The organism is Streptococcus sp. HMSC034B05, assembly GCF_001809055.1.
GTDB classification, from domain to species: domain Bacteria; phylum Bacillota; class Bacilli; order Lactobacillales; family Streptococcaceae; genus Streptococcus; species Streptococcus constellatus.
The window spans coordinates 14,839-130,181 of sequence record NZ_KV795621.1; the positions used below are offsets into that span (position 1 = coordinate 14,839).

The 115,343-nt window shown below is 36.5% G+C and carries 101 protein-coding genes, 12 pseudogenes and 1 other annotated feature (1 of these 114 running past the window's edge); of the genes and pseudogenes, 15 read left to right on the plus strand and 98 right to left on the minus strand.

Features of this window, described 5'->3' with window-relative positions:
• Positions 1-2,111, minus strand: a 2,111-nt coding sequence (locus tag HMPREF2542_RS09935) for a hypothetical protein (RefSeq protein WP_186822140.1), incomplete at its 3' end; no start/stop codon positions are given.
• Between the two features lie 93 nt (positions 2,112-2,204).
• Between HMPREF2542_RS09935 and HMPREF2542_RS06850 the strand changes: the two genes are divergently transcribed.
• Complete coding sequence (locus HMPREF2542_RS06850) at positions 2,205-3,092, plus strand: tyrosine-type recombinase/integrase (RefSeq protein WP_058669442.1); 888 nt, start codon at positions 2,205-2,207, stop codon at positions 3,090-3,092.
• A gap of 36 nt (positions 3,093-3,128) precedes the next feature.
• Here HMPREF2542_RS06850 and HMPREF2542_RS06855 read toward each other — a convergent pair whose 3' ends face one another.
• The 7 genes and pseudogenes from HMPREF2542_RS06855 to HMPREF2542_RS06880 form a co-directional block, all read right to left on the minus strand.
• Positions 3,129-3,428 carry a DUF5966 family protein gene (locus tag HMPREF2542_RS06855; protein ID WP_048800614.1) on the minus strand — a complete coding sequence of 100 codons (300 nt, stop codon included), beginning with the start codon at positions 3,426-3,428 and terminating at the stop codon, positions 3,129-3,131.
• A 9-nt stretch (positions 3,429-3,437) separates the two neighbouring features.
• On the minus strand, positions 3,438-3,737 hold the full coding sequence (locus tag HMPREF2542_RS06860; RefSeq protein ID WP_058669439.1) for a DUF5962 family protein: 300 nt from the start codon (positions 3,735-3,737) through the stop codon (positions 3,438-3,440).
• A gap of 69 nt (positions 3,738-3,806) precedes the next feature.
• Positions 3,807-10,052: pseudogene (locus HMPREF2542_RS06865) on the minus strand (SNF2-related protein); the annotation flags it as partial.
• Positions 10,053-10,108: 56 nt separating this feature from the next.
• Positions 10,109-10,625, minus strand: a pseudogene (locus HMPREF2542_RS10285) (hypothetical protein); the annotation flags it as partial.
• 49 nt (positions 10,626-10,674) lie between these two features.
• Positions 10,675-11,226, minus strand: a complete 552-nt coding sequence (locus HMPREF2542_RS06870) for a coiled-coil domain-containing protein (RefSeq protein WP_049481185.1) — start codon at positions 11,224-11,226, stop codon at positions 10,675-10,677.
• Positions 11,210-11,404, minus strand: a complete 195-nt coding sequence (locus HMPREF2542_RS06875; protein ID WP_007518250.1) for a thrombospondin type 3 repeat-containing protein — start codon at positions 11,402-11,404, stop codon at positions 11,210-11,212. The genes HMPREF2542_RS06870 and HMPREF2542_RS06875 overlap by 17 nt, the downstream gene beginning before the upstream one ends.
• A complete protein-coding gene (locus tag HMPREF2542_RS06880) occupies positions 11,405-16,309 on the minus strand; it encodes an SspB-related isopeptide-forming adhesin (protein ID WP_058670380.1) in 4,905 nt (1,634 codons plus the stop codon).
• A gap of 193 nt (positions 16,310-16,502) precedes the next feature.
• Here HMPREF2542_RS06880 and HMPREF2542_RS06885 point away from each other — a divergent pair, with 193 nt between their 5' ends.
• Both HMPREF2542_RS06885 and HMPREF2542_RS06890 read left to right on the plus strand, forming a co-directional pair.
• Positions 16,503-17,093 carry a type IV toxin-antitoxin system AbiEi family antitoxin domain-containing protein gene (locus HMPREF2542_RS06885; RefSeq protein ID WP_049476708.1) on the plus strand — a complete coding sequence of 197 codons (591 nt, stop codon included), beginning with the start codon at positions 16,503-16,505 and terminating at the stop codon, positions 17,091-17,093.
• Positions 17,090-17,935: a nucleotidyl transferase AbiEii/AbiGii toxin family protein gene (locus tag HMPREF2542_RS06890; RefSeq protein ID WP_049476707.1), complete on the plus strand. Its 846-nt coding sequence runs from the start codon at positions 17,090-17,092 to the stop codon at positions 17,933-17,935. Before HMPREF2542_RS06885 ends, HMPREF2542_RS06890 begins: the two co-directional genes overlap by 4 nt.
• Before the next feature lie 85 nt (positions 17,936-18,020).
• Here the strand turns inward: HMPREF2542_RS06890 and HMPREF2542_RS10290 are convergent.
• From HMPREF2542_RS10290 to HMPREF2542_RS07185, 64 genes and pseudogenes are all read right to left on the minus strand, one after another.
• Positions 18,021-18,092: pseudogene (locus tag HMPREF2542_RS10290) on the minus strand (CHAP domain-containing protein); the annotation flags it as partial.
• A gap of 214 nt (positions 18,093-18,306) precedes the next feature.
• Positions 18,307-18,944 (minus strand): annotated as a pseudogene (locus HMPREF2542_RS06895) (hypothetical protein).
• 137 nt (positions 18,945-19,081) lie between these two features.
• Positions 19,082-20,062, minus strand: coding sequence for an Abi family protein (locus tag HMPREF2542_RS06900; RefSeq protein WP_261674393.1), 981 nt, complete (start codon positions 20,060-20,062; stop codon positions 19,082-19,084).
• A 138-nt stretch (positions 20,063-20,200) separates the two neighbouring features.
• Positions 20,201-22,986: pseudogene (locus HMPREF2542_RS06905) on the minus strand (phage tail tip lysozyme).
• Positions 22,983-24,503 (minus strand): annotated as a pseudogene (locus tag HMPREF2542_RS06910) (VirB4-like conjugal transfer ATPase, CD1110 family); the annotation flags it as partial. The pseudogenes HMPREF2542_RS06910 and HMPREF2542_RS06905, both read right to left, overlap by 4 nt.
• A pseudogene (locus HMPREF2542_RS06915) lies at positions 24,502-25,137 on the minus strand (replication initiator protein A); the annotation flags it as partial. The pseudogenes HMPREF2542_RS06915 and HMPREF2542_RS06910, both read right to left, overlap by 2 nt.
• Before the next feature lie 2 nt (positions 25,138-25,139).
• On the minus strand, positions 25,140-25,274 hold the full coding sequence (locus tag HMPREF2542_RS10170) for a hypothetical protein (protein WP_261674401.1): 135 nt from the start codon (positions 25,272-25,274) through the stop codon (positions 25,140-25,142).
• 275 nt (positions 25,275-25,549) lie between these two features.
• On the minus strand, positions 25,550-25,918 hold the full coding sequence (gene rplL, locus HMPREF2542_RS06920) for a 50S ribosomal protein L7/L12 (RefSeq protein WP_003024225.1): 369 nt from the start codon (positions 25,916-25,918) through the stop codon (positions 25,550-25,552).
• 71 nt (positions 25,919-25,989) lie between these two features.
• Complete coding sequence (gene rplJ / locus HMPREF2542_RS06925; RefSeq protein WP_003029380.1) at positions 25,990-26,490, minus strand: 50S ribosomal protein L10; 501 nt, start codon at positions 26,488-26,490, stop codon at positions 25,990-25,992.
• 36 nt (positions 26,491-26,526) lie between these two features.
• Positions 26,527-26,661 (minus strand) — a sequence feature (ribosomal protein L10 leader region).
• Between the two features lie 390 nt (positions 26,662-27,051).
• A complete protein-coding gene (locus HMPREF2542_RS06930; RefSeq protein ID WP_070484614.1) occupies positions 27,052-28,359 on the minus strand; it encodes an ISLre2 family transposase in 1,308 nt (435 codons plus the stop codon).
• Positions 28,360-28,488: 129 nt separating this feature from the next.
• Positions 28,489-28,833 (minus strand): hypothetical protein, encoded by a 345-nt coding sequence (locus HMPREF2542_RS06935; RefSeq protein WP_025271743.1) that lies wholly within the window; start codon positions 28,831-28,833, stop codon positions 28,489-28,491.
• Positions 28,834-28,848: 15 nt separating this feature from the next.
• Positions 28,849-29,100: a hypothetical protein gene (locus HMPREF2542_RS06940; RefSeq protein ID WP_025271742.1), complete on the minus strand. Its 252-nt coding sequence runs from the start codon at positions 29,098-29,100 to the stop codon at positions 28,849-28,851.
• A 65-nt stretch (positions 29,101-29,165) separates the two neighbouring features.
• On the minus strand, positions 29,166-29,984 hold the full coding sequence (locus HMPREF2542_RS06945) for a ParA family protein (protein ID WP_025271741.1): 819 nt from the start codon (positions 29,982-29,984) through the stop codon (positions 29,166-29,168).
• 192 nt (positions 29,985-30,176) lie between these two features.
• A complete protein-coding gene (locus HMPREF2542_RS06950; RefSeq protein ID WP_025271740.1) occupies positions 30,177-30,761 on the minus strand; it encodes a hypothetical protein in 585 nt (194 codons plus the stop codon).
• A gap of 23 nt (positions 30,762-30,784) precedes the next feature.
• On the minus strand, positions 30,785-32,113 hold the full coding sequence (locus tag HMPREF2542_RS06955) for a glucosaminidase domain-containing protein (RefSeq protein ID WP_070484616.1): 1,329 nt from the start codon (positions 32,111-32,113) through the stop codon (positions 30,785-30,787).
• A gap of 15 nt (positions 32,114-32,128) precedes the next feature.
• Positions 32,129-32,401, minus strand: coding sequence for a hypothetical protein (locus HMPREF2542_RS06960; protein WP_025271738.1), 273 nt, complete (start codon positions 32,399-32,401; stop codon positions 32,129-32,131).
• 30 nt (positions 32,402-32,431) lie between these two features.
• Complete coding sequence (locus tag HMPREF2542_RS06965; RefSeq protein WP_070484700.1) at positions 32,432-32,989, minus strand: hypothetical protein; 558 nt, start codon at positions 32,987-32,989, stop codon at positions 32,432-32,434.
• A 16-nt stretch (positions 32,990-33,005) separates the two neighbouring features.
• A complete protein-coding gene (locus HMPREF2542_RS06970) occupies positions 33,006-34,955 on the minus strand; it encodes a virulence factor (protein ID WP_070484619.1) in 1,950 nt (649 codons plus the stop codon).
• 11 nt (positions 34,956-34,966) lie between these two features.
• Complete coding sequence (locus HMPREF2542_RS06975) at positions 34,967-35,617, minus strand: hypothetical protein (protein ID WP_070484622.1); 651 nt, start codon at positions 35,615-35,617, stop codon at positions 34,967-34,969.
• Positions 35,617-35,925, minus strand: coding sequence for a DUF5592 family protein (locus tag HMPREF2542_RS06980; protein WP_003078005.1), 309 nt, complete (start codon positions 35,923-35,925; stop codon positions 35,617-35,619). Before HMPREF2542_RS06980 ends, HMPREF2542_RS06975 begins: the two co-directional genes overlap by 1 nt.
• Positions 35,926-36,089: 164 nt before the next feature.
• Positions 36,090-36,371, minus strand: a complete 282-nt coding sequence (locus HMPREF2542_RS06985) for a BRCT domain-containing protein (protein WP_003077994.1) — start codon at positions 36,369-36,371, stop codon at positions 36,090-36,092.
• A gap of 4 nt (positions 36,372-36,375) precedes the next feature.
• Positions 36,376-38,505: a pLS20_p028 family conjugation system transmembrane protein gene (locus HMPREF2542_RS06990; RefSeq protein WP_070484625.1), complete on the minus strand. Its 2,130-nt coding sequence runs from the start codon at positions 38,503-38,505 to the stop codon at positions 36,376-36,378.
• A 116-nt stretch (positions 38,506-38,621) separates the two neighbouring features.
• On the minus strand, positions 38,622-39,101 hold the full coding sequence (locus HMPREF2542_RS06995; protein ID WP_070484627.1) for an LptM family lipoprotein: 480 nt from the start codon (positions 39,099-39,101) through the stop codon (positions 38,622-38,624).
• Between the two features lie 124 nt (positions 39,102-39,225).
• Complete coding sequence (locus tag HMPREF2542_RS07000) at positions 39,226-42,375, minus strand: VirD4-like conjugal transfer protein, CD1115 family (protein ID WP_070484630.1); 3,150 nt, start codon at positions 42,373-42,375, stop codon at positions 39,226-39,228.
• Entirely contained in the window at positions 42,359-42,622 is a 264-nt protein-coding gene (locus HMPREF2542_RS07005; RefSeq protein ID WP_083278807.1) for a hypothetical protein, read from the minus strand. Before HMPREF2542_RS07005 ends, HMPREF2542_RS07000 begins: the two co-directional genes overlap by 17 nt.
• A gap of 261 nt (positions 42,623-42,883) precedes the next feature.
• Positions 42,884-43,306, minus strand: a complete 423-nt coding sequence (locus tag HMPREF2542_RS07010) for a single-stranded DNA-binding protein (RefSeq protein ID WP_070484632.1) — start codon at positions 43,304-43,306, stop codon at positions 42,884-42,886.
• A gap of 1 nt (position 43,307) precedes the next feature.
• On the minus strand, positions 43,308-45,857 hold the full coding sequence (locus tag HMPREF2542_RS07015) for an SEC10/PgrA surface exclusion domain-containing protein (RefSeq protein ID WP_070484634.1): 2,550 nt from the start codon (positions 45,855-45,857) through the stop codon (positions 43,308-43,310).
• 62 nt (positions 45,858-45,919) lie between these two features.
• Entirely contained in the window at positions 45,920-46,105 is a 186-nt protein-coding gene (locus HMPREF2542_RS07020; protein WP_025271730.1) for a helix-turn-helix domain-containing protein, read from the minus strand.
• A 154-nt stretch (positions 46,106-46,259) separates the two neighbouring features.
• Positions 46,260-50,228: an SspB-related isopeptide-forming adhesin gene (locus HMPREF2542_RS07025; RefSeq protein WP_070484637.1), complete on the minus strand. Its 3,969-nt coding sequence runs from the start codon at positions 50,226-50,228 to the stop codon at positions 46,260-46,262.
• Positions 50,229-50,250: 22 nt separating this feature from the next.
• A complete protein-coding gene (locus HMPREF2542_RS07030) occupies positions 50,251-51,021 on the minus strand; it encodes a peptidase (protein ID WP_070484640.1) in 771 nt (256 codons plus the stop codon).
• An 18-nt stretch (positions 51,022-51,039) separates the two neighbouring features.
• Positions 51,040-52,098, minus strand: coding sequence for a hypothetical protein (locus HMPREF2542_RS07035; protein WP_070484643.1), 1,059 nt, complete (start codon positions 52,096-52,098; stop codon positions 51,040-51,042).
• 13 nt (positions 52,099-52,111) lie between these two features.
• Positions 52,112-52,459 carry a TrbC/VirB2 family protein gene (locus HMPREF2542_RS07040; RefSeq protein ID WP_003030105.1) on the minus strand — a complete coding sequence of 116 codons (348 nt, stop codon included), beginning with the start codon at positions 52,457-52,459 and terminating at the stop codon, positions 52,112-52,114.
• 88 nt (positions 52,460-52,547) lie between these two features.
• Entirely contained in the window at positions 52,548-54,383 is a 1,836-nt protein-coding gene (locus HMPREF2542_RS07045; RefSeq protein ID WP_070484646.1) for an AAA family ATPase, read from the minus strand.
• Entirely contained in the window at positions 54,380-56,134 is a 1,755-nt protein-coding gene (locus HMPREF2542_RS07050) for a type IA DNA topoisomerase (RefSeq protein ID WP_070484649.1), read from the minus strand. The genes HMPREF2542_RS07045 and HMPREF2542_RS07050 overlap by 4 nt, the downstream gene beginning before the upstream one ends.
• Before the next feature lie 87 nt (positions 56,135-56,221).
• Complete coding sequence (locus tag HMPREF2542_RS09940; protein ID WP_176601972.1) at positions 56,222-56,389, minus strand: hypothetical protein; 168 nt, start codon at positions 56,387-56,389, stop codon at positions 56,222-56,224.
• Positions 56,390-56,500: 111 nt separating this feature from the next.
• Entirely contained in the window at positions 56,501-62,662 is a 6,162-nt protein-coding gene (locus HMPREF2542_RS10175) for a PBECR4 domain-containing protein (protein ID WP_261674396.1), read from the minus strand.
• A gap of 20 nt (positions 62,663-62,682) precedes the next feature.
• Complete coding sequence (locus HMPREF2542_RS07060) at positions 62,683-62,943, minus strand: hypothetical protein (protein ID WP_025271722.1); 261 nt, start codon at positions 62,941-62,943, stop codon at positions 62,683-62,685.
• A 136-nt stretch (positions 62,944-63,079) separates the two neighbouring features.
• Complete coding sequence (locus HMPREF2542_RS07065; RefSeq protein WP_070484652.1) at positions 63,080-63,454, minus strand: hypothetical protein; 375 nt, start codon at positions 63,452-63,454, stop codon at positions 63,080-63,082.
• Between the two features lie 26 nt (positions 63,455-63,480).
• A complete protein-coding gene (locus HMPREF2542_RS07070; protein ID WP_037612619.1) occupies positions 63,481-63,996 on the minus strand; it encodes a hypothetical protein in 516 nt (171 codons plus the stop codon).
• A gap of 312 nt (positions 63,997-64,308) precedes the next feature.
• The gene (mobP2, locus tag HMPREF2542_RS07075; RefSeq protein WP_070484654.1) at positions 64,309-66,663 is read right to left on the minus strand and encodes a MobP2 family relaxase; all 2,355 of its coding nucleotides are present in this window, start codon (positions 66,661-66,663) and stop codon (positions 64,309-64,311) included.
• An 11-nt stretch (positions 66,664-66,674) separates the two neighbouring features.
• Entirely contained in the window at positions 66,675-67,133 is a 459-nt protein-coding gene (locus HMPREF2542_RS07080) for a hypothetical protein (protein WP_070484655.1), read from the minus strand.
• Between the two features lie 21 nt (positions 67,134-67,154).
• Positions 67,155-67,940, minus strand: coding sequence for a DNA/RNA non-specific endonuclease (locus HMPREF2542_RS07085; RefSeq protein WP_070484657.1), 786 nt, complete (start codon positions 67,938-67,940; stop codon positions 67,155-67,157).
• A gap of 15 nt (positions 67,941-67,955) precedes the next feature.
• Complete coding sequence (locus HMPREF2542_RS07090; RefSeq protein ID WP_003030124.1) at positions 67,956-68,288, minus strand: hypothetical protein; 333 nt, start codon at positions 68,286-68,288, stop codon at positions 67,956-67,958.
• Positions 68,281-68,598 (minus strand): hypothetical protein, encoded by a 318-nt coding sequence (locus HMPREF2542_RS07095; protein WP_003078059.1) that lies wholly within the window; start codon positions 68,596-68,598, stop codon positions 68,281-68,283. Before HMPREF2542_RS07095 ends, HMPREF2542_RS07090 begins: the two co-directional genes overlap by 8 nt.
• Before the next feature lie 443 nt (positions 68,599-69,041).
• Positions 69,042-69,356 (minus strand): hypothetical protein, encoded by a 315-nt coding sequence (locus HMPREF2542_RS07100; RefSeq protein ID WP_003030128.1) that lies wholly within the window; start codon positions 69,354-69,356, stop codon positions 69,042-69,044.
• Between the two features lie 161 nt (positions 69,357-69,517).
• Positions 69,518-70,351 carry a hypothetical protein gene (locus tag HMPREF2542_RS07105; protein ID WP_070484659.1) on the minus strand — a complete coding sequence of 278 codons (834 nt, stop codon included), beginning with the start codon at positions 70,349-70,351 and terminating at the stop codon, positions 69,518-69,520.
• A 23-nt stretch (positions 70,352-70,374) separates the two neighbouring features.
• Entirely contained in the window at positions 70,375-70,743 is a 369-nt protein-coding gene (locus tag HMPREF2542_RS07110; protein ID WP_003030132.1) for a hypothetical protein, read from the minus strand.
• Between the two features lie 28 nt (positions 70,744-70,771).
• Positions 70,772-71,785: a hypothetical protein gene (locus tag HMPREF2542_RS07115; protein WP_070484660.1), complete on the minus strand. Its 1,014-nt coding sequence runs from the start codon at positions 71,783-71,785 to the stop codon at positions 70,772-70,774.
• A complete protein-coding gene (locus HMPREF2542_RS07120; protein ID WP_025271712.1) occupies positions 71,782-71,991 on the minus strand; it encodes a hypothetical protein in 210 nt (69 codons plus the stop codon). Before HMPREF2542_RS07120 ends, HMPREF2542_RS07115 begins: the two co-directional genes overlap by 4 nt.
• Positions 71,984-72,409 (minus strand): thioredoxin domain-containing protein, encoded by a 426-nt coding sequence (locus HMPREF2542_RS07125; protein ID WP_003030135.1) that lies wholly within the window; start codon positions 72,407-72,409, stop codon positions 71,984-71,986. Before HMPREF2542_RS07125 ends, HMPREF2542_RS07120 begins: the two co-directional genes overlap by 8 nt.
• A complete protein-coding gene (locus HMPREF2542_RS07130; RefSeq protein ID WP_003030136.1) occupies positions 72,396-72,827 on the minus strand; it encodes a hypothetical protein in 432 nt (143 codons plus the stop codon). Before HMPREF2542_RS07130 ends, HMPREF2542_RS07125 begins: the two co-directional genes overlap by 14 nt.
• A gap of 15 nt (positions 72,828-72,842) precedes the next feature.
• The gene (locus HMPREF2542_RS07135; RefSeq protein ID WP_025271711.1) at positions 72,843-73,046 is read right to left on the minus strand and encodes a hypothetical protein; all 204 of its coding nucleotides are present in this window, start codon (positions 73,044-73,046) and stop codon (positions 72,843-72,845) included.
• Positions 73,043-73,594 (minus strand): hypothetical protein, encoded by a 552-nt coding sequence (locus tag HMPREF2542_RS07140; RefSeq protein WP_070484662.1) that lies wholly within the window; start codon positions 73,592-73,594, stop codon positions 73,043-73,045. The genes HMPREF2542_RS07135 and HMPREF2542_RS07140 overlap by 4 nt, the downstream gene beginning before the upstream one ends.
• 20 nt (positions 73,595-73,614) lie before the next feature.
• Positions 73,615-74,406 carry a DNA adenine methylase gene (locus HMPREF2542_RS07145; RefSeq protein WP_070484663.1) on the minus strand — a complete coding sequence of 264 codons (792 nt, stop codon included), beginning with the start codon at positions 74,404-74,406 and terminating at the stop codon, positions 73,615-73,617.
• An 8-nt stretch (positions 74,407-74,414) separates the two neighbouring features.
• Positions 74,415-74,603 (minus strand): hypothetical protein, encoded by a 189-nt coding sequence (locus tag HMPREF2542_RS07150; protein ID WP_025271709.1) that lies wholly within the window; start codon positions 74,601-74,603, stop codon positions 74,415-74,417.
• Positions 74,604-74,713: 110 nt separating this feature from the next.
• Complete coding sequence (locus tag HMPREF2542_RS07155) at positions 74,714-76,207, minus strand: primase C-terminal domain-containing protein (protein WP_025271708.1); 1,494 nt, start codon at positions 76,205-76,207, stop codon at positions 74,714-74,716.
• On the minus strand, positions 76,198-76,368 hold the full coding sequence (locus tag HMPREF2542_RS09955) for a hypothetical protein (protein WP_182456016.1): 171 nt from the start codon (positions 76,366-76,368) through the stop codon (positions 76,198-76,200). Before HMPREF2542_RS09955 ends, HMPREF2542_RS07155 begins: the two co-directional genes overlap by 10 nt.
• 31 nt (positions 76,369-76,399) lie before the next feature.
• Positions 76,400-76,645 carry a hypothetical protein gene (locus tag HMPREF2542_RS07160; RefSeq protein WP_025271707.1) on the minus strand — a complete coding sequence of 82 codons (246 nt, stop codon included), beginning with the start codon at positions 76,643-76,645 and terminating at the stop codon, positions 76,400-76,402.
• A 19-nt stretch (positions 76,646-76,664) separates the two neighbouring features.
• Positions 76,665-76,889 carry a hypothetical protein gene (locus tag HMPREF2542_RS07165; protein ID WP_025271706.1) on the minus strand — a complete coding sequence of 75 codons (225 nt, stop codon included), beginning with the start codon at positions 76,887-76,889 and terminating at the stop codon, positions 76,665-76,667.
• Positions 76,873-77,391: a restriction endonuclease subunit M gene (locus HMPREF2542_RS07170; RefSeq protein WP_025271705.1), complete on the minus strand. Its 519-nt coding sequence runs from the start codon at positions 77,389-77,391 to the stop codon at positions 76,873-76,875. The genes HMPREF2542_RS07165 and HMPREF2542_RS07170 overlap by 17 nt, the downstream gene beginning before the upstream one ends.
• A gap of 345 nt (positions 77,392-77,736) precedes the next feature.
• Positions 77,737-78,579, minus strand: a complete 843-nt coding sequence (locus tag HMPREF2542_RS07175) for an AraC family transcriptional regulator (protein ID WP_058670377.1) — start codon at positions 78,577-78,579, stop codon at positions 77,737-77,739.
• An 87-nt stretch (positions 78,580-78,666) separates the two neighbouring features.
• Complete coding sequence (locus HMPREF2542_RS07180; RefSeq protein WP_058670376.1) at positions 78,667-79,593, minus strand: cysteine peptidase family C39 domain-containing protein; 927 nt, start codon at positions 79,591-79,593, stop codon at positions 78,667-78,669.
• A 1,059-nt stretch (positions 79,594-80,652) separates the two neighbouring features.
• Positions 80,653-80,847 (minus strand): annotated as a pseudogene (locus tag HMPREF2542_RS10180) (dihydrodipicolinate synthase family protein); the annotation flags it as partial.
• Between the two features lie 49 nt (positions 80,848-80,896).
• A complete protein-coding gene (locus HMPREF2542_RS07185; protein WP_058670375.1) occupies positions 80,897-81,973 on the minus strand; it encodes an aspartate-semialdehyde dehydrogenase in 1,077 nt (358 codons plus the stop codon).
• 337 nt (positions 81,974-82,310) lie between these two features.
• Here HMPREF2542_RS07185 and HMPREF2542_RS07190 point away from each other — a divergent pair, with 337 nt between their 5' ends.
• Positions 82,311-83,003 (plus strand): YoaK family protein, encoded by a 693-nt coding sequence (locus HMPREF2542_RS07190; RefSeq protein ID WP_003069464.1) that lies wholly within the window; start codon positions 82,311-82,313, stop codon positions 83,001-83,003.
• An 83-nt stretch (positions 83,004-83,086) separates the two neighbouring features.
• Here HMPREF2542_RS07190 and HMPREF2542_RS07195 read toward each other — a convergent pair whose 3' ends face one another.
• The 3 genes and pseudogenes from HMPREF2542_RS07195 to HMPREF2542_RS07205 all read right to left on the minus strand — a co-directional run bounded on the left by HMPREF2542_RS07195 (position 83,087) and on the right by HMPREF2542_RS07205 (position 86,058).
• The gene (locus HMPREF2542_RS07195) at positions 83,087-83,740 is read right to left on the minus strand and encodes a DNA alkylation repair protein (protein ID WP_037591172.1); all 654 of its coding nucleotides are present in this window, start codon (positions 83,738-83,740) and stop codon (positions 83,087-83,089) included.
• Positions 83,741-83,744: 4 nt separating this feature from the next.
• Positions 83,745-84,289, minus strand: a pseudogene (locus tag HMPREF2542_RS07200) (GNAT family N-acetyltransferase).
• 98 nt (positions 84,290-84,387) lie between these two features.
• A complete protein-coding gene (locus tag HMPREF2542_RS07205) occupies positions 84,388-86,058 on the minus strand; it encodes a formate--tetrahydrofolate ligase (RefSeq protein ID WP_048800462.1) in 1,671 nt (556 codons plus the stop codon).
• A 137-nt stretch (positions 86,059-86,195) separates the two neighbouring features.
• Between HMPREF2542_RS07205 and HMPREF2542_RS07210 the strand changes: the two genes are divergently transcribed.
• The 5 genes from HMPREF2542_RS07210 to HMPREF2542_RS07230 all read left to right on the plus strand — a co-directional run bounded on the left by HMPREF2542_RS07210 (position 86,196) and on the right by HMPREF2542_RS07230 (position 90,677).
• Positions 86,196-86,888 (plus strand): phosphopantothenate--cysteine ligase, encoded by a 693-nt coding sequence (locus HMPREF2542_RS07210; RefSeq protein WP_070484665.1) that lies wholly within the window; start codon positions 86,196-86,198, stop codon positions 86,886-86,888.
• Positions 86,885-87,436, plus strand: a complete 552-nt coding sequence (coaC, locus tag HMPREF2542_RS07215; protein WP_058670371.1) for a phosphopantothenoylcysteine decarboxylase — start codon at positions 86,885-86,887, stop codon at positions 87,434-87,436. Before HMPREF2542_RS07210 ends, coaC begins: the two co-directional genes overlap by 4 nt.
• Complete coding sequence (locus HMPREF2542_RS07220; RefSeq protein WP_003069475.1) at positions 87,420-87,983, plus strand: ECF transporter S component; 564 nt, start codon at positions 87,420-87,422, stop codon at positions 87,981-87,983. Before coaC ends, HMPREF2542_RS07220 begins: the two co-directional genes overlap by 17 nt.
• 178 nt (positions 87,984-88,161) lie before the next feature.
• A complete protein-coding gene (locus HMPREF2542_RS07225; RefSeq protein ID WP_058670370.1) occupies positions 88,162-89,880 on the plus strand; it encodes a phospho-sugar mutase in 1,719 nt (572 codons plus the stop codon).
• A 449-nt stretch (positions 89,881-90,329) separates the two neighbouring features.
• Positions 90,330-90,677: a DUF6568 family protein gene (locus HMPREF2542_RS07230; protein WP_039676994.1), complete on the plus strand. Its 348-nt coding sequence runs from the start codon at positions 90,330-90,332 to the stop codon at positions 90,675-90,677.
• A gap of 115 nt (positions 90,678-90,792) precedes the next feature.
• Here HMPREF2542_RS07230 and mutY read toward each other — a convergent pair whose 3' ends face one another.
• The 5 genes from mutY to HMPREF2542_RS07255 form a co-directional block, all read right to left on the minus strand.
• Entirely contained in the window at positions 90,793-91,962 is a 1,170-nt protein-coding gene (mutY, locus tag HMPREF2542_RS07235) for an A/G-specific adenine glycosylase (RefSeq protein ID WP_058670369.1), read from the minus strand.
• Between the two features lie 66 nt (positions 91,963-92,028).
• Positions 92,029-93,006: a phosphate acetyltransferase gene (gene pta, locus HMPREF2542_RS07240; RefSeq protein WP_003069485.1), complete on the minus strand. Its 978-nt coding sequence runs from the start codon at positions 93,004-93,006 to the stop codon at positions 92,029-92,031.
• 3 nt (positions 93,007-93,009) lie between these two features.
• A complete protein-coding gene (locus HMPREF2542_RS07245) occupies positions 93,010-93,906 on the minus strand; it encodes an RluA family pseudouridine synthase (protein ID WP_058670368.1) in 897 nt (298 codons plus the stop codon).
• Complete coding sequence (locus tag HMPREF2542_RS07250) at positions 93,903-94,721, minus strand: NAD kinase (protein ID WP_006270539.1); 819 nt, start codon at positions 94,719-94,721, stop codon at positions 93,903-93,905. The genes HMPREF2542_RS07245 and HMPREF2542_RS07250 overlap by 4 nt, the downstream gene beginning before the upstream one ends.
• A complete protein-coding gene (locus HMPREF2542_RS07255) occupies positions 94,705-95,376 on the minus strand; it encodes a GTP diphosphokinase (protein ID WP_039676990.1) in 672 nt (223 codons plus the stop codon). Before HMPREF2542_RS07255 ends, HMPREF2542_RS07250 begins: the two co-directional genes overlap by 17 nt.
• A 95-nt stretch (positions 95,377-95,471) precedes the next feature.
• Between HMPREF2542_RS07255 and HMPREF2542_RS07260 the strand changes: the two genes are divergently transcribed.
• From HMPREF2542_RS07260 to HMPREF2542_RS07285, 6 genes are all read left to right on the plus strand, one after another.
• Complete coding sequence (locus tag HMPREF2542_RS07260; protein WP_058670367.1) at positions 95,472-96,032, plus strand: CYTH domain-containing protein; 561 nt, start codon at positions 95,472-95,474, stop codon at positions 96,030-96,032.
• 83 nt (positions 96,033-96,115) lie between these two features.
• The gene (locus tag HMPREF2542_RS07265; RefSeq protein ID WP_102989302.1) at positions 96,116-97,075 is read left to right on the plus strand and encodes a ribose-phosphate diphosphokinase; all 960 of its coding nucleotides are present in this window, start codon (positions 96,116-96,118) and stop codon (positions 97,073-97,075) included.
• 9 nt (positions 97,076-97,084) lie between these two features.
• Positions 97,085-98,200, plus strand: coding sequence for a cysteine desulfurase family protein (locus HMPREF2542_RS07270; protein WP_058670366.1), 1,116 nt, complete (start codon positions 97,085-97,087; stop codon positions 98,198-98,200).
• Positions 98,201-98,204: 4 nt separating this feature from the next.
• The gene (locus tag HMPREF2542_RS07275; RefSeq protein ID WP_058670365.1) at positions 98,205-98,552 is read left to right on the plus strand and encodes a DUF1831 domain-containing protein; all 348 of its coding nucleotides are present in this window, start codon (positions 98,205-98,207) and stop codon (positions 98,550-98,552) included.
• A 171-nt stretch (positions 98,553-98,723) separates the two neighbouring features.
• Positions 98,724-99,368 carry a redox-sensing transcriptional repressor Rex gene (locus HMPREF2542_RS07280; protein ID WP_037597194.1) on the plus strand — a complete coding sequence of 215 codons (645 nt, stop codon included), beginning with the start codon at positions 98,724-98,726 and terminating at the stop codon, positions 99,366-99,368.
• Positions 99,369-99,395: 27 nt separating this feature from the next.
• Positions 99,396-100,088, plus strand: coding sequence for a gamma-glutamyl-gamma-aminobutyrate hydrolase family protein (locus HMPREF2542_RS07285; RefSeq protein WP_058670364.1), 693 nt, complete (start codon positions 99,396-99,398; stop codon positions 100,086-100,088).
• On the opposite strand, the gene radC is transcribed toward HMPREF2542_RS07285, so the two are convergent.
• The 18 genes and pseudogenes from radC to pcrA form a co-directional block, all read right to left on the minus strand.
• On the minus strand, positions 100,085-100,765 hold the full coding sequence (radC, locus tag HMPREF2542_RS07290) for a RadC family protein (RefSeq protein ID WP_048800804.1): 681 nt from the start codon (positions 100,763-100,765) through the stop codon (positions 100,085-100,087). The two genes, HMPREF2542_RS07285 and radC, sit on opposite strands and share 4 nt — an antisense overlap.
• A gap of 86 nt (positions 100,766-100,851) precedes the next feature.
• Positions 100,852-101,505 (minus strand): phosphate signaling complex protein PhoU, encoded by a 654-nt coding sequence (gene phoU / locus HMPREF2542_RS07295; RefSeq protein WP_003069505.1) that lies wholly within the window; start codon positions 101,503-101,505, stop codon positions 100,852-100,854.
• An 80-nt stretch (positions 101,506-101,585) separates the two neighbouring features.
• The gene (gene pstB / locus HMPREF2542_RS07300; protein ID WP_006267322.1) at positions 101,586-102,344 is read right to left on the minus strand and encodes a phosphate ABC transporter ATP-binding protein PstB; all 759 of its coding nucleotides are present in this window, start codon (positions 102,342-102,344) and stop codon (positions 101,586-101,588) included.
• Between the two features lie 41 nt (positions 102,345-102,385).
• Positions 102,386-103,189, minus strand: a complete 804-nt coding sequence (gene pstB, locus HMPREF2542_RS07305; RefSeq protein ID WP_058670363.1) for a phosphate ABC transporter ATP-binding protein PstB — start codon at positions 103,187-103,189, stop codon at positions 102,386-102,388.
• Positions 103,190-103,200: 11 nt separating this feature from the next.
• Positions 103,201-104,085 carry a phosphate ABC transporter permease PstA gene (gene pstA / locus HMPREF2542_RS07310; RefSeq protein WP_058670362.1) on the minus strand — a complete coding sequence of 295 codons (885 nt, stop codon included), beginning with the start codon at positions 104,083-104,085 and terminating at the stop codon, positions 103,201-103,203.
• Positions 104,075-104,986, minus strand: coding sequence for a phosphate ABC transporter permease subunit PstC (gene pstC, locus HMPREF2542_RS07315; protein WP_058670361.1), 912 nt, complete (start codon positions 104,984-104,986; stop codon positions 104,075-104,077). Before pstC ends, pstA begins: the two co-directional genes overlap by 11 nt.
• A gap of 20 nt (positions 104,987-105,006) precedes the next feature.
• Positions 105,007-105,873 carry a phosphate ABC transporter substrate-binding protein PstS family protein gene (locus HMPREF2542_RS07320; protein ID WP_058670360.1) on the minus strand — a complete coding sequence of 289 codons (867 nt, stop codon included), beginning with the start codon at positions 105,871-105,873 and terminating at the stop codon, positions 105,007-105,009.
• A 106-nt stretch (positions 105,874-105,979) separates the two neighbouring features.
• Positions 105,980-107,284 carry an RsmF rRNA methyltransferase first C-terminal domain-containing protein gene (locus HMPREF2542_RS07325; protein WP_058670359.1) on the minus strand — a complete coding sequence of 435 codons (1,305 nt, stop codon included), beginning with the start codon at positions 107,282-107,284 and terminating at the stop codon, positions 105,980-105,982.
• Entirely contained in the window at positions 107,285-108,058 is a 774-nt protein-coding gene (locus HMPREF2542_RS07330) for an inositol monophosphatase family protein (RefSeq protein ID WP_039676971.1), read from the minus strand.
• Positions 108,042-108,326, minus strand: a complete 285-nt coding sequence (locus HMPREF2542_RS07335; protein WP_039677385.1) for a UPF0223 family protein — start codon at positions 108,324-108,326, stop codon at positions 108,042-108,044. Before HMPREF2542_RS07335 ends, HMPREF2542_RS07330 begins: the two co-directional genes overlap by 17 nt.
• 1 nt (position 108,327) lies before the next feature.
• Positions 108,328-108,729, minus strand: a complete 402-nt coding sequence (locus HMPREF2542_RS07340) for a Spx/MgsR family RNA polymerase-binding regulatory protein (RefSeq protein ID WP_003024146.1) — start codon at positions 108,727-108,729, stop codon at positions 108,328-108,330.
• A gap of 121 nt (positions 108,730-108,850) precedes the next feature.
• Positions 108,851-109,783: a bifunctional riboflavin kinase/FAD synthetase gene (locus tag HMPREF2542_RS07345; protein WP_058670358.1), complete on the minus strand. Its 933-nt coding sequence runs from the start codon at positions 109,781-109,783 to the stop codon at positions 108,851-108,853.
• 25 nt (positions 109,784-109,808) lie between these two features.
• Entirely contained in the window at positions 109,809-110,687 is an 879-nt protein-coding gene (gene truB / locus HMPREF2542_RS07350) for a tRNA pseudouridine(55) synthase TruB (protein ID WP_070484667.1), read from the minus strand.
• Between the two features lie 9 nt (positions 110,688-110,696).
• Positions 110,697-111,490: pseudogene (locus HMPREF2542_RS07355) on the minus strand (alpha/beta fold hydrolase).
• A gap of 32 nt (positions 111,491-111,522) precedes the next feature.
• Positions 111,523-111,966 (minus strand): annotated as a pseudogene (locus HMPREF2542_RS07360) (GNAT family N-acetyltransferase).
• A gap of 9 nt (positions 111,967-111,975) precedes the next feature.
• Complete coding sequence (locus tag HMPREF2542_RS07365; protein WP_070484669.1) at positions 111,976-113,250, minus strand: DUF2130 domain-containing protein; 1,275 nt, start codon at positions 113,248-113,250, stop codon at positions 111,976-111,978.
• Positions 113,251-113,416: 166 nt separating this feature from the next.
• Positions 113,417-113,640 (minus strand): annotated as a pseudogene (locus tag HMPREF2542_RS10185) (IS3 family transposase); the annotation flags it as partial.
• 88 nt (positions 113,641-113,728) lie between these two features.
• Positions 113,729-115,343: the 3' portion of a DNA helicase PcrA gene (gene pcrA, locus HMPREF2542_RS07370; protein WP_058670355.1), read on the minus strand. The gene runs 668 nt beyond the window's last position; the window shows 1,615 of its 2,283 coding nt (coding positions 669-2,283); the start codon falls outside the window, past its right edge — the gene reads right to left on this strand; its stop codon occupies positions 113,729-113,731.

Genomic DNA, 115,343 nt, shown 5'->3' on the forward strand with positions numbered 1-115,343 from the left:
TCGTTTAACAAATCTTCTAATTCATACACAAGCATTTGACAATTAATATCTGCTACTTGGTCACTTAGAATATAGTAAACTAGTAAATTATTATAAATTGCTAGTAAATCATATTGATCATATGCAGTTAACTTAGCATTATTGAGCAGTTCTGGGATAGATTCATCAATATCATTATTATGGAATTTAATGGTGGCTTCGTTATGAAGAATCATATGATTATAAATAAGGCTGTCTCCAAAAAAATCTCTGGCTTTATCTAATTGCTCCTCTGCATCATTGATTTTACCATTGACCGCATATAGGTAAGACAGGTAAATAGCATTTAGACCAGAGAATTCTGCATTTTCTAGACTATAAATTCTACCTGAAATTTCCTCAACTTTCCTTAGTCGTTCAGAAAAGCTAAGCTCAAATACATTTGAAATTCTAATTAAATACGGGTAGTACGGATTATCTACTTGTAATTTAATATTTTCAAAGATTGTTTTAGCCTCATCTCTACGTTCTAATTGTATTAAGTTCATTAGTTTAATCAATGATAGTTTGAAAAATTGTGAGCTTTGTTCATTAAGATTCATAATATTTTCCTGAATGTATTTAATGGATTCAGGAAACAATTCACAACGATTTAAAATTAAGGACTTGGCAAATACTATGTCTGCCGTAACTTCTGTTGAAAGATTGATAAACTCCAGTGCTTCATAGTATAAATTTGCATCATAGGCTATTTTAGCTAGCGACAGTGCGAAGAAACTATCTTCCTCGATAAATCTCTGCCTATTTAAATAAAAAATTTCGAAATACTCTTTACGACCTTGTTGTGAATCAAAGTTTAATAAACGTTCCTGTATTTTAGGTAATATTAGTTTAATTTGTAAGAAATATTTCGAACAAATATAATAATCAACAAGAGTATCTAAATAAACAAATTCATTTGTTTGAGATAGCTTTAAGTTAAGAAATCTGATGAGAATTGAGCCAACAAATGTTCTCTCTTTTTTGAAATAGGTTTCTTGGCTAATTATTTCTGATACAGAGTTTGGTAGAAAAGCGAAGTTTTCAACTTGATCTAATAGCCCTTTTTCAAGAAGAAAGTCGATATCTTCTTGGGAAAAAGTTTTATCAGTCTCTAACATAATTTCTTTTAAATCCGTAAGTGATAATTTTCTCTTTGTGTAGAATACAAAAAGTAAGAATACTAATTGAGTTTGAGAAATATTTTCAATAATCTGGTAAATGCTCTGTAATTTAGAAGCCTTATCTTCCTTCAAACGATCAGAAAAATCTTTTAGTATTAAGGAGATTTCCGATAAATCTCCTTTTCTTATAGAATCCTGTAAAGTTGTAAAATTAATTTGTTCAGCTTGTAATGCTAACTGATTTGACAAAAGATTTATGTATAGTTTAATGTGCTCATCGGAGAGTTTTTCTAATTGATATGTCCTCAATATTATGTTGCGACTATTTTTAAAACTATTTTCAACTTTTTTATCTGCACACTCAAAAATGAATAGACTTCCTTTAGATTTTTCAATCAATTTATTCAATAAATCGAGTGATTCTTGATCAATTATTGAAGCGTTTGGAAAATTGAAATATAAATTTTCGTGAGCCAGTACATATTTTGCGTATTCAAATAGATTCTCAGTTTGAGCTTTTAAAATAAAAGTTTCGTATTCTCTAGGCTCAGCTATTAAAGAAGGCAAATTTACTTCAGAGGTTATAGATTCTATGCCATTTTCTTTGGATACCATTCCAATAAAAGCCTGACCAAAAAAAGAAGACACTTTTAATAGCAGCTGCAGGGCCTTTGAACTATTAATTTTTTTAGTATAGAATGCTTTAAAATCAAGATACCCATAGAACTGGCTCACTTTATCTAACTCAATTACAAAACGTCTAAATGTAGAAGAGTTTTCAGTATCATCTAAATGAAGAATCTCAATAGGAATTTGTGAAAAGTCTTTTGTAATTTCTTTTATAAACTCCGACTTCCCTATACCTGAATTCGCTCTAATAATATAAACTTGACTTTTACCTGTTTTTAAATGTTGTTTATATTCATTTTTTAATTTATCTAGTTCATCCCTACGATTTATAAATTCCATATTTTTATTTTCCTACCGATAACTATTTATTATCACTATACAAAGTGTATAAATCAGTCTATAATAGCGTCATTATCGTTAAAGGAGACTATCATGGATTATACTATTATTTCTAATTACCTAGATTATTGCAAAACTCATAAACGTTTGAGTGCACATACCCTTCGTGCTTATAAAAATGATTTAATGCAATTTTACAATTCAAATAAAGAATGTGTGATAAGTTATATTGAATGTTTGACACATTCAAACTTAAAAACAAGTACTTTACGACGAAAAATCGCAAGTTTAAAAGTGTTCTACGGCTATCTACAGTCACAAAACATCATTGCAGACAATCCTTTTAATCAGTTACGTTTTCAATTTCGAGCAGAAAAAACATTGCCTAAGACAATACCTCATGATAGTTTAAAAATCCTATATACCTATCTAAAACAAAAAATTGTCTCTTCCAAAACTGTTTATCAAAAACAAAAAGCTGAAAGAAATTTGTTAATTATTTCATTATTACTTTCAACTGGTATTCGGATTTCTGAGCTTTGTCATATTCAAATCAAAGATATTAACCTAACTGAACAAACGCTTCAAATTCTAGGAAAAGGAAAAAAAGAACGCATTATTTTTTTAGGGGATGAACGGACTTTTCAATTGCTAAAAACTTATATCTCTTGCTATTGTAGCTATTTAGACGATTATCTATTTCCTGGAAAATCCCCACAAAAACCACTGACAGAACAAAGTGTTCGCTTACTTCTGAAAACGGCAAAAGACCAAACCAGACTAACTACAACGATCACACCTCATATGTTTCGTCATAGCTTTGCTACGATGTTATTAGATAACGATGTCGATATTCGTTACATCCAGCAGATACTTGGTCATAGTTCTATTTCTATAACTCAGATATATACCCATGTGTCACAGTCTAAACAAAAAGAAATACTAAGTTCTTATAACCCTATTGCATCTATTTACTTCTAAAAAATATAAGACTACCTCATTAAGGTAGCCCTATTTTCATGCCATTCTACTTCTCACAACTTTTGTCACAATACCAAGCGCCAGCAGAATATTAAAGACAATATAGAATCCTGTAAAGCTCCAAATACCATTGGTTGCTAAATCTTCTGTATAGAGATTTCGTTCTGTGAGGAAGAGGTAAATCCCATAGATTTCTATAAAGACTAATCCACTGATGAGTCCGATAAGAAACAAAGCACCTGAAACTTTCACAATCTGATAAAGGACAAGTAAAATCAGTCCTATTGCGGCAACAATCAGAAATACCTGTAACACCTGTTCCACGACTTCTTGCATACGATCCCCCTATCCCAATTGCTTACGGTAATAGTTGGCTTGTTCCTTGTCGAGTTCATGTAGTTGGGCAACCAAATCAAGGTATTCTTCTTTCGTCACTTCATCCAAGTCTGGAAAGTCATTCTCACGAGTTGTGATGATGACCTCTAATTGACTGATGATTTCTCGTTTTGAAAAGCTAACATCAAGGGTTTCATCTTCATACTGTTCCTTTAAAGCTTGGTAGTCAGCTCTATCCTCTGGACTTGTGAAACCTTGTACCAACCATTCTTCTAGTTGATAACGCATTTCTTCTATCGTTTGGGCCATGATCTAGTCTCCTTTTGTGATTTCTTGACTTCATTTTACCGCGTTCAAAAATTTTTGTCAGCCTTTTTCTTAAATCTCGAGTGCTATTTGTTGCTGTTTTTTAGGCTGTGTATCTTCACTAAACTTGGCCAGTGCTGCATCAATCTCCTCAATCTCTGCTTCTTTTTCTACCAAGGGGGCCAAAACATCATACTTAGCCTTTACAAGCTGATAATCCTCTTCCTTTGGAAAGACTTTCTCAACTTCTACTTTGGCTACTTGTAGCTTATCTTTTAAATCCTTTACCATCTCTTCTGTCTTTTCTTGGTCATCAATAATATGATCAAGAGCATTACTAATCCGTTGAATGGTTCCCACGTCTGATTTCAAATCAAGGGCGACTGTATATTGGTTATCACCTACAATCATTAAAGATACGGTCTCTGGCAAGGGCTCACTAGGACCTCGTGTTGCCATTTTTAAATCAAATCCTCTAAAGCATGCAAGTGTTCTGACTTCCTTGGTCTCTGAGCGGTTATAGGTAATAAGTTTACGCAGATAATCCCCTGCTTCAGTACGATTATCCATTACTTGATTGTCAAACTGAATGACAAAGTCTAAGTGTTTGGTAGCAAGGGATTGAGCAATATCTTTATCATATTGACTCAACCGTTTTTCCATAATAGGGAGATGCTTCTCGCAATAGGAAACGGTGTGGCGGTATTCATCTTTGGATCGGTTAAAGGTTCGCTTTTGATTTTCTAACACTGTCAGTTCATTTTCCAATTCCATTTTGAGTTTGAGATAGGGATTACCAGTGGCTAAAGCCTTAAAATCAGAAGCTGTCATGGTTTGTTCGTCAATGTCTTCTGCTGCTCGAATAGGTTCTTTAGATGTCATAATTTGTTTAATATATCTCAATTTATTTTCTTGGGTTGCCCACAAATAATTATCAAATGAGCCTTTTGTTATGTAATGATAGATCTCTACATTTTGGTGCAGATTGCCTTGTCTAATCAAACGTCCATTGCGTTGCTGGATGTCCGAGGGACGCCAAGGAACATCCAAATGGTGGACAGCTTTCATTCGTGATTGCACGTTTAAACCAGTTCCGCCCTTTTCCGTTGAAGCCATGAGAATCCGTACTTCTCCGCTATTGACCTTTCTAGACAGTGAGTTTTTCTTTTCATCAGTATTGGCGTCATGGACAAAGGCAATCTGGTCTTTTGGAATCCCTCGATCCACAAGCAAGTCTTTGAGTTCATTGTAAACATCAAAGCCTTCTTCCTTACTTTTAGGGGTTCCAATATCCGAGAAAATCATCTGAGTGGCTTTGTCTCCAGCTCCTTCACGGTAAATCCGCTCGACATTATCAACCACTTGAAGAATTTTCTGATTGTCCGATAAAGTATAAGCTGGGTCAATCAACCGCATATCAATGGCTAATTTTCTGGCTTCCCCAGTGATCTTAAGCATGTTATCAACACTAGGGTCAACGCTGCCTGATTTGATAGCGTCTGAACGCTCTACCAGTTCTTCTAAATAGTATTTCTGAGCTTGCGTTAACTCACTTTCCACCGCAATTATCTTAGCTTCTGGTACAGGTAAATCCAACATATCAGAAGTTTGAATATCGGCAGTCTCCTTGTAGATTCGCATAAGTTCAGGAAGATTGACAAATTTCTTAAACCGTTTCTTAGGCTGGTACTTATCTCCTGTTGGGGCTAATTCCATAGAGTTCTCGATATTCCCAAAAGCTCCAATCCAAGAGTCAAAATTAGATACCTGATAGCGCTCTAAGACATCTGGCTGAATGTAATTCATCATGGTATAAAGTTCGCTGATAGAATTGGATACGGGTGTTCCTGTCGCAAAAACGACATTTCTAGCTCCATGCTCTGCCTGAACCTGTCTCACCTTCATCTCCATGTCTACGTTCTTTTTTGAAGTGGTATTGGTGATTCCCGCGACATTCCCAAGTCCAGTGATTGGACGGATATTCTTGAAGTGATGAGCCTCATCCACAAAGAGAAAATCAATGCCAAGGTTTTCAAATTCGATAAAGGAATCTCGCTCCAGTTTTTGGAGTTCTTCCAACTGGTGTTCCAATCCCTTAATCGAACGCTCTGCTTCTTTAACCGTATAGTCGCTATCACTTCCTAGCTTGATTTCTCGGAGTTGCTCCAGCTTATCATGAATATAAGTAACCTGTTTCTCACGACTCATCGGTATTTTTTCAAACTGGGAATCCCCAATTACAATAGCATCGTAGTCCCCTGTGATAATGCGTGATACAAACTGCTTGCGTTTGGCTTTGGCAAAGTCTTTCTTGGTCGTCACATAGACCTTTTTCGTTGGAAAGAACTTCATGATTTCTTGACCAAACTGGGCGGTCAAACTAGAAGGAACCACATAGAGAGGTTTATGCACCATACCAAGTTCTTTCAGTTTAAAGCCTGCTCCCAGCATGGTTAAAGTCTTTCCAGAACCGACTTCGTGAGCTAGTAGGGCACGTTTTTCTTCCACAATCCGTTGAATGGCATTCTTTTGGTGAGGACGTAAGGAGATATTCTGGGCAAGCCCATCGATGGCTAAATGACTGCCATCATAGACCTTGGACACTGTTCGATTATAGAGGCCGTTATAGGTGTCTTCAATCATCTGCTGCACTTCTGGGTACCTTGCCACAAAGTCTTGAAACAACTCTTGAATTTGGTTTTCCTTGGCACGAAGAACTGTTGTTTTCTCCACATCTGTCACATTCTTTTTCTTGTCTCCTTCAACAATTTGTTTTGTGATGGTCGGTTGATTGGAATTCAGGAGGTTTTCAAAGATTTTTCGACCACTATCATAACGAGAACCTGAAACACCCAGACTTCTATCCGTTTCCGTAGAATAGGTATAGGCAAACTTAGACTGGTAGGAAATTGTTCCATCAAGAGGACTGACTTCAAGGACTGTCGCTACTTCTTGGCCAGAGAGTTCATAGGCTTTCCCCATAAAGGTTTCTTGGGCAAATTTTCCGTAAACAGACAAAGGAATCCAGCGTGAACCAATTCGATAATCAATGTCTGCTAAAGTAATGCGTGCTGGTTTGACCGTTTCTAGTAACCCTGCATAATGTGACCAGTTAAAGTCCTGATTGTCTTGTTTGACAAATAGGTTCACCACTTCTAACTTGGTAACGACATCACCTGACAGGAAGTCTTGACGAGAAACATAGGACAATTCGCCATTCAAATACTTCTCAGGATCAGGCATAATGAGGTCTCCTAACTCCTCAATCAAGGTCATCTTCGATTCAACCTGATAGATAGACATCATATAAGCAAAATCAACACCTCGACCATCAGCCAAGCTGGAATTTAAGGCATCAAGGGCAGTATGTACCTTTTTAACCTCTTTTTCGGGACGCACTAGAGCCTTTTCAAAGGCAAGGGACTTGGTGTAGATAACGGAGTTTCCACTTGGATCCAGACGTTCATCTTCCAAACTAGCAAGAAGCGAATACTTATCATCACTATCAAAAAGATTACGGTTAACTGCACTATTCAAATACCCATAGCGTTTGACAAAGCTATCATAGGTACGATTGAGTTTGCCTAACAAGTGGTTAAAGGTCTCCTTATCGTAGTCATAATAGCGTTGAATGGCAATGACCTCTTGATAAGCATTACGAATGTCTACCATTCCTTTGATTCGTGCCACTTCCTTAGCTGAGAGCGGAACTTCATAAAAAACGGTCTTTTTATAATAGCCTTTAAACTGACCACGTTTGGCTGCAACATCGATCACATAGACATCAAGAGCAGTACTATCTGTGACTTCTAAGCTATTAAATCTATCAATTTGCTTCTGGGAATACTTGGTGTCCCAGCCTTTAAAGTTGCCCTCTTCATCGACATAGTAGCTGATTTCTTCCGTCTTGGTCCCTACACGTATGCCTTTGTTATCTCGATAATAAACCGTAGAACCCTGATAGCCAAAACTGTATTGATCAAGATTCTCTCTCATTTCAGGTGGAATGGAGGTATCAATAACTAGTTTGGCCAGTACATCTGGGTTGATGATGATTTCAGAAGCATCTACCATTCTTGGTGCCTTGACCTGTTCCAGAGCAGTCTGAACATCTCCTATCAGGTTATCAGAACTGTCCTTAACAGAAAGAGTTCCACCGTTAAAGTTTCTGACTTCATAGGTTCCTAGAACTTGGCGATTGTATTCTCCATCAAAGTAAGGATTGAGCCAAATGCGGTCATCCTTGTCATAACGAATGGAACCTGAAAAGGCTAGGTCAGCTGCCACATATCCTTTGTCCAAGTGCTTCTGGAAGAACAACATATCTGTTGTAACATTGGTTCCTGCAATTGTCTTAAAAGCAGTATCTGGTAAACGCACACCACCAAGAAACTCGGTTGTCTCACGAATATCTTGAAGAATATTCTCCGTCCGTTTATCCATGGTTCCTGTGGAGGAGATAATAGTCACTTGCCCACCATCATGCACCAAATCAAGCGACTTCTTCACAAAATAGTCATGAATCATATAAGGCTTATCGTACTTGTTATCTGCAATCCGAATATTAGCAAACGGTACATTTGAAATTACCAAATCAAAGCTATTATCATTAAAAGCAACTGTCTCAAAGCCTTTGACTTCTATATGCGCATTTGGATGAAGGTGTTTGGCAATAGCTCCTGTAATGGTATCTAACTCCACACCGTATAACTCACTTTTTTCTCTCAAATGTTTGGGCATAGCCGCAAAGAAATTCCCTGTTCCCATGGAAGGGTCTAGAATTTTTCCGCCTTTAAAGCCATCTCGTTCCAACTTATCCCATATCTGGCGAATAAGGGCAGGATTAGTGTAATAAGCTGTTAGAGAGGACTGTTTCATATCCGAATATTCCTTATCGGATACTAAATTTTTTAGTTCTTCACGTTCTCTAGAGAACTTAGGATTATAGTCATCAAAGAAATCGTTAGCAAGTCCACCCCAACCCACATATTTGGCCAAAAGTTCTTGTTCACTCGGAGTCGCTTGTCGTTGTTCTGCTTCAAGTGTTTTCACAAGACGAATGGCAGCAATATTCGTCTCCACCTTATCTCTAGCTGTCTTAGGGTAAAAGTCTGTCAGATCTTCTGGAAAGTGAAAATCAACAGTAAGAATGGTTTCAACGACATCAGCTACCTCTGAATCAGTCTCCATCTCAATACTTTCTGGTACTTTCTCTTCTATTGCGTTGACTGGTTTTGCTGTCATCATCACTTGAGAAACTAGCTCTTTTTGTTCTTCCATATCCATAAAGGAAAAGAGGTCTAATTCCTGACTGGTTTGCTCCATCTCTTCTTTTTCTTCGACAGAAGGAACATAGAGAGCCTGAGTGATTTCGTCTAGTGTCCGTAAGAAAAGGACTGGATTTTGTTCAATCAAATCCGTGAAATCATTTTGTAATTCAATCCGAATGAGGTCATTAACCCCTGACTCTTCTATGGCTATCACCTTAAAGTCTTGTCCCTTATAAGTTACCATAGAGTCAAGGGGAAAACGTTCAAGAGCTTCTTGTATGATAGGATTGTTGGGGGTTGGCTGAGGAATGGACATTTCAGCCTCAGTTTGAATAAAGGTGTCCCTCCAGTCTTTAAAGACAAGGTCTGGAGTTTCCTGTTTTTCTGCTTCAAAAGTTCTAGCTTCTTCCAAAGATAAGTCTTCGTGTAAAAAGCCATAAGCAACTGGTCTTAAATCTTCCAAATCCAGCTGACTGGTCAAGAAAAATTCAACCTTTTCATGGCTAAGTCCCATCTGAAGCAATTCTGTCGCAAGAGCTAGTTGAGTTACTGTGGCTTTGGGATAGCCACCTAATAATGCAAGGTCCGCATTTTCCAAACGGAAGCGACCTGCTTCGTCTAGCAAAAGCCCATGTTGATTCTCATCAAAGCTCGTCAAGTCTATCCCTAAACTGGTGAGCTTTTCCGTATTCTCTGTTAAAATTGTTTGCCCAATCTCACCTAAAAGAGCTTCTTCTTGTATCGTTAAAGGACGCTGAAGTTTATAAACTGTCCCATCTGCTTCCAAATACGTCAGAAGCGTGTCACCTTCATAGATTGGGGTCATTTCCATCTCATGATCAAAATCCCCACGTCTAAGGTTCGGAAGTTTAGGGAGGTCATTTCGTACCTGGTCAAAATGGCTCAGTATCTCAAATTTCTGAGTCAAATTCAATTTCTCATAAGCTGGTAAGTGTTCTGTTTGACCCGTTCGAAAATCCAGTTGCGACAGGTCTTCATCAAGGCTTGCAATCATGATAAAGCCTTCTTCTCGAAAAGTAATCTCTTGAAGTGGTTCTGGTCCTATGACTTCTTTCTCTTCTTCAATAACTTTTGGTTTCACTGCCTCTGCTTCTGGTTCATAGCTCAAAAGAAACTGTTCAATATCACGACTGATACGGTCAGACAGGTTATTAGCCACACGGTACACATTGACTAAGTTTGCGGCTCTGCCTTTTTCCAACAGAGAGGATACTGAAATGGACTGATAAGCTCCTTCTTGGTCTAAGAGTTGAAAGCGAGTCGCCAGGTTAAAGAGGGCAACCTCAATCACTAAGGCTTTCTCATTGGTTGATAATTGGGGTAACTTATTTAGTCCAGCCTGACCAAATGTTTGCGTATAGGTGAGTAAGTCATGAGCTGCTTCAAATGGACTAGCTGCCACAAAGGCAGAGACATCCGTCTCAAACTGAACCACTTGAACAAGTGGTTTGACCTCTCCCCTATGGGTCATAAAGTGTTGGATCAGACTGTCCCAGTCCTCATCAAAATGGGCTGCCTGATAACGTAAAAAAGATTCTAAAAGGCTGGGGTCACGTGGCAATCTTGCCCGCAACATCTCTAGTAAGTGTTCTTGATTCATGCTTCCCTCCAATCAAAAATGAGCTGAGAGGTATTCTCAGCCCACTGCTTTAATCTAGGACCAAGGCTCTTTGGTCTTTTTCTTGTGGCAACTTATCCATTAAAGTCGTCACATAGTGTTGTAAGAAATCACTTTTCTGATCCAATAAGTCTTTCTGTAAAGCCATGTAGGTCACATCTCCAAAATAATCTTGGCTGGTTAGGGTTAAATCTTTTTGGAGAATGTCCTGCAAGGTCTCTAAGGTGAGAGACGAATAATCATCCTCATCCAAAACCTCATACCGAGCAAGGGTGTCCGAAATGTTGTTGGACGCTATCACTTCCATGATGAAACTAGCTCCCTCCCCTGTTCGATAGAGTTTCTCCAACAAATCGGTCAGCTCTTCTTGAAGCTGTTCCTGATAGCCTTCTGCCTTTAGGCGTAAATCATCACTAACCAAAGGCAAGTCATCTATTGCCATAAAGTCACGATAGAGGGTATCAAGTAGTGACATATTATCAACACTTAACTCCATGGCTAGAAAGGCTTTAACCATATCTTCATAGTTTTCTCGTGCCATCTCTGAAAATGTCTTAGAAATGGTTTCATAGTTCCAAGTCATAGCTTCTCTCCTTACGCTGATGTTGAGTTGGCCATAAACCTTGTTGTACTTCTTCAAGATCCGTTAGCCCATCACTATCCGTGTCACTACTCAAGGGATTGGTTCCTAGATCTAGTTCCACAGCGTCCGTTAAGCCATCCTGGTCAGAATCCGTATTGTAAATCGTTTTAGGTTCCATCTAGTTGTCCTCCATTTTCCGCTTTGAAAAGCCATAAGCTAAGCCTAAAAGAAGCCCTCCACCAACAAGCGCCAAGAGAGACTGACTCTCCCCTGTATTTGGGAGAACACTAGCAAGAACTAGTGGCTCAGGAGTCTCAACTGGTGGTTGTGATGTTGCTGGCTGATTTGGAGTTGGTGGTTCTGGTTCAGGGGTGTGCGTCTTAACGGTGTTTGAACTGATGGTATAACCATTAACAGTATGAAGCACTGTATTTTCCACCTCACCTGAAGTGATTCGTGTCATCTGCAAGTAAACATCTGCTTGAAATTCAGATTTTTCTGCGAGACTTTCTAAAAAATCTTTATCAAAGCGAATGGTGACTGTGCCTTTTGAAGTATCCACCTCTTGTAGCGTGTACTTGGTCACTTCTGTACCTTTTGGTAGAACACTTCCATCTTTTAGGGTGACATCCACCAAAGTATAAGCCTTGTAGACACCATTATAGGCATCGTGACTTTCATCGTAATCATCGTTAAAACGATAGTCAATGAGCGGTGTCGCACGATTAGCTGGAATGCGTGCCCCTACTAAGCGATAGTTAAAGACCTGATTCATAGCAAGACTTTTGCCATCAAGGCTCTTCTCCTTTTGAGACAAATCAACCACCACATCTTTTTGTGGGTCTAGTTTTGGAACATTATTGACCACGGTTTCTGTCACATAGGCCATGCCAAAGTCAATCTGATAAGCCGTATTTTCATACTTGCCACCAGTCTTTGTCAGCTCATTCTTAATGGTCATCGGCAGTGTCACCACTAAGATTTGACCTGTTTTAACATAAGTCTCGTAAAAGGCTTTTGAATCATCGGCACTTAAGACTTGAATGGCTCCTTTGGGTGTAAACTGGCGTTTGGCCATAGCTTCTTGAATGACTTTGGGGGCTTCTGATAGGCTGGCGTAGGTTTTAACAGAGACACCTTTGACAAGATTGCCTGACTTATCCATGATGTGAACACCATCTGGATTTAAAGTCAGAGCTTCTTCGGGATAGTCATCTACCATGTAGAAACCTTTAGCAAGGGTATCATCTGTCACTACCAAGTCCTTGTACTGACTGTAATCCAGAACCATTTTATAGTAATTGATGGTATTAGGAAGAATGGTCTTGCCATCAATTGTGCTACCTGCTTTATTAGTATTAGACTTGTGTGGGGTAACTTTAGGTACATGATTAGTCACCGTGTTGGTTTTATAGGCTTGCCCAAAGTCCACTTGATAAGCCACATTATCATAAGACTTTCCTGAATGAAGCATGGATTCACGAACGGTCATAGGCAGTTTAATAGTAATGTTTTGTCCCTTAGTCACATAAGTATCATAAAAGGCTTGAGGGTCTTCTGCCATAAAGACTTGGAAGGCTCCTTTAGGCTCAATCTTTCGTTTCGAAAGGGCTGCTTGTAGGTTTTTAGGCGCTTCTGATAAGCTAGAATAAGTTTTTACCGTAACACCTGATACTGCTTTACCATCAGATGTGGTTAGCTGAATCGCTGTTTCATCTGGTAATAGGGCTTCTTCGGGATAATCATCCACAAAGTAAAATCCTTGTGCAATTTGAGCCTTATCTGCTTTAATGCCTCGGTATTGGTCCAAGTCCCATGACAGCGTATAATGGTTTTGAGTTCCCACAAGCATAGGCTTCCCATTGATGTCCACCTTATCCTTATTCAGGTTTTGTTTCTTAGGCTCTGGAGAAACGAGGGTATTGGTCACTTCCTCGGTTTCGTAGCCATTGCCAAAATCGACTTGATAAGCCTTATTCTTGTAATTAACAGTTTGACCATAAAGACTCTCTTTAACGGTCATTTTGGTTAGCATTTCCAATGAAGTTCCTGTTTTAACATACTGGTCATAGAAGGCTTGGTTATCGTGAGGCATGAAAACTTGAAAGGCCCCTTTTGGTGTGATCTTGGCACGAGCCAGTTTGTCTTGAAGGTCTTTAGGAGCATCTTTTATGGAAGCGTAAGCTTTGACAGAAATTCCTGACACAGACTTGCCATCACGAGTGGTGATGACTGTTCCCTGATCCACTAAATCCAGCACATCTTCAGGGTAGTCGTCCACAAAGAAGAAGCCACATGCAATGGTCTCTTTAGAAGAGCTATCTCCCTTGTATTGGTCTAAATCCCAAGTCAAACGGTAGTGATTGGTTGTTCCTAAAGTAACCACGGTATCGTTAATGACGACACCGTCCTCATTTTCATTGCGTTTTTGAGGCACAATGTGGCTGGTCGTATCTCCATCACCTGGTGTCCGAATGGTTACAACATTTGAAGTGACGGTATAAGCATTTGGCGTTCCCTTGTTCATCAGGAGCTTATAGCTGTTGGAATAAGTGGCCCCATCATTTTGAACAGTCCCATAAAGTTTAGGTGCTACTAGTTGATAGGATTTAGTTAAATCCCTATTAACTTCTTGAAGTAAAGTTTCCTTGGCAGTCAAGGTCACAAAGTTCTTTTCCTGATCAAAGGTCATCTCATAGCTTCCGTTCTCCGCCTGTGTTTTTTCCTTATCAAGCACATAGCCTGCTGGCAGGTAGTCCTCGAAACTGAGGCTAGTTGTTTTAGCACGATTGGAAGAAAAAGCATCTACTGTCAGTGGGTAAATAACCGTTGAAGCCTTTGCGACTGTTTTGCCATGAAGATTAGTTTGGTCTGTATTCACCACTTTTTTCATAATTTCGGGCGTTGTTGTCAGACGGTAGTCATGGTAGTGAACCGTTGGCACTTGTGGTGCTTTGGGCAAGGGTTTTGAAGTAGGAATTTTCGGCAAAGTGACCTTTGTTAAGGTCAAACTAGGTTGTGTCACTTTCTCTAGTGGTTTCTCTTTAAAAGTCACAGGTGGTTCAGGTGTAAACGTTTTCGGTGTGAAAGTTTTTAGCACCACCTTAATCGGATCAGGTACGGGATCCAGTTTTGGGGTCACATATGGTTTGGGACGATACGGTTTAACAGTCCGTGCGACGGGCAAAGTATTTAAAGCAAACCAGTAGGTCTTTCCACCCACCTGCATCGGCATGTCTCCCTGCCCAAAAGTCACTGTATAGGTATTCCCTGATGTGACGGTTGAGACAATCGCACCTTTATAGGCATAGCGACTAGACGTCGTATCCCATTCCTCTGACAACTTCAAATCACTGGCACGGTTGGAACCTAGTGAACGAGCCAAGCCTTCATTCGTCACTTGAATCGTTGAGCCATTGATAGGCACAAATTTACCAGACGAATTCTTCACATATTCCAGACCGATATCATTATGATTCAGTGAGGAGTGAGTAAAGACACCTGGTTTTTCCTTAGTGAAAGCTACTTGCGTTCCGTCTTCCAAAAAATACTTGGCTTTGACACGGAACTCCATCTTATCGGTTCGCCAATTCCCTGTTCCATCATTTCGGTAAGCAATAAAACCTTCTGTTGGATCGTTTGGTACGACTAACTGCACTGCATTGGTGCCCGTTGGTGAAACAAGATTAGTAATATCATATGTGATACGACTAATCCTCTTCCCATCAAATCGGGCATTTTGTAAGTTTTGATAAGTGAAGCTTAAGGTTTCACCTGTCTTAAAAGAGTCATATACAAAGAAGCCTGTGGAATCTAAGATGTTAGAATAGCCTCCAAGCATGGCATTGCCTTTCGCAATAATACGGTCTGGATTGCGAGTAGTTGCGCCATGTCTAGCCTGCGGCTCACCATTATTCAAGTTTAGAGCTTGAGCAAGGGCTTCCGAAATATAACCCTCTTCTCCTTTAGAAATCTCCGCTAAATCACGCTTGTAGCGGTCCATTTCTTTTGCGTTATAAGCGTCAATGGCTTCATTTTCTTTCTTTGCGGCTTCTTCTTTTTCCTTGTTGCGTTTGGTGATAGCTACAATTTCATCCGCACGATCTGTGACCAATTTCTGCTGGTTGTTATTGTACTCATCAACAGCAGCTTTACCCGCTTTGTTTTCATCATCAATCGCTTTTTGTCCAGCTTGATTGCGTTTGTCAATCGCTTCATTATCAGCCTTTGCCTTAGCTAGACCTGTTTCATTTTCCTTTTGAGTAGCCAGGGTCTTTGCGACAATGGCGTCTACGGCTTTTTTCTTGGTCACATATTCTGCAAGATTATCCTTATTTTTCTGATTAATAGTAGCTACTGAAGATATGTAATCCTGATAGCCTGAAACAGTCGATCCATCTCCTGACGATACCGTTTGGGTCGTTACTGTCACATCAGTAGACTTATCTTGACGCTTCAATTCCGAAATTGTGCTATCCACCGAACTGTTTAAGCCATTTCCTGCTTGAGTCGCTTCTTTGTGACTGGCCTCTAACGCAGCATTCCCTTTTTCAGCACGTGTTTTATCCTGTTCATGGGTTGCTTTATCAGCTTTATAGGTATCTGTTACCTGAGTGATTTCCTCAGCTTGTTTAGCAACATCGGCTTCAGCTTTAGCTAATTGTTGGTTAGTCTCACTAGCTGATGTCGTGTTGCCCAAATCCATCGATTGGTCCTGAACAGTCTTGACACCTTCTGCTTTCGCTTGATTGACAGCTTGGGTTACTGTATCATGAGGAACCGTAACCGTGATAGCACCGTCTGTTTGACCAGTTGAAGCAAGACTCTTCGTCTGTTCCACAACTGGTGCTGGCTGTGCTTGAGGCAAATTGGTGGCAGGATTTTCCGTTCGTTGAATGATGTTATCCTGTGGTGTCGTTACTTCGTCAGCCTGCGCCACTGCACCACCCCATGCGACAATAGCTGTGACCATTGTTCCAATAGCTACCGAACAAAGCGTACGATACTTCTTACTTTTACGAAAGACATGCTTCTCTGCTTTTTCCTGATTCACTAAAAAGTGATGATGACATTGTTTTGTCATAACTAATCCTTCTTTTCTTTTGATAAGTAGCAACAATCTGTCGCTCTTTCCCCATCATAAAAAAGAAGCCTTGATTTTGGTATCACACCAAGTAAGAGAATAGTAAACTGTATGTATAACATCTAAAAATGTTGCTTTTGTGCCGCAAAAATGTTAAAATTGCGGTACAAAAGCAACAAAGAGAGGGTCGAATATGTCCAAAAAAGAATTGTTACTTGAGTACTTAGACAGTCACAATGGCATGATTACTTATAGAGATTGTAAAAAATTAGGTATTCCAACCATTTATCTAACTAGACTAGAAAACGAAGGGGTTATCTTTAGGGTCGATAAAGGAATCTATCTGTCCTCTAGTGGAGATTATGATGAATACTATTTCTTTCAGTATCGTTACCCCAGAACTGTTTTTTCTCATATCTCTGCTCTTTATCTACAGGGACTTACAGATGAAATTCCTCAATATTTTGAAGTAACAGTTCCAAAGGACTACCGTTTTAGGAATACACCATTAAATTTAAATATTCACACTGTTTCTAAAGATATTGTCAACCTAGGGGTCATCAGTGTAAAAACTCCAATGGGAAACACCGTTAACGTTTATAATTTTGAACGTGTTCTGTGTGATTTTATCCTTAATCGAGATAGCATTGATGCTGAGCTATTTGTTAAAACACTTCAAACTTATAGCAACTTCCCTAAAAGAAATCTCGCAAAGATCTATAAATATGCTACAAAAATGAATATCTTAGATGAAGTTAAACGAACTCTGGAGGTTCTAATGTGAATAAAGCAAAATTAACAGCACTCTGCCATAAAATATCGAAGAATACTGGATTAACTTTTAATTCCGTCATGACCTATTACTTTCTTGAAGCTATTCTGAAAAAATTAAGTCAGAGTTCTTATTCAAATCACTATATTTTCAAAGGTGGGTTCCTACTTTCAAACGTCATTGGGGTCGAATCTCGTAGTACGGCGGATATTGACTTCCTGTTTCATAAACAAACTTTATCAGAAGAAAATATTCAACAACAACTTGAAGAAATTTTAACTGAAGCGAAAGATGGTATTCAATTTTCAATTCAATCCATAACAGCTATTAAGGAAAGCGATGATTATGGTGGTTATCGAGCAACCATTTTATGTCAACTAGAAAATATTAAACAAATTATCCATTTAGATATTGCGACTGGAGACATTGTCACACCTTACCCTGTTACCTATGACTATAAAGCCATTTTTGATGATGGCAATTTTCCAATCATTGCTTATACGATTGAAACAATCTTAGCTGAAAAACTCCAAACCATTTATTCACGAAATTTCTTGAACAGTCGCAGCAAAGATTTTTACGATGTCTATATCCTTTCAAAGCTAAAGAAAGATGACATTGATTTTTCACAATTAAAGATTGCTTGTGAAAGAACCTTTTCCTATCGTGAAACTGAACTCGATTTCAATAAAATCATTGAACTACTGGAGAGATTCAAATCTGACTCTGTTCAACAGCAACAATGGCAAAATTATTCAAAAAAATATAGTTATACAAAAGACATTCTATTCACAGATATACTTAATGAGATTATCAGCCTCCTGATAGCTCTCAATTCTAATCATAACGCTTAAGTCGTGACTGAGAGACTTTAAAACCTTGCCATAAAAAAACAAAAAGGATATGCTAACATTTTTATACTTTGTTAGCATATCCTTTTTATTTCGTTGTGTAGACAAAACTGATAGTACTATCCACTCCTGATAATTTGCGGAAGGTATAGTTGGGATTACTTAGTTTCGATAATAATTAATATCGTTTTATTATAGAAGAACCTTCTTTTGATATACATTAACAGACTATCACTCTTTCTCTATCATAAAAAAGAAGGGTTGATTTTGGTATTACATCAATCAAAAAAATGAAAAAAGCCATCCATAAAAAAGTAGATGACTATGAATTTCTGTAATGCTATCAATGATTTCCTATAACACAATACTTATTATTAAGACGGCCAACTAACTTTTCTCGTCTTAGGAATTTTAAAGCGTTTCTTATCAATAAGCGTCAGTTCAATTCTTTACAATTATAATGGAGGTATCATTAATTTTTAGACTCCTTGGAAAATAATGATTTCCCTGCTCACGTGACAGTTCAACCGTATAACTAATACCATTACTTAATTTGAAGACCACAAAATAGATATTATCTCTTTTAAATCATGTACCGACTTTTCTATTCAAAATATTTTTCGTAGTGTAGAATTTACATTCCATTAAGTATAACATTTGGTAAAATAATAGAGTCCCGACAATTTTAAATTTATTTTCATTAAACCAACCATTATCAGCCTTATTAAGACGTTCCAAGGTCCAATCACCTTTTAATCCTTCAAAAATACTACCAGCATTATTAGTTGGCAATTAACATGATGTTCTCTAGATAGTCCTAATCCTAATTAGTGGGGATTGAAGAATTTGGCACCAAAAGAACAATCTCAGGATATTCTTCCATATTAGTCTGATAAATGTATCTGTACTGAGAAACATATTTCTCAATTGTATTGACTAAGCAAGACATATCAATATTGAGAATATCAACCTCCCCATCAAATATCTTTAACCATTCCAATGTATATGTCATTTTTATTTTCTCTCAATCACAGAGTCTGAGGCAAAAAAAGGAGGACTGACGCATCAGACCCTCCCAGACGTGATTAGCACGCCCCAATTCGATATAACTATAATACCACTAATTTCATTTTTCGTCAATAAATTTACTTAATTGTTGAATCGAAGTTTTTCTATTTGTACTGATAATCTTAAAAAAATATCACGATTATTAAGAGAATCGTCGAATCTCTCAACAATCTCATTGAATTGATTGATATATTCATTAAGGATTATTGAATCAAATTTTAGAAGGTTCAAAGTCCAAATTAACAGAATGAAATAATCTTCAATAAATACACAAGTAAATGTTGATAACTTCAAATCTTGTTTTATCTGTATCTTGAGTACTCTAGATACACCACTTGAAAAATTGGCATCAAAAATCGCACTATTGTGCATAGTAGCATTTCTTAACTCAATAAGAGAATTAACAACTAACTCAAGTGAGTTCGATCTTTTAGGAATAATCGTAAAGTCTCGATTCAATTTTTCACGACTTAACTTGGTTAAACATCCTAAAAATCTACTAAACTGTCCCAAAGTAATAACTTCAAAATAAGCCCAAAGAGGAATTTGATAATTACTATCTAAATAATGCTTGATGACTTCATTTTTATCTGAATAATATTCAATTGTATCCAGTATATTTTGCTTTGTTTCATTATACTGAACGAATTTCTTATCATATTTCTCATTTTCACCAGCGTAGTCTTCGTAGCAAGCTAATTGATTATCTAATATATCCTCTATCCCACTACTAGATTCTGCAACCAATGAATCAATAACTCTATTTTTTAATGCTGTCTCTACTAGCATTACGATAGGATAAAATAGTCCTTTTAACTCCATATCAAAATTATAGATTGCTACAATTTCCTCAAATGAAGTAATAGATAGAATACCATCTGAATTAGATTTCTTAACAAATCTATATCGCTTATATCCATGATAGTAACCCATATTTAAGAGTGTGACAGAGTCAACATCATGAATATCTATTTTATGATTTTCCAAGATATGGTTAACTAGACCCGCAGAAGTCAAACCAGTTTTTGACTCTTTTTTAATTTTTTCAGTATTTGTTTCCATTTAAAAATATTTAGTAACCTTTCCTTATTATACCATATCACTAATTTTATCTTAGTATCTGAAAGGTAGAATTTTTAACGTAATATTTACAAAATAATATGCTAACGTTTTTCTGCTTTGTTAGCATATCCTTTTATATTATTTCATCGTATAGGCAAAACTGATAGTACTATCCACTCCTGATAACTCGCGGAAGGTATAGTTGGGATTGCCATTATAGTTGGTCTCTGAGATAAGAAATGACCCATCTGGATAAACTTTCTCAATAAATGCCACATGTCCGTACTGTCCACCCGCAAAGGAGACAATCGCTCCTGCTTTAGGGATGATTCCTGTTTCACCACCGAGACTAGCCGCAGTTCGTACCCAATCTTGACCATTGCCCATGGTATTGATAATCGGAATTTTCTCACCATTTCTGCCTTTGAGTTTTAAGCCTAATTGGTTAATCCGTGCAGCTACTCCCCATGTACATTGACCGTAGGCATAGCCCATACCATCACCACCACCTGGGATAGAGTTGTCATAGAAGTCACCACGAACAGCTTCCAAAGCTTTTGGATCACTTTGGGCAGTCCCACCATTTGGCTGACTAAACCCTTTTTCGATTTGGTAATACCACTCGGTTGCTCTGGTTTGGCGCTCTAAGAGCTTATCTCCGCTATTTCCTTCCCAATAAATGAGAAAGAGTTGAGCAAGGTTTGCTGGACTTCCTGAATGTTTGAAGAAGTCCTTTAACCAGTTGGTGTAATAAGGACTATCGCCATGCAACATGAAGTCCAGTTGTAAGCCTAAGTCATACCACTTCTGATTCTTTCGTTTGGCATATTCTAACAAAAGTGTGTGACGGCGTGACCCATCAGCGGTGTCTGTCCACTGTCCCAATCCTAGTCCACGTCTCAAGATATTAGGGTAACGACCGTTATAAATAGCTTGGCCACCCAGAGACAGCCACCCCTCATCATCCCAAGAGTTTTCTCTTGCCCCAACTGGAAGAGATAGGTAGTCACCTTCAGCTCGTTTGGGATTGATAGAGGATTCTACCGACCAGTTTCCTAAAATAGCTGCGATGGCTTGATTGGTTGCTCCTTGACTTTTCAGGTACTCATAGATCGCTTTCGCTCTCGCAAACTCATCTCCGCCAAACTGACCAATGGCTGGTATAATAGTGGTTTGAAGCTGAATCACTTTAGGAAAGTAAAAGGCTGGATTGACATAAACCAACTTGTTCGTGTCATCGTCCACCTTTTGATAGGTGACTTTTAGCCCCGTACCATCTTTAGTTTGGCCAATAGCCTCTCCTGCTGGGACTCGCTGACCAGCCGTCACTCGACCAGTATGAACATTATAAAGAGTGAGTTGAGCCTTGTTTAGTCCTTTGCCTGATGTGAGGATAAGATTATCCCCATCAAGAGAGACTTTCCCATCCATAGGTGCCACAATCACTTGGTTCTCTTTAGCCTCTAAAATGATGTGATGATGAAACATTGGTTTCTCATCTATCACCTCGTAGCCATAGCGAACGGTCATAGTTAGAGCATCATCTTCCGTTTGTCCTTGAAAGGGATTCTCCAATTCCTGAAGGGCAAGGTAAGTTCCTTCCTCGCTCAATTCCTTCAGGTCTGCTCGTTCTTCATCAGAGAGTTTATAAAGAGGATTTTTAGTTAAGTCTGACATGGACTAAATAGATGAGCCACCATTTAAGTCCTGCCAAAGCTGACTTAAATAAGCTTGATAGGTTTGAGAACCTTCTTCCATCACTTCGTCTAAGACATAATTCTGATACTTGTGATTCATGAAGGCCATGACCTCATCGATCTTAGTGTAGTAGGTAATGCCTTTGTCATTGGTTCTCGTGTGTTCTGCATCCTCCCAGGTCAGATGAGTATAACTCTTGGTTAACTCTATCTCATCTTGTTGGATGAGACTGGTTCCTGAAATCCCCATGACAAAACTCATCATGAGAAGAAAGAAAAACAAAAGACCTGATACCACCCAAGTCATGGGATTTGCGATAAGAGCTGAAAAGAAGGTCAGGCTCCCTTTAATGGCTTGGATTATTTTTGAAAAGCCTGCAACACCTTGCTTCCTAGCCTGTTTAAAAAAAGTTTGGTAACGTCTTCTTGGCTTTAAAGGTTTTTGGCGTTTCCAGCCCTTCCCCTTTTTAAAGTTCTGATACCGTTCCTTGCCATGAGCAATCTTGTTTTTGGCAAAACGATGTCCAGTCTGCCCACCTTTCACGACGACTTTTCCAGCTTGATAGGTAAATCTAGCATAGCGTCTGCCTTTCAGACTGGTATCTTTTAGGGTTCTAAGACCATCTAAATCATCGTCTTGAGCAACTACATCTAGCGATTCGGACGCTAGAAAACGCAACCCTCGTTTAACTTTGGTAGAGGTTTTCTTGGCCTTATGAGCCTTTTTGAGCTGATGAACCTCACGTTTGGCGGAAGTGACTTCTTTTTCTGCCTGAAGGCGGTCAAAATTTTTCTCTTTTTGGAACTGAATCCGTGAAGTTTTCGTTTCTTTTGGCTCTTTGCGATAGGTAAACTTAGGATTGACAGTTTTCTCTTTTTCTTCTAGCTTGACCTCTGCTAAGTGTTTTCGAGCAATCTTCAGACGATTTCTTGCTTGTGGAAGACGGTACTTTCTGATTTCTTTTGCCTTAACCATCTGGGAGATACATAGGCGATAGACTCCTTAAAAGTTTCTGTCGCAGCTGCTTTTTCATCTTGATAGGCTTCTTTAAGAGTTTTCTTCTGTTCTTTTGCTTCTGCTTTCTCAGCTCGCCTGGTGAGAAAGCGTTTTTTAGGGAGAGCTATTTGTATGGCTTTCTTCTCCCTACGGTAATGAATTCGACTAGACTTTAAACTGCTTTGAAAGGTTTTTCGTGCAGTTTTAATGCTTTTCTTATCTGATATCATTTGTCAATCCTCATCTTTTCTGGATCGGTACTCATGATGTCAAAGAGCTTGGTTTGGTGTGGTATCTTATTTCTGAAAGGCACAACCGTTGAGCCAGCTTTAATGAGACCTGCTCCTTTTTCTGGATTAACCAAGTATTTCTCTAACTCCTTGGATAAACCTAATAGATGAACCAATTCTTCTCGGTCGTTCTTAGCCTGTTTTAGGAGAATCATGAATTCGCTATTTGCAATAATACGTCTGCCATTGGCATCAAGAAGCAGAGTCTCCACATTCTGCGTAATCCCTGTTGGCGTTGCCCCGTACTTCCGAACCCGACTCCAGAGTTTGAAGAAGAAATCAGAAGCGTACTTATCCAGCAACAATAGCTGCATTTCATCAAAGTAAATCCATGTCTTCTTCCCTACTTTTTGATTCTTCACCACTCGATTCCAAATCTGGTCAAAAATCACCATGAGGGCAATTTGTTTGAGTTCATCGCCTAGCTTTTTGACATTGTAAATGAGGAAATGGCTATCGGTTTTGATGTTGGTGCGGTGTGAGAAAATATCTAGAGAACCTTCCACATAAAGTTCCATATCAAGAGCCAAGTCCTTCGCTTCTTTTTCAGGTTGCTTGGAGAGGACAAAGACCCATTCCACCAAAGACGGTTCTTGAAAATGCTTATAGGTCAAGCGTGTCACACGGTCAATCAGAGACTTCTCACGACCATCTATTTTGCGGTCCAACAATTTCCCAATCCAAGACAGGAGAAATTCTGACTTGACCTTAACAGGGTCTTCATCCATATTCTCATCTGACAAGTCTAGGACATTCAAGAAGGTGGTGGAGTCAGGCGCAATATCAATGCTTTCCCCACCAAAAGCTTGACCAATGATACTGTATTCATTTTCAGGATCGACGATGATGATTTCGGTATCATTATCCGCTTCCTTTAATTTAGTCGAGATAATTTCATGTTTTGTGGCCATGCCTTTCCCTGATCCTGATGTACCTAAAATAAGACCTGATGGGGTATTGAGTTTCCCACGGTCAATGGTAATGATGTTACTTGAAATCTGGTTAATCCCGTAAAATTTCCCGCCCTTGTCCTGAATATCAACAGAAGTCCAAGGTGAGTTGACGGCAATGTTTGACGTTAATAGCGAGCGTGACACCCCTTCTAAATAATTCTTTCCAAAAGGTAACAGACTATTAAAGGCAGCTTCCTGCATATAGGCCAAATTGTCAATGATGAGACCATTAGAGCCGGCCACTTGTTTGACAATGTCTAAGGATTGGTTCAGCTGATCCTCAGTATCCGCAAAGACCCCAATCAAAAAGAGGGTGTCAAAGAGCTTGTCTCCAGTCTGTGTCATAGTTTTAAGCAGCTCATCAGCTTCATCAATATTGCTTTCAAGAACCTGACTAACCTTTTCCAAATAAACACCAGTTCGTGCCATCTTTTGTTGCTCGCCAATTTTTTGTGATTCCATCAACGTTTTCTTGGTTCGGAGCTTCTTCATGGTCTCTGACTTGGCTCAACTGGTCATGAACCAAGCCCCAAATATAATCTCGATCGTACTTGGTCACTGAGTCAACTTTGGGAGAAAAGGTATCTTCTTGTTTTTCAACTACAACTTGTCTCTCCTCCTCGTCCTCAAAAAGGAAATCACTCTTTTCAGTTTCACTATATTCAGTCTCACTTCTTTCAGTCTCACTAGGGGCTGAATTTAAAACCGGCCCTGGCTGATTTGGAGACCCCCCTAGTGTTTTTTGAACACTACCCCCGTCTGAATGTAAGACTGGGGTGGTGTCATGTTCCAACTCCCCTAAATAAATCTTATTAGCCAAACGCCCTTTTTCACTGGAAGACTGTTGGACTTCATCAATGAGTCCAAATTCTCTCAATGTCTTTTTAATCGTCAGCAATTTAGACTTGGAACAACCAAGAAGTGCCATCAATTTTGAGTTGGAATAAATGAGATAAATAGCTCCATCCTCATCAATCCATCCCTTACTCAGAGACAATTCCAATCGGTCTTTTAAGACAGCGTAGGCCACCTTAACTTCCAACTTCATATCCTTATAGCGCTCACTCTCAAATAAGAGTTTAGGGAGCTTATAATAACGCTCGGACGTTTGATATTGATTTGCAGTAATGCGTTTCATAATTATCCCTCCAACATTAAAACACCTAAATTTCCTGATTGTTCAAATTGGATCAGACCTGCCTGTTCCATTTCAGCAACTAGCTGATTTGCTTCATCAACATTAATTCCCATAACAAGTATGAGATGACACATCACAATTTATCGTGATGATTGTTCTTTCTTTTGCATCGTTTCCTCCTGAAAATAAAAAAAAGCGAGAACACTTATTAAAATGTTCTCGCCCAAAGTTTATAAATGAACTCCTTTGACCAAAATAGGTAATAAACCTATATAAAACAAAAATCCTGCCAAAGATTTTTTTGGCAGGATTTTTGGCAGGAAACCGAATCAATTTATCAGTTTCTTCAAATCGCTATGAGCTCTAAAAGACTGGTAAATCGGGATTCCGCTCTCAAATTGCTATGTGCTTCTTATTTAAGAGTAACTGAAGCTCCAGCTTCTTCCAATTTAGTTTTGATTTCTTCAGCTTCTGCAGTTGCAACACCTTCTTTAACAACAGTTGGTGCTCCATCAACAAGTTCTTTAGCTTCTTTAAGACCAAGACCTGTGATTTCACGAACAGCTTTGATAACGCCAACTTTCTTGTCGCCTGCTGCAGTCAATTCCACGTCAAATGAATCTTTTGCAGCAGCAGCTTCACCAGCACCAGCAGCAGCTACAGCTACAGGAGCAGCTGCAGTTACACCAAATTCTTCTTCGATAGCTTTTACAAGATCGTTCAATTCAAGGATTGAAGCTTCTTTAATTTCAGCAATAATATTTTCAATGTTCAATGCCATTGTTATTTCCTCCAAATATATTTTCGTTATTTTATTATTAGTTTGTAGCATAGGCTACGCGCAACTTAACATTAAGCCGCTTCTTCTTTGTTGTCTGCAACAGCTTTGACTGCGAGAGCAACGTTGCGAACTGGCGCTTGAAGTACAGATAGTAGCATAGATAGAAGTCCTTCGCGGTTTGGAAGAGTTGCAAGAGCAACAATTTCTTCTTTAGATGCAACAGCACCTTCAATAGCTCCACCTTTAATTTCAAGTGCATCAGCTTCTTTAGTAAAATCATTGATGATTTTTGCTGGTGCTACAACATCTTCATTTGAAAATGCAACAGCAGACGGTCCAACAAAAGCATCAGCAAGGCCTTCAAGTCCAGCTTTTTCAGCTGCACGACGTAAGATTGAGTTTTTGATAACTTTATACTCAACTTCGCTTCCACGCAGATTACGACGAAGAACTGTGTCTTGTTCAACTGTAAGACCACGAGCATCAACAACAACGATACTTGCAGCTGCTTTCATTTTTTCAGCAACTACATCAACTAGTTCCGCTTTTTTTGCAATACTTGCTTCACTCATTTAGTGTTTCACCTCCGTAATTATTTTGCTTGGGGATTTTCCAAAAGAAAAACGCGCCCAAACCTAGACACGAAAGTACAATACGTTTCTTTTACATAATCCGTTTTGTCCTCGGTAGGATTTTTATGAGTCGAGCTCCCCTACTGTCTTAGGCAGTTTTTTCAAACCATTAATGATTATAACATAAGAAAAAAAAGATTGCAAGAGTTTTTAATAATTTGAATGTGGTAAACTTTTGTAGAAAAAACAATATTTAAGTTAAAGGAGAGTTGATTTTTAGCAAATTTTTCAAAAAAAGACTGAACAATTACTTGCTCAGCCCTTGACAATGATTTAATTATCCTTTATCATAGTCATATATACTGAGTAAGCAAGTGTGGATTGCTAAACTCGGTGGTCGTATGTGTTGGACGCACGTACGACCTTTTTTTATTCGTTTAAATTAAGTTAATTTTAACATACTTTAACACACAAGACAAGTATTTTGAGCGATTTTTAAAAAAATTGCACACTCAAAAAGACCTAGTAATACTAGATTTTTTTAATATGTGTTAAATCTTCTTACCATCTTTTTTTCAAGCTGTAAAATTGATAATCCTTTTTGATATGATTCTGTCGAACCTTGATTGTTGCAGCAGTCAACTCTTCTGCTGCTTTATATTCCTGATACTCTTTTCGCCACTCACCAAAGAATAATTCTCTTAATTGACCGGATTTTGATAATAGGATCATATTAGTCATCGATTCTGCTCCTGTTTGACTCCATATCATTCCTCTCTTTTTCATCCGATAAGTAATCTTTCTATGCTGAGATTCCATAATGCCTATTGGTAAATACCGAAAGCCCCTCAATTCAAGCGGTTTTGTATATTGAAAATTTCTTAAGAACTTTTTAGAGAATTTTGAAAAATTTTCTTCTTCGGCGGAAGTCAATAACGACTCTGTTGTATCCAATACTGTTCGTAACAATTTTTTATCATGCGTTTGAATAGATTGATATAGTTTATTCTTTAAATCTTCCGGATAACCTTTATACGTTTGGTCAATTTCTTTATAAACATGGAACTCATCCCAAAAGTGTTCATGACGTTTTATTCCTAATACTTTGGCAAATTCTTTAAATACATAAGGTGTATAACCGTGACCACCATCAGAATTTGTAATTAGAATTGTATTTTCGGTAATTTCAAAATTTTGATAAAGATAATCCAAGACCATCTCTCTAGCATGTCGATTACTGATTGACATAATACTCTTTTTATTTTCCAATTTCCAGCGATTCTTTTCAATTTTTTTACTACCTGTATGAATCACAAAATGAGCAAAGTCTCTATAACTAGCTTTGTTCTCTTCGTCTAAAACTCGTAAGAATACCCCGTCTCCTTCCACAAAAATAATATCAGCTTTAATTTTATCTTTCTTTTTCACTTCTTCCTGGTAATATTGGTATTCTTCGTACTGGTTTCTCAATTGATCCGCAAACTTTACTGTCTTAATGACTGTTGGTTTTGTAATCTTAACATGATACATCATTTGAACAACTTTAACAACATGGTCATAAGACATCATTGTAGATAATTCTGCAATTTGATAAATCAGTTCTTTAGAATAACGACTGTTTTTATCTAACCCTAGCCATACATCAACCGGTGAGTACCACTCTGATCCACGTTTCCATTTCCTCCTACTGAAGCAGAACTCACCAAATGTAAACGCAACAGTCCTTTCAGCTGAACGAATACAAGTATAACCTCTTGCTTTCATTACAGGAATCATTGATTCATCATATTTTTTAATGTTCCGATAAAAGTCTTTCTCAGTTCCTACTATAAATTTTTCTTTCAACTTACGTTCATCTATTACTTTCACAAACCTTCTCCCTCATGAAAATGATTTATGAAAATTGTAATTTTTTTCTTATAGCTCTTCAAATTTATTTTTTTTCTGACAAAAAAAAGCTGCTCAAATGAACAACTTTTTACAATTAAATTTTACTTTTCACTTATATTCTTGTTTGTATTTCTTTTTATATCTACGAATTTTACTTTGGCAAGATTCTACAAACGGAAATAAAAGTCCTGCCATCACAATGGAAACCGGAAGCCCGATAAAAATAAATTGAATAATGTCTGCAACAAATGAAAAACCATTATTCAAATAAACGAATAGAGAGACAACTATAATAGGAATAACTGCAGCTGGAAAAAATTTTAAAGCAAGCAAACCTACAATTAGTAACACAAGCATTGAAAATCCAAAATGATTATAAAATATTTGAAGTCCTGCAATGGCAATTGCCGCAAATATCAAATACCACAAACGCTTAAAACTAAATATAAACATGCGTTTTTCTCCTTTTTACGATTGAATACGCTGCCACTCCTTATCAATCATTTCTTCTAAATAAGCAGAAGCAGACTTATACGAATAGTAGTCAACAATGTCATCTAACTTACTCCTTATAGAAGGGGTCATAGCAAAGGTGACCTGCTTCTTTTTTTCATATCCTACTGGAGAAAGTTGTTTCTTAGGTAAGGGTTGAACGGGAGCTGTTTGAGGCTCCTCATTAAACATTTTCATAAAATCAGCTTGATTCTCTTTCTTCGCCATTTAAAACTCCTTATGTAATTTCTTATTTATTTTATTATTTATCTTATTATATCACAAATAATGTATTATTCAATTGGGAGAGTATAAATTTTATCAAACAACTCCCAAGTATTTTTGAAAAATTGGCGATAAGACGGCGTTTGATGAGATTCTTCTAATGAAGTCAAGGGTTGTCTAGTTGTTTTGGTCTTACCAAATAAACTCCGCCCTTCAAAATAACCTAGAAATTGATTATCTCTTTTCATCATTGCTTCAAAAGCTCGCTTGAACGCCTGAGAATCACTTGTATTTTTGACTACCTTATTTCCAACTTTAATCAATCTTGTATTGACAAAGCTTTGATTCGTCATAGGATTGATAAAGTCTTTTGTTAATTGAGTGATTTGTCGTTCTTCTAGTTTTAATTTTTCAATAGCATCTTCATCTATGTCCGCAATAGCTAATACTACATCTGACACAGCAATCGCATTATTGGTAAAAATACTGAAATCATTATGCGTATCAATCAAAATATAATCATAATTTGCTTCAATAAAATCTAATTGGCTGTAATACCAGGATAGTAGATAGCCTCTTCCTTTTCCTGCTTCTACTTCTTTTGTCAATTCATTAAGATGATCGTATCCTGCAATAATAGATAAATGATCAGTTAATCGAAGAGGAACTGGAACAACATCTGAGAATAAAGCTTTTACAGTAGAAATTTCTGGAATTGGTTCTTCGTAATAGTCAATAAAACGCTTTGTCAAATTGCAAGAATCATCTAAATCTATGAGTAAAACTCGTTTGTTTTTCTTGACAGCCAAATAAAATGCGCCATTAAATGTTATAGTTGTTTTTCCAACTCCACCCTTTTTTATATTTGTTGTATAAATCTTTGTCATTTTTCTTCTCCTATATATCTTTATACACATTTTGTTATTTAATAACTTATTTTCGTTATTAAGTGTTTTGTTAAATAACTTTATATTTATTATATCACATTCAACTACTTTGTCAAGAAAAAATACATAAAAAATTAAATAACTTTTTATGTATTTACTTAAACTTCTTATCATTTATCTTTATAAACTATTTTACCCATAAGTTCCTCCAATACGTCCACCGATATAAGATGTTAATTGTATCTGCTTAACAGTTGTATTAAAATTTGCGATAAAGTAACATTTCTCTTCTCCGTCTTTAACTAAAGGAATAATGACTTGAACAACATCATCATTATCCGATTTCATGACCTCTAACTGAGAAGACTGATATTGATACCGATTTACTAATATAGCCATCGCAAAAGTTTGAATCATTCCACCTTGACTCATAGCTAAATGATTCTCATAGGTTGCCTTCACTTCTGATAAACTCTTAGCTTTGATAATCGCATCTACGGCAGCATTAACAGATTCAATCACTGATTGTTTTGCTTCCTGAGAAGCTTCTGTATAAGGATGCTCTAGCTTTAACTTTGCTTTACGATAATTTCGTTGATCGGGTGTTTCCTCCTCTAATGTCGAAGAATTCTTCGTCTTAGAGGAAGAGCTAGATTGTGTTGTTTTCGATTCTTCTCGTGAAGAATGAGAGACTTGTACAATTCGTAGCCCTGCAAAGAAAAGAAGTAATAAAACTAATATCACCCAAACCCAATGTTCTTTTGATTTTTCTAACATAAACTTCTTCTTTCTTTTACAAATTATTTAGTCAATTTTGGAGCTTTGTTATCCGGATATGCAAACGTCCATTGTTCTGCCTTTTGTGTTTCTGGACGGACAATTCGATAATTCCAGGTATAAGCCTTATGATAAGAATCCCAACCGCTTATTGGGGTATTCTGCTCACAAATCAAGACAGATCCATCTTGGAATACATGGCAGACAATTCCTGTATGCCCGTATTGGGGAATAGAGGAATTAGAAAAGATTGCCCCTTTTTTTGGTTTTTTCTTGACTGAATTTCCAAATATCCTTGACCAAGCACCTGCTTGATCAACCCCATTTCCTAAAACATTTCCAGAATGTCCGTACATGATATTTGCCATACTGATCGTTAAATTTACACATTGACCATCTAATGATGGGCCACTGCCTGTTAAATTCCAACCTTGTGTTCCTCCGTAGTTCATTCCAAGGCGTTTAGGATCAATAATATAAGGTTTTAAACTAGCTGGGAGATTGTCCGGCTGATAACCCCAAGCGGTTGCATCAGCTGGGACTGTTCCCGTTCCATCAGCTACACTTCCACTGTCTGAAGAATCTTCACAGGGATTTTCTTCTTCAGCGGAAAAAATAGAGGTTGATGGCGAATTAGCTGTATTGGTAGAGGATTCAGTTAAGTTTACAGGTTTTTGTCCGTATTTTGAAATGGCTTTTTCATCTAACCATTTGTATTTACTTCCTAAATTCTGATAAATTTGATTAAGAGTTGTCTTATAATTTGGATCAGTCGCCCAGCCACCATCTGCAATTGCATTTAATGTTCCAACGCCATCGATGTTATTGATAGCTGCCTTGTAAAGGCTTTGACGACTCATGAACTCTGCTTTTCCAACAATTCCAACATCAAAATCTTTAAACCAAGTATAACCACCACCAGTATTATCTCCAACAGTCGTTCCTGAACCACTACTTGAAACAGCATTAGAGCCAAATAATTCAATCGTCTTGGGATAAGTTGCCGCTGAAGTCCATTTGACACCGCCCATATTGTGCGCTGAAGCGAAAGAAGGCACATTCATAGAAAAAGAAGTTTCAGCCATTGTTTGAGCAATGGAAGCCGAAGGTAAGAAGCCCCCAACTCTCCATGATTCTATATAAGCATTCTCATGTTCCTTTACAAAAGAATCAATAGAGGCATTTCCTGAACTAGTTGGACTGGAAGTAATGGTTGTTTCAGTAGTAGAACAGTCATCCTGCTTACTGGATATAGCTCCCAAAATACTCGTCAACATCATCATAAAGACCACAATAGATGTAATGATAGAGCCAAGAAAAAGAACAATTTTAAAATTGAACCACTTTTTCAATTCCTCACCTCGTTTCTACCAAAGCCCTAAGATTGTTCTTAAAATAGCGTAAAAAACAAGAAAAAGAATGACTCCGATTCCAATCTTCTTTAACCCTTGTAAAAAGACTTTGTCTCGTTCTCGTTGGGCTGCTAATCGTTCGGGATCAGACTCTCCTTCGGAAGCAAAATAATCTCTCACTTCCTTTGACCTTTCTTTCCGAATAGTAACATAGTGATCAACCGCTCTTTTTCTACGAGCAAAGAAACCCAATTTTTCTGTTTTTTCCTCTTGTATATTTTTAGACATCTTCGTTTATCCCTTCTATCTATTTATTTTTTAAAATAATTCTTCTTTTCTCAAATTTGCATATTCCTTTAAAAGACTATACAGTTCCTCAGGCTCAATTTGAAATTCTTTCAACCAGAGACCTGATTGTGAGATATGAAGCTCTTTTTGTTCATCTAAAAATTGCATGGGGACTAATAAGATAATCGGGTCTTGTAATTCTAAACCACATTCTTTTTCTAAAAAAGCCACAATAAAATCTTGCTCCCCTTTAGTCCGAAACTGCCAATATGTTGAGTTTCCATTTTTGTTTTTGTGCAACGAACTGTATTTCACATCAATTGTTAATCCATCAAACCAAAAGTCATAGACCGGATTATTTTTCTTGAAATACTTATTGGCATCTACTGCATCTGGAACATACTTCTGAAATAATTCTTCAGCCATGCCACCAAGCTTAGCGGTTCGTGAACCATATTGAATCTTATCTTGGATTTTTAGACAACCACTTTGTAATAGTTTTAGATGAGCCACGTGAATAGGAAGACCAGAACGTTCAACTGCTTTATGAAAGTCTCCACATTCCATATAAATATCTACAATATCCATTTCATTTCCTCTTTTGTTATTGAATTCCACCATAGCGTTGAACTTCTGACTGAAGCAACTGTTGATTGAATACCAGGTTTCCAACTCCTGCAATATTCATAAACAATTGCCCTTTACTAAGGCGAGGTAATGTTTCTAATTCCGATTGATTCATAGAGCTCGTTAACGCATTGGCAAGCAATGGAACGCTAGTTTCATCTGTTTGTGCAAAGACACGGTATTGCATCAGCTCAAAAATGCGTTTTACAGCAATCACATACGGATCTTTATGATTTCCAGAACCAGCTTCAAAAAGAATACCTTGTAATGAATTTACGGAAAGAACAACTCCTGCAAAGTTTTCTCCCATCGAATCAATGACATCTGCTAACAATTCAACACTTGTTTCATAGCGTGGATTGATGAGAGTTTGTGCCTCGCTAATATTAACGATATAGTGTTCTAAATCCATTTCAGATAACTTAGGATTTTCTTTTAAGAGCCGCTTGCAACGTTTTCCATTATTGACAATATCTGCCGAGACAAGAGACAAAACGGAAAAGATTTGAGCATTTAATAAGTTCGGCATATTTTTCAATCCTGATAAATCAAAAGTTACGACTTGTTCGGTTGAAATATCTTGAAATTCTGTTATACCTTCAAACATAGAAGCGTTAGATGTCAACATCTCATCAAACGTATTATAAATTCGTTTGACGGATTTCAGTTCTTCTTCATCTTTTTGTCTCTTTTGGGTTAATCGGCGTTTGTAATCATCCAAATAGAGCAGAAAATCAGATAAAATCGGATAATCTTCATTGTCTAACTGAGTAGCTCTTAATTCATCTTCATGTAGAGCCGGGTTTACAAACCATAAGTTCTCTGCGATGTAAAACTCATTCAAAATTTTTCCGAAAGTAATGAGATCATCTCCTGTGACTTGATCGTTCAATAACTTCAGGATATTTTTCAACTTTTCAATATGCAGTTTATAGGATTGTTGTTCATCCACTTCTGTTCCCTCTGTATTGGTAGCAGTTGGGAAAATCTGAAAAATGTTAATACGATTGACTTCACCTGATAAATCTAGAATTAAGCCATATTGTTTTTGAGTTAATTCTGTAAACGTTCCATTCGCATCAAAATTCCGAATATAATTACCTTTTGCATACAAGCCGTCTGTGTGCTTCAATAAAAAGGATTTTTGCCCCATTTTAGGATTTCCGGACAGAATCATAAAGGAACGAGTCCGCTTTTCATTTCTCTCAAGAAAGTTAAAGTTGACAGCACCTTTCGTAGGAGTCCAGCCTAGATAAAAACCTCTTTGGTCTTCTAACTTGGTATGGTTGAAGAAGTAACCACCAGCTAAATCGTGGGCTCTAACGGATCTTCCTTTTCGATTATTTGGCAAGTCAACTTGATATTTAGCAGGAATAAAGGGAGAATGATATTCAAAATCTAATTCCCCTGAAAGGATAGTTGATTTATAATTAGAGGTCTTATCTTTAATTTCCTCTACCTTTTTAAAGAGTTCCTCCTTTGTAGTAGCTGAAGAAAAGACACGAACATACATTCCTAACATTGCTATATTTTTCTTAGTAATCTCACGATTCAGTTGTTGTAAATCGTGAATTTCATCCAACTCTTGCTGGTTATCTGTTAGTTTGCTATTCCCCGTGATTCGAGTTGACTTTTCTTCAATCGAATCCGTTATATCTTTTTTAAGCTCTGTATTGTTTTCTCGATAAAGAGAAAGAAAAGAACGAGTTCCAGAAATTTGCATTAAATCTGTCAACCAAAATTGATCTAAATCCTCTGAAGGATATTCGTAATAATGAAGGACAGTATGACAACCATCTCCACTGACCCAATAGCGGTCATGCTTTTTGAAGTCAATATTTCCTTGAGGTTGCACTTGACTGATAAATTCCAAGTCATAGCCCTCAGCTTGTAACTTTCGTTGTTTCCGTTTTGAAATCTTTGGCATGAAAATCCTCCTTACAATTTTTCATTCATATTGTTATATTGTGTAATAATTTGAACCTTTTTCAGGTGAGTAATCTCCTGAGGCACAAAATCATTATTTCCGTAGCTTTTAGCTTTACGAACTAACTCATCTAATTCACTAGTTGTTGGAGCAAATAGCCACAAAATAAACTCTGTGTTATAGATTTCTTTTTGAATACTTTCTTCTACCTGAATTTGTTCCTGTAGTAGTTTTTCTCGATCTTCTAATTGTAAGTAGCGCTTAGAATTCGGAGTTAACCGACTCTTTTCTTGCCTTACCTTACTGAGCCAATGACGTTGGTGCATCCGTTGTGCATCAGTATTGGTAGGAAGAGTCGTTACTTCAAATTGAATATCTGTATTAAACTCAGATAGCCACTTTTCAAAATTTTGGATGGTTCGATTTACTTCAACATAACTTAAAGAACCTAAGTCTTTTCCAGGTATTTCCATAAATTGAAGATAACCAAAGTCCACTAGTTTAATGTACTCCTGCGGATTCTTCATAATCGCTTTAACATCTATCAAATCAATACAAGAATGAATATCAAAATATTCTTGTTTGTATTCTTTTTTACTTCTATGCGCCCCTCCTAACGGTTGCTTTTCTTGAATAGACGCTGCTTGTCGTTGAATCGCCATTATCTTTCTCCTGTTCTTTTTTGGTAATCTAAACTAATATATCGTCTTCTCCGCCGGCGGAAGAATAGATAGAGTGTATTCCAATTTTTCTTGCCGCCATTAGCTGGAAACACAAGATACAAAGACAGCAGCATACTTAATACAATAAATAGAATCATTTGAAACCATTGTTCAGTAGGAAAAATTTTGGTCGCATATCGTAAAGCAATGATTCCTGATAAGCCAACAAAACTAATGTCTGCCATAAACAAACCAATCATTTTCATTCGAGCTTTAATGTCTCTGGGGACACCATATTTTTCATTCATAGTTCTTTTTCCTTTCTAACTATTCCATCATGATAAGAGCAGTATAAAGGATAATGATTTTTTTGTTTTTAATGGGACATTTCAGAATCAGTTTATCCTATCACTTAATAAATTAGATAATAAGTTATTTAATTTATTAAGCATTTCAGTACAAAAAAGAAGCCTCATGATTGAGACTTCTTAACGATCTGAAAGAATTCTTCTTCAGATAAAAGCGTAATAGCTTGTCCTTCTGCGATTCGAGAAAGAGCAGCCTCATACTTTTTGGAACGCTTATCTACTTGAAAGAGATCCAATTGTTTATGACCTACGATTAGAATATCGGTTTGAGCTGATATAAACCCTTGTACCGTAGCTCCTTGATCCTTTAAGAAAAGAATAACTTCTTCTCTTGTCATCGGTCTTAAACTACCTGTAATCACAATCTTTTTATCAGAAAGCTTCATGTCATCACCTATCTTCCTCATCCTCTATTTCAGCCCCTTTTATATGACTCTGTCCTTGCATATATTGACCGGCTTGTTGAGCTTGTTGCTGCATTCGATTCATCTGATAGAGGGACTGATTCAAGTTATTTCTGGCTGAAGAAGGTGAATTTGGCTTAGAAGATGGTGTTTTTGGTGCTTGGGAAGCAACTGAATTAGTTGAATTGGTTAGAGCGTTTTTATCGCTCAAAGTAGGATTAGGACTACTTGGCTCACTGATTCCCTTGAAATCTTCTTTCTGAGACTCTTGTTGGATATTTGATATGGTTGGGTCACTGACTCCACCATCTGCCATAGAAGGATCCTCAAAAAGTGGTTCTCCGCCATACATGCCTGAAGGATTCAAGGTATATTCGGGTTCATTATTATCACCAGATCTAAAACGAGCTTGATCCGGAATATCGTCATTCTTCAAAGCATTGTAAGTTGAATATAATCCTGTTTGGGCTTTATCATCCAGGTTATCCATGACACCTCCAGCATAATCCACTGCTTTTTGCCCCATCACTTCGGCTAAATCAACCGCATTACTGATCCCACCTTTTACGGTATTTCCTATTCCTTGGTCTTTGACTGCATTAAAGATACCTTGAATACCTCCACCTGTTGTAGCAAGACTATTCCCAACATGTTTACTTGCATTCTTAACTGCTCCAGGTGCTTTCATTGCCATATTTCCAGCGCCTTGTGCTAATGCAAAACCACCTTTACCAATCGCACCGGCACCTGTCGCAAAGGCATTTCCCATCATCATTGCACCAAGCAATTGTTGAGCTGTCTCGCTATGTCCTGTTGAGACACCTAACCAACGTTCAATCATGGTTACTCCCTGCATAGCTGCCAAGAAGACACCAATATAAACGATACTTGCGGCCAGACATTGTTCCCACATGTTCAATCCGTCGTAGAATCCACCGGAAAGTTTTGTGATAGCGGTCACGGATAAGGTTGGTAAATCTCGACAAATTTCTAAGGTCATTCGCATAATAACTACTTCAAAGATAATACCAGCAAATGCCCCTCCTATCGTTCGTAGGAGTTCCTTGTACTTCTTGTTAGAAGAAAGGGAAGTATAGCCTTGAATTGGGGAAATAACAGCTTCCATGATAATATCAAAGACCGATTTGACAAACTTGATAGACATACTCATCAGCAAAATAATCAAAATAATATACTGCATAAACATGCCAATCCAGTTGACTTTATAGCGAAGATATACTGCTCCAAAAGCGTTCAATCCACTAACGATTCTATGTGTCGTGACAGTCTCTACATTATCCTTATTTGCGTTCAATTTATGAAGAAATAACCCCTTAATCCCTTTCTTCTTATCTTCCCAGTTATCAAGTTGTTTTTCATTATCAACTCCATAATGATCTGTAAAATCAATTTTTGTCGCAAAGTCTGGTGTATCTCGCTTATCCTTACTATCTGTAATCTTATTTAATGCGGTAGAGCCTGATTTGACAGGTTTAATATAACCATAATCATCCATTGGAAATAATTCCGTATTAAAATCATGATCAACTAAAACTTTTAAATCTACCACATTATTTTTCATAGGCTGAATGGCAAGAGAGGAATATTCTGTCCCTTTGTCTCCTGAAATCGTTTGAATCGTTTGAGCATCTTGCGCTAGAGCAGTCGCAATCGTTGTAAGGGATAAAGGCATAACCGAGGTGACAAAAGTCACCAACAGAAAATTAACAATCACATTTTTGTACTTTGTCGGCTTCGTAAAGACACCTGTGATAGCACTTGCCACTAAAAGCAATGTGAAAATCGTGACTCCTACAATTTGAAACCAATAAAAGAATTGTCCGATAATAGTTTTCTGATCGCCTAAATAACCAAAAAGACCAAAGAGCTTAAACATATTGTTAAAAACATGTTCTAAGCTAGCGGTTATTTGGTATAAGGCTTTTCCAATTCCTCCTGGAATAGCAGCTATATAAGAGAGAAAAGCTGGAGTGGGCTCTAAATAATTATACCAATAGGAATAAAACTGAGCTAGCTTTTGAGATTTATCACCTACAATGTCACCATTTAATTCATGAACTTCTCTCATTAAATCTGAAAAAGTCTGATAATTCAATAAAGATACCTTCTTTCTTTAAAAGTATCTTTACTTTAAAAGATAATGATTTTTTCTGTGTTAATGGGACATTTCAGAAAAAGAGCAAAAGAAAAAGCCTCAATTGAGACTTTCCCTTATTTATTAGTTTTACCTGTGAAATCATAATAAGCATCAGAATTACCTGTTTCAAACTCAAAAATCCGAATTGTATTTCCTCCATCAGATAATACTACACCATACAATATGCTGTCTGTAATTGTCTTTTTATCATTGTCTACTGCAATAACAAAATAATCTTTTCCTTTTAATTCTGCTTCATGTTTTACCAAAACACCTTTCGCTTTTGAATTTAATTTATCTTTAGGAAAAACTTTGAAATATTTACTTTCATTAGTATTTAAGTTAGTAATCTTATTATCCTTTTTATCAAAGGCTAATTCGCTACCACCTTCTGAAAAAATAGAACTATCATATCCATACACTTTAGAATACCCAGTATATTTATCCTTCAGAATATTTGGTACACCATTTTTATTTACTTTAGATCCACAAGCAGCTAATGCCACTAGCATGACGACTAAAGTAAGCAGGCTAAACAACGATTTCTTCTTCATGTGTTTTTCTCCCTCTATAATTCCTATACATGTTCATTATATCAGAACGATTGGGTTATTTCAATAGTTAAATAGCTTTTTATGTATTATCCTATATAGTTTTCTATATAGGATAGGAAGGACGCTAAGAAACATCATCCACAAATAAATCTGAATAATCATTGTTGTAGTCTTCATCTCCAAAAATCGTTTCTTGAGCTAAAGCATGATAGAGTTCTTCTTCAGTTGAATAGACTTTTTGAGTGATAGTCGGTTTCTTTCTATAGCGAGTAGATAGTTTTGGACTGGTTCCACCAGCACCAATTCGGCTGTTCAAGCGTTCTCGCCAATCAATTAGATTATCTAAAGCTGTTGAAGCATCTACGGCAATTTCTTGCAGATCTAACCCTCGATGAGGACAATCAACTGGAATATCAGCTAGTTTCAAGCTACGGTCAAATTCTTCCTGAAGGAACATATAACGATAAGGGAAGGCGGTTTTATCATGTGCAAAAATAGGATCTGCAGTTGTTTTATAACCAGTCTTATCCCGATTCTTGATATACCGGAAAATAACAACTTCTCCTTCTTGCAACTTAGCCAGTTGCGTAGGGGTGAGAAGAGGCTGGTTCTCAGTTCGATAGGAAACATTTGGATTAGCCTCATCAATGATATTGGCAGACTTACTGCGAATCGTAATCGTTCGTGTTCCCAAATCTTGGCTAAAGGCTTTGTTGGTATCACTAGAGCTCGTTTTAATATACATGTGAATAGCACAGTTATTCTTAATCGTTTCTGCCACTTCTTTTCCGTAAACATCAACTAACTGTTCTAAGTTTTGAATCCACATATAATACAAAATATTTTGACCCAAACCAATGGAGATTTTAGTTGCCATTGCAGGAATGGCTGGAAGGTTAGTAAACTCGTCTAGGACATGCAAAATCCGATTGACACATTTTCCGCCATTTGAAAGAGCCAACTCATAATTGACGTTAAAGAGTTGATCTAAGAACATAGAAACTAGTGCATTGTATTCTGATAGATGAGGAGGCGTGACGAGATAAATCACCTTTGGCTGATCCGAATAAATGAGTTCAATATCTTCTTTTTCTAACAAAGTGCCATCTGGCTTATCAATGGAGATAATCGCTACATGATCTAGAACTTTCTTCTTGCTATAGCGATCCAGTTGAATAATATTGCCACGTTTTTGATAAACTTTTTCAGTTGAAAGAGTAAAGCGTTGATTTCTGATCCAATCATTTGTATTATTTTCATAATCAAAGTCGATAATGATTTGAAATTCGTCTGGCAGTTTTGGCTCAATCACAAAATTCAAATATCCGTGACCATCTACCAAAGCTGTTTGTTCTTTGACATGAACAATTTCTTGCGTCTTCAATCCCCATTTTTTGGTACTTAGAATCGTCACTTTAGCAGTTTGATAGGCAAATGTATTTTCTAAGCTCTCACTTGTACTAGAACGGAATTTGATGGATAAACGACGTGGAAAACCAACTGAAGCCATATCAATGGAATTTTTGGAAGTCATCTTTGCCACATTATCTTGCAAGAAGAGATTCAATCCCGTAATCATGCTAGAGTAAATATTTCCTCTTGTTTCATCTCCACCAAAAGCAGAGGCTCGAAATTCATTGTCTGCCATTGCTCTGAATTTAGAGAATTGTTTTCGATTAACCATTCTAAGATTATCAAAATAAACTGTAATCTTAGACTTTTTGGTAACTAAATCCCCTTGTTCTGGATTTTCTACAATTTCATTTTGAGAATTGACAAAAACTTCTTCAGAACCTAATTCATTCAGGAATTTTGCGACATTTGGAATAGTGATTGTGTCCCAGGCATCTGCTTCTCCATTTTGAGCTGTTTCATGAGCCCGATCCATTAACGCCATTGTCAAAGCGTTAAAGAGCGACACAGAGGATTTTCGGAAATATTCTGCATTGCCTTTCTCTCCACCCTTTGTTTTAGGATAAATCATTTGAGCGGTCGCATTCACACGAGTTTGAGCCATTTCATAATAGCCTTTTTTAGCGGCTTCTACAGCTAATGCTAAAGGATTAAAGCTCATGGAAAAGTCCATTTCTTGATAATTTAAAACTTCAACCGCATAGCCTCGTTTACGCATCGTTTTATAAGAAGACCGATAGTGTTCTCCTTTAGGATCCCCAATAATCATTGATGGCTGGATTTCCGCTCGACTATTGATGTCAATGGTTGGTGCAATCACTCCCTCCCCTTTACCGGAACGAGTCATCCCATTACCTAGAGTACTAATGGTATCATCTTCAATATAATAGTCGCCTGAAGGAATGGAAAGCAGTCCTAAAATCTTTTCTGCATTCGTCAGATAACGACTAAACCGTCTATTTTGGTATATCATTTGTGTTCGCAATGTCCACCCGGCCAGATTATTTCTTGTTTCATGTAAAACTGGAAAACCACCGTTCCCTGGATATGTCTTTTGTTTATTCGGGATCTTCTTATACTGTTTATAAACTTCTTTTTCAGTCGCAAAGCGATCATCTCCTTTTTCATTCCCATTATAGTCCCGGTATTGCTCGAAGTTGATCCAGGCAGACTTCCAAGCAAGTAATTCGCCAATCAGAAATAAAGGAATTGCTAAGATAGGAGCAAGCGTATAAACCCGAATATTGAACAGATTTCTCACTAACAAACTATTCATATCAAAGCTCGCTTCCAAACTTCTGCTTGAAATGAGTAAATATAAATAGTGTAGTCCCGCTCGAATAACCGTCACAAAGTAATTTGTCAAGACAAGGGCAATCAAGCTAAAACCCAATCCCATGAGAATCATGCTACGATAATTCTTGAAATACAGAATGGGTTTCATTTCTTTGTTAAATCGTTTCCGCTCTTGCTTTACAAAAGGTAAATGATAAAACAAACGGAAAATCAGATTACCAGCAACTAGAAAAATAAATGACAACAAATATAAAACACTCTGCTTGATAGTCCCCCATAAATTCTTTTTTAAAGCATTCTGAACTTGCTTCCAGGAGATTTTCTTCTGACCTTTCCAAATCTTCTCCTGTTCTTTTTTCCATTTTTTGAAGCGATTTTTTATCTCCTCTCGATGTTCAAATACATTCTTTATTCTTTGAAGCCCTCGACCCCAAAAAGGGATAACTAGGCGAAAACCTTTATAAAAGACATAGATTCCTACACTCATGAACAAAAGAAAATTCACTAGATTCACTTTTGCCAGCTGAATGAGAGTATAGACTATCATTTCAAGCACACTCAATATAACTTACCTCCTCACTTTCATCTAATGCTCTCTTAATTTTTTGACCATAAACGGCTGTAAAGAGAAAAATTCTAAATTGTAAACTAGGAGATGCTTGATTATATCGCCGTAAGTAGCTAGAAAATTCTTTCTTCATATCCTGAAGAAAAATGGCACTACAATATTTCTTCTTCTGTTTCAAATAATTATCTATTTGAATAGAATCGGCTAGTAATTCATCAGAATTGACTTCAGCTTTCATCATCATTCCGTTTCCTTTCTACTATTTTCTTTCTATTTTAAAAAATAAAAAAATTTTTTGTGTTAATGGGACAAATCAAAAATTACATATAATACTAAATAGCTTTATATGTAATTTGACATTCCATTTTAAGCATTTTTCGTGAATCATTCTTCATAAAAATTATAAACAAAGCCTTAGAATGCCTATCTCAGCACCTCATTTATACAAAAATAACACACAAGAATTTATTCCTGTGTGTTAAAAACTTTTTTAGTTTGGAAATGATTAGAATGGGCTATCTACGTCCATTGGAATTGGATTATCTGGAATATGAGAAGCTTTGCCAGCTTGAACCTGTTTACGTTGCATAGCTGCTTCTTTACTTTCCAAGAAGGTAATTCCATTTTGAAGCGATGGAGCAATGTATTGGTAAGTTCGATTTTGTCCTTGATCGTCTTTGTAAGTAGTTTGAACAATTTCTCCTTTCAGTAAAATTGGAGAACCTACTGAAAGACTATCATACATTACATCAGCCTGTTTCCCATAAACTTGAACATGAAAGAAACTTGGAATCGGTTTACCATCTTTATCCAATTGACTAGAATGACAGACAAAATCAAATTTAAAAAATGAAGTACCTTTAGCTGTTTTACCATAAGCACCATTTGGAATGCTTGATACTCGCCCATAAGCAATAAACTCTTGCATGTTATTCTACCTCTTTTCTTTTATGACCTGCAAAACTAAGAACTGAGAGAACAGCTCCTCCGATAATTCCTAACCAAGAGGTAACTTCCCCTGTAGAAGGCAACTGTTTAGCAGAAACAGTATTATAGTTGACCGTTACTCGTTTATGATTAGTTGGAGTGAGTGTTGGTGTAACAGTTTGTTTCTTTCCGTCCACATAACTTGTAATTTTACCTGTTTCATCTACAACTGGAATTGCTTGTCCGCCTGCTTGTTCAATCGCTGCTTTTTGTGCTGCTAATTTTGCCAAGCGTTCTGCTTCCAATTGAGCCTGATATGTTTTTACAAGCTTAGTGTGTTGAGCAACTACTTCTGTTTGAGTTGCTTTTAACACTTGCAATTTTGCTTCTTCTTTCTCAAGCAGGACTTTCTTTTCTGCTAAAGTTTGTTTAGCTGTCAATAAGCTTTGTTTTGCTTGTGCTAAACGTGCAGGTGCATCTTTCAATTGACGAACTTTTTCTTGAGCTGCTGTCAAACGTGCTTTAGCTTGTACTAACTCATTGTTACGTTGGCTGACCAATGCTTGTGCTTTAGCCAAATCAGCTTTCTTAGTAGCTAATTTGTTTTGTTCAGCAGAAAGGCTAGTCTTAAGCACATTAAGTTCTGACTGTTGTTGAGACAATTCAGCTTTTGCTTGGGCTAAAGCTGCTTGTTTAGCTTTCACGTCCGCATTCAATTGAGCAACGGCTTCTTGGGCTGCTTTATTTTCAGCTTCATCCGCTTTTAAAGTTGCCTGGACTTGATCCAATTGAGTTTGAGCTGCAGGAGTTTTCAGTTTTATAGCTTTAATAGCGTCACGTTGTGCCGTTGCTTCTGTTAAATGAGCAGTTACTTTCTTATGATCAGCTTCAGCTTTCAACTTATCTGCTTGCGCACGATCATCATCTTGTTTTGCAGCATTATAAGTACCTTGAGCTGCTTTTTGAGTCTTCAATAACTCTTGACTATCAAATGGATTAGCTAATGCTGTCTTATTAAAGCTACTACCCTTTAAAGCTGTGTTATGAACAAACAAGAAATTAACAACCTGCCAGAAATTATCTTTGTAAGAAGTCCCTACCCCAAGATAAGAAGTTTTAGCTTCTTGGGCAAACAACCCTGCCATACTTGAGGCATGTAAGAACTCATTATTTACATTATCTTCTACATCATCAAAAGCATTGAACATCAAGTTCAAAATAGTATTATATACCAAACGCTTTAATTCTGCTTTTGTTACAAACTGTTTCGCACTATAAATACCACTACCGCCCATTAAGCCAATATTTTCATCTGTTTCTGAAGAGATAATATTGTATTGTGCTAAAATCTTATTAAGATGTTCAGTGTCATGACCTTTCACGCCATTTGTTTTAGAAGTTGAAACATGGTCGTTAATAATTTTAGCTGCATCTTTTGTCACTTCAACCTTTGATGTACCAAAAGCTGAATGGATTTGATTCAACAAATCCGCTGCAAAGAGAGATAACTCTTCTCGTGTTGCTTCTGAAAGATTGTTCAAATCTAATTTCTCTTCACTATCATTTTTATTGGCTTTAAAACGATTTTGTTTCGCCAAATCTTTCCCTAAAGCCACTAATTTATCCGTCATAGCCTTTTCTTCTGCTGGGGAAGCTGTGGCGATTTTTTGAGCATATTCTCTTAATGCTACAATATACTCTTGAGTCAGTTTGATTTGGTTGATAGCTTCAACATCTTGATTAGCTTTTGTCAAATCAGCTGTTGCCTTTTCTAAAGCTTGAGCTGTTTTATTAACCATAGCTACCTTTTGATCTAAATCAGCTTTGAAAGTAGTTACCACCTTTTGAGATTGAGTTACTACTTTTTCTGCTTCAGCTAAATCGGAAGTACGTTTCTGGTCATCTTGTTTTGCTTTAGCTAAATCTGTCTGAGCCTTAGCAACTACTTCTTTATCAGCGTTTACTTTTGCTTGCGTTTGTTCAGCTTTGGCAAGAATTTCCTTAGTACCTGTACCATCTAAAATGGCTTGTTTTTCAGCCACTTTCTTTTCTGCTTGTTTAACTTCTGCTTGTTTTTTAACAACAGGCTCTTGTACTTTTGCGACCGTTTCTGTTTGTTTAGTCACTTCACTTTGAGCTGTTTGTTGGGCTGTTTGACTAGCAGATACAGCAGTTTCAGCTTGACTTACCTGATTAGTCGTTTCCTTAACAGAAGTTTCTGCTTTAGCCACATTTTCTGGAGTCGCTTCTTGAACTACTTTTTCAGTTTGAGCAACATTTGTTGTTTCTGTTTTGACCGTATTTTCAGCAGCCATCACATCTTTTTGTGCTTGATTAGTTGCTTGTTCTTGTGCTTTGACCGCTGCATTTGCGGTGTCTACAGCTGTTTGAGATTGAGCTACTTCTTCTTTTGTTACAACTGGTTTCGTTTGAACAGACTCCGTACTTTTAACCTCTTTTGGTTGTACATCTTCTGCCTGTACCACTTGACCAGCGCCCACCACAGCAACAGTCGCAACTGTTGTCATCAACGTTTTACTAACTTTATTCATAATATCTTATGACTCCTTTTAAATGATTTATAATTACATTATAAGACATACGTCTTATAATGTCAAGTATCTTGCTCAGAATTTTTGATGACTTTTATCAACTTTTCTGCTGTATCTAAAGTCATATTCCCTATTTTTCGCTGACCATTCATAAATTTTTGAATCGCAGTCACATCAACACCAGATTCTTTTGCAATACTATAGGCAGTACGCCCACTTTTTAATAATTCTTCAATTTCTTTTTTCATGCTTATAAAATGACTCCTATTGTGATGGATAACTTTATTATACGATACAAAAATAATGAATTCAACCGATACCAAAAAGAAAAGCTAGGCAAAACGCCTAGCTTGCTCCATCTGTCTGATCAAAGCTATCTATTGCGTTTATCAGATTTTCTTTTTAATTTTCTTTCCGTTTTTTGAAACTAACAAGGCTGAATCCTGCAAGAATCATTCCCAAAACTGAAAGTCCAACCGATGAAGCTGTACCCGTTTGTGGTAAAGCTGGGGTTGGTGCTTTTGGTGCTGGAGTTGGTTTCTTAGGTTGTGGTTTTTTTGGTTCTGGAGTGCTAGTCTTAACCGTGTTAGAAACAACTTCATGACCATTCACCACATTCTTATAGGTGTTTTCAAATGTTCCAGCTGAAATTCGTTTCATTTGAATTGCTGCATCTACATCAAATTCAGACGCATTATCTACTTTATCCAAGAAATCTTGCTTCATTGAAATTTCAACAATACCTTTTGCTTTATCGTATTTCAATTCTGCATATTGAGACAAGTCTGTGCCAGCTTTAATCACTGAACCGTCTTTCAATTTGATGTCAACAGCAGCCATTGCCTTATACTCACCTGTAAATTCATCACCTTTTTCGTCAAAGTCATCATAGAAACGATATTCTTTGAGGGCTTCTCCACGGTCAGCTGGCAACTTAGCTCCATCTAAATAGTAATAGAACTTATCACCAAGCTTGATGAGCTTACCATCAAGATTTTGACCATCTCCAAGTTTATTGTAAACTCGTTTTTGGACTTTCAATTCTGGTACATGATTAACTACCACATTTGAATAGTAACCATTGCCAAATTGCACTTGGAAGGTTTGGTTCGTGTATTTACCAACAAAACCTTTTTTATTTTGCATTGGTGTATGGAAATACAAATCCATACCCGTTTGTACATAAGCCTTGTAAAATTCTTCTGGTTTTTCTGCAACCCACATGTAAAATGCGCCTTTTGGAGAAATACCTGACTTATCAATCATGTCATTCAAAGCCTTAGAAAGTGTTTTACGGTCTAATACATGGTACATCTTCAAACCGTTAACAGCTTTACCTTGAGCATCTTTCACTTGGAATCGACTTTCAAGCGGTGTAACTGCATCATCTTGATAATCTTCAATGTAAGCAAATCCTTTCGCAATTGCTTCCTTACCAGACTTATCACTCTTATTAGGGCGATTCGTCCATTTAGAAACATAGTAATTGATTCCTTCAGGCAACATCTCTTTACCATCAACAAGTTTTCCTTGTTCATTGTAATTATGCTTTTCTGGTTTCAATGGGTCACGATTAGGATTCTTAGGGTCATTTGGTTTGTTTGGATTTTGTTTACCTGGCGTATGAATCAAGACTTTGTTCGACTTACGAACATAGCCATTTGAACCACCACCGTTCACGACCATTTCAAAGACGTTTTCGTAGTCAGCTGCGTCATTTTGAGGACGACCCCAAACAGACAAATCAGCTAATTTGTACTCTTTAGCTAAATCTTTATTAACCGAAGTAAGAGTAGCTGTGGTTGCCTTAAATGTCAACAAGTTTGCCTTTTCATCATAAGAAACATCATACCCCTTGTTGGCTTCTTTGGTTTTCTCTACATCCAACTTAAAGCCTTGAGGTAAATGATCATTAAAGACTAGCTGAGTTGTTGTCTTACGAGAAGATGGCAAAGTTTCCGTTTGCAAAACAAATCTGTTTAATGAGTTCTTCGCAACATACTGACCATTGATATTCACCTTATCCGCATTTTCAACTGCTTTCTGTACTTGAGGACGAGTGGATAATTTATAACCATGTACATGTACGGTTGGTACTACTGGAGGGGTTGGCATCTTTTCATTTGGTTTATAAGTTGGGGCTGGAACACCATTCACTGTTACCAAATTCAATTTAGCTTTTGGAGTTGGAACTACTTTTTCCTTTTCTGGAGTAAAGTTCTTCGGAGTTTCCAATTTAGGAGTTGGAACTTCTTTCAATTTTTCTGGTGTGAAGTTCTTAGGTTCTTTTGTCTTTTGATAACGTGGGGGTGTTGGAACACCAGTCGCCGCAAGCTCACTTGTAACTGTGAACCAAATAGATGGTGTAAAGCGACCTTCACCTTTACGATCACCTAATTTATCCCAAGATGTAACTGTAATACCATATTCTGGGTTAGTACCCTTCAAGGCTAAAGCACCTGCAAGATACCAATAATAAGGACTGGTAGTGCTATCAATAATGTTATGTTGGTTTAATCCAAAGTGATTACCATTTGAATTATCTCGTTCGTTTGAGTAAACCAACCCATTATCATGCTTAACAATAGACGAACCAGAAATCTGAATGAAACGAGCGGTATCTGATGGACGGGCTGTCTCTACGTGATTCTTATAAGCATTCAAACTTGATAGAGACAAAAGACCTTTTGCTTCATTAGGATTATCTTTATTATCTTCAAAGTTAATAAGATTTCCATCTGCATCATAGAACCGAGTTCTTAAACCAAGATCTAACTTATAATCTTTATTAGTATCTTTATAGCGAGCTGCTACCTCAATACCCTTAGACGGATTTTTAGAAAAACCAAAGACCACATCATCTTGGATATTCTCAGAAGTAGATTTAACAGTAATATCTAATTCCATCTTAGAGATAGCTTTACCTTTATATGATGAATTTTTTAGATTTGTATAAGTAACAGTAACTGTTTTACCAACTTTAGAGTTAACTGCACCAAACTGATTACCTTCTCCACCGAAGACAAAGCCTGCTTTAGCTTTATACAACTCAAATTTTGAAGTTAGACGACTTGGGTCTTTACTAAGTTTTAAATCCTGTGCACTTGGTAAAGAGAAGTATGTTACATATTGTTGTAATTGATCTTCTCCTAGACCCATAGATTTCGTAATATCTTTAAATGCTTCATGCAAACCTTTAGCACTAATGTAACTATCAGCACCTTTTACATCAATATGAGCGTCAGCTTCATTCTTAAAAACAAGACCTTGGGAAACAACTTCACTCAAATACCCATCTTTTACTCTGTTTTTCTCAGCTTCTGCTTTTTCTTTTACAACACGAGCATCTTCCGCTTTATTGTGCTCAGTGACTGTCTTATTATAGGCGTCAATTACTTTATTTTCTGCATCGACTTTAGCCTTACCTGCTTCGTTACGTTTAGTAATTTCTGCATTTTCAGCTTCAACTGATTTCTTATGATCTAATTGAGCCTTGTTTCGTTTAGCAATTTCTGCATTTTCTGCATCTACTTTTGCTTTGCCTTCTGTATTACGTTTGCGCACCGCTTCATTATAAGCTTTCGTATCCGCAATATCCTTGTTTTCTTTGCGTTTTTCCGCAATATAAGTATCAGTTAACTTCTGATTATCTGTTTTCACTTTTTCAACTGCTTTAGTATAAGCGTCATAAGACTCTTTAGTTGCTTCAACTTTAACTGTCTTAGAACTTTCAGATACTTGAGCATCTTTAAACTCAGCTTTTACTTTATCTTTTGCCGTTGAAACAGCTTGATTGACATCTTGACCTGCTTTTTCAGCTTTATCATGCGCTTCTTTCAATGCTGCATTATCAGCATTGATTTTAGCATTTTCTTTTTTAGTTTCTTCTACTGCTTTTGCATGGTCTTCTTTTGCTTTTGCATAATCTGTAGTTGTTTTTTCAACTTCAGCTTTTTGTTTTGCTTGGTCTTGCGCAATTTCCGCTTGAGCCTTTTGAGTTTCAGTAATTGTATTCGTTGTTCCCTTATCAACAGGAGCATCTTGAACAACCTTTACACCTTCTTTTTGAGCTGCTTGTGCTGCTTGATTCACTTGACTATTGTCAACCTGTACAGTTACATTTCCTTGTGCTTGACCAGCTTGATTCAACTGATTTTGTTGTTCAGCTGTTTTTGCTGGTTGACTATCTGGTAAATTAGTAGCTGTATTTGCGGGTGCAACCGTTGTAGGCTCTGTTTTAGCAACTTCATCTGCTTGTACACCATTAGTTGTCGCTACAGCTAGTGCTGCAAGCCCTAATATAACCCCACAAGCCCCGTAAGCCTTGATTTTGCGAATTGATCCATACGTTTTTGTTTCATTTGATTTCATTTTTATTTCTCCTTAAATTTTATTAAAATAATTTTTTTAATTTTGTTCCTACTGCAAGCAAAGATAAACCAATCAATGATAGCAGAAAACTAATCAGTGCTTTCTCACCTGTTTTGGGTAATGTCTTCAATTCGCCTGAAGCAGTGGTCACAGAAACCGTTTGATCCGGATTAACTGTTGCGCCAATGGAAGCAGCTGAAACAACAGAAGTTGTACCGTCTGCATTTGCAATAATCGGATTACTATCTTGCACTCCGACAATTGTAACTCCTGAATTTGTCGTGACTGGTTTGTTTGGTGCTACATCTTGTACCACTTGACCTGTAGCAGTTGAGGTTGTTCCAATTTGGCTTTTACCAGCTTGATTTGCTTCATCTGTTGTTTTGGGTTTTTCTTCAGGTTTTGGTTTTTCTTCAGGTTTTGGTTTTTCTTCATCCTTCTTATCTTCTGAAGAAGGTGTGCTTGGGTTCGGAGCTGGTTCAACAGGCTTTTCTGGTTCTGTTGAAGGTTCCGTAGAAGGATTTGTCGGATCTGAAGGAACAACCGGATCACTTGGTTTTGTACCAGGATTTTCCGGAGTCGGTTCAGCTGGCTTTTCTGGTTCTGTTGAAGGTTCACTTGGAGTTTCTGGAACCGGAAGACTTGGTTCAGCTGGTGTTTCTGGCTTCGGAGTTACTTCAGTAGAAGCACTTGGATCTACTGGAACGACTGGTGCATCCGCCAAGACCATTCCGGCATTTGCCAATACAATCGTTGAAATACTTAGCATTGTTAATAGTTTATTTTTCTTCATTTAGATTTTCCTTTTCTTTTATTTTATATAAGCTGTTTCTATTGGCTCTTTAGTGATGACAAAGCCATAGGGGCTGGATTTCTTTTCTTTGGCAACGAGTGTTAATCGAACGCTTTTGATTCCATCATTTTGCTTTAAGGCAAGAACATAGGTTGCCGTATATTCACCAGCTTCATAGCTAATTTTTTCAAGAATAACAGATTGCAAGGTTCCTTCTTTTGGAACTGTATATTTTGCATTCCCTTTATCCAAAAAATCAGTTAATAACTGTTTATTATTAGAATAGTAACTTGGTAAAAAGTAACGACTAAAAACATCCAACCGATGTTCTTGTTTTTGTAATTGAGTCGTTTTTTCTAACTCTTGATGCAAAAACTGAACTTGTCGAGTCGTTTGACTTTGATTAGTTAATATCCAAATGTTAATCCCTAAAGATAAACAAAGTAATAGGCTGGTTATTCCCAAAGCAAGATAAAGTTTTTTCATAGGATGAGAGGATTGTTTTTGTTGCTGAAACTCACCTCTTTGAATAGAAACTGCAGGGCTACGAATGTTTCCTTTGCTACGAACTTCTTCTTCGCTTGGAAAGAGCGGAAGAGAAATCTCACTAATATCTAAACTAGCTCGATAGCTAGGAAAAACTTGATTGATAAAATAATCTCTTTTTTCATCATAGCTATAGGTAGAGAAGTCAGGTGTTGTCAGAATAGATTTCATTAAAGGTTGCAACAAATTTTGATAACTAGCATCTATCAAAAGAGGTTGTACAAACACTTCTCCTTTCGTTGTAATTCCTCCACCTTCTCTCCGGCAAACAGAAACTTTTTCAATCAGAAATGATTCATATTCTCGCTTCATTTCTTGAAAAAGAACTTCTGCTTGTAAAAAGGTGAGGTAAGGAAGAGTTTCATCAAAATGAAATTGACCTTCAGCTAGAATATTCTCATCTAGCTCCTCTATTAAAGAATTTAGCTTTTCATCTTCTGCTGGAGAGTGGTTAGGAGACCAGCTAACTTTCACAAATAATTCATCTTGTATGGGACATTTCCTTGCTTTATTTAGAAGTTTAAATGCCATAACTACCTACTTTCTAACTTTTAACAAAGTTATAAAACCACTCTACAATGCTTGGACCAGTAGATACAACGATGATACCTATAGCAATGGCTAACCAGTGCTTTTTAATAGCTGCTTTTATTTCTCGTCCTCCTAAGCTATAGACAAGACCAGTAACAACAAGTCCCAGTCCAAATAGAAAAATGCTGATACCTTGTATTTTAGTGATTCCTTGTTGTGCAAGGTTTTTACTTTTTTCAAACGGATCTGCTGCATACACAATATGAGCAGATACACCTGTTAAGAAAAGAGCAAGGGAGGAGAAATAGATTTTACTTTTATTTCTCACTTTAGTTAGTTGTTTTGTCAAATATGATTTCATGATTTTCCTCCTTTATTCTCATTTGACTTCCTTATTTTAAGGGATAATAATTTTTTTGTTTTTAATGGGACAAATCAGAAAAATTTTTTCAGTTGAATAAATAGTTTGAATAATTTAAAACATTAAATTGCAATTGACGAGGGTCTTTTCTGGGATTACTTTCTTCTTTTTCTCCTTCTACTCGAATATGAACAATGTACTGATGGTCTTTTATATTCGGAAGCTTTAAAATAATATCTGAAATAGGAGCTTGAATTTTTCTTTTCAATAATCGTTCAAGGGGGCGAGCACCATTTTTAGAATCTGTTCCAATATCCACTAAATAATTCAGAACAGATGGGTCATAAGATAAGGACAATCCCTTTTTATTCGTCCGTTCCTCGATTTCTTTCATATTTTTTTCCACGATTTCTTCTAAATCTTCTCTTTCTAGTAAATTGAAAATCACTTTGTATTCAATCCGATTTAAAAATTCAGGACGAAATTCTGTTTTGAGTTCAATCTCCATGCTAGCTTCAAATTGGATTTGTTCCCGTTCTGTTAAATGACGAAGACTGCCTTTCATAGCCGCTTTTGTCAAAATCTTCTCTTGACCAATATTCGTTGTCATAATCACAATAGTATTTTTGAAACTGACTAATCTTCCGGTCGCATCTGTTAATCGACCATCATCAATCACCTGAAGAAGAAGATCATAAACGTCTGGATGAGCTTTTTCAATTTCATCGAGCAAAATAACGGAATAAGGTTTTCTCTTGACTCCTTCTGTTAAGAGTCCCTTGCTTCTACGATTTCTATCTCCAATCAATTTAGTGACATCACCTTTTTGGGAGTATTCTGACATATCAAATCGAATCAACGCTTCTTCATCATCAAATAATCCTTCAGCCAGAGCTTTTGACAATTCTGTTTTTCCAACTCCAGTTGGTCCTAAGAAAAGAAGGGATCCAATTGGCTTGTTTTCGTCTTGCATTCCAGCTTGACTAATTTTAATCACTTCTACAACAGCTTTGATAGCTTCATCTTGTCCTTTTACTCGCTGATGAAGCTTTTCTTCTAAAGAATTTAAGCGTTCTTTGTTTCCCTTTAAAACAGTAGTTACTGGAATACCGGTTTGCTTCTTCAGCACTTCTGCTATTTCCCGTTCTGTAACAAGTTCTTGTCCTTTTGAAGAAACGATAGTAGCAGCCTCATCAATCAAATCAAAAGCTTTATCAGGAAGAAAGCGATCAGGAATATAACGAGTAGATAGTTTTACGGCTTGACAAACAGCTTCATGACTGATCGAAACATTATGATAGTCTTCATAAATTTCTTTTGCTTGCCCCACAATTTCAATCGCTTGTGCAATTGTTGGCTCTTTAATGAGAATTGGTTGGGTTCTGCGTTCCAAAGCACGATCTTGTTCAATATACTCATGAAATTCATCTAATGTAGTAGCACCAATCAACTGAATCTCTCCACGAGACAAAGAAGGTTTCAGAACATTTCCTGCATCTAGTGATTCTCCGTTCTGACTCCCAGCACCGACCACTGTGTGAAATTCATCGATAAAGAGTAGATTTTGACCAGGAGTTTTCTTTAATTCATCAATAATGTTTTTCAGTTTTGTGATAAAACTTCCTTCGCTCTCATTCATTAAACTAGACAATTCAAGGGAACGGACAGTTAAGCCTTTTAATGTTTCGGGAACACGATCTTGTAAGATTTCCAAAGCTAATCCTTCTAAAATTGCTGTTTTCCCAACACCAGGTTCACCAATCAAGATAGGATTATTTTTCGTTCGTCTGCAAAGAGAGATAATGACAGCTTGAATTTCTTCCTCCCTTCCATACACTTGATAATCCTTTGGCTTTTGACTAATTTTTTGAGATAAATTCTCTGTAAATTGGTCTAAAAAAGGAGTCTTTGATGCTTGATTCAACTGCTCTCACCTCTTTCCTCAGTAGCCACAATCTGGTTCTTCAATTTTTCTTTAATCGCATCCACAAATTCTCGTGGGTTGATGTTTCCTTCACCAATTTGAGATAAGAAATTTTCCCATCCTCCTGTTGTTTCTGGATTAGAAAATTCATTATCATATAAAAAGTTAATCAGGAGATAAGCTTTATTGGTTGGTGTAAATTGACCTGTTTTCTTATCTTTTGTGACATATCCCCTATCTTGAATTGTCTGAATAATAGCCGCTTTTGTGGCTGGAGTTCCAAGACCATATTTTGAAAAAATAGAGCCAATCAACTGACTTTCTGTAATGCGTTTAGGTGGTTTTGTTACTTCTTCACAAACAGAAATCATACTAGAAACTTTTTGAGCCGCTTGATAATGAGGCAAGAAGACATCTTTTCGAATAGTTTGATTTGCCCACTCACTCCAACCTAAACGAACCATCTTTCTTCCACGTGTCACAAATTCTAAACCTTGATTTTTCAATTGAACAGTTGTTGTTTCATAGCGACAATCTTCCGCAAACATTAAAATAGTTCTTCTTGTGACTGCCTCATAAATCAAGCGCTCTTGGGGTGTCAAAGAAAGCAGATCAGGAATTTTTTCAGTTGGAATCAGCGCATAGTGGCTGTTTTCTCCAATTTTTTCAGGATTTACATAGTTTTTTCTTGCTTCAGGGTGTGCCACCTCAAAAGAACACTGTAATACTTGTTGATAAGTAGCTATATTACTTGACAAATAGTCAAATTCTTCTTGTGTAATATAGCGACTATCTGTTCGAGGATAAGACAAATATTTTTTAAGATAAAGCCTCTCTACTAATTGCTCTGTCATAGAAACATCAAACTTCCAACGTTTAGCAGCATACTCCTGCAAGTCAGACAAGCAAAATAGAGGAGGGGCTGCCTTTACATGTTCTTCTGATTCAATTGAAGAAACTGTAGAAATCTCTGACAAGTTTCTAGCTATTTTAAATACCTCTTCGCTATCATAGTAAGGTTCAGAGTTTGAAAAGACGATACCCGTTTGCTTATCTTCTAGCTGTAATTTCCAATAAGTCTGTGGAACGAAATTTCTTATGCTAATATCGTTTTCACATAAAATCCGAACTGTAGGTGTTTGAACACGACCAACTGAAAAAAGATTTTCTTTCTTCCGTAAGACTTTTCCTGAATGTTGAAGGGACAAAGTTACAAAAGGGGATAAGTTCATCCCTACTAACCAATCACTTTGCGCACGGGCTTCTGCTTCTAAATAATAGTTATAAGTCTCTGTTGGATCTCTTAAATTTTGAAAAGAGCGTTGTAACCCTTTTGTGGTCATGGAGTGAACCCACAATCGTTTCCAAATTTTTTCTTTTCCTCCTGGAATATGAGATAGAATAGAATAAGCAATCCGCTCCCCTTCACGATCAGAATCTGTTCCAATAAGAACACGATCTGATTTTTTAACTTCTTGATAGATAACATTAAAACGATTCTTGCTTTTCTTGTCGTCTTTTAAGTGCTGTTTAAAAGATACATCTAGTAAAGGGAGTTTTTCTAAATCCCAGTTGTTATTTGGAGGTTCATATTCAAATAGGTGTCCTTCTGCTGCAATGATATGAATTTCTCCTTCAAGGTAAGGACTCTGTTGAACAATCCATGTCATTCCTTTTTTACGACCTTCTCCTAATGCAGCTGCATAGGCTGTCGCCTGATCATCTTTTTCTGCTAATAAAACGGTAATCATTGTTTCTCCTTTGGATTGAATGAAAGGCTAAATTTACAGCCATATTAAGCGAATATTCCATCATTATAGTAGTGTTTATGGTTTAACTCACCATATAAAACTCGCAAGCCATTGCCACAATGCTGCAATGATAGGAAGGAGAAGACAGCATAGGTCAAAATACTTCATGAATTTAGCCGATTCTTCCTCTTTCTTATCTTCCTCTTCTTTAGCTAGCTTAATATTTTTTCTTTGAAGTTTATCCTCTATATCCATTTTGGCTCCTTTCATTTTTTAACATTAGTTTAAAGGATAATGATTTTTTTGTTTTTAATGGGACAAATCAGAAAAATAAAAAAGATACTCCAAAAAAGGAGTACCTATTTTTTACATTTTTAAACTTTTGTTTGGAAATCGAGAGCCAAAATTCTGTCCTCTATTTCTATTCATCTGATAAGGTTTTGTGTGTTTCTCAACACTTTTTATAACGCATGAAACAGTCTTATGAATACGAGTCATGGATTGATTTAACTCTTTATCATTCAAATCCTTCAATTGATTCGTCCAATGCGACATATACCGAATGGCTTTTTCACTGGTATCTAGCCCAAAATGCTTAGAAACCAAGTAACTGGTCATTTCTGCTTCCAACTCTTTTCTTCCAGATGAAAGAGAGACCTCTTTTTTTCCTTCATGAAAATTGTGCAGCGTAGCATGAGCTAACTCATGAATCGTTGTACCAATTTTCTCTCCGATTGAATTATCAGGATTTAATAAGATTTTCTGGTCATTTGGATAAAAAGCACCTTTAGCATTTCCTAAAACATGATGCTCATCTGTTGAAATAGCAACTCCAAGCTTTTGAGCATAGTCTTGAAGTCCTAGTAGAACTTCTTTTGTTTTAACTTTGTCTGTTTCAAAGTTGTAATGACGATTCGGCATCGCTTTAGGATAAGCTTCTGGTTTTAGATTCGTTTGGCTTAGTTCAAATACTTTATACAAGGTGAATTTCCCTTGTCCCGTCTCCAAATCTCGTACCTGAAATTGAACAACCTTCAGTTTTCCTTCAGCAATCAATTGTTTTTCTTCTAAAGAGGCTTCTTTTTTCTTCTTAAATTTTGGATGCCCTTTACCATTGATTACCTGTTTCCCATTCTCATCGAAAACCGGAATCATCTCTTCCATTACTGGACGAAAAAGTGTGATTTGTGCATGTTCTCCAGCTTTGACAGACAAGGTTTGTTTAGTTACCTCTTGACTATTACCTGTCCTCTTATTAGTAAAAGTATTAGTTGTTTGAACAACATCATCAGAACTGATTCCTAATGTTTCTCCTAACGCTTTCCATTGATTAAAGGTTGCTACAGCATTTGCTCCCGGCCATTGTGCTTGAACTAAAGCAGCATTTCTAGGAGATAGAGTTGGAAATTTACTCATAAAATCCATATAATGAGCTAACTCTTCTGGTGATTGAGTAAACTCACGAATCTTTTGAAAAGCTATTTCACTTAGTTCATAAGCAGAAGCTTTCGCATAATCAAATGGAACATCTGAAGAAAACTCTTCAACTGGCTTATTTTGTTGAGTCTCACCAACCTGAATTTCTTTCAGGAAAGTATCTATTTCTTCTTGTGAATAGAGACCTTTAGAAACTTCTTCTGAAAGAATCTGTTCAACTAAGCCTTCTAAATTATCCTCAATTTGGAAGTCATTTCCCCAGTCACTACCATAAGCTAGATAGCCAAGTATTTGATTTTCTTTTAAAACAGCTAAACTCCAAGGAGCAGGCTGTTCTGTTAAAGATTCAACAGCAGTTGAACTATGAATATCTAATTCTAATTGATAATCTTTTCCAAATGATTCTTGATGTGTATAAAGCATTCCCCCATCTGTTAGAGATGAACCCATCAAATCACTTTCCCTTGATAATTTCTCCTGAAGTTCAGGAATTGAAGCTACTAAAGCCTCTTTTCGGGTTTGTTTTGTAATCTCTTCAACACGTCTTGCCAAGCCATCTTTTAATTCTTGCTTGGGAGAAATTGCGGAGACTTCTTGACCCATTTCAGCATCTTCTGATACCGATTCAAGAACATTCAAAGGTCTGTCTAAGTCTTTTCCTAATTCCTGATTAAGGCTTTGATTTTCCAGCTGAGAAAGTTGTTCATTTTGTGGCTCGATTCTCTCAAGAATTTCTTCGTATTGTCTATTTTTTAAGACTGATAACATTTCCTCGCCATCATCCTTAACATAATCGTCATTGATAGCCAGTTGTTCTATTTGACCATTACGTTCACGGTAAATACCAAGAATTGTTTTTTCAGCCAAATCTTGTACATTGGTTGCCAATTCTCCTTTTAATTTCATCAAAGAAGCTGGTATTTTCTCATCCCCTGCATCTTTGAACAACAGAAGAAAATCTTCATCCTTCGATTTAATGGCTTCACTCATGTTCAAATTATGCAGTTTTTCAACACTGGTTAAATCATCTAAAACAAATGATTGTGGTTCTAAAATATCCTGTAGCATAGGAAGAACCTGTAGCTTATCTTTAATTGCATTACTGATTAACATTCCATCATAAAAACCATAACCAGACGCAAAATCTTCCAAAAAGTCTGCAGCTCCTTTTCCTTCTTCAAAAGGTCTAATTCCTGATAGATGAATAAAGTTTTCTTTTTGGAAAGTAACTTCTAAGATATTTTCAATTCCTCTATCTGCATAGATAAAACTAATCTTACTATCTGCAAGTTCATCTAAATACCAGCGTGCTGTAGATTGAATAGATGGTGCATATTGATTTAACCGCTTCAAATCTACTGGTGTTATTGGATGATAGTTTCCTATTCTTTTTTGCACTTCTGCATAATTTGTGGTAAAATGTAAGTAAGGATAGGATGATGTAGGGCGGCTGGTAACAGACCGTTCAAAGGTACTTGTTTCAAGTACGGGTGAGGTGCTACCTTCAGCTTCGGGCTGTAAAGAACCCGTGCCACCATTGGTCCTATCAATCATTTGCTCTTGAGCTTGCTCAGGAGCTTTTTTGATATTTTCAGTCACTTCTTGGATAGATGATTGATCGCCAAAATAATTCTGATCAATCTTTTTTGCAATGGTTAGGTATTTAGGAGGTAAATAATTTTCACACTTCTCTGATAATCTAGTAGTCGGATCCCCTAAATCAAATCGAATATCTTTTACAAGTTCGTTGTTATTCTCATCTAATAAAGCAAAGTAAGTTTTATCATAGCCATTTTGCAAGGCGACTGATTCTGTACGGCGACGAATCATTTCAGGATAGAAATCTTTTACAAACTCCTGATAAAGGACAATATCGCCTTCATGATACTTATTTGATAGAACCTGATTTTCCGAGAAATCAAAAGCAACTTGTAATTGGGGTTTCACCTCAACATGTTCTTTAATAATGTGTTCCTGCTGAAGAGACTGACGACTCAGCAAGTCCCCTACTTTCTCCTTTTCGTCTTCCGTTTTTGGCTGATACTTCCAATTTGAAGAAATTTGAAAGTTTCCTTCCTCAGTCAGCTCTAACGCAACTCTTCTCAGACCTTTCACAAAATAAGTATCAGGTCTTTTTTGCCATTGATTGACAATTCCTTCATCAATTAGAGATTGAGCTGCAGGCTGAATAGCCACACCTTCTGCTTTATTTTGAGCAGCTTCTAATCGTTCCAGTTCCTGACGATAACGTTTAATGGTCTCTTTAGTAAACATTGATTCTCCACGATCAGCTTTTTCGATTTCTTCTCTAATTTTAGGAATATTTTGTACACTCATTTCAAGACCATTTCCCTGACGGTTAAGCCCTTTTTCTTTGAGTTCTTTTTGGTATTGCAACTTTTCTACTCTCTCTTCTTGCTTTTTAATTTCATCCATTGTAGAAAAGACCTTATTTTCCAATTGCTCTTGTTTTTTAAAGAATGCAGCTCCATTTCGCTTATCATTCATTGGCTGACCGTTTGTTAAGTTTTGATGTTCTTGAGCCGCTTGAATTGAGTTATCCAATTCTCCTTTTAAACGATTTAATTTTCGTTGAGCTTGAGCCAAACGGCTATTGTCTTTCTGATCCTTTTCTTGTGTAATATTTTTCAATGAGTCTTCATTTAGCAGCCCCTTCTCTTGAACTATGTCCTTTTCTGGGGGAATAACTTCTACAGATCTATCTTTTAATTTATCTAGAATTTGTTCATATACATCTACTGAAATTTCAGTTTGTCCAGTAGAATGTTCAAGATATTCTAACAAGTGATAAGGAACTAGCTGATAAAAATAGTCATTATTTGGTGTATCTATCTGATTTGCAGGATAGCTAAGAATATTCCATGTATCTCGCCCTAAGCTGTTTAGTGGCTCACTAATAGACTTACCCCAATTCTCTGCTGTTAGACTATCTATCCGTTTGTTAAGATTGTAAGCACTGATTGCGACTTCTTCTGAGAAAATAGTAGAGGTGTCAGAACGTCCTAGTTCTTTTTGAATCCCTTTTAATAACTGGTACATTTGATTTTGTTCGGGCGTGCCTTTTTCTTTGAAACGCTCAATATTCGTTTCGTTAATACTTTCAAAGAAAGAACGATGCTCTTTTAGTGCATCTAACGCTTCCGGTCTCAGTTGCTGCATAGGGTAGCTCCAACCTGTATAGTTGACTAAAGTATAGAAGTAAACCTCGTCAGATAAATGAATACGTAATTGTCCTCTCTGAATCTTATTTTGAACACTCTCTGTTAATGTTTTTATATTTCCTGTTAGACTATCATAATTGAGTTTGTTGTTTTGTTGGTTTGAAATATTATTCATATTATTTTCCCTCTCAAGCATCTCTTGGCTATCTAATAAACTCTGAATTTTTTTATCAAGACGTCCTAATTTGCGTTCGGCTTGAGCTAGACGACTGTTATATTTCTTTTCCAGTTGAAAAGGGAGCTCTAAGCTTTCTGATGGATTTGAAAAATCCCAATCCATATTAAATTTAAAATAACTTTTTAAAAACTGTTCTAGATTACTAAAGACATAACATTCTTTCAATAATGATTTCTCTGTGGTAAAAAGTGAGTCCCAATCCTTTAGCACAATCTCTCCCAAGCTATCATATCCCATATTATCTACTAACCAAATAGTAGCATCAGGAAATGATTGATATTTAAATATAATGTCTTCATTCAAAGTTTGGGAAGAATTAGGAGAACGATAACCAGATTCACCACTTGGAAGCATGTAAAATTCTAACTGACCATTACTTTGATATACATGCCAATAATCGTTAAGTACCCTTTCTCTATCAAGCGTTATTCTTGAATTTATAAGTTCATCAATTTCTTCAACACCCAATTGTTTATTTGACGAAAATAAACTCACTTCAGCATCTGAGAGGTATTGCACGTTCTGTTGTGCGAGTTCTGTTGAAAAATATCCTTGGTAATACCAATCCTTTTCATCTGCACTATATACATGTTCTAGCGAGTCGGATTGATACATATTGTTTTTCAGAGCTTCATTCCAGTCGTTTTTTTCTTGAATGGGATCTAAAATAGGTGGAATATCAATTTGAATAGGAATTTCTTTCTTTAATAAATTCGTAATAAAATTGTGACCTGCCTCATCATTATCCACTGCTAAAGTAATCATGTCAGAACGTTTCCCATCTTTGAAAAATCCATTCTGAGCTGCAATATTGACACCATCCGCCAATTGCTCACGTGACCAATTAAGTGGTCGTCCTGATAATTCAGATTGTAATTGTGCTAAATGAAAGCCCACAGTTGATTCTTTTAAGCCATCCATAGCCACTAAGCGTACATCATTCAAACGCTCTTTATTCACTTGATAATAACTCATTAAATCAATTGAACTTTCTGCAAAAACAAGGCGTTTGGGATTTCCCACATCAACACTAAATCCTTGCATGCCATCTGAATTTTGAATAATTTGCTTCAAACGCCCACGTTCAGGATGTTGAACTCGATTTTCTATAATCCCTTGCAAACTAGCACCAACTAGCTTCCCGTCTAAGTCTTTATATTTAAAGACAATGACAGGTTCAAAATAATCTCCCTTTTTTCTAGTAGCTTCTGCCATTTTTCCAGAAGCTAAAAAGAAATTGATTGTTTCATCAGAAAGACCTCTTTCGTTTTTCAAATAGTTTCTAGCAGTTTCAAAGTCAGGATGTTCATATTTTTCCATAAGATAGCGGAATGGTTCTTGTTTCTCTTGCCTCCCACTAGAATCAAATGTTTTAAAGACACCATCATTTAAATAATCAATTGCTTGATTAAAATTGATTTCTTTTATTGTTTCAACCAAAGCAATCACATCACCACCCTGATCTCTAGAAAACCATTTCCAAACGTTTTTATTTGGAGTAATGACTAAGCTATCATGTTCTTTCCAACGATAATCACGACCAGCTCTTTCTAATTCCATTCCTAATTGTTCAGCAACATCCAAAATATCACGTGAACGAGCTAAATCTACCCTTTCTTTTCGACTTTTACTACCAAAATTTGCTGATTTCGAGGTTGTTTCGTTTACCATATTTAAACTCCTTTCTCTTTTTAAAAGCATTCATATTCTAAGCAAGGTTCTGCTTCTTCTGGCTGAAGAAATAGTTCTTTCGGTAATTGAACTAACTCACCTTTACCAAGAGATTGAAATAGCTCAGGATTATCCTGATAACTAATAACCATCTCTAAATCCTTATTTTTACCCAATCCTTCGTAGAGGACTTGATAAGTTGATGGATTAGTAGAACGAATCAACCAATCTTCATCAAAATCAAATTTTTCAATTTGAACATCTGGAAAATATAGTTTCATAATGAAAACTCCTTTCAATTTTACTTTTAGTGTAAGAGATAATTAAAATTCTTGTTTTAATGGGACATTTCAGAGTTAAAAATCGCCACAAAAAAGCCTTCAAGATAAACTTGAAAGCCCTTTTTTATTGATTCAATTAACAAGTGACGTTAATAGGTTCTCCAGTTTGCCAATCATATCCTCTCTTAGCCAGCATTCTTCTTGCTGCCTGGACTGATCGATTATCTGGATGTCCTTGTGCTATCTTCAGCGATTTCTGGATTCGTGTAGGTGGTTTTATTTTTCCAAAAGCTACTAAGTTATCATATTCTTGTATTGCTTTATTTCGTCTATCGTGATAACTATCAATATTTATTCTAGCTTCTTTCGTGAACTTTTCTCTTTGCTTCCCACTCGAAAAGTTTCTATTTCCTCTCATCTTATCCTCCAAATAGTCACTAATTGGAAAACTTAGTCCTTGAAGTCCAAGAAATTCATTTCTAGATAGTATCAGTACTTCTGTATCTACCATATTTAAACTCCTACTTTATTTCTATTTCATCCAAAATATAATTCTATATCCTGTTCACTATAACCAGATTTCTTCGCAATCCAAGCAAAATCACTATATTTCTTAATTTCACCTGTTAAAAGATTTTTTCCCTCTAACCAGACAGAATCATCATTTTCTTGTAGTGATATAAACTCAATTTCACCAGCTGAAACTAGAATCTTCTTGCCAATAAATTTTGATAAATTTCCTTTTTTAACAAGTTTGGCTGATAGTTGACTAGTCGGTGTTTCTATCGCTTTCATTGAATCGTGATATTGAGCAATAAGCGCTTTTGCATTGGCAAGTTCTTGAGTTGCTTTCATATCAACCGTATAACCATCTTTTTCTAAGATAAGCTCTGTTCCTGCTGAAAAATAACTTGTGTTATTGTCTAAAATTAGTCTTAAGTTGTATGAGGCATAATTATATTGATTTTTTCTCATTCCATATGCCCAAGCGGTTTCACCGTTCAAACCTTTTGAATCTGTAAGCCGTACTTTTGTATAATTTGATAAGTTCATTATTGATCTCCTTTTATTGTTTGTGTTTGTTGTTATTTAATAAATTATTTAACTTCTTATGTAATAATTATACCACATTTAGTCGTTTTGTCAAGAAAAATACATAATAAATTAAATAACTTTTTGTTTATTTTTATCATTCGCATAATGAAGCCAATTAACATTTGATTTAAATAAAATTATCATACTTGATAAACGAATCTTAAGGGTTAATTTCAAATAATTCTTATGGTATAATAAAGTTTGGGAGTTACTCTCTAACAACATGACGTACTAACATACTTTTGTGAGTGCGTTTTTTATTTTTGGACTTTATATTTGTTGCGCTTGCTCTTCTCTTTCAGCACGTTCATCGGCTCTTACTTTTTCCATAAAGGCTCGCATATTTCCTTTTTCCGCATTTTTTAAAGCAAGAGTCAAACCACGCATAAAATCTTTTGATATTTTTAAAGGTGCTTGACTTTGTTGCAAACTCAATTGTCTTATCTGCTGCTTTTCTTGCATACTTTTAGAAACAGCTTGAGCGATTTTACTTTGTTTCTCACTTTCAGATTCAGGTAATAATTTCCGATATAATTTTTTTAATTCAGAAAAATGAATGGCGTTTTCTTTTTTTAAGTTTTTTATTTGACTATCATCTTTAGTCTCAGCAATAATTTGGTTATTGTTGTAAATACTATGTTTCACCTGAAAAATAGTCACATGCGTCTTTAGTTCATCTATATAGCCCTCTTTTGTCATCTCCTGCCCTTTTAATAGGGAAAGGATACTTTTATCTTCAAGATACGAAACAGCTCTTATTTCAGCATTTAAACGGTTTATAGGGAGTTGGATTTTTTCAGCCGAAGCTTTTGAAATTGAAAATTGGACACTATCTTCAAATTTTTGAGATAGTTTTTCTTTTTCTGCAAGCTCCCCCTTTTTTAGTTTAAAATTCGGAGTCAGTTGAAATTCGATATGTTTTAGTCGCTCTTCTATCTCTATTTTTTTAAAAGTAACAAAAGCTTGGTCATTCTTTAAAGGGTTCATCTGCTCTAATAAACGTTTTTGAATTAACAAAGTTGCCTGCTGCTCTTTTAACAAACTTAATTTTAAAGCATAGCGGAAAGTTCCTAATTCCTGACGCTCTTTCTCTGTTCGATTTGCTTTATTTTTAGCAGCATCCACTAGCTCTTTTAATTCATCTGAAGATAACAAAGATAACTGTTTCAAATTCATTCTTTTATTCAGAACATCTTCTTGTACTTGACTAATGTCGTAAGCTTTAGTTGGAACAAAAGTTGGCTTCCCAGCTTTGTTTCCATTAACTTCAGGTTTTAAAATTATAATGGGTATAGCTTCTTCAGGGACAAGATAGCCCATTTTCTCCCAAACATCAGCTAAGTGTACAAACGTAGCATCTGGACACTGTTGTCGAATCCTTTCTTGATTTCCTTTAGAAAAGTCTTCTATATTATTTTTAGGTTCGACATTGGCAATTCTAGGCACCTCTTGCTTAAATTTTTGTAGAATCTGATTTCCTAAACGCTCTCTCAATTCATGTTCTCTTCGATGAATCAATTTTTCAATCTCATACCCTTTAGACTGTCCTTGGCTGCGAACAGCTTTTCCGTTCACGTATCGCAGCTTTTCGTAAGTTTGATTTTTTTCAGCTGAATAAACTCCTTCGTACATTTCTAAAAATTCTCTTGTTTCCGTAAGAAATTTCTGATAATCTTCTTTCCCTTCGTTTTCAAAGTAGGAGTCAAGATATTTGTTTATAAAGAATTTACTGACTGCAAAATCTTTCGCATTAGAAGCATACCGCCATTGTTTTTCAAAAGGCAAATGATTATAAGCCTGCTCCAAAAAATTTTTTTCAGCTGAAAGCGTCACTTGATTATTTTTAAAAACATTTGTTAAAAGATCAGATTTGAGATTAGCCAAAACTTGTTCTTTTCTGACAATCATATTACGAGTCTGTTCATTGATTAGTCCATGAAATACATCACTTTTTAGCTGCTTAATAGTTTTTTGAGAAAAGTTACCTCGATATTCCATTCGACCACGTGGACGATAAAAAATCTTTTCCCGATTTGAATTGATTTCAGAAAGTCCAATATGAACATGAATATTATCTGTATTGAGGTGAATATTTCCCCACCAAAAAGCTGAATCTGAAAGTCCTTCTTTTTGAATGACTTTTGGCATAGCTTCACGGATAACATTTTTAATTGCTTGTTGATCAACATGACCAGTTGCTTTATCATACAACCCTTCTTGAGACAAAAATTCATTATCAAACGAGATGACTCCTTGCCAAAGCAATGACCCATTTTGATAAGCTTCTTCTAAATTTCTTTTTAATTGATCCACACGTTTTGTTTGAAGATAATTAGCATCTTGATTAAAGACAGCAGTCCATTCCTGATTTTGTTGTTCAGTCGCATAAGAACGATTCATATAATCAATGTATTCTTTAAAATTTAAATTTTGTTCAGGAACAGCTTTTTTGATTTCTTTAATTTGTTCTTCTGTCAAATCTTCAATCACTTGCTTGTGATTTTCTAAAGATAAATCATTCTCTAATTCAACAGCTTCATCTCGATTTGTATAGTCAACATACTGAGCATTTGCCTCAGTATATTGCAGCATAAAAGTGATGTTTGGACTCGTTATTTCACTCACTTAAAACCTCCTTAATGAGAATGTTTAATAGTTTGACCTCGTGCAATGTCTTTCTGAATCACATCCTGAATCCGAGCTAATAATTCGTGTTGTTTAGAATCTAATTTTGAATAAATTGATTCTAAATCCTGCACATCCCATTCCTCACCCTTTGTGATTGAATGGAAATTAGTTAATTCAAGATAAAGTAATTGATCCATCTGCTTCTTCAACTGTTTAATTGCTCTTTGACTTTCATCTGGAGAATTTTCAACATCTTGTTTCAATTGAGCCATTCGTTCAAAATAACTCATTTCGTTTCCTGTTTCAATGAATAATTGATAAAAGGTTCCCAGTAGAATTGTAAATGTCGCAGAAACTGTCTGTTTGTGAGAAAGAAATTTATTTTCTTCTCTTCCCAAATAGGCAACAACTTCTCCAAACTTCTGCAAATTTTTTTCGTTACAATAAATAGATAATCTCGATTTCATTTGTTTTATCGTACTCCTTTTTTATTTTATTTGTGATGTTCCTGTTAAATAATTTATTTCATAATTTGGTTGAACATTGAAGATATAAATATCAAATGAGATAGTTTGGTCTTCAATACTTTGCGCTTCTATCCGAACTCCTCGACAGACTAATTCAACATTTTTAAAAAGCGGGGTCACTCGATAACGTACATGATGACCTGTTGTCTTAATATACTGAGCAATGATATTTTCATAATAAACCATCGAATTTTTTTCAGCCGAAAAGTTAGCATTCAATGCTCTTGTTCCAGTAAATAAATTTTTAACATTCGCATTTTCACCACTCAATTCAAAAGCAATTAGGTGTGATCGATTATATAAATAATCCTTTTTTCCGTTAAAAATAATTTTTTTATTTTTCCAGCCAGAAGGATAAACAAAAGAAATGTCTTCCCTTTTTCCTTGCGGCATAAGTTCTCTCCCTAACATAGCATTCGCTTCACCAACTCGTCCTAAAAAATCTAAATCTGAATAATGTTCCCAAGCACCTTTTTCTAAACTCAATTCCTGAGAAGTGAATTGAGCTTTTTTATTAACATATATCACTTGTTGTCTGTCAAAAACTTTTTTCTTCAGAGCAGTATTTTGTTTTTGATACTGGTCTTTGATGGCAAAATTTTTTTCTTCAGGTGAATCAGTAAAAGCCAATTGCTCTTTAATATCATGTTGGGTAAAAACAGTAGTTAATTGCTCACGATTTTGGGGCTGAATTAAAAAAATTACAATAAAAATGAGAGCAATTACTGCAAATTTATTTTTCTTCATCTATACTCCTTTCGATTATTTTTCTGTTTCAAGAGCATCTAAATCATCTATAAATCGTAGCCAATCTGTCGTCAATTTTTCGACAACTTCTTGTTTCGCATCCAAACTAATTTGACGAATTTCATTTTTCAATAATTGATCTAAGATTTCTTTTTGTTGAAATTTAATTTCTGATAAAGTTTTCGCAAATTGATTCTGATACAAATTCAATCCATCATTGTTTACGATGTTTTGAAGTTGGTCAAGCATGAATTGATTAAAGCTAGAAAACTCATATTTTTCGCAAATCAATTCAAGTTGAGAAAATATTAAATTAGGTACAGTCCGAATTTTGATTTCTCTAGTCATCACTTTCTACCTCACCCTCATATTCTAGCCAACGAGAAATATGATTGGCGTATTGATCCATTTTATCTTCAAATGTTTTCAGTTGCTCTTCTTGTTTTTGAACCTGCGCTAAAATAAAATCATTAGTCAATTTCATATTTTCTAAATGACTCAAATATAAACTTTCTGAATGATTAAATTGTCCTTTCGCAATTTTTTCACGACAGACAGAAAGTAGAAACTGATTGAACGATTTTGCCTTTGATTCTTTCGCTAAAGCTTTCAAATAATTCACTTCGTTTTTTGATAAACCTCGGATTAAAATATCCATAATTTTATACTCCCTCTATCTTTTTATTTTTATTATTTTGAAAGAAAAATTATATTCTAATTGATACAAAACAGTGCCCTTCTTTTTTCTTTTGACGAGGCAAAAGCCAAAAGAAGCAAAAAAGAAAACCTCAAACTCGCAACATCACGAAAACAAGTTTTCTATTTTTGCGGTTTTCCGTCACCAAAACATTCCAGCAGGGCTAATGCCCTCCTGGTGTTTCAGGCTTGGAAAAAGAGCATAAGGGAAACTGTCCCCACGTTCCGTGTGGAGTTGATAGTATCAACGTTTCTAGTGATATCAATTTTCTCGGTTTCACCTACTTTTACATACACTAATAAATACATTTACTTACACTGTGTGTTGATATCCCACACCAAATACATACATTTACATACCTTTCTATTCCGGAAAAATAAATCATCATATCATTTATTCAAGAGTTAATTCTGATGATTTTCAACTGAGAAGTCTTGCGTTTTTGCTTCATTTTGTTTTGCTTCTTCACGAGCTTTTTTAGCTGCTAAACGTTGTTCTTTTTCCTCTTCTTTTACAAGTGTTAATTCAGATTTTAACTTAGATAAAACTTCTTCATACGACAAATTTTTATCTTTTTTGAATTGAATTTGCGTATAAATTTTTCCAATTTCTTTTTGAAGAGTTTCTTCCGCAAGTTTCTGTTCTGCTTCCAAAGCGATAACTTTTGCCTTGGCTTCTTCAAGCTCTGATTTAATTTTATTGATATTCTTTTTTGCCATTTTAGCACTCCTTTATATTCTATTTTATTTAGTATAAGAGATATTCTTTTTTTTATTTTTAATGGGACAAATCAGAAAAATAATTTTTAACCTGACAAAAATAAAAATTATTTTAATATAAAAAGACACCCCCTAATATAATTATTAGGGAGCATCATATTTTAAAAATCTTTCTTCAGTAAACCTTCACCGTTTTTCGTAAAAGCAACATTTCGACTGAGTTTGAATTTAATGAATATATAACCGAAATCTTCTTTTATTCCAAAAGGAAAAACTCTAAAAACAGGATAATAAATTGTATCCAAATCAATAAAAGATCGTTCATTTTCTTTCTCAAATTGGACTGCTTTATAGCTAATAGCTGTTGTCACTTCTTTATTTAAAAAGCTCAACTCTACCACTTCTTGATAAGGTTTTTTGATCACATGTTGGTTTATCATTTTCATTCGTTTGTCTGCATCATTTTCATCCGCATCTGTGTAAAGATTGCACTCTGGAGGTAGCTCATCTGTTGTTTTTCGGATTCCTAAATAGGCTTTATTGAGTACATTTTTGAAGAGATAATGTTCAAATAATCTTGGTTGGATAACGATTACCAGTATTGCCAAAACAAGACTAATGAACCAAACCGTAAAGAAACGATTGACCAAAAATTCTGTCAAAGCATGTTGCTTAATATAGACATTACCAGCTAGAAAGAATAAGCACATCACTCCTAACAAAAGAGGTTTTTTCAGCCGTTTAACTTCTTTTGAAAGAAGCGTATGGACAACATCTGTTGTTATTTTAACCATAACTATCAATTCTAAAACGTTCACCGTAAAAAATTGAATATCTTGTGGCATGTAATAGGTCAACAAGCCTAAAAAGACGGCTGAGAAAAGATAACATTGCCCCTTAAACAAGAATTTTATAAGCCAATTCAAGACACAAATCAATGATAATTTGATTCCATTCTTATTTAGTTCTTTCCATTTTTGAGTGTAATTTTTCATGATTTTTTTCCTTTCAATTGAGCTTAATTGACCAATTTGTTTCCTGCAAAAATAATGAGTGTATCTTTGATTTTTGCGAAGTTGCTCCATAAATCTCCATCTAGTCTCTTTAGATCAATAACATAAATTTTACAATCATCCCAGACAGGATTCTTAATAGTTATTGTAAAAGCTTGTTCATCTATGATAATTGCCCCTATAGCAAGATACATTGAAGAAAACATGTCCCCTGTATGTCCAGGCTCACTATTATAAGTTATTCCATTTTCATCAATGTCTAACATCACCCATCTTTGTTTTCTAAACAATCCTTTTGTACTTGTAAATACTACACGATGTTTTCTAATAGGTTGTTGTCCTTTTGGTGCGAGTTTACCATATATTTTTTCCATAATTTTACCTCTTTACTTCCGCATTTTGTTATTTCATCTCTACAGTCTCTATCGGACTTGAAAATTCAAATGTACCATCTTTGATAGCTGCCTTTTTCTTTTCTAACGAAGCTGTTTTTTCTTTTAAAATATCTATATTTTGGTTAGCTGTTTCAATAGAGCGATTCTTCGTTTCTGTATCAGAATCAATCTGCTCAATGTCTTTTTGATTCTTTGTTAAATCATCACCTGATAAATATTTTGCTTCTGTCAACAAGCTTTCTTTAGAAGACTCATTATCTTTGATGAGTTCTTTTAGTTTTTTTATCGATTGAGTCAATTTCTTCATCTGCTCTTTTTGAAAACCAATTTCTTCTTCAATTTCTTGAAGAGCAAATTCTTCACGAGAAATATTTTTAACAGTTGCTATTTCCATTTTTTTGTTTTGTGGAGTGACAAAAAATTGAACCACATTTTCTGAAGATTTATCTTCTTGTTTGAAGCCTTTAAAATCATCATCTGATGAACTAGATGGCGTAGAAATATCTACATCAATTTGATTTGTAGTCACTCTATTATTTTTAATATCAATCGCAAAAGCTCCAAAACCTTTCGGAACATTTTTGATAATGACGGATATTTTTTTATCAGTAATTGGAATTACTTCCATACTTGTATCAGAAGATTTATGTTGTGCATATAGTTTCCAATTCAACCTTTTACTATCTATTCCACGTGCAATAGATGAAGTAGAATCCGTTGTTTCAAACTGAAGAACAATCACTCCTGTTTTTGGAGAATAGATTTGTTTAACTAAACTAATTTCTCCTGTTCCATTTTCAAATACTCGTTTAGTCGCAAGTTGATCCGTTGTAAAAGTTTGACGTTGTGGGGAGAAGATAGCTCCTAATAACAGACTGAACCAGGCAGCTAACATGAGAGAAAAAGTAATCAATTTTCGTTTCACAACATTTTCTTGACACCATTCTTTTATTCTGTAAAAGAATTGAATAACTGAACTTTCTTGAAGTTGTTTAATCAATTGTTTTATTGTATCTATCATTTTTCTTGCCTCCACTGACGAAGATGAATTTTACTATCTGGATAAATGATTTTTAAAAGCATCATCAACACTAAAGAAGCTCTGTAGATTCGTTTCTCTTGTTCAAAGTTCCGAATAATCATCACATGAAAAAGTGGAAAAAACCAAGCTGTCAGCAGAGCAGACATTGTGATAATATGCCCGATAAAATTAAATAAATTACTCACGGAATGCCTCCTTTATTGCTTGTTTATTAGCTGTGAAATCTCCCTTATTGTTCTTTTTAGCATACAAGTAAGACTTGATAACTCCTTTACGAATAGAGACTACGGTAGCTGCTTTATTTACGTCATATTGATGCACTAATTTTTGTCCCTCTTTTGTTTGAATATTGATATAAAACGTTGGATAATCACTCTTACTAGCAGCTTTAATCACTGCATTTTTAGCAGCTCGACAATAAGGACAAGTCTTTTTATAAAAGACAAGCTGAACATTTTGCTCAAGTACTACATCGTTGTATTGCTTTTGAGTTAAATGACTGTCATAAGGGGTATCAAACTGGAAACCGCTATAAATAGCCATACCAAACAATAAAACCAATCCAAATATTCCGATCAGAAACATTAGTTTATCTTTCACCATGATTCCCTCCTTCTTCTTCAAGAAAATCAAATAAATTGCCTTGAATCATTTTAAATTGAGCCAATTCTTTTATTTGGCTGTTTAATACTTGAAAAGTATTTTGCATTTTCTTTTGGAGCTTTGGATCAAAAGAATCAAAGATCTGAACAATTGGAAGCATTGGAAGATGATCATTCTTTTCAGCTTTCAACAGACTAGATACAACATTGTCTGATTTAATAATATGATCTACTCGAATTAAAGCAGGAATACTTGTAATGATGTCTTGGTTTTGATAGAAGGTCAAACAAATATCTCCTTCAGCAATAAATTCATAATCAGAATGTTGGTCATCCATTTTAAAATAATTAGCATCTTCTTCTTGACCTACGCCTGTTAAATAATAGCCACGAAGAATTTTATATTTCTTTTCAGTCATTTCTACTCCTTCTTTCTAACTGACTTTATGAAACCGAAACGGTGCATCATAGTAATTTGGCAAACAAGTAAACTTCTTAGTTGTCGAAATAGGCTCTTCATTGTGGTAGTGCTTCTGAATATACTGACAAGCCAATCCTTGACTTTCAAAAACCAAAATCTTCTCTTCACTATCACGAACATAGTCCCCTAATAAAAAGCTAAAGATGATATATTTCATTTGTTTTCCTCCTTGTACGTTTTTAACAATTCTCTGTCTTCAGCAAGTCTATCCTTATCAATACTCTCTACAATATAGATTAAAGTGATAGTAAGGAAATAGCTTATCATGATTAGAAAAAAGTAGGAATGTGCGTATTTTTTTCTCAATTTCGGAGCTGTAGAAATAAAATGAATTTTATCATCTACTGTACCGAAACCGGCTTTAGATGTATAAGTAACATAAGTATTTGACAAGAAAGGGACTTTTGAAGGAGAAGAATACCAACAAAGTTTGGTATAGGTTTCCAAATTGATAGGAATAGCAAATACATCTTTATTTTTATCATACTGACTCAGAGTAATTGTATAAATCGTTTTTTCAGTTTTAGTTCCAATGCCTTGAGTTTGGCTTGTCAGCCGAACAATCCGATAAGTATTGTTATTCTGAATTTTATTAGCAGCAAAAATGTCTATTAGACAGTAACTAATGATACCAAGCGCAATGAAAAGAATTGTACTTCTCACAAAAGCTGATGCAAATAAATCTCTATTTATTTTTAATTTCATTTTGACTTCTCCTTATCCTCCTAAAATAGTTCTAACTGCTTATTAGGCTGAAAATTCATCCAAAGAACCTCTACTCTTTTCAGACCACCCTCTGCCAGCGATGCAAACTCTATTCTTTCCCAATTAGATAACCGTTTATTATAAAGTTCGCTATCATAACCGCTAAGTAATATTTTTGCCTTAGATTGGTTCAGTTCTCCTAAAAGTTCTATATGATCTTTATCTTCCATCTCAACAGTATATTGTTTTCTAGCTCTAGTACTTAATACGTATGGTGGATCGACATACATACAAACATCTTTTCGACTAAATTCTTGAATTAAATCTAATGCCGGGCGCTTTTCAATTTGAACTTCTTTTAAGCGCAAGGCTGCCTCTTGAATAATTCCAGGTAGTTCATTCCAATGCTTAACTGCATAAGACCGTTCACGACCATTAACATCTCGCTTCCATCCTGATTTCTCTGTATTTCTAAAACCATGTGACATCATGGAACGAATGAGGAAACTAAGAGCTTTTTCTATTTCATCTTTTGGACGAAATTCCCAAGCTCTATCATAAACAGCTCGACTATAAGGAATTAAAAATACTTTTTCGGCCAGCTCTTCCGGACAACTCTGAATCACTTGAAACAAATTGACGACATCTTCATTCAAATCATTAACCGTTTCAATTGAACTTGAAGGTTTATTAAATAAAACTGCTCCACTTCCAAAGAATGGTTCTAAATAGCTCTTATGAGCTGGAAACAATTCAATAATCTTATGTGCTAGGTTCCATTTACTTCCTGGATACCTTAGAATTGATTTCATAATTACTCTCAACCTTCCTTTTCATATAATTCAATAATGAATCTCATATCATTATTTAAAGCTACAAAATCCTCTTCAGTAGAACTAGTATGTAGCAATAATTCATATTGACCTTTACAAAGTTCTCCTAAGCTCTTATTTATGTTTATAAGCTGATAAAGATTTTGTTCTATCTTTTTTCTTAGTTTTTCTAGCATAGAAATATTCTCCTACTAACAGATTATTATTTTTTTACATCTATTTTTCTGCTCACAAATTCCTCACGGTATCTTAGATATAATGTAATGGGAGTTTGCGGGTTTTCGATCTAGCCTACGTCAACCTCAAACAAAGAGACTTCTCGAACCTGTTTAAAAGCCATCTCTGCTCTTTGAAGTACCTGTTGGATAAATCCTAATCTTTCTTCAAAGAAAGTGGCTATATTGGCAAAATAAGCTTCCTGACGCTCTCTTTTAATCTGAATAACAGATAAAAGAACAGATTTGATAGAAGCAATTCGAATACCTCCACCTCGACCGGATTTTACTTTCAAAAAGATTTTTTGTTCTTTCTTCAAAACTTTCAATACCTTATCTAAACTTCTTTCTGGAATTGATAGTTCCTCTCGTATCGCTTTCTTTGTCGTCTCAAGAAATGGATCAGTATCTTGTGACAGACTTTCTAAATAGTTCATGACATCACTTTTCCATTCATGCAGATGACTATTTTTTCTTGCTTGTCGAGGTTTCTTAAACTTCTTCCAACCTTGTCGAATAAAAAGATCACTAATTGTTAGTTTCTTATCCACCCAAGCTTTACAAAGCAAGAGAACAAAATCTCTACTAGCAGCTTCGTATTTTCCAGAATAAGCACTTTTGACAACCTTCAGACATTCGTCCTGAGAGAGTGGTTCGTCCAATCCTGCATTGAATTGTCCCAAAACTGTCTCACAATCGCCCTGAGAGACACCTGATGAATAGTTCGCAAGCGCTAAAGTGAATAAGACATTGTTTCTTCCCATCAGGGCTTTAGCTCCCTTGATATTTGATTCATTCATCAGCATTCTATACCAGGGCTCATCAATTTGTTTTTTGCCTTCCGTTCCTGTGATAACAGTTAGATTTGCTTTCCGTTTTGAAAAGCTAAATTCTGACTGTTTCATAGACCATTGAAGCCATTCTTCAAACGAGTAGGTATACTCTTCAAAAAAGAATTCTACGTTGTCTGTTCGAGGAATTCTAGCGATTCCAAAGTGATTGCAGGTTAAGTCAACTGGAAGATGTTTACTAAAATGATTTCTTAAATTCTGAGAGATCTCTTTCGCAACTTTGATGACTTTGAAATTTGAATGAGCAGTCACGTAAGCTGGCTCTTTCAGTGCAAAGTAAGCTTGATAACCTTTGTCAGATTTTAAAATGAGCGTTGGCATAAATCCTAAATCCATTGCCACATTCAGGATGTCTCCAGAGGACATTTCTTCAGCTGATGAAGTAATATCAAAGTCAATGTAAAAGGTGTTAATTTGTCTAAGATTCTCTTCATTGTGTCCTCGTGTAATTCGTCGTTTTTTGTCACTATAAGCTCCATATCGATAAACATTTGGTGTCCAATGAGTAAATCTATCTCGATTCTCTAGAATCGCTTCTAACGAGGTTAAAACGACTCCAGTAGCATGAACCATATCATCTTTAGAACGATAGCCAAAAATAGAACCTTTATTCTCTTCTTCAGGAGAATTTTTAGGTCTTAATTGACTGTTCTTAAACTTATAGTTTCTAATCCCATTTTTTAAGATGAGATGGTAAATTGTCTCTAGCTGCATAATTCTCCTTTGTCTTTACCCCAACCATAGTAGCAATGGCTACACATTGTTTCTTCTTCAGCTGAAGAGATGAGTTTTAGATGGCTATTCTTAAATTTTTTTGTTCTTAATCCGTCTTTTGTGATGATGGATAAGCATTTTAATAAATCAATCTTTTTCATGATTTTTAGGACTCTCATATCCCTTCACTAGTTATAGTTTGAAGTCAAATACACTTACAAAATATGGTGCCAACTCAATATATGAGAAGTACATCATTCCCCCTCCTACAATAATTAAAAAGATACTCAATATCCATCCCAAAGCAGTTAGATGTACATAGAAGTCTTTCTCACCAATCAAATCAAATCCGATATCTGTATTTTTAGCTATAATAAATGCTCCACTGAACGAAATGCACACTCCTATAACAAACAATACAATAAACAACAAAATCATATAATTTCCTCCTCATTTACTAGAAAAGAGAAGGACAATATTCATCTACCAATATCCCATATACTTTTTCAAACCAATTTTCTAAAGCGAGCACCTGTTCGAGTGTCGTATTTGGACTTCCAGCAGATAGCATACTACGGTATATATGAACCATATTCCAATCATTATCTTTATTTTTTTCAAACTGAGAACGATTATCTTTTATCCCTTTAGGTGGGTAACTTCGACTATAAAAAATCCTCATTATGTTCTCCTTTCAGTTTCATACTTCCTGGTAAATAACTTTTTGACTTTGCATAACCAGCTTGTAAATCTTGCTTATTATAGATTACTGCAGGATGAGTTTCTACATATTGACTACGTTTCCATTGACTACGCAGTCGTTTAGCAGATCGATTCATCTTTTTTTCGATTTCTGCAAAACGAAAGCCTAGTTTAAGGTATGTTATAGCATCTTCTTCAAAACTCTCTTTATCAGATTGCTTTCTAACTTTTGTTTCAAAAGTATTTTCTGTATCATCTTCTCGAATACTTATCTGATATTGAATGTAGAGGCTTCTCATCTCTTCTATTTTCTTTTGCCATTGTGGGCTATAGCGTTCACCTGAGTACTTATTTACTAATTCTCTTACTGGACTTTTGAACTTTAGCTGAAATCGATCAAATTCTCCTAAATCAGCGAACGGGTCAATGAAGCCTAATGGTTCACTCTTTATCAACTGTTCATAAAAAATATTTTTTTCCATAGCTATCACTCTTCATTCATACTTTAATAAATATTTGGATAGTCAATACTGAAATAATGTGACTTAATTTCTTAAAACTAGTAATAAGGGATTTTTATATTTCATCAACACTTCTCCTTTCCTACTTGTTTTAAACAAACAAAAAGAGAGTTGAATAATCAACTCTCTAAGTTACTTAAACATTATAAATATTGAATTTTTTTCTGATTCTACAAACTCTTACCACTTAGTAATAATTTTTATAATTAGAACGAAAATCTATTCTTTTTAGTTAGCAGATTTATTAAATTATTGGAAAAATAAAAAAGCAGACCATAAAGATCTGCTCTAACTATCTTATATTTATTATGCTTTTACAATTGGAATCCAAAGTTCCATTTTGTAATCTTTGCTATCCATATCCCCTTCATAATAATATTCAAAGTCAGGTTTTCCTGAATGGACATAACCATGTTCTGGGAAAAATACTTCTATTGCATATTTCCAACCATTATGAATACATTCCGGAACACTTCCTGTTAACTCTACAATAGCATATTCTGCTTCTTCAACTTTCAAAACATCTAAGCCCATACTTTTTGCTTTATCTACATCTGTAACGATGTACCCTGCTATGTAATTAATAGTACTTGGTTGTTCTACATTGTGACAAACACCGACACTTTGACCTTCTCCCAATCTTGCTAATTCATCATGACGATATTCTCCATATAGTTTATTCCAAACACTCGGACATAATGATGAATTGATATTTTGTTCATTCCTACCTGCAACTGTAAATGAATTTTTCTTTTGAATTGTGATGTTCATACTTCTTCCTCCTCTTACACTTAGTGCTAGCTGCACTCGTGAAACTATTTTGAATGGTTTTCCATTTCTTACCTCTGAAGGTGTAAATCCATGAAATTTTTTGAATGCAGTCCCAAATGAATCAGATGATTCATATCCATACTTCATCGCTATATCAATAACTTTAATATTGGTATCTCTCAGTAAAACAGCCGCTTCTGTCAACCTTCGACTTCTAATATACTCTGACAATGTTGTATCTGTTAATATAGAAAAGAGTCTGCTAAACATAGGATAAGAATAAGTGGATAAATGGGTAATTTTATCTTCATCTATTTCGCTATCCAGCACACTTTCAATGTAGTTAATTGTTTCATTAAAAAATTGAATTATCTGCATATTTTACCTCTATTCATTTTTTTATCCTATGTAAAGATACCAAAATCTCTAACTTCTTTACCTTTAGTACAATAATCTTTCAGAGTTTTATCCCTTGATACATTGAAGGCACAAATCCCTAAACTGTCCATCCAATTGGGCAATCTCCATCAGGGTATCTGCTAAAGAATTATAGGCTTCCTGCCTGCTGTCCAGATAGGCTTGGCTAAAAAGCATAGCAATTTTTTCCTTCAAGTCTGCTCTGACAGGATCATAATCTTTCAAAAATTGACTCAAGTAAAGACTTCTAACTGCTGCCAAACGAAATGAAAAAAATTGATGAAGTTGTTTTTGTTCCGCATTTAAGCCGTTTGCTCGAATAGTTTTAGCATAGTCCTCAATTATACCAACCTCACCATTTTCATATCGTTGTTTCATGATAACAGAGACACTGTGATAAATCTCCTGACTTGTGGGAAGCTTATTTCTTTGCAAATTTCCCCACATGGAATAAGCTCTTCTTTTATAGTCAATCGCTTCTGCTTTCCACGCTTTACAAAAATCACGAAAATCCATTTTCACACAAGGATATCCTGCCGGATTATGGAAATAAATCCAATCCTCATCCATGTCATAAACTGAAACAAAATGATCCACACCTTGTAGATGGTTATAATTGAGATTATAAGTCAGATATCCCATATCCAAAGGACCTACAATAACAGAGCCATGGTCTAGATATGTCTTGAGTTTTTCTTTTAGTTCTATCACATTGACTGGCTCTGAAGAATCACAGAAAAACTCCTCATAGTCAAATCCAAGAATTTGTAAACAATGACTAATGGACTCATCTGGCATGCCATTATCAAAGAAAACCAAAGGATGTCTGTCATCTTTTTTCACAAGGGTAGATCCATTACCCATGACCATGATCGCTTCTAGGTAGTCCGAGCGAAAATCATAGCCCGCAGCCTGTAAGGCCATAGCCGTCGAATGAGAATAACAAATCGGAATATCACCAAAGTATAAATTCATCTTCCTACCTCCTTGCCTATAGTATAAACGATAGGAAAATTTATCCCCCATCAAATTTGTACGGAATTTATAGGTTTGCGTGGAAGAAAGAAATTTCACATGTTTTATTGTAAATCAAAAAAGCTATTAAAAAATGAAACTATTGTCTAAAAACATCAAAGGCTAAGCTTTTACTGCACTAATTGACAATTTTTTCTAACTATTAACAATGGTAACATAAGAAAAAATTACAAGACTTTTTGATCATTTTTTATAATTGGAGTGAAAAGCTATCCTTTTTGATTCGTAGATTTATTAAATTGTTGGAAAAAAGAGAAAATGGTAAAGGCTAATACGAAAAGACGATAGAATGTTTCATTTCTACCGTCTGTCTGATGTGTTTTTATTCCTTGTTCAGTTCGACACTGGTTTTTTAATCTTCCCAAAATCAACGATAATCTATTAAAGTCTTTTCTTTTAGAATGACAGGTATGCTAAAAGCTATGATTTCCGCTAATACAGTAGCAAGCACATCGTATACGTCAAATACTGCACTAGTATTAATCAATGGTAATAGCTCATTAATAAAAGACATCAATACATCCCACTATACATAAGTATCTTTTTAGAAAATTCAATAGTTGAGACTTTATTTTCACTGAATGTTGCACTAAAAGGCTGTTTTAGCATAGTTGTTGCAATCCATGCTCCTCCACACAAAAGATAGGAACAACTGAATTAATTGAATAATATTTTCTTAAAAATATTGTGAGTAGCCAAATTAACAATCCTAAAATCGCTATAATTTCAATGGAACTGATTCTTAATTTTCTTTTCTTCATATGTTCCAACTTCTCATCAACTTTCAATTTATCCATTTTTATTGTACTAAATATCCCACCCTTATCTCGTCATAACAAAAAATATGACAATCTTGTAATATCAGTGTTTCCATTCAGCCTAGTTTTGTCTTTTCAAACATTTCTTTTTGCAGATTTAAATGCTAAAGTCCTCCGTAATAAAAAATTCACTAGTTCATCGTAAATGCTCCCAACATTTTACAAGCCTAAAATGCTTCCTTCAATCTTCAAAAAATGAAAGAATAACGGCTTTTTCTTGCTCTGTACAAGCAACCAGTTGGAGGCGGAGTGAGCCAACTGCAAAGTCTTGATAATTTAGCACAGTTTTAAGTGGCGCTGGGTTTGTTACGGAAAAGAGAGCTTCTATTTTGGGTAATAACTGACGTTGAATCTGAGCAACTTTTTTAGTTTGTCCTCATCCAACTAGCTTGCAAAATACAATGATATGAATGCTATCTCATCCTTCACTTCATCTTAAAAACAACTTCTGCTGTCGGACGCACTAAGCCACGCTCATGCAAGGTTTCAGCAATTTGAACAGAGTTCCAAGCAGCACCTTTAAGCAGGTTGTCTGAAACCACCCACATATGGATACCTTTTTCAGTATCCAGATCTTTGCGAATCCGTCCAACGAATGTCTCGCGTTTTCCGACAGCATTGACAGCCTGAGGGTAAATTTGACGGCTAACATCGTCCTCTAATACTGCTCCTGGGAAGTCTGCGATAGCTGCCTTGACTTCTGCGATAGGCGCTACTTCTTTTGTCTCGATATAGACAGACTCTGAGTGCGCTGAAAGAACTGGAATACGTACACAAGTTGCAGAAACTGCAATTGTTGGATCTTCCATGATTTTTTTGGTTTCATTGGTCATCTTCATCTCTTCGTAGGTGTAGTCATTGTCCGTAAAAACATCAATTTGAGGAAGAGCGTTAAAGGCAATCGGATAGTGCTTTTTGTCAGCACCTGCCGGAAGAATTTCTGCTTTCAAATCTTTTGGCATTATACCATCGTTTAAAACTTCACGTAGTTCCCGTTGCGTTTCTAGAATAGCTCCCATACCAGCTCCAGACACAGCCTGATAGGTAGATACGATAATGCGCTCCACCCCCCATTTCTGGCGAACTGGCTCAAGCGCAATCATCATTTGGATTGTTGAACAATTTGGACAAGCAATAATTCCCTTATGATTATCAAGTGCATGCGCATTCACTTCTGGAACTACTAATGGAACATCAGGATTTTGTCGAAAATAAGAGGTGTTGTCCACTACAACTGCACCTGCTTTTACTGCATAAGGAGCGTATTTAGCAGAGATTGAACCACCTGCTGAAAAGAGAGCAATATCAACACCAATAAAAGCTTCCTCAGTTGTTTCTTCAATCACCACTTCTTGATCTTTAAATGATAGTTTCTTCCCCGCTGAACGTACTGAAGCCAAATAGCGTACTTTTTCAATTGGAAGACTTGATTCTTCCAACATTTTAATCATTTGAGCTCCAACGGCACCTGTAGCACCCACCACAGCAACTGTGTATCCCATCACATACCTCTCTGAATTTTCAAAAAATTTGTGTATTGCTTGTATTATACTACTTTTCTAAAGAATTGAAAAGACTTACAAAAAATCCCCACTAAAAGTGGGGACTAAAGGCACTTTCGTGTGATGAGCAGGTTCACACAACTCATCAAGATCCGCTCCTGCGTATATGACCTCCCATGCTCAATATGTGGCTTGCGCCACCTATCGACTCATCGCATGAACCAATCCTACTATACTTATCAAATTATGTCAAGAAAAACTATTACATTCTCAACTCCTTCCACGTTTGAAATTAACATTTTAAAAGAGTAAAATAATTTTAGGAGGATAAAAAGTTATGGATACAACAAAACAGCCTGTCCTTATGCCTCAGGACACGAGAATAATGGCTCTCTTACTTGGTGCTGTAGGTGGCTGCCTTGATGTTTTCTCGCATATGCAATTTAGTACGCTAATCGCAACCCAAACAGGGAATATTCTTTTAATTGTAGCCGACTGGGATGGTCCAACCGTAAAGACGGCTTATCGCATTCTTTCACTTGTCTTCTTTACTTTTGGTTTTATCCTTGGTATTCTACTTAAAGAACAGGCTCAAAGTTCACATTGGCGTACTTGGGGAATCTTACCGTTAACTCTCATCACTTTCCTCTTTCCGTTCTTTCACTCTCATTATTTTATCTGGGTGATATTATTTGCAACCTCTACAGGAATGGTCATGTTAACTTATACAGGCTCAAAAGTCGAGTCTCACCCCTACATGATTATGATGACCTCAGGAAATTATCGGAAAATGGTCACTGCTTGGTACGAGTATATTCGTTTTAAAGAGCGTAGACATATTATTCAAAGACAGGCTGTTAATTACTCTATGATTGTTGCCAGTTTCATCGGAGGAGCTATTTTCACTGGAGTTCTCACACGCTTCATTCATCAATATGCTATCTGGACAGTCACTGCTATTTTAACCATTATTATCGTCCATTATACTAGATATAATCGTATCCATCATTTAGAACAAAAGAATATTTAACATTACGCAACGCTCTAAACATAATTTAGGGCGTTTTACTATTATCAAAAGCATTCATCAATAAATCGAAACTTTATATACCTTTACAAGTACTTACTTCCTTCCCTGATACTGAGAGATGTCAGACCTTCTTTATGCGTTTGGATAAAATCCCGCACCCAATCAGGGTTAGTCTTTGAATAATCACGTAGCGCCCAGCCAATGGCCTTATTGATGAAAAACTCGGTCTGATTAAGATTATTAATCAGGATTTGCTCCAGCAGCAGAACATCCGTTTGCTCTTTTTGAAGTAATTGGTGTTCGATAGCCAATCGGCGCAACCAAATGTCCTCATCCGTACTCCAATCCAATACTATTTTCTTTGTCTCAGGATAATGTAAACAAATATAACCTACCGAACGGCTCAAAAAGTCAATCGTGTCCCACCAAGGCTTTATTTGTGCCAATTTCTTTACCTTTGTTAAATCGTTTGAGGCTAAAGATGTTTGTTTTAGTTGTAAATAATCCAGCACCACATATTGCATTTCACGATAGGGATTTTCCCAAGCCTGATTGATAAATTTCCAATCTATCGTAGACTTGTGACTTTTCTTAAAAAATATTTTAGAAATTTGCCGCCTAATAGGTGTCTTTACTCCTAAAAATTCAAACTGATTTTTCATATACACCTTCATGTGAATCGCATCATCACTGTTAGCTACTTCTTTTAAATCTTGAAAAATATCTTCTGCTTTCATATCACTATTCATTTTCAAGCCCCATATCTTTAAATAATTTAATCGGTTCTGCTGGTTTACCCAAACTCTTCTGCAACCACGTTGTTATCGTGCCATTGACCAAATTTGTAACCAATTTTGGGAAAATGATCCACTTGCTGGTAACCACGTTTTTTATGTAAAGAAATACTGGCATCATTCAGCAGGGCAATACAAGCTAGAAAATGGACAATGCCTTGCTGTTCAATAAGCAGTTCCAATTCATCATAGAGAGAGCTACCTCCCCTACGATCACGAACGACTCTCACTAGCTACATAAACTGACAATTCAGCTGCCCAATTGTAGGCCTCTAGATTATCATAAGTCGAAACATATGCATAACCGAAAATTTCCCCATTTTCCTCTGCCACTAGATAAGGATATTTTTTCAAAGTCTTTTCAATATGATCGGTAAATTCTTCGGCGCTGGGAATCTGGCATTCAAATGTAATAGCAGTATTTTCTACATAAGGAGCGTAGAGCGCTACAAGGGATGCAACATCAGATTTATGAGCTAATCTAATGTTCAGCCTAACGAATCTTTCCTTCCAACCTTTTTATTTAAGCCTATACAACTATACATAGTTTACCAAATTCAAAAATAAAAGGCTCTTGCGAACCTTGTTATTTAAAACAGTCCAATCGCTGTACCATCTGCTGCTACGTCCATGTTGAGTGCTGCAGGTCGTTTTGGCAATCCGGGCATCGTCATAACATCACCAGTTAGGGCGACAATAAAACCTGCACCCAATTTTGGAACTACTTCGCGGATAGTGATTTCAAAGTTTTCTGGCGCTCCCAGAAGATTTGGATTATCTGAAAAACTGTACTGGGTCTTGGCCATACAAATTGGCAGCTTATCCCAGCCGTTCTTGACAATTTGAGAAATTTGAGTTTTTGCTTTCTTTTCAAAATTAATTTTTGTTCCACGATAGATTTCCTTGACAATTTTCTCGATTTTTTCTTCAACTGTCAGATTATTATCATAGAGTCGAGTGTATTTAGCGGGTCTCGTTTCAATCGTTTTGACCACAACTTCCGCAAGAGCCAATCCACCGTCAGCACCATCTGCCCAGACACTAGCTAATTCCACAGGTACATCAATTTGAGCACAAAGTACTTTCAGCTCAGCAATTTCAGCTTCTGTATCAGAAACAAACTCATTGATTGCTACAACAGCTGGAATGCCAAATTTACGGATATTTTCCACATGACGTTTGAGGTTGGCAAATCCAGCCCGCACTGCTTCTACATTTTCTTCGGTCAAGGCATCCTTGGCTACACCTCCGTTCATCTTAAGAGCACGGAGTGTTGCTACGATAACCACAGCATCCGGTGAAGTTGGTAAGTTTGGTGTCTTGATATCTAGGAATTTCTCAGCCCCTAGATCCGCGCCAAAACCAGCTTCAGTCACTGTGTAGTCCGCCAAATGCAGAGCTGTTGTTGTCGCCAGAACAGAATTACAGCCATGGGCGATATTGGCAAACGGTCCGCCGTGAACAAACGCAGGAGTTCCATAAATAGTCTGTACTAGATTCGGCTTAATAGCATCTTTCAAAATAAGAGCAAGAGCTCCCTCTACTTCCAAATCTCGAACATAAACAGGCGTCCGATCATGACGATAACCAATAACGATACTAGCTAAACGTTCTTTCAAGTCTTCAATACTTGTCGATAAGCAGAGAATAGCCATTATTTCAGATGCAACCGTAATATCAAAACCATCTTCCCGTGGAATTCCATTAACTGGGCTCCCCAGACCGACAGTAACGTGCCGCAAAGCACGGTCGTTCAAATCTACCACGCGCTTCCAAATGATACGCCGTTGGTCAATTCCTAAATCATTTCCTTGATGAAGATGATTGTCAATCAGAGCAGAAAGGGCATTGTTAGCGGTAGTAATCGCATGCATATCTCCTGTAAAATGCAGGTTGATGTCCTCCATTGGTAGAACCTGTGCATAACCCCCTCCAGCAGCTCCGCCTTTAATTCCCATAACTGGCCCAAGAGACGGTTCTCGAATCGCAATCATGGTTTTCTTTCCGATTTTGTTAAGAGCATCTGCTAAACCAATGGTAATTGTCGATTTCCCTTCTCCGGCAGATGTCGGATTAATCGCTGTTACCAAAATCAACTTACCAACTGGACTCTTTTGCAATTTCTGAATCTTATCAAAAGACAATTTAGCTTTGTATTTGCCATAAAGTTCTAAATCATCATAATCAATTCCAACTTTTTCCACCACATCAGCAATGGGCTGCAAGTCAACACTCTGAGCAATTTCTATATCCGTTTTCATTTGGAATCCTCCAGTTTTGATAAGATTATTATACCAAAAAATAAAGAAAACAAATTCTTTTAAAGCTAAACTTCTCAAAAACGTTCGGAAAAGTCTTTTTTATTTACGAATTAACTTTTTTTGTGTAAAATTTAGTTATGAAACTATTGATTACTTCTGGCGGAACGAGCGAGAAAATTGATCAAGTTCGTTCTATTACAAATCACTCGACAGGAAAACTCGGTGCACTTATTGCGGAAAGTTTTTTGGCACGAGGCGATCAGGTCACCTTAGTCACTACACAGAGTGCTGTCAAACCCGCTTTTCATCCGAACTTAACCATTCAAATTATTAAAAATGTACAAGATTTGCTGGAAACAATGCAGCCTTTGGTCAAAACTCATGATGTTTTAATTCATTCAATGGCCGTTTCTGACTATACTCCTATTTATATGGCAGGATTTGACCAAATCACTGCTTCGCAGGATTTAACAGAGTTTTTGAACAAAACAAACGTCCAAGGGAAGATTTCATCACAAGATGATTATCAGGTTCTCTTCCTCAAACAAACGCCGAAAATTATCAGCCAAGTAAAAAAATGGAATCCCAATATCCGTCTAATTGGTTTTAAACTCTTAGTTGATGTTTCTAAGGAAAAATTATTGGCAGTTGCTCGTGCCAGCCTTGTAAAAAATCAAGCTGAAATAATTGTGGCAAATGACTTGGATCATATTTCCAATCATCAACATCATGCTTACTTAGTTAAACAAGATTCTGTAATAGAAGCAACCACTAAAGAAGAAATTGCTCAACTATTGCTTACACATATTCATGCAAAGGACAATCTATGAAACATATCACATTAGCTGTCACGGGAAGTATTGCCGCCTATAAAGCTGCTGACTTGACTAGTCAATTGACTAAAGAAGACTTTGCAGTTACGGTACTGATGACACAAGCTGCAACTGAATTTATTACACCTTTGACTTTGCAAGTTTTGTCAAAAAATCTAGTTCACTCAGATGTCATGAAAGAGCCTGCGCCAAACAAGGTCAATCACATTGAAATCGCTAAGCAAACAGATCTCTTCTTAGTGGCACCCGCTTCTGCCAATACCATCGCTAAATTAGCCAATGGCTTTGCAGACAATATGATAACAAGCACTGCTCTCGCTTTGCCTATAACAGTCAAAAAAGTGCTATCTCCTGCTATGAATACAAAAATGTATGAAAATCCAATCACACAAGAAAATCTATCTAAACTAGAAAAATACGGCTGGCAAATTATTCAGCCTAAAGAAACTGTCCTAGCTTGTGGTGACCACGGAATCGGCGCCCTTGCTTCTATAGAAACGATTATAAAAAAAGTAAAGGAAATGATTTATGAAAAAACAATCTAATATTGCTCAAATTGCTATCTTTTTTGCTATTATGCTCGTCATTCATCTATTGAGTTCGGTGATATTCAACCTATTCCCCGTCCCGATTAAACCAACGATTGTTCATATTCCTGTTATTATTGCTAGTATCCTTTATGGACCAAAAGTTGGTGCACTTTTAGGTGCTTTAATGGGAATTATTAGTCTAGTTACAAATACAATTGTCCTCTTGCCAACAAGTCATCTATTTAGTCCATTTGTTCCTAATGGGAATATTTATTCGCTTATCATCGCTCTCGTTCCGCGAATTTTAATCGGAGTCACACCTTATTTTGTTTATAAATATTTTAAAAATAAGACTGGACTTATATTAGCAGGAACAGTTGGTTCATTGACAAATACCATATTTGTTTTAGGGGGGATTTTCCTACTATTCTCCAAAGTGTATAACGGAAACATTCAGTTGCTGCTTGCCTCTGTCATTTCAACCAATTCTATTGCTGAAATGATTATTTCTGCGGTTTTGACGGTTACCATTATCCCAGCACTTGAAAAAGTTAGAAAATAGTCACGTGAAAACGTGATTTTTTTATGAAAAAATGCTATAATGAAAACGGTTAAATAATAAAAAGTTTAGAATTCTAAGAAAAATAAAATGTTCATCATTCCGCTAAGGAAAGAAAATTAGCTGCTATTTTTCAGATGTTTTCATAAACTTTCCAAATTTGATAAAAGGAGACTTCACAATGACTTATCAAGATAATTTCAAAAAATGGTTTAATTTTACAGCACTTCCAGACTACCTTCGTAAAGAATTGGATTCGATGGACGAAAAGACAAAAGAAGATGCTTTTTATACAAATCTTGAATTTGGTACCGCTGGTATGCGTGGCTTGATTGGTGCAGGTACAAATCGTATCAATATTTATGTCGTTCGTCAGGCAACTGAAGGTTTAGCACGTTTGATTGATGAAAAAGGTGAGGATTTCAAAAAACGCGGTGTCGCTATTGCTTATGACTCTCGCCATTTCTCACCAGAGTTTGCCTTTGAATCTGCTGCGGTTTTAGCAAAACATGGCATTAAATCTTACGTATTTGAAAGTCTCCGTCCGACACCAGAATTATCATTTGCAGTTCGTCACTTAAAAGCTTTTGCCGGGATTATGATTACAGCCAGCCACAACCCTGCTCCATTTAATGGCTATAAAGTTTATGGCGAAGATGGTGGTCAAATGCCGCCTCATGATGCTGATGCTCTAACAGCTTATATTCGTGCCATTGAAAATCCATTTACTATTGAAGTAGCTGATGTTGAAGTCGAAAAAGCTTCTGGTTTGATTGAAGTTATTGGTGAAACTATTGATGCCGAATATCTCAAGGAAGTTAAAGACGTCAACATCAACCAACAATTGATTAAAGAATACGGCAAAGACATGAAAATCGTCTACACTCCGCTTCACGGTACAGGTGAAATGTTAGCACGTCGAGCATTTGCCCAAGCTGGTTTTGATTCTGTTCAGGTTGTTGAAGCTCAATGTGTGCCAGATCCAGACTTTTCTACTGTCAAATCACCAAACCCAGAAAACCAGGCGGCTTTCTCTCTCGCTGAAGAATTGGGACGCAAAGTTGGTGCGGACGTCCTTGTCGCAACAGACCCAGATGCTGATCGTGTTGGTGTTGAAGTTCTCCAAAAAGATGGTAGCTATCGCAATCTTTCAGGAAATCAAATTGGTGCAATTATGGCTAAGTACATCTTGGAAGCTCACAAGACAGCTGGAACACTTCCTGCAAATGCAGCACTTTGCAAATCTATTGTATCTACCGATCTTGTAGCCAAGATTGCTGAAAGCTACGGCGCAACCATGTTCAACGTCTTAACTGGTTTCAAATTTATCGCTGAAAAGATCCAAGAATTTGAAGAAAAACACAATCACACTTATATGATGGGCTTTGAAGAAAGCTTTGGCTACTTGATTAAACCATTTGTACGTGACAAAGATGCGATCCAAGCGGTATTAGTTGTTGCCGAATTGGCTGCCTATTATCGTTCTCGCGGCTTGACTCTTGCAGACGGAATCGAAGAAATCTACAAAGAATATGGTTATTATGCTGAAAAGACAATTTCAGTCACCTTGTCTGGCGTTGATGGCGCTGAACAAATCAAGGCAATAATGAGCAAGTTTCGTGATAATGCACCAAAAGAATTCAATGCTACTGCTATTGCAGTCACAGAAGATTTCAAAGCTCAGACTGCCACTACTACTGATGGAACAGTCACTGCCCTTACAACACCCCCTAGTGATGTATTAAAATATACGCTTACTGATGGTTCATGGATTGCTGTACGTCCTTCAGGAACAGAACCAAAAATCAAATTCTACATTGCTGTTGTCGGAAATTCTAGCCAAGACGCTCAAGCAAAAATTGATACAATTGAAGCAGAAATCAACGACTTTGTACAATAAGCAGAAAAACTGAAGCCTTTGGTTTCGGAATCTCACTTCTATAATCTTCAAATTTCGAGTCTGGGACGATCATGTCTCAGACTCGACTGCTTTTATAATAAAGAACAGTGCTTTGAATCTGCTTTGCAAGCCACAAATGCCATTTGCTTTTCAAACTTAAAAGAATGACTAATAAAAAATAAAAGAACTATATAGTAGTTTACACCAATCACAATATGGAGTATTTTAAAATAAGATTTTTGTAAATTTTACAACTAAACTTTGTGATTGTGTAAACAGGTATATAATTCCAAAGAAAATAATCTTTTCTCTATTTACAACTTCCAACAGTCTAGTAGGCTGTTGCTTTGTCTCATTCATCTTTCAATATTTTACTTTTCATTTCAAATCTCTGCATTATTTTTATATTTATGGCATACTGGAATGAGCAAAAGAAATGAGGTTATTTTATGAAAAAATTTGCACAAGATATCAAAGTTTTAGAAATGACTACTGTTAATCGTGCTCGAAAAGCTATTGCAAACAAAGAAACAGCTACATTTTTCATTGGTCGAAAAACATGTCCTTACTGTCGTAAATTTGCCACTACGCTAGCTAGTGTTGTCGCTGAAACCCAAGCACACATTTTCTTTATCAATAGTGAGGAACCTAGTGAACTGGAAGAACTCCAAGCTTTTCGTTCCGAATATGGAATCCCAACTGTGCCAGGATTTTTACACACAGAGAATGGTCATGTGACTGTCCGTTGTGACTCTTCTATGACGGCTGACGAAATCAAGACATTCGCTCACTTATAAAAATGAAGCCGGAATTAAAATTTCCAGCCTCAAAGTATATTATAAACTAACTAAGCAGTAACTTTTTACTATCACCAAACGAGGCAGGGATCATATCGTCCCTGTCTCTTAATATTTAATTTCCTTTTAATTTTCCTTTTTGAAAGGCTTGCCACATCTTTTGCTGAGGTTTAGCAAATGGATAGTTGTCAAATTCATCAGGATGCAACCATAAAACTTGTTCCTGTTTAGGCATTTCTGTAGCATTTACTACCTGACCATAAAGTAAACGGATCTGCCACTTGCGATGACTAAATACATGCTGAATCTGTGGGAAGTGTACTGACTGCCAATCCACTACTACATCATAATCCTGTTCAAAGCTTTCTTTGGGAGATAAGTCAAATGAAACTTGATTTTCAGCTATTTCAAAAAGCGATAACTGTTCATCATCAGGAAATTCACCTACTTCAATTAAAGGAAAATGCCAAAATCCGGCCAAAAGGCCGCTAGTCTCATTTTTTTCCAAAAGAAACTGTCCTTGAGCATCTTGGATAATCAAACCATATAAATAAACTGGAACTGGTTTTTTCTTAGGAGCTTTGATAGGGTACTTCTCCATGGTTCCATGTAAGAAAGCAGCACTAAATTCCTTTACAGGGCTATCTTCTGGTCGAGGATTCACCGGCGCTTCAATATCTGAACCCAAATCCATCAGAGCTTGGTTAAAATCTCCTGGCCTTTCGGGATCAATCAACATTTCCATCATAGTTTGAAAAACTTTCCGATTGGCTGGAATACCGATGTCTAAATTCACCTCAAACAAACGACTCAAAACTCGCATCACATTCCCATCAACAGCTGGCTCTGGCAATCCAAAAGCAATACTAGCGATAGCGCCTGCTGTATAAGGACCAATCCCTTTAAGACTGAAAATTCCTTCGTAAGTGTGAGGAAACTCACCCTCAAACTCTGCCACAATCTGCTGAGCCGCCTCTTGCATATTGCGCACTCGCGAATAATATCCTAGTCCCTCCCATGCTTTTAGTAAGCGTTCTTCTGGTGCGATTGCCAAATCTTGGACTGTCGGAAACCAATCCAAAAAGCGCTCATAGTAAGGAATGACCGTGTCTACCCGTGTTTGCTGAAGCATAATTTCTGAAATCCAGATATGATAAGGATTATTACTTCTCCGCCAAGGCAGATCACGTTTATTTTCATCATACCACATTAGTAACTTTTGGCGAAAGGATGTAATTTTTTCATCCTCCCACATTTCAATTCCGTATTTCTTCAAATCTAACATGAATTTAGTATATCATAAAATAAAACAAGAACCCAGAAAGTGAACTCTGGATTCTTTGTCATTCTTCTAATAATGACCGACTACTTGGCTGGCAGTAATTAACGTCAATTTATAAACATCGTCAGCATTACATCCTCGTGAAAGATCATTTACTGGATGATTCAACCCTTGCAAAATAGGACCAACTGCTGAAAAACCGCCGAGACGCTCTGCCATTTTATAGCTGATATTTCCAGCTTCGATACTAGGAAAGACGAAAACAGTCGCTTGTCCAGCTACATTGCTGCCAGGAGCCTTTAATTCTGCTGTTTTAGGTACAAAAGCTGCGTCAAATTGTAATTCTCCATCAATGGCAAGGTCAGGTCGCATTTCCTGTGCTAGTTTTGTGGCTTCAACGACTTTATCAACCTTTTCACCAAATCCAGATCCTTTAGTTGAATAACTAAGCATCGCTACTTTCGGATCAATACCAAAGATTTGTGCAGTTAATGCTGAGTTAATGGCAATTTCTGCTAATGTTTTAGCGTCTGGATCAATATTGATGGCACAATCACTGAAAACATAACGTTCATCGTCACGAACCATGAGAAAAGCACCAGATGTACGAGAAACCCAAGGAAGGGTTTTAATAATTTGAAGGGCTGGGCGAACTGTGCTTGCAGTAGAATGAACTGCACCAGAAACCATCCCTTGTACTTTTCCAAGATAAACGAGCATGACACCAAAATAATTGACATCCTCTTTCAAGAGTTTCCGAGCTTCGTCTTCTGTGATTTTTCCTTTACGGCGTTCAACGAAAGCTGCCACCATTTCTTCAAAGCAAGAACAATTTTGAGGATCAATAACCTCATAACCATCTGTCACACTTTCAATCTCAAGATAAATCCGAATTTTTTCAGGATTTCCTAACAAAACAGGTGTAATACTTGTTTCATTTACCAAACGTTTTGTCGCTTGAAGAATACGTGGTTCTTCACCTTCTGGTAGGACAATTTTTACTTCTTTGTCTTGAAGTGCTTCACGAATCGTTTCAAAAATTTTCATGTTTTACTCCTTTTTATTGCTTAATTTTTGAATCACTGCTTGGAAATCTTCCGGAAGAGGACTCGATTTATTCACAACTTCCTCATGAAATGGATTGTAAAAACGCAATGAATGGCAATGAAGAGCTTGTCGTGTCATGCCATCTGTCAAGCTGCCACCATACAAATCATCTCCTAATAACGGAAAGCCAATATAAGAAAAATGTACCCTAATCTGGTGTGTCCGTCCTGTGTGAAGATGAATATCGACAAGATAAACATCACCATATTGCGCTAGAACCTTATAGCTCGTATGAGCATATTTCCCATTTTTCGCTACACAGCGTGTAATAATACTGTTATCTTCTCGCGCGATGGGAGCAACAATGTCTCCTTCTGGCTTTAACGGTTCAGAACCCTTGACCAAAGCATAATAATGTTTCTCAATGATTTTCTTTTGCAACTGCTTGTCCAGTCTTGCATGAGCATAACCATGTTTTGCAAACAGCATCAGACCACTTGTATCTTTATCCAAACGTGTCACAATATGAATTTGCTGATTTTCATAATGCTTAGAAATGTAATAAGCTTTCACGAAATTAGCCATTGTATTAGAATGATTCACACTAGGAATGCTAGCCACACCGGCGGGCTTATTCAAAATTAGAAAATGTTCATCTTCATAGACAATTTCTAATTCTCTTTCTACTGCTCGTAGACTGCTAAAACTTTCTTCAGCTGGAATATCGATGGCAACTTTGTCGCCAATATCTAACAAATAAATGGCATTTTGCTTCTTACCATTTACGTGAATATCTCCACCAGAAAACTTAATTTTTGCGAGCAAACTTTTGGAAATTTCGTGCTTTTTTAAAAAGGTCTTAACTTTAACATGTTCATCTGCAGTAAATTCAAACCTCATTCCTCCACCTCGCCAATAAAAGCATCTTTTACACGATTCCAGAAACTCGTATGACTCGGTGTAGCAAGAAAGTTAATCTTATGTTGATCAATTTGAAATTCAATTTTAGAAATATTGTTTATCATAAAATTCTGATTGTCAATCGAAATCGCATGTCGGTCATTCCAAGTCGGCACGATTTCAATTTTATCTTTCTTAGGAACGATAATTGAGGAGCCTAGGGTTCGAAACACACGATTATTTAAGCTTGCAACTTCTGCAATCTGAAGAGCTTCAATCGTTGGATGCAGAACAGCTCCGCCTAACGATTTATTGTAAGCTGTACTTCCTGTCGGAGTTGATACTGAAATGCCATCACCACGAAAGCGCTCAAAATGTACTTGATTAATAATAACATCGGCGACCATTGTTCGTCCAGAACGCTTGATTGTCGCTTCGTTTAATGCACGCTTTATACAAATTTCATTATTTCCATGGAAAATTTTAACATTTAAAATCGGATAGGACACTTTCGCACCAGTATCTAATTTTAAGTTATTAATTAATTTGTCCAATTCAAAATCTCGATAATCCGTATAAAAGCCCAAGTGTCCCGTATGGACACCGACAAAACGAACTTTATCCAACTGCTCTTCATACTTATGAAAAGCTGATAAAAGCATCCCGTCGCCACCGATTGAAATGACAATGTCAGGATTATTATCATTCAAAATAAAATGATTTTGCTTTAATTTTTGTTTTAATTGGCGACAAATTTCTTGGCTTTGCCGTCTGCGATTACTGATAATTCCTATTCTTTTACCTGTATTCTTCATCTGTATCGTCACTATTTCCTACGCCGTCATTCAATTTGCGACTGATTGGGTCAAATAAAGCTTGCGCTTCTTGAATATCATCACGAATTTTCCCCATTTCTTCGTCCAATTGATAGGCGATTTTTGCGGTAATCTCCAGACGTTTCTTAATTTCATCTGGAAATTCACCCTTATATTTATAATTCAGCGAATGTTCAATTGTTGCCCAAAAGTTCATGGACAAAGTGCGGATTTGAATCTCTGCCAAAACTGTTTTGTTGCCATCAATGGTATCAACTGGGTATTCAACAATGACATGATAACTTCGATATCCACTAGCCTTACGGTTTTTAATATAGTCTCGCTCTTGAACAATCCGCATATCATGCCGCTTTCGCAAAACATCCAAAACTTCTTCCACATCATCCACAAATTGGACCATGACCCGCAAACCTGCTATATCTTGCATATCTTGCGCTAGATTTTCCTCTTTAATCCCGCGCAAAGCCATTTTTTCTTTGATGCTTTCTATCGGTTTTACACGACCTGTCACAAACTCAATCGGAGAATGCTTTTTTTGTTTTCGATACTGTTTACGAATCCCACGCAGTTTGATCTTTAATTCACCAACCGCTTGAATATAAGGATCCAGAAACTCTTCCCACTCTAATTGCATACACTCACCTTGTCATTTTACTTAATTTTTTATAAAATAAACACAATACTTATTATAACATAAATCGCTTTCAAACAAAAGAAAAGGATTGGAAAATGAATCATTTGGAAATTGAATACAAAACGCTTCTGACAAAAAATGAGTACCAACAGCTGTTACCACTGTTTTCAAAGATAAAAGCTACCAAGCAGATAAACTACTATATTGACACAGCCGACTTTTCAATTCGAGATGCAAAAATGGCACTTCGGATTCGTACTTTTGAAACTCGTGCCGAATTAACTTTGAAAATTCCGCAGCAGGTCGGTAATATGGAATACAATCAATTTCTCACTTTAGAAGAGTCTCACACTTTCATCAATACATGTGTGCTACCTGAAGGAAAAATACGCACCCTGCTGACTCAAGCTGCTATCAACCTCGAGAAATTAAAGGTCCTAGGGAGCTTGACAACTATTCGCTATGAAAAAGAAACTACTATTGGCTTGATGGCACTTGATGAAAATCATTATTTTGACAAAACAGACTACGAATTAGAGCTGGAAGTGACAGATGCTGAAATTGGAAAAGAACAATTCAATCACTTTTTACAAGCTCATCATATCCACTATAAATATGCAAAACCTAAAGTTGCAAGATTTGCTCAAAACTTATGAATAAAAAGCTGAAATTTTGCTTATTTTTTGATAAAATGGAGTGTAGAAATCAAAAGGAGACTTAATAAGTTATGATGGATATACTGACGGATAAAACACAGATGAAGTTATTTGCACTAAATTCCAATCACGATATAGCCGAAAAAATTGCTAAAGCTGCTGGTGTTCCCCTTGGAAAATTATCCTCACGTCAATTCTCAGATGGTGAAATTCAAGTTAACATCGAAGAAAGTGTACGTGGTTTTGATGTATTTATCATTCAGTCAACGAGTTTCCCTGTCAATAATCATTTGATGGAACTTCTCATCATGGTGGATGCCTGCAATCGCGCTAGCGCTAACTCTGTCAATGTCGTGATGCCATATTTTGGCTATGCGCGCCAGGATCGCACTGCTGCTCCTCGTGAACCAATTACGGCAAAACTGGTAGCAAATATGTTGGTAAAGGCAGGAGTTGATCGTGTTCTGACCCTTGATTTGCATGCCGTTCAAGTTCAAGGTTTCTTTGATATCCCTGTTGATAACCTTTACACTGTCCCTCTCTTTGCCAAACATTACTGTGAAAAGGGCTTATCTGGTGAAGATGTTGTTGTGGTTAGTCCAAAAAATTCTGGTGTTAAACGCGCTAGAAGTTTAGCAGAGCATTTAGATGCTCCGATTGCGATTATCGACTACGCTCAAGACGATGCCCATCGTAACGAAGGCTATATTATCGGAGATGTAGCTGGAAAAAAAGCTATCCTTATTGATGATATTTTAAATACTGGTCGTACATTTGCTGAAGCTTCCAAAATTGTTGAACGCGAAGGTGCAACAGAGATTTATGCAGTTTCTAGTCATGGTTTATTTGTTGAGGGAGCCGCTGAAAAGTTAGACAACTCTCCCATCAAAGAAATCCTGGTTACTGACTCAGTTGCAACGAAAGAAAAAACTCCGAAAAATGTTCAATACATTACTGCAAGCGAGCTAATTGGAGACGCAATCGTTCGTATCCATAAAAGAAAACCAGTCAGTCCACTGTTTGCTTACAATAAAAAGAAATAAGGAGAAATCTTGATTTATTTCGATAATGCAGCAACAACTCCTATGTCAAAGACTGCTATGACTGCTATGACACAGGTTATGGAAAATACCTTTGGCAATCCATCTAGCATTCATAGCCACGGCAGAGCTGCTAGTAAAATTCTTCGCAAAGCCCGACAAGAACTTGCTGACCTACTTCATACTAAAAGTCAACATATCATCTTTACATCAGGTGGGACAGAAAGTAACAATACAGCCATAAAAGGGTATGCCTTAACCCATCAAGACCAAGGAAAGCACATTATCACCACCGCTATCGAACATCATTCTGTGCTTGCAACTATTGAATATCTGGTAGATAAGTTTGGCTTTGAAGCGACTTATATCCAACCCCAAAATGGAGAAATCACAGCTCAGCAGATAAAAGAAGCTCTTAGAGAGGATACTATACTTGTCTCCACTATGTATGCCAACAATGAAACTGGCTACCTGCTTCCAATCAAAGAAATTGCTGAAGTTTTGAAACATCATCCTACCGCTTATCATGTGGATGCCGTACAAATTATGGGCAAATTACCTGTGTATCCTGAAGAACTAGGAATTGATTTTATGAGTGCATCAGCTCATAAATTTCATGGTCCTAAAGGCATTGGTTTCTTGTATGCCAATCAGATGAAATTTGATAAATTTTTACATGGTGGAGATCAAGAAGATAAAAGACGTGCAGGTACTGAAAATTTAGCAGCTATCGCTGGAATGATTGCAGCTTTAAAAGAAAATCTTAAGGGCTATCCAGAAAATATAAGTCATGTGGAAAGCTTAAAAAAACAGCTTCTCGCTGAACTGGACGGAATAGACTACTATGTCAATCATGATTCTCATACACTTCCCTATGTAATAAATCTTGGCTTTCCTAAACAAGCTAATGACTTATTACTAATGCGTTTAGACTTGGCAGGAATTTCTATTTCAACCGGATCTGCTTGTACAGCAGGTACAGTTGAACCAAGTCACGTTCTTGAAGCTTTGTATGGTAGTGATTCAGAGCGATTAAAGGAATCTATCCGCATTAGCTTTTCAGAACAAAATACTTCAGAAGAAGTTCACCAATTTACCACAATATTAAAAGAAATTTTAGGAGGATAAATAGATGGCTTTTCAGACCACTATTCACTTAAAAGATTGCCCATACAGCTACTCTCTTAGAGAAAACGTAAAAAAATTTACTTTGCGCGATAACACTTTTTCTGAAACAAAAGTTGGAAATTATGAATTAACACGTTTATTAGAAAGTGTTCCAAATAGTGGTGATGGTTTTTTGTTAAAAATCATTATCAACAAAGAGCTCTCAGGTGTGAAAATCAATATTACAGACAAATCTGGTCTTCGCTTGGTTAACATTTTCAAATCAGAAACCAATCAGATCATTCAAGAAAAATTTTATTTTCTAATGGATAGTTTGGTTGAACGTGGTATTTTCACCAAACAAGAACATTAAGTAAATAGCTATAGCTCAACAGTTCATTTTAGAACTGTAAAAAGATAAAAAATAGAGTAGGGTGACAAATCGAAAGTTTTGGTTTTTGTCCTACTCCTTTTTTATTTCCATCAAATAAGTTGATTTTTTCACAAACTTTCTATAAAATAGTCTTTGAAAGGATGTGATTTTGTGAAATCTGAAAAAAATACAACCATTCCACGCGCAACTGCTAAAAGGCTCTCTCTTTATTATCGGATTTTTAAACGATTTAATTCTGAAAAAATTGAAAAAGCCAATTCAAAACAAATCGCAGATGCTATCGGGATTGATTCTGCAACTGTTCGTCGTGATTTTTCTTACTTTGGTGAATTAGGTCGTCGTGGGTATGGTTATGATGTAAAAAAACTCATGAATTTTTTTGCTGATTTACTTCATGATCATTCTATTACCAATGTGATGTTAGTCGGTATCGGTAATATGGGACACGCATTACTCCACTACCGCTTCCATGAACGTAATAAAATGAAGATTGTTATGGCATTTGACACAGATGATCATCCAGAAGTTGGAACGATTACAAATGACGGGATTCCTATTTATGGCATTTCACAAGTAAATGATAAACTAAAAAATGTAGATGTAAAGACCGCCATTTTGACGGTTCCAAGTACAAGAGCTCAAGAAGTGGCAACTATCCTTGTAGAAGCTGGCGTAAAAGGTATTCTCAGTTTCTCACCCGTTCACTTAACCGTTCCAAAAGATGTTGTTGTTCAATATGTTGACTTGACAAGTGAGCTGCAAACACTCCTCTACTTTATGAAAAAAGGGTATTAAATAATTAGAAAGAGCAGATATTTATTTATGAAGAAACCCATTATCGGAATTACTGGAAATGAAAGACCCAACCCTGAAGACGAATTTGCCATCATGAGTTATGCTGCTAAAGGATTTGTGGAAGGCGTAAAAGAAGTTGGTGGAATTCCTGTCATATTGCCAATTGGAGATGCAGACATGGCTCAGCATTACATCAAGATAATTGATAAACTTATCCTAACAGGTGGGCAAAATGTATCACCACAATTCTATGGTGAAGAAAAAATGATTGATAGTGATGATTATCATTTGGAGCGTGATGTGTTTGAATTATCCTTAATCCATGAAGCGATCCAACAGCAAAAACCAATTTTTACTGTTTGCCGCGGTACACAATTGTTTAATGTCGCAATGGGCGGAACTCTTTATCAAGATATTGAACATCATTGGCAAGACAGTTCTGCAGAGTATACTACTCAAAAATTAGTCACCAAACCTGGTTCTGTTTTGGAAAAGATTTATGGTGAAGTATCTCATATAAATTCTTTCCATCATCAAAGTATTAAAGATTTAGCAGAAAATGTCGAAGTCATCGCCCATGATCCAAAAGATAATACCATTGAAGCCATTACTACAACTGATGAAATCGCTTATCTGGGAGTTCAATGGCATCCAGAATTCTTATTTGAAACACGTCCTAAAGATCGGTTACTCTTTGACTATGTTGTCAATAAACTCTAAATCAATTCCGTTTCTTCTCGATAGCTATAATAATCTTTCTCAGCGACGATGAGATGATCCAGTAAGATGAAGCCCATTAGCTCACACGCTTCTTTTACATGTTTGGTCACTTCATCGTCGTTTCTGCTTGGTAATACAGCTCCTGAAGGATGATTGTGTACCAAAATAATGGATGTCGCCATATGCCTCACGGCATAATGCAGAATTTCTCGCGGCTCTGCAATGCTACGTGACACACTGCCGATAAAAATAGTCTGTTGATGAATTATTTTATTTTGAGTGTCTAGATATAAAGCAACAAGATGTTCCTGTTTTTTATGCCCCAATTCCTGTTGCATTTTTTTCGCTAACTTTTGACTACTTAAAATTTGCTCTTGCATAATCAATTCTGCTTTACTAATTCGCTGTCCCAACTCAATCATGGCTTGCAATTCAATAGCTTTGATACGCCCAATTCCAGAAATTGATTGTAATTCTTGTAGTGTCATATTACGCAAATCATTTAAACTAGAAATTGTTGATAAAATTCGTTGGGAAACCTGAAAAACAGTTTCTTTTTTATTGCCAGTTCGGATAAGAATGGATAATAATTCTTGATTGCTCAATTGTTCTGCACCTTCTGCTACCAAACGTTCTCTTGGCAATAAAGAATCTTCCTGAAATGAAATACTATACATAAAAAACCTCCTCATATCCTTATTCGGAAAAGGAAGAAGAAAATAAAAAATCTGAGAAATTATTCTCAAATTTTTTAAGTTAGTATTTACATTTCAACGATTTTACCTGTTTCAAAGTAAACAACCCACTCGCAGATGTTTTTAGCATAATCACCAATACGTTCCAGATATGAAATAACTTGGAAATAATCACGGCCTGTAACAATCAAATCTGGATTTGCCTTAATTTCTTGCGTTGCCAAATCTCGAATATCATCAAAATACTGATTAATTTTCTCATCCATAGCTGCAACTTCATAAGCCTTATCCACATCACCATTAAGATAAAGTTCAAGTGCTGCTTCCACAAAGTTCTTAACATCACGCCCCATCTTGCTGATTTCTTCTTCAACAGATTGGATGCGAACTTCTCCTTTCATACGGATCGTTGCTTGTGCAATGGAAACGGCATGATCCCCCATTCTTTCCACATCACTACTTGCCTTCAAAACTGTAATAACGGTTCGTAAATCTTGTGAAACAGGCTGCTGCAAAGCAATGATTTCTAAAGACTTTTTCTCCAACTTTACTTCATATTCATTGACCTCTGCGTCTTCTTCAATAACCTCTTTTGCCAATTCACGATCGTGGGTCACAAATGCACGAACTGTGCGGTTAATCTGTGATAACACTTCATTTCCCATCGCGTAAAATTGGTTATGAAGTTTTGCTAAATCTTCTTCAAATTGTACTCTAAGCATAAAATTTCCTTTCGTCAGATATAAAGAGGATCAATAATCCTCGTGATTGGCTGAACTAACAAAAAGTAGCATCCATCTTTCTAGCCAAATTTTCCTGTAATGTAATCTTCTGTTTCTTTATGAATTGGACTGAGAAACATTTCTTTTGTAGTATTAAATTCAATTAAATCTCCACCCAGGAAGAACGCTGTCTTGTCTGAAATACGGCTAGCCTGCTGCATCGAACGCGTCACCAGTAACATCGTATATTTATCTTTCAAGCCATGAAGTGTTTCTTCAATTTTTCCGGCAGAAACGGGATCAAGTGCTGATGTCGGCTCATCTAAAAGAATAATTTTTGGACTCGTTGCCAAAACACGCGCCACACAGACACGTTGCTGCTGACCCCCTGACAAGCCAATTGCTGAATCATATAAACGATCTTTCACCTCATCCCAAATAGATGCACTCTTGAGTGAAGATTCAACAACTTCGTCTAACACCTCTTTGTCTCTAACACCATTGATTCGCAGACCATAGACAACATTTTCATAAATCGTCATTGGAAATGGATTGGGCTGTTGAAAAACCATTCCAATTTCTTTTCGAAGCTCTACCGTATCTGTCCTCGGACTATAAATATTATGTCCATTGTAAATTACAGTACCTGTCGTTGTAACCTCTGGATTCAAATCTCCCATCCGATTGATTGCTTTTAAAAGGGTTGACTTTCCTGATCCAGAAGGACCAATCAAAGCTGTAATCTCATGAGGCAATACATCTAATGATACACTATTGAGGGCTTTCTTTTTGTTATAATAAACCGACAAGTCCTTAATTTGTAAAATAGGTTCTGTCATTCTGATAATCCTTTAATAAATTCTAAATTAATCACAGTTTCTTATCCAAAATGGCCAGAAACATAATCATTGGTAGACTGCAACTTAGCATTTTGGAAAATCTTGGCAGTTTCATCATATTCGATTAAATCACCAAGATAGAAGAAACCAGTATAGTCACTAGCACGTGCCGCCTGTTGCATACTGTGAGTTACTATGATAATCGTATAGTTCTTCTTCAACTCTAACATTGTTTCTTCTAACTGCGCTGTTGCAATTGGATCGAGCGCAGAAGCAGGTTCATCCATTAAAAGTATTTCTGGCTTTACGGAAATAGCGCGAGCAATACAGAGACGTTGCTGCTGACCGCCTGATAACATCAAAGCAGATTTATGAAGATCATCCTTTACCTGTTCCCAAAGAGCTGCCTGTTTTAGAGATGTTTCAACAATTTCATCTAAAATCTTCCTATCTTTGACACCAGCACGTTCATGCGCAAAAGTAATATTACGATAAATGGACTTGGCAAATGGATTTGGCCTTTGAAAAACCATTCCGATATGCTTACGCATTTCATAAACATTGATGTCTGAGCGATTGATATCAATCCCTTCATACCAGATTTCACCAGTAACTTTGGCGATGTCAATCGTATCATTCATTCGATTCAAGCTACGAAGATAGGTTGATTTCCCAGAACCCGAAGGTCCTATAAGAGCTGTAATTTTATTTTTCTGAAACTGCATATCAATCCCTTTAATGGATTCATTTTTACCATAGTAAACATGCAAATTTTTTGTTGATAACACAACTTCTTCTTCAGGAAAAGTAACAATATGTTTTTCATTCCAGTTATACTCTGTCATTTCTTCTCCTTTTAGGCAGATGTTAATTTTTTATGCAGGTAACTTCCAAGTTTACGAGCACTGAGATTGAAAATTAAAATAAAGATGAGAAGTACCGCTGCTGATCCAGCTGACACTTCCACAGCATCAGGAATCGTTCCTTCACTATTGACTTTCCAAATATGAACAGCCAATGTTTCAGCCTGACGAAAAATAGAGATTGGGCTGGTTACACTAAAAATGTTCCAATTTGACCAGTCAAGGGCTGGGGCGGATTGACCTGCTGTATAGATAAGTGCAGCTGCTTCACCAAAAATTCGTCCAGAAGCTAATACAACTCCTGTCACAATACTTGGTAATGCTTCTGGAACTACAACATGAATAATTGTTTCCCAACGAGAAATGCCAAGAGCAAGTCCCGCTTCACGCTGTGTATGATGCACATGCTGTAAGCTATCTTCTACACTACGAGTCATTTGTGGTAAATTAAATACAGTTAAAGCCAGAGCACCAGAAATGATTGAAAAACCATATTGGAATTGAATAACAAAAATCAAATATCCAAAGAGACCGACAACAACGGAAGGCAAAGATGATAAAATTTCAATACAAGTTCTGACAAAATCTGTTACCAACCCTTTCTTAGCATATTCAGATAAGTAAATTCCTGCTCCCATTGATAACGGAATGGAAATAATTAAAGTAATAACTAACAGAAATAACGAGTTATAAAGCTGAATTCCAATTCCTCCACCCGCTTGATAGGAAGACGATTGTCCAGTCAAGAATTTCCAAGAGACATGAGGTAATCCTCTTACTAGAATGTAAAGAATTAAAGAGGCAAGAATGCTCACAATGATTCCTGAAATGGTATAGAGGACACCCGTAGCCAATTTATCTATTTTTTTAGCGTGCATAGTTCTTCTTACCTCTTTCCTTTGTAATCAACTTAATCACAGTATTGAAAGCTAAGCTCATCAAAAGTAAAACCAGAGCGAGTGACCAAAGGACATTGTTATTAACGGTTCCCATAACAGTATTGCCAATTCCCATTGTTAAGATAGAAGTCAAAGTTGCAGCAGGTGTCGTCAAAGAGGTTGGAATAACGGCTGAATTTCCTACAACCATTTGAATCGCCAACGCCTCACCAAAAGCACGAGCCATTCCAAAGACAATAGCTGTAAAAATACCGGATCGAGCTGCTTTTAACGTCACGCGCCAAATAGTTTGCCAGCGAGTAGCTCCCATCGCCATACTGGCTTCTCGATAATGGCGCGGTACAGCCCGTAAACTATCTGTTGTCATAAAAGTCACCGTCGGTAAAATCATGACAAAGAGAACAAAAATCCCCGATAAAATTCCAAACCCTGTCCCGCCAAACATACTACGAACAAAGGGAACGACAACCTGTAAGCCAATAAAACCGTATACAACCGATGGGATTCCGACTAAAAGTTCAATAGCCGGTTGGAGAATTTTTGAACCTTTAGGAGAAACCTCCGTCATAAAAACAGCCGCTCCAATTGCAAATGGTGTCGCCAATAACGCTGATAGAAGAGTTACGAGGAAAGAGCCAAGAATCATCGGTAGAGCGCCAAATTCCTTACCAGATGGATTCCATGTTGCTCCGAAAAAAAAACTGAAGATATTTACTTTATTAACAAAGAAGGTCGAAAGACCTTTCTCTGCTACAAACAATAAAATCATTGCAACGACAAAGACAATTAAACTCATACAAAGAAAGGTAATGGTTTTTCCAAAAGATTCCAAACGAGAATTCTTTGACTTTGTCAGCATCTTTTTTGCTACTTCGTTCATGTTATTCTATACTCTTTCTGTTACTTTGAGCTAATTGTTCCATCAAGACTACGAGTCACTTTCATATCATTGATAGGAATATAGCCCATTTTTCCCACAATATTATTTTGTACTTCTGCTGTCATTATATAATCCAGAAATTTCTTAGCAAGTTTATTGGGTTCTCCCTTAGTGTACATATGTTCGTAAGACCAAAGTGGCCAATTATTAAGTGTTACATTTTTCTTTGTGGGCTTATAGCCATTCAAATTTAAACTTTTTACACTTGTATCAACATAAGAAAAAGCTAAGTAAGAAATAGCACCTGGAGTCTGCGACACAATCGTTTTGACCATTCCGTTAGAATCTTGCTCCTGCGCCTGCTTGGCTTCCTTGCCCTTCATAATAATACTATCAAAAACAGCACGGCTACCAGAACCGACCGCACGATTGATAATTGTAATGTCCAAATCCTGCCCGCCAACTTGTTTCCAGTTCGTATATTCACCAGTAAAAATTTTGCGTAGTTGATCTGTTGATAAATTATTTACTTTAATTCCTTTATTTGCAATAATCGCAGTACCCGCTACAGCAACTTGGTGATCCACCAAAGTTTTAGCCTTGATTCCGTCTTTTTCTTCTGCAAACAAATCACTATTTCCAATATCTACTGCACCTGATTGAACTTGTGATAATCCTGTACCTGATCCACCACCTTGCACATTGACAATTTTTTTCGGGTTTTCTTCAGTATATTTGTCTACAACTGCTTCAATCAAAGGCTGCAAAGCAGTTGAACCTACAGCTGTTATTGATTCACCACGGTTAATCCAGGAGGCACAAGCTGACAAACTGATACTACAAACCATAAGAGTAATAAACAAAAGTATTTTTTTATGCTTTACCAAAATAATCTCCTTTTAAGATATGAAAACGCTTGCTAATCTATGGTTTTTCTAATTTCTTTGCATCTCATCTCACTATAACATATATAGATGATTTTGGAAAGATTTTTTATTGAAATCTGAGGCCTTTTGGAAAATAATTTTTCAGAATATTTCCAGTTACTTTTGCAAATCCTAGACCATTGCCTTGAACGATTATCTGGTACCAACCATTTCCATATTTTTGATCGAGATTTACTATTTCACCAGCAACATATTTTTTAAATTGCTCCTCATCAATTTCAATTACTCGCTTCACCTCGTTTGGTTTTAAAGCAAGGCCCAAAGCAAAACTTGGTTCAAAACGTTTTTTCTTAAAGACTCCCAGATATAAGCCATTTCTAGCAATTTTTAATTTCGACATATCTGGCAGCCCTAGTGGTAACAGATACAAATGATCACCGAAAGTCTGTAATTCTCCAGTCAGATCTATAGCTAGATGTTCTCTTTGAAACTTTTGCCACAACATCTTCTTCTCAGATGTCAGATGGCTCTTTTTTACTTTTAATTTTTTTGCTGACTGCTTACTACAAAGGCGAAATTTTGCAACAAATTGACCTTCACCTTTGAAATGGTGAGGATACATACGTGCAGTTTCTGGAAAGTTAATACCTGCAATCATCCCATTGATTTTAGGAATTTCGACTAATTCAAGTGGATAATTTTCTAACAACCAATCCACTATCTGTTCGTTTTCCTCTGGTGACCAAGTACAAGTGGAATAAATGAGTTCGCCATTCGTCGCCAACATTTTTACCGTATTTTCCAATATCTCACGCTGAACCTGCGCACACTGAGTCGGATAAGATTCATTCCAATATTCCATTGCTTCCGGCTGCTTTCTAAACATTCCTTCACCAGAGCAAGGTGCATCTAAGACAATCAAATCAAAATAACCCTGAAAAACTTGGCTTAACCTATCAGCAGATTCATTCGTCACCACTACATTTCTCGCTCCAAAACGCTCAATATTTTCTACTAAAACCTTCGAACGCTTTGAATTGATTTCATTGGAAACAAGCACACCTGTATTATTCAAGTATGACAACAAATGAGTGGATTTCCCACCCGGCGCTGCAGCCAAATCAAGCACTTTCATATCTTGACGCGGTGCTGCAATTTGAGCAACCATTTGCGCAGCAGGTTCTTGAGAATACACCAAGCCTGTAACATGCTCTATTGATTTTCCAGAAATCTTGCCATAATAACCCCAGTTCGTGTTGGAGATAGGATTTAGAAAATGTTTTTGATGTTCTTTTAGTGGATTTACTCGAAAAGCGGAAACCGGCTCCTCATCAAAAGTTAGAAAAAAAGAGGGAGCCTCCTCTCCCAAAAGATTGTAGTATTTTTCTTTAAATCCTTTTGGAAAATGCATCTAATCCTCTCGCTTTCGATATATGTATTTTTTAATTTCGTCCAATTTCATCATTGGAATCATCATAATCCCCTGATGACTTTCAAAATCAGGCTGCTTACCATCAAATGTCACTGTCGTATATCCTAATTTATCTCCCATAATGGAAGCTGCAGCATAATCCCAAGGGCAAATATAGGAAATATAAGTCAAAAGTTGACCTGACAAAACCTTACTAAAGCTGATTGCAGCACTTCCATACACTCGAACTCCTAAGGTTTCTTTCGCCAAATCAGCAATTCCCCAATCGTTGCGCTCAAAAATACCAGCGTTTGATGCCATTAAAAATTGATTCAAGGGACGATCTTGGTAAGAAGGCAATTTCTGCTCATTGCAATAGACATCAAATTGACCACCACCATGGTACAACTTGTCTCCTATCACATCATAAATGACACCAAATTGACCAATCCCATTTTCAAAATAAGCTAATACAACAGCAAAATCAGCTTTTTGTGCGACAAAATTATTTGTACCATCAATAGGATCAATGACCCAAACATTGCCATCCGAAATAGAATGACGCAGTCCATTTTCCTCAGCTAAAATGTGATCCGTAGGATAAGCTTCTAAAATCCAGGTTACTAAATTATCCTGAACTTCCTTGTCCATTTGAGTTACCAAATCAGACGGACTGGATTTGGTTTCGATTTCTAATTGATCATCCAAATGCTCTTTGATGTAAGAAGCTACATTCAGAACAATTTGTTTGGCAAAATTAAATTTCTTTTCCAAGAGAAAACATTCCTTTCTCCTTTTGTTTTGCAGCTTGAACAGCTCGATATAAGGAATAGCCACTTGCTATTTCAAATTCACGTCCAATCCGCTTTTCTTCAGCTTTGCTTGGAACAATTTTTTTGAAGAGTTGATAGGACGCCAATATCTTCTCTGCTGCTATTTTCGCTTCATAAGCCTGCTCAACATCATTCAAAAAAGAAAGCACTGAAGCAAGCTCTTCAGTGCTCCACGATATGTCTAGTGGGTAACGATAGTTTTTATTCATATTATTCAATCTCAGCTCTTAGAGTTGCATCGCGCAATTCCTGTTTTCGATATCCGCGAGGCAAAAACGCACGGATTTCATCTTCGTTAAATCCAATTTGCATTCGTTTACCTTCTAAAATAATCGGGCGGCGCAAAAGACTTGGATTTTCTTCGATTAAACGAAGTAATTCAGAAATTGATAAACTTTCAACATCTAAATTTAATTTTTGAAATATTTTGGAGCGAGTTGAAATGATGTCATCTGTTCCATTCTCTGTCAGAGAAAGGATATGTTGTAATTCTGGAGCAGATAAAGGACTCGTCATGATATTGTGCTCCTCAAAAGGAACTTCATGATTGGATAGCCATGCACGCGCCTTGCGACAACTTGTACAACTCGGTGATAAAAATAGTGTAACCATGCATTTCTCTTCTTATTATTTGTAACTGTTATCATTATACTAAATTTTATGTAAGATTACTAGGCATTTTTACAAATTTTCTCCTATTTTTTTAGGAAAAATAAGAAGCTTAATACATGATTTAGTGGTTTTCATTTTTAGAAGTCCAATATCTTGCGATTTCCTTATCGGCTTGCAATTGTTTGACTAGTTTGTCCACATTATCGAATTTTACCATATCTCGAATTTTATCCAACCAAAAAATGCGAATGGTATCACCATAAATATCTTGTGAAAAATCAAAAATATTAGCTTCAAAACGAAGTTCATCACTTTCAAAAGTGACATTTTTCCCGACGCTAGCCATTCCGCGATACATCTGTCCGTCATGCTCTACATCGACCACATAGACACCATCTGCTGGTAAAATAACTCGATCCAGCGGAGCAAGATTTGCTGTTGGATAGCCAATCGTTCGCCCTCTTGCATTGCCATGAACAACAATTCCACTAGTGGATAGCGAATAGCCCAGCAATTGATTGCTCTCTGCGACATTTCCCGCCAGTACCGTCTCTCGAATGCGAGTTGAGCTAATTTTTACTCCATTGAAATTTACAGAAGGAACTATGATAACTTGTCCTTCAAACAGTTTCTCCAAATCTTCCGCACTGCGTCGATCAGAACCAAAATGATAATCAAAACCTGCAATGACTGTTTTTGCTTTCAAACGCGAGATGTATTTTGTAAAAAATTGTTCAGCCGTATTGCGAGCAAACTGACTAGTGAAATCAACCAAATAAAGATAATCTACACCAAGATTTTCTAATTGTTGTAAGCGCTCTTCTGGGCTGGTCAAATGAAGCATTAACGAAGGCTGATACCGTACAAAGGCTAATTTGGGAGATTCTGGGAAAGTCAGCACTGCAATTTTCAAATCCTTTGCTGCTGCAATTTTTCTCGCCTCAGCAAACAGTGCTTGATGACCTTTATGTAATCCGTCAAAATATCCTAGCACTAATACTGTATGTTCAATTTGTTGAATGTTTTGCTCATTTTTAATTCTAATCGTTTTCATCACTTATCTATTTTATCACAAAATGTTAAAGAAATACTTTTCTAGGTTTATATTCTTTGTTACGCTTTTCTAGAATAGCAAGCAATTTCCCTTGAAAAAATCCAGCTACTTGAGTTTCATTTGAATTTACATCAATAAATCGACCAAATCGAACATTTTCAGCTTGATTTTCAGTAAGCTCTACCTTAAGCAAATCTCCTATGCCCAATTCGAGTGGTTGGAGAAAGGAGAAATCCCCTACTGTTACCTGCTCTGCTATTTTATCCAAGGTCAAGGCTTCCTCCAAAAGCATACCAGCTGCAGAAGTCCGAGTCAATTGAGACATGTGAGAAGCATATCCCAATTTTACTCCCAAATCAACTGCCAACGTGCGGATATAAGTGCCTTTGCTACATCTAACTCGAAAGTTAAATCGGGCTGTCTGATTTTCATAAGAAATGGGGGTAGTCCGCTCAAAGCTGTAAATTGTCACTTGTCGCTTCGGTTTCTCTACTGCTTCTCCAGTTCGAGCATACTCGTAGAGTTTTCGTCCATTCACCCTGACAGCCGAGTACATGGGAGGAATCTGAGTAATGAGACCTGTCAAACTAGCTATAGCCTCATCTACCAATTTTGCATCCAAGGGAGCCAATACAGGAGTCTTTGCAAGCACCTCACCGCTCGCATCTTCAGTTGTTGTTGAAAAACCTAAAGTGACTTCTCCTTCATAGATTTTACCTTCGTCCTGCATAAATTCTACCAATCGCGTGGCTTTCCCGACTGCAATAGGCAAAACCCCCACCACATCTGGATCCAATGTTCCTCCGTGACCGATTTTCTTAGTTTGTAAAATCTTGCGCAGCTTAAAAACCGCATCGTGCGAGGTCATCCCCGCTTCCTTTTTTAAATTGATAATTCCGTCCATTTGATTCCTTTATTCTGCTAAAAATCCTAGCAACAATTGATTAAATTCCTTATTTTTCTCATAAAGAGCATGTCCACAGTCTGCTAAAATTTCCAAGCGACTCTTTGGAATGGTTTGCTCCAGCTCACACGAGGTATCCAGTCCGATAACTTGATCATCAGCTGCATCAATAATAAGTGTTGGACATATTGTACTCTCTAACAAATTCGAGCGATGTTCTAAACAAGACTGCGCTTGTATTGACAAACGATGTTGATCTTTTATTTTCCCAAGCTGGCTCAAAACCAATAAAGATAGCGAAGGTAGGAATAGCTCTTGCTTGTATAAGAAATGCGAGCTATATCCAACATCGATTCTGTATAATTCCTTCTCTCGCTAGCAATAAGCAATTTAACTCGTTTTTCAAGTAAACTAGTGGATTGGTCTGCCATCACTGCTAACACCAATTTTTTCACCTTTTCTGGAAAGTCTAAGGTTAAATGCTGAGCAATCATTCACCTTGTGACCCCCCAATACAAAAGCCGATTCAATGCTTAAAGCATTCATAGCTTCCGCTATATCTGCAGCCATATCTTTTGTAGAATATTTTTTGGGTAACTCATTGATACGACTGAATACATATACTTGATACTTTTCCCTAGATATCTATAAACAAAAGATAAACTCTGTGCCATTCCCTTGACTGTGTTTAGTCCATCTCCCAAATCGGGTATCATAATGAGAGTCTCCTTGCCCTTTCCAAAAGTTATATAATCGATACTTTTTTCGTTAAAATATAAGATCCTCCCTTTTGCTGTAGACATTACCTTGTTTCCCCTACTATTTTTCTCATGATTTATTTGTGTTGACTTTTTAAATACAAAGCAAAACCGGCAGTCACTTTTTCAAATCCAACTGCCTGATAAAACCGATGTGCAGCATTTCGTTCAGCAGTTAATCCACTGTTTAGAGCCAGTACCTTAATTCCTTCTTTTACCGCTTGTTTTTTCAACTTATTGATGAGCTTATTAGCAATTCCTTATCACCTTACCTCTTTTGCAACAGACAAAGCCAAAATACGATAGTAAGAGCCAGCTACTTCAAAAAAGAAGAGGTTTGCATAACCTAAGAAACCTAAAATTTCTCCGTTTCTTTCAGCTAAAAGATAGCTATAATGTGGCTGAGAGAGAATTATTTCTAAACACCGAGCCAGATTAGATGCGGTCGTTGGATAGCCCAAGTCTTCGTATAGAGACAGTAAGGCTTCAGCATCTTTTATGGTTGCTTTACGTATCTGCATAGGATCCTTCTAGTCTTCCTTCAAGGCTTCAAACTTGGCTTTCATGGTTGGATTTTTGCGGGTCAGTTTTTTGACTGAGACATCGTCCAGTTTGTTGTTAGCTAAGCGCAGCTGGTTATCTGATGTTTGAAGCGCTTGTTTGACTGCTTCCATTCGCTTGATAGCTTTATCGATTTCTTCAATCGCCTTGTTAAAATTCTTAGAAGCTGAATTATAATTTTTAGCAAAGGCTACTTTAAAGGTTTCTAAATCGTCTTCAAAGTGGGTAATGTCAATATTCTGCTCGCGAACCAGAGCCAGCTCCTGCTTGTATTTGAGAGAATTGAGCGCAGCATTGCGCAAAAGTCCAATCAACTGAATGAAAAATTGTGGCCGCACCACGTACATCTTCTCATATTCATGGCTAACATCGACAATACCGGTATTGAAATAGTCGTTGTCTGATTCTAGCATGCTTACCAAAACAGCATACTCACATTTCTTTTCCCTGCGGTCCTTATCCAATTCTTTGTAAAAATCAGCATTTTTATGCTTCTTCTCCGTATCGTCCGCTTCATTTTTCATTTCAAACATAATAGAAATGATTTCTACTCCGTTTTCATCACACTCACGGAAAATGAAATCCCCTTTGGATCCTCGTTCAGAAATTTTATTATCCTTCTCAAAGTAAGCATTAGGAAAAGCAAAGCTGCGAACTTTGTTAAATTCGCTTTCAGCGTAGTGTTCTAAACTCTCTCCAATGGCTTTAGTAGATTGTTGTGCTTTAAAGTTCTTGTAAAATTCCACCTGTTCATTGGCTGCCTTTAGCTGAGCTTCGTAATTTTGTTTAATAGATGCAAGAGATAATTCATTTTCTTTCTCTTGCAATAAAAGCTGGTTTTGAATCTGGTCACGTTCTTTTTCAATGGTTGTCAGCGAAGCCTGTAATTCATTTTGGTGTTCCAACTTCATACGATCCAGTTGCGACTGCAAGTCCAGCAACTCCTTGTCTTTATTAATGAGTTTTTCAGACAGCGCCCGCTCTGTATCCTTTTTTATCAGTTCTTTTTGTGATTCAAAATTGGAAATAGTCGCCTTGAGTTCTTGGATTTCAAATTCTTTCTGGCTTAATGTTTGCTGTTGCTCATTCTGTGCCTTTTGTTTTTCCAGAGCTAACGCCTGCTCAATTCGAACATGGATCTCTTTGTCAAACTCCGCCGTTCGCACCTGAGCCAGAAGCTCGCTGTACTGACTTTCATTGACTGTAAAGACTTCCCCACAATTGGGACATTTGATTTCGTTCATAAGACACCTCATTCAAGAAATTTCTACATTTCATTATATCATTCTTAGATACAAATGAAAAACAGTAAACTTCGGCTCTATCATTTCTGTAGTAAGTAAATCCACTGTAGAGATTAGAGGGCTTTTTTCATTGCAGAAAAAAAGCCTCATATTTAAATAGGGCTTAAGGCTTAAAGGTCATTTTTTGAGACACACAAACGAGGTTTAATCGACTCATGATTCGGCGGATTCGACGACGTGATAGCTGAAATCTTTCGGCTTTAAGCACCTGTTTGATTTTTCTAGCTCCAAATCGAGCCTTGTTTTCCAAAAAATATTTTTCACTTTCATCTCTAGATCTGTTTCTAAAACTGGTTCAACTACCTTGTAGTAATAACTAGAACGATATATCTTTCTGAACCAGTTCTATCGCCTTTTTTGGTTTTTCCTAAACCCATGAAAGCTAAATTTGTCTATCTAAGTTCAATCAAAATGTTACTCATGACTTCTTCTCAATAGGGGCAATACTGGCCAGAAGTTTCTTTAATCCAATCTCCGGAAAATTGATTTTCAATTCTTGGCTACTACCACTACCTGATACTTCCAATACAGTTCCGTCTCCCCATTTTTTATGATGCGCAATGTCACCGATAGCCCAATCAAGATCTGGCTGAGTCGCTTCCACATTCTTACCGAACGGCAACTGACTTGAGGCAATACTACTTGGTGCTGCTTGTCGTTTTCGTTCTTGTAATGCTTGCGCGAGACTCATTCCTTGACCAAACTGGATAGTTTTTCCATTTACATAGGAGGCTTTAAAAGACGTATTGACCGGTCGAGCTAATCCTTGATAATCCAACAAGCTTGAGCTAATTTCATTGAGAAAACGAGTTGGCCGATTGTAATTAGTTTTCCCGTAAAGTAGCCGTGAACTAGCATTGGTTAGGAGCAAGACTTTTTCAGCACGAGTAATTCCGACATAGGCTAATCGGCGCTCTTCCTCTAGCTCATCTTCATCTTCTGCCGCACGACTAAGTGGGAAGACATTTTCTTCCATACCAATAATGAAAACAACTGGAAATTCTAACCCCTTGGCAGCATGTAGCGTCATAAGTGTCACTTCTGAGTTTTCCTGAGCGTTATCATCTGTATCTGCAATCAAAGCTAGGTCATTGAGGAAGCGGCTAAGCTTGTCTAGGCCGGATTCATCAACAAGATTGTCAGGATTCTCGTCAAAATTCTTGGTTACAGATAGGAACTCCTCAATATTTTCGATCCGAGCCTGACTTTCCAGCGTCCCTTGAGCTACTAATTGCTCAGTATAACCCGTCTTTTCAAGAACTATTTCCACCAATTCTGTCACCGTCAACTCATCCAATCGTTCGCGCAGATTCAAAATGAGATTAGCAAAGTCAAAAACTGCCTGAGCGGCTTTCCCCTTGACAGGTGAAAGCATAATCTGTGAGGAGGCTTCTAAAAGAGACACATTTTGACTGGCTGCAAAATTCCGAATCTTCTCTACTGTTCCCGGACCAACACCACGCTTGGGCTCATTCACCACCCGCTCATAGCTGATATTATCACTGGTGTTGGCAATAATATTGAGGTAGGAAATGACATCCCGGATTTCCTTGCGGCTATAGAACTTGGTGCCACCGACCATAGTATAAGGAATATTAGCCTTGAGCAGGGCTTCTTCCACCGTCCGTGATTGAGCATTGGTACGGTAAAGAACTGCAAAATCCTTATGACTGTAGCCTTCTCGGGTCAGCTGAACAATGGTCCGAGCAACAAAGAGAGCTTCATCCTGCTCGTCATTAGCTCGATAGTAGACAATTTCTTCGCCATCTTCATTCTGAGTCCAAAGATTTTTGGGACGGCGGTTACGATTATTTTTGATAACATCATTGGCAGCCTGCAGAATGGTCTTGGTCGAGCGGTAATTTTCTTCCAGCAGGACCACCTTGGCCTCCGGATAATCCCTCTCAAAATCCAGGATATTCTGCATATCGGCTCCCCGCCAGCCATAGATAGACTGGTCAGCATCCCCAACTACACAGATATTTTTAAAGCGAGAAGCTAACAATTTTACCAGTTGGTACTGGGCGTGGTTG

Excerpts from the sequence above, each read along its gene's own strand:
- HMPREF2542_RS06850 (WP_058669442.1), top strand. The coding sequence starts at position 2,205 with ATGGATTATACTATTATTTCTAATTACCTAGATTATTGCAAAACTCAT.
- HMPREF2542_RS06855 (WP_048800614.1), bottom strand. The coding sequence starts at position 3,428 with ATGCAAGAAGTCGTGGAACAGGTGTTACAGGTATTTCTGATTGTTGCC.
- HMPREF2542_RS06860 (WP_058669439.1), bottom strand. The coding sequence starts at position 3,737 with ATGGCCCAAACGATAGAAGAAATGCGTTATCAACTAGAAGAATGGTTG.
- HMPREF2542_RS06870 (WP_049481185.1), bottom strand. The coding sequence starts at position 11,226 with ATGACTTGGAACTATGAAACCATTTCTAAGACATTTTCAGAGATGGCA.
- HMPREF2542_RS06875 (WP_007518250.1), bottom strand. The coding sequence starts at position 11,404 with ATGGAACCTAAAACGATTTACAATACGGATTCTGACCAGGATGGCTTA.
- HMPREF2542_RS06880 (WP_058670380.1), bottom strand. The coding sequence starts at position 16,309 with ATGACAAAACAATGTCATCATCACTTTTTAGTGAATCAGGAAAAAGCA.
- HMPREF2542_RS06885 (WP_049476708.1), top strand. The coding sequence starts at position 16,503 with ATGTCCAAAAAAGAATTGTTACTTGAGTACTTAGACAGTCACAATGGC.
- HMPREF2542_RS06900 (WP_261674393.1), bottom strand. The coding sequence starts at position 20,062 with ATGGAAACAAATACTGAAAAAATTAAAAAAGAGTCAAAAACTGGTTTG.
- rplL (WP_003024225.1), bottom strand. The coding sequence starts at position 25,918 with ATGGCATTGAACATTGAAAATATTATTGCTGAAATTAAAGAAGCTTCA.
- rplJ (WP_003029380.1), bottom strand. The coding sequence starts at position 26,490 with ATGAGTGAAGCAAGTATTGCAAAAAAAGCGGAACTAGTTGATGTAGTT.
- HMPREF2542_RS06935 (WP_025271743.1), bottom strand. The coding sequence starts at position 28,833 with ATGTTTATATTTAGTTTTAAGCGTTTGTGGTATTTGATATTTGCGGCA.
- HMPREF2542_RS06940 (WP_025271742.1), bottom strand. The coding sequence starts at position 29,100 with ATGGCGAAGAAAGAGAATCAAGCTGATTTTATGAAAATGTTTAATGAG.
- HMPREF2542_RS06945 (WP_025271741.1), bottom strand. The coding sequence starts at position 29,984 with ATGACAAAGATTTATACAACAAATATAAAAAAGGGTGGAGTTGGAAAA.
- HMPREF2542_RS06950 (WP_025271740.1), bottom strand. The coding sequence starts at position 30,761 with ATGTTAGAAAAATCAAAAGAACATTGGGTTTGGGTGATATTAGTTTTA.
- HMPREF2542_RS06960 (WP_025271738.1), bottom strand. The coding sequence starts at position 32,401 with ATGTCTAAAAATATACAAGAGGAAAAAACAGAAAAATTGGGTTTCTTT.
- HMPREF2542_RS06965 (WP_070484700.1), bottom strand. The coding sequence starts at position 32,989 with ATGGATATTGTAGATATTTATATGGAATGTGGAGACTTTCATAAAGCA.
- HMPREF2542_RS06970 (WP_070484619.1), bottom strand. The coding sequence starts at position 34,955 with ATGCCAAAGATTTCAAAACGGAAACAACGAAAGTTACAAGCTGAGGGC.
- HMPREF2542_RS06975 (WP_070484622.1), bottom strand. The coding sequence starts at position 35,617 with ATGGCGATTCAACGACAAGCAGCGTCTATTCAAGAAAAGCAACCGTTA.
- HMPREF2542_RS06980 (WP_003078005.1), bottom strand. The coding sequence starts at position 35,925 with ATGAATGAAAAATATGGTGTCCCCAGAGACATTAAAGCTCGAATGAAA.
- HMPREF2542_RS06985 (WP_003077994.1), bottom strand. The coding sequence starts at position 36,371 with ATGAAGCTTTCTGATAAAAAGATTGTGATTACAGGTAGTTTAAGACCG.
- HMPREF2542_RS06995 (WP_070484627.1), bottom strand. The coding sequence starts at position 39,101 with ATGAAGAAGAAATCGTTGTTTAGCCTGCTTACTTTAGTCGTCATGCTA.
- HMPREF2542_RS07005 (WP_083278807.1), bottom strand. The coding sequence starts at position 42,622 with ATGATGATGAAAGCTGAAGTCAATTCTGATGAATTACTAGCCGATTCT.
- HMPREF2542_RS07010 (WP_070484632.1), bottom strand. The coding sequence starts at position 43,306 with ATGCAAGAGTTTATTGCTTATGGGCGAGTATCAAGCATTCCAAATGGT.
- HMPREF2542_RS07015 (WP_070484634.1), bottom strand. The coding sequence starts at position 45,857 with ATGAATAAAGTTAGTAAAACGTTGATGACAACAGTTGCGACTGTTGCT.
- HMPREF2542_RS07020 (WP_025271730.1), bottom strand. The coding sequence starts at position 46,105 with ATGAAAAAAGAAATTGAAGAATTATTAAAAAGTGGGCGTACTGCCTAT.
- HMPREF2542_RS07025 (WP_070484637.1), bottom strand. The coding sequence starts at position 50,228 with ATGAAATCAAATGAAACAAAAACGTATGGATCAATTCGCAAAATCAAG.
- HMPREF2542_RS07030 (WP_070484640.1), bottom strand. The coding sequence starts at position 51,021 with ATGAAGAAAAATAAACTATTAACAATGCTAAGTATTTCAACGATTGTA.
- HMPREF2542_RS07035 (WP_070484643.1), bottom strand. The coding sequence starts at position 52,098 with ATGGCATTTAAACTTCTAAATAAAGCAAGGAAATGTCCCATACAAGAT.
- HMPREF2542_RS07040 (WP_003030105.1), bottom strand. The coding sequence starts at position 52,459 with ATGAAATCATATTTGACAAAACAACTAACTAAAGTGAGAAATAAAAGT.
- HMPREF2542_RS07050 (WP_070484649.1), bottom strand. The coding sequence starts at position 56,134 with ATGATTACCGTTTTATTAGCAGAAAAAGATGATCAGGCGACAGCCTAT.
- HMPREF2542_RS09940 (WP_176601972.1), bottom strand. The coding sequence starts at position 56,389 with ATGGATATAGAGGATAAACTTCAAAGAAAAAATATTAAGCTAGCTAAA.
- HMPREF2542_RS10175 (WP_261674396.1), bottom strand. The coding sequence starts at position 62,662 with ATGGTAAACGAAACAACCTCGAAATCAGCAAATTTTGGTAGTAAAAGT.
- HMPREF2542_RS07060 (WP_025271722.1), bottom strand. The coding sequence starts at position 62,943 with ATGAAACTATATTTTCCAGATGTTCAAATTGAAAAATTTGATTTTGAT.
- HMPREF2542_RS07065 (WP_070484652.1), bottom strand. The coding sequence starts at position 63,454 with ATGGTAGATACAGAAGTACTGATACTATCTAGAAATGAATTTCTTGGA.
- HMPREF2542_RS07070 (WP_037612619.1), bottom strand. The coding sequence starts at position 63,996 with ATGAACTTATCAAATTATACAAAAGTACGGCTTACAGATTCAAAAGGT.
- HMPREF2542_RS07080 (WP_070484655.1), bottom strand. The coding sequence starts at position 67,133 with ATGAAATCGAGATTATCTATTTATTGTAACGAAAAAAATTTGCAGAAG.
- HMPREF2542_RS07085 (WP_070484657.1), bottom strand. The coding sequence starts at position 67,940 with ATGAAGAAAAATAAATTTGCAGTAATTGCTCTCATTTTTATTGTAATT.
- HMPREF2542_RS07090 (WP_003030124.1), bottom strand. The coding sequence starts at position 68,288 with ATGACTAGAGAAATCAAAATTCGGACTGTACCTAATTTAATATTTTCT.
- HMPREF2542_RS07095 (WP_003078059.1), bottom strand. The coding sequence starts at position 68,598 with ATGGATATTTTAATCCGAGGTTTATCAAAAAACGAAGTGAATTATTTG.
- HMPREF2542_RS07100 (WP_003030128.1), bottom strand. The coding sequence starts at position 69,356 with ATGGCAAAAAAGAATATCAATAAAATTAAATCAGAGCTTGAAGAAGCC.
- HMPREF2542_RS07105 (WP_070484659.1), bottom strand. The coding sequence starts at position 70,351 with ATGAAAAATTACACTCAAAAATGGAAAGAACTAAATAAGAATGGAATC.
- HMPREF2542_RS07110 (WP_003030132.1), bottom strand. The coding sequence starts at position 70,743 with ATGGAAAAAATATATGGTAAACTCGCACCAAAAGGACAACAACCTATT.
- HMPREF2542_RS07115 (WP_070484660.1), bottom strand. The coding sequence starts at position 71,785 with ATGATAGATACAATAAAACAATTGATTAAACAACTTCAAGAAAGTTCA.
- HMPREF2542_RS07125 (WP_003030135.1), bottom strand. The coding sequence starts at position 72,409 with ATGGTGAAAGATAAACTAATGTTTCTGATCGGAATATTTGGATTGGTT.
- HMPREF2542_RS07130 (WP_003030136.1), bottom strand. The coding sequence starts at position 72,827 with ATGACTGAAAAGAAATATAAAATTCTTCGTGGCTATTATTTAACAGGC.
- HMPREF2542_RS07135 (WP_025271711.1), bottom strand. The coding sequence starts at position 73,046 with ATGAAATATATCATCTTTAGCTTTTTATTAGGGGACTATGTTCGTGAT.
- HMPREF2542_RS07140 (WP_070484662.1), bottom strand. The coding sequence starts at position 73,594 with ATGAAATTAAAAATAAATAGAGATTTATTTGCATCAGCTTTTGTGAGA.
- HMPREF2542_RS07145 (WP_070484663.1), bottom strand. The coding sequence starts at position 74,406 with ATGAAATCAATTCTAAGGTATCCAGGAAGTAAATGGAACCTAGCACAT.
- HMPREF2542_RS07150 (WP_025271709.1), bottom strand. The coding sequence starts at position 74,603 with ATGCTAGAAAAACTAAGAAAAAAGATAGAACAAAATCTTTATCAGCTT.
- HMPREF2542_RS07155 (WP_025271708.1), bottom strand. The coding sequence starts at position 76,207 with ATGCAGCTAGAGACAATTTACCATCTCATCTTAAAAAATGGGATTAGA.
- HMPREF2542_RS09955 (WP_182456016.1), bottom strand. The coding sequence starts at position 76,368 with ATGAAAAAGATTGATTTATTAAAATGCTTATCCATCATCACAAAAGAC.
- HMPREF2542_RS07160 (WP_025271707.1), bottom strand. The coding sequence starts at position 76,645 with ATGATTTTGTTGTTTATTGTATTGTTTGTTATAGGAGTGTGCATTTCG.
- HMPREF2542_RS07165 (WP_025271706.1), bottom strand. The coding sequence starts at position 76,889 with ATGAGGATTTTTTATAGTCGAAGTTACCCACCTAAAGGGATAAAAGAT.
- HMPREF2542_RS07170 (WP_025271705.1), bottom strand. The coding sequence starts at position 77,391 with ATGGAAAAAAATATTTTTTATGAACAGTTGATAAAGAGTGAACCATTA.
- HMPREF2542_RS07175 (WP_058670377.1), bottom strand. The coding sequence starts at position 78,579 with ATGCAGATAATTCAATTTTTTAATGAAACAATTAACTACATTGAAAGT.
- HMPREF2542_RS07180 (WP_058670376.1), bottom strand. The coding sequence starts at position 79,593 with ATGAATTTATACTTTGGTGATATTCCGATTTGTTATTCTCATTCGACG.
- HMPREF2542_RS07185 (WP_058670375.1), bottom strand. The coding sequence starts at position 81,973 with ATGGGATACACAGTTGCTGTGGTGGGTGCTACAGGTGCCGTTGGAGCT.
- HMPREF2542_RS07190 (WP_003069464.1), top strand. The coding sequence starts at position 82,311 with ATGGATACAACAAAACAGCCTGTCCTTATGCCTCAGGACACGAGAATA.
- HMPREF2542_RS07195 (WP_037591172.1), bottom strand. The coding sequence starts at position 83,740 with ATGAAAGCAGAAGATATTTTTCAAGATTTAAAAGAAGTAGCTAACAGT.
- HMPREF2542_RS07205 (WP_048800462.1), bottom strand. The coding sequence starts at position 86,058 with ATGAAAACGGATATAGAAATTGCTCAGAGTGTTGACTTGCAGCCCATT.
- HMPREF2542_RS07210 (WP_070484665.1), top strand. The coding sequence starts at position 86,196 with ATGAAACTATTGATTACTTCTGGCGGAACGAGCGAGAAAATTGATCAA.
- coaC (WP_058670371.1), top strand. The coding sequence starts at position 86,885 with ATGAAACATATCACATTAGCTGTCACGGGAAGTATTGCCGCCTATAAA.
- HMPREF2542_RS07220 (WP_003069475.1), top strand. The coding sequence starts at position 87,420 with ATGAAAAAACAATCTAATATTGCTCAAATTGCTATCTTTTTTGCTATT.
- HMPREF2542_RS07225 (WP_058670370.1), top strand. The coding sequence starts at position 88,162 with ATGACTTATCAAGATAATTTCAAAAAATGGTTTAATTTTACAGCACTT.
- HMPREF2542_RS07230 (WP_039676994.1), top strand. The coding sequence starts at position 90,330 with ATGAAAAAATTTGCACAAGATATCAAAGTTTTAGAAATGACTACTGTT.
- mutY (WP_058670369.1), bottom strand. The coding sequence starts at position 91,962 with ATGTTAGATTTGAAGAAATACGGAATTGAAATGTGGGAGGATGAAAAA.
- pta (WP_003069485.1), bottom strand. The coding sequence starts at position 93,006 with ATGAAAATTTTTGAAACGATTCGTGAAGCACTTCAAGACAAAGAAGTA.
- HMPREF2542_RS07245 (WP_058670368.1), bottom strand. The coding sequence starts at position 93,906 with ATGAGGTTTGAATTTACTGCAGATGAACATGTTAAAGTTAAGACCTTT.
- HMPREF2542_RS07250 (WP_006270539.1), bottom strand. The coding sequence starts at position 94,721 with ATGAAGAATACAGGTAAAAGAATAGGAATTATCAGTAATCGCAGACGG.
- HMPREF2542_RS07255 (WP_039676990.1), bottom strand. The coding sequence starts at position 95,376 with ATGCAATTAGAGTGGGAAGAGTTTCTGGATCCTTATATTCAAGCGGTT.
- HMPREF2542_RS07260 (WP_058670367.1), top strand. The coding sequence starts at position 95,472 with ATGAATCATTTGGAAATTGAATACAAAACGCTTCTGACAAAAAATGAG.
- HMPREF2542_RS07275 (WP_058670365.1), top strand. The coding sequence starts at position 98,205 with ATGGCTTTTCAGACCACTATTCACTTAAAAGATTGCCCATACAGCTAC.
- HMPREF2542_RS07285 (WP_058670364.1), top strand. The coding sequence starts at position 99,396 with ATGAAGAAACCCATTATCGGAATTACTGGAAATGAAAGACCCAACCCT.
- radC (WP_048800804.1), bottom strand. The coding sequence starts at position 100,765 with ATGTATAGTATTTCATTTCAGGAAGATTCTTTATTGCCAAGAGAACGT.
- phoU (WP_003069505.1), bottom strand. The coding sequence starts at position 101,505 with ATGCTTAGAGTACAATTTGAAGAAGATTTAGCAAAACTTCATAACCAA.
- pstB (WP_006267322.1), bottom strand. The coding sequence starts at position 102,344 with ATGACAGAACCTATTTTACAAATTAAGGACTTGTCGGTTTATTATAAC.
- pstB (WP_058670363.1), bottom strand. The coding sequence starts at position 103,189 with ATGACAGAGTATAACTGGAATGAAAAACATATTGTTACTTTTCCTGAA.
- pstA (WP_058670362.1), bottom strand. The coding sequence starts at position 104,085 with ATGCACGCTAAAAAAATAGATAAATTGGCTACGGGTGTCCTCTATACC.
- pstC (WP_058670361.1), bottom strand. The coding sequence starts at position 104,986 with ATGAACGAAGTAGCAAAAAAGATGCTGACAAAGTCAAAGAATTCTCGT.
- HMPREF2542_RS07325 (WP_058670359.1), bottom strand. The coding sequence starts at position 107,284 with ATGCATTTTCCAAAAGGATTTAAAGAAAAATACTACAATCTTTTGGGA.
- HMPREF2542_RS07335 (WP_039677385.1), bottom strand. The coding sequence starts at position 108,326 with ATGAATAAAAACTATCGTTACCCACTAGACATATCGTGGAGCACTGAA.
- HMPREF2542_RS07340 (WP_003024146.1), bottom strand. The coding sequence starts at position 108,729 with ATGGTTACACTATTTTTATCACCGAGTTGTACAAGTTGTCGCAAGGCG.
- HMPREF2542_RS07345 (WP_058670358.1), bottom strand. The coding sequence starts at position 109,783 with ATGAAAACGATTAGAATTAAAAATGAGCAAAACATTCAACAAATTGAA.
- truB (WP_070484667.1), bottom strand. The coding sequence starts at position 110,687 with ATGGACGGAATTATCAATTTAAAAAAGGAAGCGGGGATGACCTCGCAC.
- HMPREF2542_RS07365 (WP_070484669.1), bottom strand. The coding sequence starts at position 113,250 with ATGAACGAAATCAAATGTCCCAATTGTGGGGAAGTCTTTACAGTCAAT.